Annotated in this window: 99 protein-coding genes and 1 pseudogene (1 of these 100 running past the window's edge); 44 read left to right on the top strand and 56 right to left on the bottom strand. The window is 69.7% G+C overall.

The window, feature by feature from the left end:
- On the top strand, window positions 1-457 hold the 3' portion of the coding sequence (locus tag ACWEO7_RS09945) for a M48 family metallopeptidase (protein WP_452422338.1). Its footprint begins 599 nt before the window's first position; 457 of the gene's 1,056 nt are visible here — the last part of the coding sequence; its start codon lies beyond the left edge, outside the window; it ends in the stop codon at window positions 455-457.
- Between the two features lie 80 nt (window positions 458-537).
- On the opposite strand, the gene ACWEO7_RS09940 is transcribed toward ACWEO7_RS09945, so the two are convergent.
- Window positions 538-816: a hypothetical protein gene (locus ACWEO7_RS09940; RefSeq protein WP_452422336.1), complete on the bottom strand. Its 279-nt coding sequence runs from the start codon at window positions 814-816 to the stop codon at window positions 538-540.
- Window positions 817-926: 110 nt separating this feature from the next.
- Here ACWEO7_RS09940 and ACWEO7_RS09935 point away from each other — a divergent pair, with 110 nt between their 5' ends.
- Window positions 927-2,909, top strand: a complete 1,983-nt coding sequence (locus ACWEO7_RS09935) for a glycoside hydrolase family 15 protein (RefSeq protein ID WP_452422334.1) — start codon at window positions 927-929, stop codon at window positions 2,907-2,909.
- An 18-nt stretch (window positions 2,910-2,927) separates the two neighbouring features.
- Here ACWEO7_RS09935 and ACWEO7_RS09930 read toward each other — a convergent pair whose 3' ends face one another.
- Both ACWEO7_RS09930 and ACWEO7_RS09925 read right to left on the bottom strand, forming a co-directional pair.
- On the bottom strand, window positions 2,928-4,733 hold the full coding sequence (locus tag ACWEO7_RS09930; protein WP_452422332.1) for a dynamin family protein: 1,806 nt from the start codon (window positions 4,731-4,733) through the stop codon (window positions 2,928-2,930).
- Between the two features lie 83 nt (window positions 4,734-4,816).
- A complete protein-coding gene (locus ACWEO7_RS09925) occupies window positions 4,817-7,039 on the bottom strand; it encodes a hypothetical protein (protein ID WP_452422331.1) in 2,223 nt (740 codons plus the stop codon).
- A gap of 561 nt (window positions 7,040-7,600) precedes the next feature.
- Here ACWEO7_RS09925 and ACWEO7_RS09920 point away from each other — a divergent pair.
- The gene (locus ACWEO7_RS09920; RefSeq protein ID WP_452422329.1) at window positions 7,601-8,080 is read left to right on the top strand and encodes a sensor histidine kinase; all 480 of its coding nucleotides are present in this window, start codon (window positions 7,601-7,603) and stop codon (window positions 8,078-8,080) included.
- 4 nt (window positions 8,081-8,084) lie between these two features.
- On the opposite strand, the gene lepA is transcribed toward ACWEO7_RS09920, so the two are convergent.
- Window positions 8,085-9,962, bottom strand: a complete 1,878-nt coding sequence (lepA, locus tag ACWEO7_RS09915; RefSeq protein ID WP_397073234.1) for a translation elongation factor 4 — start codon at window positions 9,960-9,962, stop codon at window positions 8,085-8,087.
- A gap of 313 nt (window positions 9,963-10,275) precedes the next feature.
- Between lepA and ACWEO7_RS09910 the strand changes: the two genes are divergently transcribed.
- Window positions 10,276-10,830, top strand: coding sequence for a type II toxin-antitoxin system PemK/MazF family toxin (locus tag ACWEO7_RS09910; protein WP_452422327.1), 555 nt, complete (start codon window positions 10,276-10,278; stop codon window positions 10,828-10,830).
- 8 nt (window positions 10,831-10,838) lie between these two features.
- Window positions 10,839-11,243 carry a DUF5360 family protein gene (locus ACWEO7_RS09905; RefSeq protein ID WP_452422325.1) on the top strand — a complete coding sequence of 135 codons (405 nt, stop codon included), beginning with the start codon at window positions 10,839-10,841 and terminating at the stop codon, window positions 11,241-11,243.
- Window positions 11,244-11,297: 54 nt separating this feature from the next.
- On the opposite strand, the gene ACWEO7_RS09900 is transcribed toward ACWEO7_RS09905, so the two are convergent.
- A complete protein-coding gene (locus tag ACWEO7_RS09900) occupies window positions 11,298-12,086 on the bottom strand; it encodes an aquaporin (RefSeq protein ID WP_355072367.1) in 789 nt (262 codons plus the stop codon).
- Between the two features lie 536 nt (window positions 12,087-12,622).
- On the opposite strand from ACWEO7_RS09900, the gene rpsT reads away from it, so the two are divergent.
- Together rpsT and ACWEO7_RS09890 are read left to right on the top strand one after the other, a co-directional pair.
- Window positions 12,623-12,883: a 30S ribosomal protein S20 gene (gene rpsT, locus ACWEO7_RS09895; RefSeq protein ID WP_355072365.1), complete on the top strand. Its 261-nt coding sequence runs from the start codon at window positions 12,623-12,625 to the stop codon at window positions 12,881-12,883.
- A 190-nt stretch (window positions 12,884-13,073) separates the two neighbouring features.
- Entirely contained in the window at window positions 13,074-13,319 is a 246-nt protein-coding gene (locus tag ACWEO7_RS09890) for a hypothetical protein (protein WP_379254682.1), read from the top strand.
- Window positions 13,320-13,325: 6 nt separating this feature from the next.
- Here ACWEO7_RS09890 and ACWEO7_RS09885 read toward each other — a convergent pair whose 3' ends face one another.
- Window positions 13,326-14,390, bottom strand: coding sequence for an MmyB family transcriptional regulator (locus tag ACWEO7_RS09885; RefSeq protein ID WP_452422323.1), 1,065 nt, complete (start codon window positions 14,388-14,390; stop codon window positions 13,326-13,328).
- A gap of 125 nt (window positions 14,391-14,515) precedes the next feature.
- Between ACWEO7_RS09885 and ACWEO7_RS09880 the strand changes: the two genes are divergently transcribed.
- The gene (locus ACWEO7_RS09880) at window positions 14,516-15,586 is read left to right on the top strand and encodes an aldo/keto reductase (protein WP_452422321.1); all 1,071 of its coding nucleotides are present in this window, start codon (window positions 14,516-14,518) and stop codon (window positions 15,584-15,586) included.
- 280 nt (window positions 15,587-15,866) lie between these two features.
- Here ACWEO7_RS09880 and holA read toward each other — a convergent pair whose 3' ends face one another.
- The 15 genes from holA to ACWEO7_RS09805 all read right to left on the bottom strand — a co-directional run bounded on the left by holA (window position 15,867) and on the right by ACWEO7_RS09805 (window position 33,812).
- Entirely contained in the window at window positions 15,867-16,838 is a 972-nt protein-coding gene (holA, locus tag ACWEO7_RS09875; protein ID WP_452422319.1) for a DNA polymerase III subunit delta, read from the bottom strand.
- Between the two features lie 147 nt (window positions 16,839-16,985).
- A complete protein-coding gene (locus ACWEO7_RS09870) occupies window positions 16,986-19,748 on the bottom strand; it encodes a ComEC/Rec2 family competence protein (protein ID WP_452422317.1) in 2,763 nt (920 codons plus the stop codon).
- Window positions 19,745-21,109 carry a helix-hairpin-helix domain-containing protein gene (locus tag ACWEO7_RS09865; RefSeq protein ID WP_452422315.1) on the bottom strand — a complete coding sequence of 455 codons (1,365 nt, stop codon included), beginning with the start codon at window positions 21,107-21,109 and terminating at the stop codon, window positions 19,745-19,747. The genes ACWEO7_RS09870 and ACWEO7_RS09865 overlap by 4 nt, the downstream gene beginning before the upstream one ends.
- A gap of 145 nt (window positions 21,110-21,254) precedes the next feature.
- A complete protein-coding gene (locus tag ACWEO7_RS09860) occupies window positions 21,255-21,740 on the bottom strand; it encodes a GNAT family N-acetyltransferase (RefSeq protein WP_452422313.1) in 486 nt (161 codons plus the stop codon).
- 82 nt (window positions 21,741-21,822) lie between these two features.
- Window positions 21,823-22,665, bottom strand: coding sequence for a DegV family protein (locus ACWEO7_RS09855; RefSeq protein WP_452422311.1), 843 nt, complete (start codon window positions 22,663-22,665; stop codon window positions 21,823-21,825).
- A gap of 3 nt (window positions 22,666-22,668) precedes the next feature.
- The gene (octT, locus tag ACWEO7_RS09850) at window positions 22,669-23,364 is read right to left on the bottom strand and encodes a diglucosylglycerate octanoyltransferase (protein ID WP_450018721.1); all 696 of its coding nucleotides are present in this window, start codon (window positions 23,362-23,364) and stop codon (window positions 22,669-22,671) included.
- A 658-nt stretch (window positions 23,365-24,022) separates the two neighbouring features.
- Window positions 24,023-24,607, bottom strand: a complete 585-nt coding sequence (locus tag ACWEO7_RS09845; protein ID WP_379254761.1) for a histidine phosphatase family protein — start codon at window positions 24,605-24,607, stop codon at window positions 24,023-24,025.
- A gap of 71 nt (window positions 24,608-24,678) precedes the next feature.
- Window positions 24,679-25,092: a ribosome silencing factor gene (gene rsfS, locus ACWEO7_RS09840; protein ID WP_355072349.1), complete on the bottom strand. Its 414-nt coding sequence runs from the start codon at window positions 25,090-25,092 to the stop codon at window positions 24,679-24,681.
- A gap of 94 nt (window positions 25,093-25,186) precedes the next feature.
- Complete coding sequence (gene nadD / locus ACWEO7_RS09835) at window positions 25,187-25,828, bottom strand: nicotinate-nucleotide adenylyltransferase (protein ID WP_355072347.1); 642 nt, start codon at window positions 25,826-25,828, stop codon at window positions 25,187-25,189.
- Window positions 25,829-25,943: 115 nt separating this feature from the next.
- The gene (locus ACWEO7_RS09830) at window positions 25,944-27,896 is read right to left on the bottom strand and encodes a hypothetical protein (protein WP_452422309.1); all 1,953 of its coding nucleotides are present in this window, start codon (window positions 27,894-27,896) and stop codon (window positions 25,944-25,946) included.
- 2 nt (window positions 27,897-27,898) lie between these two features.
- A complete protein-coding gene (locus ACWEO7_RS09825) occupies window positions 27,899-29,749 on the bottom strand; it encodes an HSP90 family protein (protein ID WP_452422307.1) in 1,851 nt (616 codons plus the stop codon).
- 49 nt (window positions 29,750-29,798) lie between these two features.
- Complete coding sequence (locus tag ACWEO7_RS09820) at window positions 29,799-30,140, bottom strand: MmcQ/YjbR family DNA-binding protein (protein WP_450018702.1); 342 nt, start codon at window positions 30,138-30,140, stop codon at window positions 29,799-29,801.
- A 9-nt stretch (window positions 30,141-30,149) separates the two neighbouring features.
- Complete coding sequence (locus ACWEO7_RS09815; protein ID WP_452422305.1) at window positions 30,150-31,577, bottom strand: vWA domain-containing protein; 1,428 nt, start codon at window positions 31,575-31,577, stop codon at window positions 30,150-30,152.
- Between the two features lie 3 nt (window positions 31,578-31,580).
- Window positions 31,581-32,462: an AAA family ATPase gene (locus ACWEO7_RS09810; RefSeq protein ID WP_452422303.1), complete on the bottom strand. Its 882-nt coding sequence runs from the start codon at window positions 32,460-32,462 to the stop codon at window positions 31,581-31,583.
- Window positions 32,463-32,546: 84 nt separating this feature from the next.
- A complete protein-coding gene (locus tag ACWEO7_RS09805; protein ID WP_452422301.1) occupies window positions 32,547-33,812 on the bottom strand; it encodes a glutamate-5-semialdehyde dehydrogenase in 1,266 nt (421 codons plus the stop codon).
- A 99-nt stretch (window positions 33,813-33,911) separates the two neighbouring features.
- On the opposite strand from ACWEO7_RS09805, the gene ACWEO7_RS09800 reads away from it, so the two are divergent.
- The 4 genes from ACWEO7_RS09800 (at window position 33,912) to ACWEO7_RS09785 (ending at window position 38,609) form a co-directional block, all read left to right on the top strand.
- Window positions 33,912-34,790 carry a ribokinase gene (locus tag ACWEO7_RS09800; RefSeq protein ID WP_452422300.1) on the top strand — a complete coding sequence of 293 codons (879 nt, stop codon included), beginning with the start codon at window positions 33,912-33,914 and terminating at the stop codon, window positions 34,788-34,790.
- Between the two features lie 52 nt (window positions 34,791-34,842).
- Entirely contained in the window at window positions 34,843-36,213 is a 1,371-nt protein-coding gene (locus ACWEO7_RS09795; protein WP_450018711.1) for a glutamine synthetase, read from the top strand.
- A 1-nt stretch (window position 36,214) separates the two neighbouring features.
- Window positions 36,215-37,294, top strand: a complete 1,080-nt coding sequence (locus tag ACWEO7_RS09790) for an amidohydrolase family protein (protein ID WP_452422298.1) — start codon at window positions 36,215-36,217, stop codon at window positions 37,292-37,294.
- 91 nt (window positions 37,295-37,385) lie between these two features.
- Window positions 37,386-38,609, top strand: coding sequence for an RtcB family protein (locus tag ACWEO7_RS09785; protein ID WP_452422296.1), 1,224 nt, complete (start codon window positions 37,386-37,388; stop codon window positions 38,607-38,609).
- 51 nt (window positions 38,610-38,660) lie between these two features.
- Here the strand turns inward: ACWEO7_RS09785 and ACWEO7_RS09780 are convergent, their stop codons facing one another.
- The gene (locus ACWEO7_RS09780) at window positions 38,661-39,143 is read right to left on the bottom strand and encodes a hypothetical protein (RefSeq protein WP_452422294.1); all 483 of its coding nucleotides are present in this window, start codon (window positions 39,141-39,143) and stop codon (window positions 38,661-38,663) included.
- Window positions 39,144-39,250: 107 nt separating this feature from the next.
- Between ACWEO7_RS09780 and ACWEO7_RS09775 the strand changes: the two genes are divergently transcribed.
- Both ACWEO7_RS09775 and ACWEO7_RS09770 read left to right on the top strand, forming a co-directional pair.
- The gene (locus tag ACWEO7_RS09775) at window positions 39,251-40,180 is read left to right on the top strand and encodes an alpha/beta fold hydrolase (RefSeq protein WP_452422292.1); all 930 of its coding nucleotides are present in this window, start codon (window positions 39,251-39,253) and stop codon (window positions 40,178-40,180) included.
- Window positions 40,181-40,329: 149 nt separating this feature from the next.
- Window positions 40,330-42,444 carry a RecQ family ATP-dependent DNA helicase gene (locus tag ACWEO7_RS09770; RefSeq protein ID WP_452422290.1) on the top strand — a complete coding sequence of 705 codons (2,115 nt, stop codon included), beginning with the start codon at window positions 40,330-40,332 and terminating at the stop codon, window positions 42,442-42,444.
- 26 nt (window positions 42,445-42,470) lie between these two features.
- Here the strand turns inward: ACWEO7_RS09770 and ACWEO7_RS09765 are convergent, their stop codons facing one another.
- The 3 genes from ACWEO7_RS09765 to ACWEO7_RS09755 form a co-directional block, all read right to left on the bottom strand.
- Complete coding sequence (locus ACWEO7_RS09765) at window positions 42,471-43,175, bottom strand: contact-dependent growth inhibition system immunity protein (RefSeq protein WP_452422288.1); 705 nt, start codon at window positions 43,173-43,175, stop codon at window positions 42,471-42,473.
- Window positions 43,176-43,263: 88 nt separating this feature from the next.
- Entirely contained in the window at window positions 43,264-43,572 is a 309-nt protein-coding gene (locus ACWEO7_RS09760; protein ID WP_355072321.1) for a hypothetical protein, read from the bottom strand.
- Entirely contained in the window at window positions 43,569-43,811 is a 243-nt protein-coding gene (locus tag ACWEO7_RS09755) for a hypothetical protein (RefSeq protein WP_356966471.1), read from the bottom strand. The genes ACWEO7_RS09760 and ACWEO7_RS09755 overlap by 4 nt, the downstream gene beginning before the upstream one ends.
- 111 nt (window positions 43,812-43,922) lie before the next feature.
- Here ACWEO7_RS09755 and ligD point away from each other — a divergent pair, with 111 nt between their 5' ends.
- Both ligD and ACWEO7_RS09745 read left to right on the top strand, forming a co-directional pair.
- Window positions 43,923-44,891, top strand: coding sequence for a non-homologous end-joining DNA ligase (gene ligD / locus ACWEO7_RS09750; protein ID WP_452422286.1), 969 nt, complete (start codon window positions 43,923-43,925; stop codon window positions 44,889-44,891).
- Window positions 44,892-44,969: 78 nt separating this feature from the next.
- Window positions 44,970-45,920 carry a D-isomer specific 2-hydroxyacid dehydrogenase family protein gene (locus ACWEO7_RS09745; protein WP_452422284.1) on the top strand — a complete coding sequence of 317 codons (951 nt, stop codon included), beginning with the start codon at window positions 44,970-44,972 and terminating at the stop codon, window positions 45,918-45,920.
- Window positions 45,921-46,066: 146 nt separating this feature from the next.
- Here ACWEO7_RS09745 and ACWEO7_RS09740 read toward each other — a convergent pair whose 3' ends face one another.
- The gene (locus tag ACWEO7_RS09740) at window positions 46,067-46,537 is read right to left on the bottom strand and encodes a GrpB family protein (RefSeq protein ID WP_452422283.1); all 471 of its coding nucleotides are present in this window, start codon (window positions 46,535-46,537) and stop codon (window positions 46,067-46,069) included.
- Between the two features lie 80 nt (window positions 46,538-46,617).
- Here ACWEO7_RS09740 and ACWEO7_RS09735 point away from each other — a divergent pair, with 80 nt between their 5' ends.
- The 6 genes from ACWEO7_RS09735 to ACWEO7_RS09710 all read left to right on the top strand — a co-directional run bounded on the left by ACWEO7_RS09735 (window position 46,618) and on the right by ACWEO7_RS09710 (window position 52,968).
- Window positions 46,618-47,604: an alpha/beta hydrolase gene (locus ACWEO7_RS09735; protein WP_397073281.1), complete on the top strand. Its 987-nt coding sequence runs from the start codon at window positions 46,618-46,620 to the stop codon at window positions 47,602-47,604.
- A 1-nt stretch (window position 47,605) separates the two neighbouring features.
- Window positions 47,606-48,508, top strand: a complete 903-nt coding sequence (locus tag ACWEO7_RS09730) for an SDR family NAD(P)-dependent oxidoreductase (protein WP_452422281.1) — start codon at window positions 47,606-47,608, stop codon at window positions 48,506-48,508.
- Window positions 48,509-48,518: 10 nt separating this feature from the next.
- Window positions 48,519-49,439: a ferritin-like domain-containing protein gene (locus ACWEO7_RS09725; RefSeq protein ID WP_452422358.1), complete on the top strand. Its 921-nt coding sequence runs from the start codon at window positions 48,519-48,521 to the stop codon at window positions 49,437-49,439.
- An 11-nt stretch (window positions 49,440-49,450) separates the two neighbouring features.
- Window positions 49,451-50,956 (top strand): flavin-containing monooxygenase, encoded by a 1,506-nt coding sequence (locus ACWEO7_RS09720; protein WP_452422279.1) that lies wholly within the window; start codon window positions 49,451-49,453, stop codon window positions 50,954-50,956.
- 95 nt (window positions 50,957-51,051) lie between these two features.
- Entirely contained in the window at window positions 51,052-51,834 is a 783-nt protein-coding gene (locus ACWEO7_RS09715; RefSeq protein WP_452422277.1) for a MerR family transcriptional regulator, read from the top strand.
- A gap of 39 nt (window positions 51,835-51,873) precedes the next feature.
- On the top strand, window positions 51,874-52,968 hold the full coding sequence (locus ACWEO7_RS09710; RefSeq protein WP_452422275.1) for a methyltransferase: 1,095 nt from the start codon (window positions 51,874-51,876) through the stop codon (window positions 52,966-52,968).
- 40 nt (window positions 52,969-53,008) lie between these two features.
- Here the strand turns inward: ACWEO7_RS09710 and ACWEO7_RS09705 are convergent, their stop codons facing one another.
- The gene (locus ACWEO7_RS09705; protein WP_452422273.1) at window positions 53,009-53,359 is read right to left on the bottom strand and encodes a hypothetical protein; all 351 of its coding nucleotides are present in this window, start codon (window positions 53,357-53,359) and stop codon (window positions 53,009-53,011) included.
- A gap of 240 nt (window positions 53,360-53,599) precedes the next feature.
- Between ACWEO7_RS09705 and ACWEO7_RS09700 the strand changes: the two genes are divergently transcribed.
- The 3 genes from ACWEO7_RS09700 to ACWEO7_RS09690 all read left to right on the top strand — a co-directional run bounded on the left by ACWEO7_RS09700 (window position 53,600) and on the right by ACWEO7_RS09690 (window position 55,977).
- Window positions 53,600-54,304, top strand: coding sequence for an ESX secretion-associated protein EspG (locus tag ACWEO7_RS09700; protein WP_452422271.1), 705 nt, complete (start codon window positions 53,600-53,602; stop codon window positions 54,302-54,304).
- Window positions 54,305-54,397: 93 nt separating this feature from the next.
- Complete coding sequence (locus ACWEO7_RS09695) at window positions 54,398-54,772, top strand: hypothetical protein (protein ID WP_452422269.1); 375 nt, start codon at window positions 54,398-54,400, stop codon at window positions 54,770-54,772.
- Window positions 54,769-55,977 carry a hypothetical protein gene (locus ACWEO7_RS09690; RefSeq protein ID WP_452422267.1) on the top strand — a complete coding sequence of 403 codons (1,209 nt, stop codon included), beginning with the start codon at window positions 54,769-54,771 and terminating at the stop codon, window positions 55,975-55,977. Before ACWEO7_RS09695 ends, ACWEO7_RS09690 begins: the two co-directional genes overlap by 4 nt.
- 405 nt (window positions 55,978-56,382) lie before the next feature.
- On the opposite strand, the gene proB is transcribed toward ACWEO7_RS09690, so the two are convergent.
- The 10 genes from proB to ACWEO7_RS09640 form a co-directional block, all read right to left on the bottom strand.
- On the bottom strand, window positions 56,383-57,525 hold the full coding sequence (gene proB, locus ACWEO7_RS09685; protein ID WP_450025377.1) for a glutamate 5-kinase: 1,143 nt from the start codon (window positions 57,523-57,525) through the stop codon (window positions 56,383-56,385).
- Window positions 57,526-57,647: 122 nt separating this feature from the next.
- A complete protein-coding gene (gene obgE / locus ACWEO7_RS09680; RefSeq protein ID WP_452422266.1) occupies window positions 57,648-59,102 on the bottom strand; it encodes a GTPase ObgE in 1,455 nt (484 codons plus the stop codon).
- Window positions 59,103-59,223: 121 nt separating this feature from the next.
- The gene (gene rpmA, locus ACWEO7_RS09675; RefSeq protein ID WP_159845326.1) at window positions 59,224-59,490 is read right to left on the bottom strand and encodes a 50S ribosomal protein L27; all 267 of its coding nucleotides are present in this window, start codon (window positions 59,488-59,490) and stop codon (window positions 59,224-59,226) included.
- Window positions 59,491-59,512: 22 nt separating this feature from the next.
- Window positions 59,513-59,824: a 50S ribosomal protein L21 gene (rplU, locus tag ACWEO7_RS09670; RefSeq protein WP_452422264.1), complete on the bottom strand. Its 312-nt coding sequence runs from the start codon at window positions 59,822-59,824 to the stop codon at window positions 59,513-59,515.
- A gap of 332 nt (window positions 59,825-60,156) precedes the next feature.
- Window positions 60,157-63,432 (bottom strand): translation initiation factor IF-2 N-terminal domain-containing protein, encoded by a 3,276-nt coding sequence (locus ACWEO7_RS09665; RefSeq protein WP_452422262.1) that lies wholly within the window; start codon window positions 63,430-63,432, stop codon window positions 60,157-60,159.
- A gap of 470 nt (window positions 63,433-63,902) precedes the next feature.
- Window positions 63,903-64,319, bottom strand: coding sequence for a nucleoside-diphosphate kinase (gene ndk, locus ACWEO7_RS09660; RefSeq protein WP_039796656.1), 417 nt, complete (start codon window positions 64,317-64,319; stop codon window positions 63,903-63,905).
- A gap of 129 nt (window positions 64,320-64,448) precedes the next feature.
- Window positions 64,449-64,865, bottom strand: coding sequence for a DUF4233 domain-containing protein (locus tag ACWEO7_RS09655; protein WP_452422260.1), 417 nt, complete (start codon window positions 64,863-64,865; stop codon window positions 64,449-64,451).
- A 106-nt stretch (window positions 64,866-64,971) separates the two neighbouring features.
- Window positions 64,972-66,357, bottom strand: coding sequence for a bifunctional tetrahydrofolate synthase/dihydrofolate synthase (folC, locus tag ACWEO7_RS09650; RefSeq protein WP_452422356.1), 1,386 nt, complete (start codon window positions 66,355-66,357; stop codon window positions 64,972-64,974).
- 77 nt (window positions 66,358-66,434) lie between these two features.
- Complete coding sequence (locus ACWEO7_RS09645; protein ID WP_452422258.1) at window positions 66,435-69,113, bottom strand: valine--tRNA ligase; 2,679 nt, start codon at window positions 69,111-69,113, stop codon at window positions 66,435-66,437.
- Between the two features lie 301 nt (window positions 69,114-69,414).
- Entirely contained in the window at window positions 69,415-70,341 is a 927-nt protein-coding gene (locus ACWEO7_RS09640; RefSeq protein ID WP_452422257.1) for an NAD(P)/FAD-dependent oxidoreductase, read from the bottom strand.
- A 91-nt stretch (window positions 70,342-70,432) separates the two neighbouring features.
- On the opposite strand from ACWEO7_RS09640, the gene ACWEO7_RS09635 reads away from it, so the two are divergent.
- Both ACWEO7_RS09635 and ACWEO7_RS09630 read left to right on the top strand, forming a co-directional pair.
- Window positions 70,433-71,026 (top strand): helix-turn-helix domain-containing protein, encoded by a 594-nt coding sequence (locus ACWEO7_RS09635; RefSeq protein ID WP_452422255.1) that lies wholly within the window; start codon window positions 70,433-70,435, stop codon window positions 71,024-71,026.
- Between the two features lie 122 nt (window positions 71,027-71,148).
- Entirely contained in the window at window positions 71,149-71,916 is a 768-nt protein-coding gene (locus ACWEO7_RS09630; RefSeq protein ID WP_452422253.1) for an AAA family ATPase, read from the top strand.
- On the opposite strand, the gene ACWEO7_RS09625 is transcribed toward ACWEO7_RS09630, so the two are convergent.
- Entirely contained in the window at window positions 71,876-72,820 is a 945-nt protein-coding gene (locus ACWEO7_RS09625; protein WP_452422251.1) for a diacylglycerol kinase, read from the bottom strand. The two genes, ACWEO7_RS09630 and ACWEO7_RS09625, sit on opposite strands and share 41 nt — an antisense overlap.
- Window positions 72,817-74,394 carry an FAD-binding oxidoreductase gene (locus ACWEO7_RS09620; RefSeq protein ID WP_452422354.1) on the bottom strand — a complete coding sequence of 526 codons (1,578 nt, stop codon included), beginning with the start codon at window positions 74,392-74,394 and terminating at the stop codon, window positions 72,817-72,819. Before ACWEO7_RS09620 ends, ACWEO7_RS09625 begins: the two co-directional genes overlap by 4 nt.
- A gap of 178 nt (window positions 74,395-74,572) precedes the next feature.
- Here ACWEO7_RS09620 and ACWEO7_RS09615 point away from each other — a divergent pair, with 178 nt between their 5' ends.
- Together ACWEO7_RS09615 and ACWEO7_RS09610 are read left to right on the top strand one after the other, a co-directional pair.
- Complete coding sequence (locus ACWEO7_RS09615) at window positions 74,573-75,238, top strand: TetR/AcrR family transcriptional regulator (protein WP_452422249.1); 666 nt, start codon at window positions 74,573-74,575, stop codon at window positions 75,236-75,238.
- Entirely contained in the window at window positions 75,238-76,779 is a 1,542-nt protein-coding gene (locus ACWEO7_RS09610) for a glycerol-3-phosphate dehydrogenase/oxidase (protein ID WP_452422247.1), read from the top strand. The genes ACWEO7_RS09615 and ACWEO7_RS09610 overlap by 1 nt, the downstream gene beginning before the upstream one ends.
- Window positions 76,780-76,801: 22 nt before the next feature.
- Here the strand turns inward: ACWEO7_RS09610 and ACWEO7_RS09605 are convergent, their stop codons facing one another.
- Both ACWEO7_RS09605 and ACWEO7_RS09600 read right to left on the bottom strand, forming a co-directional pair.
- Window positions 76,802-77,320 (bottom strand): GNAT family N-acetyltransferase, encoded by a 519-nt coding sequence (locus ACWEO7_RS09605; RefSeq protein WP_450018382.1) that lies wholly within the window; start codon window positions 77,318-77,320, stop codon window positions 76,802-76,804.
- Window positions 77,321-77,363: 43 nt separating this feature from the next.
- Entirely contained in the window at window positions 77,364-78,035 is a 672-nt protein-coding gene (locus ACWEO7_RS09600; protein WP_452422245.1) for a TetR/AcrR family transcriptional regulator, read from the bottom strand.
- Window positions 78,036-78,561: 526 nt separating this feature from the next.
- Between ACWEO7_RS09600 and ACWEO7_RS09595 the strand changes: the two genes are divergently transcribed.
- From ACWEO7_RS09595 to ACWEO7_RS09580, 4 genes and pseudogenes are all read left to right on the top strand, one after another.
- The gene (locus ACWEO7_RS09595) at window positions 78,562-79,818 is read left to right on the top strand and encodes an FHA domain-containing protein (protein ID WP_452422243.1); all 1,257 of its coding nucleotides are present in this window, start codon (window positions 78,562-78,564) and stop codon (window positions 79,816-79,818) included.
- A 366-nt stretch (window positions 79,819-80,184) separates the two neighbouring features.
- A pseudogene (locus ACWEO7_RS09590) lies at window positions 80,185-82,480 on the top strand (FdhF/YdeP family oxidoreductase).
- The gene (fdhD, locus tag ACWEO7_RS09585) at window positions 82,477-83,316 is read left to right on the top strand and encodes a formate dehydrogenase accessory sulfurtransferase FdhD (RefSeq protein ID WP_452422241.1); all 840 of its coding nucleotides are present in this window, start codon (window positions 82,477-82,479) and stop codon (window positions 83,314-83,316) included. Before ACWEO7_RS09590 ends, fdhD begins: the two are co-directional and overlap by 4 nt.
- A gap of 80 nt (window positions 83,317-83,396) precedes the next feature.
- A complete protein-coding gene (locus ACWEO7_RS09580) occupies window positions 83,397-83,936 on the top strand; it encodes a hypothetical protein (protein WP_450018391.1) in 540 nt (179 codons plus the stop codon).
- A 105-nt stretch (window positions 83,937-84,041) separates the two neighbouring features.
- Here ACWEO7_RS09580 and mihF read toward each other — a convergent pair whose 3' ends face one another.
- The gene (gene mihF / locus ACWEO7_RS09575; RefSeq protein ID WP_039796616.1) at window positions 84,042-84,356 is read right to left on the bottom strand and encodes an integration host factor, actinobacterial type; all 315 of its coding nucleotides are present in this window, start codon (window positions 84,354-84,356) and stop codon (window positions 84,042-84,044) included.
- Between the two features lie 484 nt (window positions 84,357-84,840).
- Here mihF and ACWEO7_RS09570 point away from each other — a divergent pair, with 484 nt between their 5' ends.
- From ACWEO7_RS09570 to ACWEO7_RS09555, 4 genes are all read left to right on the top strand, one after another.
- Window positions 84,841-85,635: a helix-turn-helix domain-containing protein gene (locus ACWEO7_RS09570; protein ID WP_452422240.1), complete on the top strand. Its 795-nt coding sequence runs from the start codon at window positions 84,841-84,843 to the stop codon at window positions 85,633-85,635.
- Between the two features lie 39 nt (window positions 85,636-85,674).
- Window positions 85,675-86,052 carry a nuclear transport factor 2 family protein gene (locus ACWEO7_RS09565; RefSeq protein WP_452422238.1) on the top strand — a complete coding sequence of 126 codons (378 nt, stop codon included), beginning with the start codon at window positions 85,675-85,677 and terminating at the stop codon, window positions 86,050-86,052.
- A gap of 108 nt (window positions 86,053-86,160) precedes the next feature.
- Window positions 86,161-86,730: a carboxymuconolactone decarboxylase family protein gene (locus ACWEO7_RS09560; RefSeq protein ID WP_450018397.1), complete on the top strand. Its 570-nt coding sequence runs from the start codon at window positions 86,161-86,163 to the stop codon at window positions 86,728-86,730.
- Between the two features lie 213 nt (window positions 86,731-86,943).
- On the top strand, window positions 86,944-87,825 hold the full coding sequence (locus ACWEO7_RS09555) for a hypothetical protein (protein ID WP_450018399.1): 882 nt from the start codon (window positions 86,944-86,946) through the stop codon (window positions 87,823-87,825).
- Between the two features lie 99 nt (window positions 87,826-87,924).
- On the opposite strand, the gene ACWEO7_RS09550 is transcribed toward ACWEO7_RS09555, so the two are convergent.
- The 7 genes from ACWEO7_RS09550 to ACWEO7_RS09520 all read right to left on the bottom strand — a co-directional run bounded on the left by ACWEO7_RS09550 (window position 87,925) and on the right by ACWEO7_RS09520 (window position 94,263).
- On the bottom strand, window positions 87,925-88,191 hold the full coding sequence (locus ACWEO7_RS09550; RefSeq protein WP_450018401.1) for a ribosomal protein L7/L12: 267 nt from the start codon (window positions 88,189-88,191) through the stop codon (window positions 87,925-87,927).
- A gap of 27 nt (window positions 88,192-88,218) precedes the next feature.
- Entirely contained in the window at window positions 88,219-88,629 is a 411-nt protein-coding gene (locus tag ACWEO7_RS09545) for an STAS domain-containing protein (protein WP_452422236.1), read from the bottom strand.
- 146 nt (window positions 88,630-88,775) lie between these two features.
- A complete protein-coding gene (gene clpX, locus ACWEO7_RS09540) occupies window positions 88,776-90,056 on the bottom strand; it encodes an ATP-dependent Clp protease ATP-binding subunit ClpX (RefSeq protein ID WP_195131826.1) in 1,281 nt (426 codons plus the stop codon).
- Between the two features lie 429 nt (window positions 90,057-90,485).
- Window positions 90,486-91,154 carry an ATP-dependent Clp protease proteolytic subunit gene (locus ACWEO7_RS09535; RefSeq protein ID WP_355072243.1) on the bottom strand — a complete coding sequence of 223 codons (669 nt, stop codon included), beginning with the start codon at window positions 91,152-91,154 and terminating at the stop codon, window positions 90,486-90,488.
- 70 nt (window positions 91,155-91,224) lie between these two features.
- Complete coding sequence (locus ACWEO7_RS09530; protein ID WP_355072241.1) at window positions 91,225-91,812, bottom strand: ATP-dependent Clp protease proteolytic subunit; 588 nt, start codon at window positions 91,810-91,812, stop codon at window positions 91,225-91,227.
- Between the two features lie 235 nt (window positions 91,813-92,047).
- Entirely contained in the window at window positions 92,048-93,424 is a 1,377-nt protein-coding gene (tig, locus tag ACWEO7_RS09525) for a trigger factor (protein ID WP_452422234.1), read from the bottom strand.
- A 263-nt stretch (window positions 93,425-93,687) separates the two neighbouring features.
- Entirely contained in the window at window positions 93,688-94,263 is a 576-nt protein-coding gene (locus tag ACWEO7_RS09520) for an FKBP-type peptidyl-prolyl cis-trans isomerase (RefSeq protein WP_450018409.1), read from the bottom strand.
- Between the two features lie 211 nt (window positions 94,264-94,474).
- Between ACWEO7_RS09520 and ACWEO7_RS09515 the strand changes: the two genes are divergently transcribed.
- The 5 genes from ACWEO7_RS09515 (at window position 94,475) to ACWEO7_RS09495 (ending at window position 100,554) form a co-directional block, all read left to right on the top strand.
- Window positions 94,475-96,943 carry a phosphoketolase family protein gene (locus ACWEO7_RS09515; protein ID WP_452422232.1) on the top strand — a complete coding sequence of 823 codons (2,469 nt, stop codon included), beginning with the start codon at window positions 94,475-94,477 and terminating at the stop codon, window positions 96,941-96,943.
- A 60-nt stretch (window positions 96,944-97,003) separates the two neighbouring features.
- Window positions 97,004-97,624 carry a TetR/AcrR family transcriptional regulator gene (locus tag ACWEO7_RS09510; RefSeq protein WP_452422230.1) on the top strand — a complete coding sequence of 207 codons (621 nt, stop codon included), beginning with the start codon at window positions 97,004-97,006 and terminating at the stop codon, window positions 97,622-97,624.
- A 181-nt stretch (window positions 97,625-97,805) separates the two neighbouring features.
- Window positions 97,806-98,555, top strand: coding sequence for a DUF6008 family protein (locus tag ACWEO7_RS09505; RefSeq protein WP_452422228.1), 750 nt, complete (start codon window positions 97,806-97,808; stop codon window positions 98,553-98,555).
- A gap of 932 nt (window positions 98,556-99,487) precedes the next feature.
- Window positions 99,488-99,862: a hypothetical protein gene (locus ACWEO7_RS09500; protein WP_356966534.1), complete on the top strand. Its 375-nt coding sequence runs from the start codon at window positions 99,488-99,490 to the stop codon at window positions 99,860-99,862.
- A 149-nt stretch (window positions 99,863-100,011) separates the two neighbouring features.
- Window positions 100,012-100,554 (top strand): hypothetical protein, encoded by a 543-nt coding sequence (locus ACWEO7_RS09495; RefSeq protein WP_379254597.1) that lies wholly within the window; start codon window positions 100,012-100,014, stop codon window positions 100,552-100,554.
- A gap of 45 nt (window positions 100,555-100,599) precedes the next feature.
- Here the strand turns inward: ACWEO7_RS09495 and ACWEO7_RS09490 are convergent, their stop codons facing one another.
- From ACWEO7_RS09490 to ACWEO7_RS09475, 4 genes are all read right to left on the bottom strand, one after another.
- The gene (locus ACWEO7_RS09490; protein WP_452422227.1) at window positions 100,600-103,152 is read right to left on the bottom strand and encodes an ATP-binding protein; all 2,553 of its coding nucleotides are present in this window, start codon (window positions 103,150-103,152) and stop codon (window positions 100,600-100,602) included.
- A gap of 107 nt (window positions 103,153-103,259) precedes the next feature.
- Window positions 103,260-105,788, bottom strand: coding sequence for an ATP-binding protein (locus tag ACWEO7_RS09485; RefSeq protein WP_452422225.1), 2,529 nt, complete (start codon window positions 105,786-105,788; stop codon window positions 103,260-103,262).
- A 115-nt stretch (window positions 105,789-105,903) separates the two neighbouring features.
- Window positions 105,904-106,479, bottom strand: coding sequence for a dihydrofolate reductase family protein (locus tag ACWEO7_RS09480; protein WP_355072221.1), 576 nt, complete (start codon window positions 106,477-106,479; stop codon window positions 105,904-105,906).
- A gap of 241 nt (window positions 106,480-106,720) precedes the next feature.
- Window positions 106,721-107,455 carry a MerR family transcriptional regulator gene (locus ACWEO7_RS09475; protein WP_452422224.1) on the bottom strand — a complete coding sequence of 245 codons (735 nt, stop codon included), beginning with the start codon at window positions 107,453-107,455 and terminating at the stop codon, window positions 106,721-106,723.
- A 204-nt stretch (window positions 107,456-107,659) separates the two neighbouring features.
- On the opposite strand from ACWEO7_RS09475, the gene ACWEO7_RS09470 reads away from it, so the two are divergent.
- Window positions 107,660-108,016: a DUF1707 SHOCT-like domain-containing protein gene (locus ACWEO7_RS09470; protein ID WP_452422222.1), complete on the top strand. Its 357-nt coding sequence runs from the start codon at window positions 107,660-107,662 to the stop codon at window positions 108,014-108,016.
- Between the two features lie 6 nt (window positions 108,017-108,022).
- On the opposite strand, the gene ACWEO7_RS09465 is transcribed toward ACWEO7_RS09470, so the two are convergent.
- Window positions 108,023-110,269 carry a tetratricopeptide repeat protein gene (locus tag ACWEO7_RS09465; protein WP_452422220.1) on the bottom strand — a complete coding sequence of 749 codons (2,247 nt, stop codon included), beginning with the start codon at window positions 110,267-110,269 and terminating at the stop codon, window positions 108,023-108,025.
- Between the two features lie 318 nt (window positions 110,270-110,587).
- Window positions 110,588-112,120 carry an amino acid permease gene (locus tag ACWEO7_RS09460; protein ID WP_452422219.1) on the bottom strand — a complete coding sequence of 511 codons (1,533 nt, stop codon included), beginning with the start codon at window positions 112,118-112,120 and terminating at the stop codon, window positions 110,588-110,590.
- Between the two features lie 212 nt (window positions 112,121-112,332).
- Between ACWEO7_RS09460 and ACWEO7_RS09455 the strand changes: the two genes are divergently transcribed.
- Window positions 112,333-113,397, top strand: coding sequence for an SPFH domain-containing protein (locus tag ACWEO7_RS09455; protein WP_452422217.1), 1,065 nt, complete (start codon window positions 112,333-112,335; stop codon window positions 113,395-113,397).
- Between the two features lie 35 nt (window positions 113,398-113,432).
- On the opposite strand, the gene ACWEO7_RS09450 is transcribed toward ACWEO7_RS09455, so the two are convergent.
- A partial coding sequence (locus ACWEO7_RS09450) for an NAD-glutamate dehydrogenase domain-containing protein (RefSeq protein ID WP_452422215.1) occupies window positions 113,433-115,343 on the bottom strand: 1,911 nt, incomplete at its 5' end.

The following is a 115,343-nucleotide window of genomic DNA, read 5'->3' as shown; positions in this document are numbered from 1 at the left end:
TTCGGTACGCGTGCACATGAAGACGGCCGGGGGCGCCTTGATGAAGGAGATGAATCACGGGGCGTTCCTGGCCCAGGCCGACGACTACGAACGGTCCGGCGATCTGCGCGACGGCGTGCTGAAGCTGCTCAACCTGGAGTTGCAGAGCCACCCGTTCTCCGTGCTGCGCGCGGCCGAACTGCGCCGCTGGATCCAGAGTGGCGACTACGACCGCGTGCTCTCGGGCGACTATCCGCGCCGTGACCAGGATCGCGCCACCCGGATCACCGACGAGATGAAGGCCGCCGCCCGCACCTACCGCACGAACTTCGACCAGTCCGACGATCCGCTCATCCGTACGGTGCGCACGCTGGGCCGGGATGTCGGCGCGGCGGCGAGCACGGTCGCCCACGAGGTCGGCGACACCGTCGCGAAGCTCGGCAAGCGGTTCGGCGACTGGCGCGGCGGCGGGAACTGACCGTCAGCGGGTGATCAACCAGGCGACGACGATCAGCACGAGCAGAGCGATGAGGGCGAGCTGAACCCGCGAACGAGGCATCAGCGCGCCCCGCTCTGCACGGGAGTGCGATCGGCGGCGGCCTGCCCGGGTTCGAGCACCGCAGCCGCACCGGCCGGGGCGGGGCGCGGCGGTGCGGGATGGGCGCCGTAGCGGCGATCCAGGATGCGCAGCACAGCACGCAGCACGCGATCGAGTCCGTAGGCGATGGCGAAGCTGATCGGGACCATGCCCACGAGCACGACGAGGAACTGCGGGATGAACGGCAGTCCCGCCACCCACAGCTCGAAGCCGTCCCACCAACCTGCGATGCGATGCACGGCTTCAGCCTAGTCGGTACGCCGGCCGGTTCCACGAGGCCGTCGGCCACATCGGCGGACGGAGGAATCGAGTGGTGGACGACGGGCGTACATCGGCCCGAAGATGGGGTATGGCGTCCTCCGATGACCTCACCCTCAACGACCCCGACGGCCTGCCGACGAACTTGGCCGAAACCCACCGCCGCGGCGCATACCCGCCGATCGATGACTACGCCTTCCTGTCCGACTGCGAGACGAGTTGCCTGGTCGCCAGCAACGGCGCGGTGGAATGGATGTGTGTGCCGCGACCGGATTCGCCGAGCATCTTCGGGGCGATCCTCGACCGCAGCGCGGGGCACTTCCGGGTCGGGCCGTACGGGGTCAACGTGCCCGCCGCCCGCCGCTACCTGCCCGGCGGGATGATCCTGGAGACCACCTGGCAGACCGGCACCGGCTGGCTGATCGTGCGCGACGCACTGGTGCTCGGCCGCTGGCACAACAACGATCAGCGCAGCAAGACCCACCGGCGCACCCCGATGGACTGGGATGCCGAGCATCTGCTGCTGCGCACGGTGAAATGCGTGAACGGCACCGTGGAGCTGGAGATGAGCTGCGAACCCGCGTTCGACTACCACCGGGCGAGCGCCCGGTGGGAGTACACCGGCAAGGTGTACGAGGAGGCGACCGCGGTGCGCTGCGACGAGCCCAGCGCCGGGCCGAGCCTGGTGCTCACCACCGATCTGCGTCTCGGACTCGAGGGGCGCGAGGCGCGCGCCCGCACCAGGATGAAAGAGGGCGACGAGGTCTTCGTCGCGCTCACCTGGTCGGAACTGCCCGCGCCGCGCACCTTCGACGAGGCCGCCGACAAGATGTGGCAGACCAGCGAATGCTGGCGCCAGTGGATCACGCTCGGCAAGTTCCCCGATCACCCGTGGCGCAACTACTTGCAGCGCAGTGCGCTCACCCTCAAGGGCCTCACCTACGCGCCGACCGGCGCCCTGATCGCCGCCGCCACCACATCACTGCCGGAAACTCCCGGCGGAGAACGCAATTGGGATTACCGCTACACCTGGGTGCGGGACGCCAGCTTCGCGCTGTGGGGTCTGTACACGCTCGGCCTGGACCGGGAGGCCAACGATTTCTTCGCATTCCTCAACGACGCGACGACCGGCGAGGACGGCGAGCCCGTTCCGCTGCAGGTGCTCTACGGCATCGGGGGCGAGCGGCAGCTCGACGAGGTCATCCTCGACCATTTGGGCGGCTACGACCAGTCCCGTCCGGTTCGCATCGGCAACAATGCCTACAAGCAGGACCAGCACGACATCTGGGGCACCATGCTCGACGCCGTGTACCTGCACGTGAAGTCACGCCAGCAGGTGCCGGAGACGCTGTGGCCGCTGCTGGTCCGCCAGGTGCACGCCGCCATCGAGCACTGGAAGGAGCCCGACCGGGGCATTTGGGAGGTGCGCGGCGAGCCGCAGCACTTCACCTCGTCCAAGGTGATGTGCTGGGTGGCGCTGGATCGCGGCGCGAAACTCGCCGAACTGCACGGTCAGTACGAGCACGCCGAAGAGTGGTACACGATCGCGGAAGAGATCAAGGCCGACGTCCTGGCCAACGGCGTCACCTCAGAAGGCGTGTTCACCCAGGTCTACGGCGGCGACACGCTGGACGCCTCGCTGCTGCTGGTGGTGCTCACCCGCTTTCTGCCGCCCGAGGACGACCGCGTGCGCGCGACCGTGCTTGCCATCGCCGACCGGCTCACCGAGAACGGCTTGGTACTGCGGTACCGGACCGAGACGACTGACGACGGCCTGAGCGGCACGGAAGGAGCGTTCACCATCTGCTCGTTCTGGCTGGTCTCCGCGCTGGTCGAGATCGGGGAGACCGAGCGGGCGCGGCACCTGTGCGAACGACTGCTCGGCTTCGCCAGCCCCCTGCGGTTGTACGCCGAGGAGATCGATCCGCGCAGTGGCCGCCACCTCGGTAACTTCCCTCAGGCGTTCACCCACCTCGCGCTGATCAACGCCGTGACCCACGTCATCCGCGCCGAGAGCTCCCGGCACGCGGGCCGCTTCCAGCCCGCGCACACCCCGCAGGGCCATCCGGTCTGACCCACGCCGGGAAACGGTCTAGGCGGGAACCAGTCCGTCGGCCTCCTCGCGCAGCGCGTGCAGTTTGCCGAGCCGCGCCTCGAGGTCGGCGATCCGCTCCGGCCTGCGGTCGCCGTACTTCCCGTAGTTCTCCTCGGCCGAGCGCAGCGCGTCGTCCGCGGCGCGCGAAACCTCGGTCGCGATGTCGGTGAAGTGGTCGCGCAGCACTCGCTGTACGGCGCGCAAGCGGTTACGCGACTCCTTGCCGACCTGGAAGATCACGTCGTCCATCAGGCGGGCCACCGCTACCTTGGCCTCGGCCCGGCGGCGCACCTTGCGGCTCTTGCGGTCGTCCCATAGCGCGTTCACGCCCAGCAGCACGCCCGCACCCGCCGAGTACCAGTTCACCAGCGACATGCCCAGGAGGCTGGTGGCCAGACCGACCATCAGGATGCCGCCGTAGGAACCGCGCAGACCGGTCAGGAATTGCTGGGTGACCCCGGCTTTCGCGCTCTCGAGGGGCTCCAGCGGCTGCACCGCCTCGAGCACCTCACCGGGGTTGGCCAAGCGCAGGTCCGGCAGCGGTGGGGTCCGGTTGTCGGCCGGGAACTTGGCGGCCACCTGCTCGGACAACTCCATCGAGCGGTAGTGCGCCACGGCGAAGTTCTCCTCGACCGCCTCGCAGATGCGCGCGTCCAGATCGGCGGCGAAATCCTTCCAGCGGCGCGCCGGATCGGTCTGGGCGATCTCGGCCTCGGCGTCGCGGATCAGGCTGCGCAGCCGGTGACGCAGGTCGTGCTCGATGTCGGCCATCAACTCGGTCGCGCCGTCGACCAGCGTGACCTGCCAGTTCGCGGTGCGCTGGCGCAGCTGATCGGCCTCGTCGCGCGCGCGGGCGAGCTGGTCGGTGATCTCGGCGCGGCGTCGCGGGTCGCGCAGCGCCTCGGCTTCGGTGCGCAGGGTCAGCGCGAGGTGATCGCAGACCAGGCGGATGTCCCCGACCGCGGCTTCCAGCGCCACCGCGTCCGCACGGGCGACCACGTAGTCGCGCAGATGATCGATCAGCTGCGGCACGCCGGATTCGATGTCGCGCTGGTAGTCACCGGTCAACCCGGCCTGCCGGTGCAGTTCCGCGGAGACCGGGGCCACCGCGAAGCCGAGTCCCGCCGAGTCCAGCAGTTCCCGGTTGCGCTGCTGGGTGCGCGACCAGTGCGGGAACACGTCGATCTTGTTCAGCACGCAGATCACGGTCGGGCAGATCTGCTGGATGCGCTGCAACTCGGCGATCTGCTCCACGGTCAGCTCGGTGCCCGCGTCGCCGACGTAGAGCACGGCGTCGGCCGCGGCGATCATCGACCAGGTGGTGCGGTTGTCGCCCAGCGCGCCCGGCGCGTCCATCACCACGACACCGTCGGCGAGCAGCGGGCTGGGCTGGGTGAACTCGGCACGGACGACGCCCTGGGTGGCCAGCGCGGGACCGGGATCGAGCGGGTCGACCGACTGACGTTCGGTACGCCCGTGCTCGGCCTGCCGCACCAGCGTCGCGGTCGGCTCCGGCCCGTACTCGACGATCACCGGGACGCTCAGATCGCTGTTCGTGGCGCTGACCGAGGCACCGACCAGGCTGTTGACCAGCGTGCTCATGCCGTTCTTCGGACGACCGACGACCACGAGCCGTACCCGGGGATCGCTCACCCTGGCACGAACCATGCTCAGTCGGCTGCCGAGGTCGTCGCGTCCCGCGGATCGGGCCGTCTCCCGCAGCTCGTCGAGTATCCGAATGAGCGGGGCCATCGCGTCCGGATGTTTCACGGTCGCAGCCTTCAGCCCGGCAGCGGCAGACAACCCTCCTCCTTACTTCTCGGTGACTTTCGTTCCGGCGCCCCCTGCGACCCACTCCGCAGTCGTCGGAACCCGCTACGGCCCTGCTAGATCAGGGAGATGTCCGACACATCGGACACGTAGTGGTGCGTTTCCACTATGCCCGACTCCGGCAGCAACGCACCCGAGAGGCTGCCACCCGAGGACAGCGCCAGTGCGGAGTGGTCGAAGGTGTAGTCGGCGACGGGGTAGGCGGTGTCGGCCGGGTGGTCGAGCGCCAGCGGCGCCGAGATGCCGTGCGGCTTCGGGTCGATCACCTGCGGCTTGATCGGCGCCTGGGTGGGTACGGGGGCGGTGTAGGTCGGCGCGGACGGGGCGTGCGGCTCGACGGTGGGCGCCTGTGCGGGGGCGCTGTAGGTCGGCTGGTCCGGCGCCTCGTACGTCGGCTGCGAAGGCCTGCTCACCGTCGGTACGTCGCGGGTGGGCAGTTCGTGGGTCGGCACGTCGTTGGTCGGGTAGGTGCCACCGGTGCTCGGGCGACCCGTGACGCCACCCGGCGAGGTCGCGTCGTCACCCGGGGTGGTCGGCGCATGCGTGGGCGCCGGGGTCTGGGTGACCGTCGCGCCAGGGACCTTGGTGGTCGGCACGTCCGGAGCGGTGGTGATGCCCCCGTGCGGCACTGTCGTGGCGCCCGGGAGCTTCGTGACGTCGTGATCCGGCGTCTTCGGCGCGGACGGGACGGTCACGTCGCCGGGAACGCTCGGCGTCGGCGTGGTCTTGACGATCGTCGTCGGCGCGGTGACGGTCGACGCGGGCGACTGGGTCGGGTGGGACGGATGCGGATCGGTCCCGGGGGCCGGTTTCACCACGGGCGCCGGTCGTATCGCGTCGAACAGCGCGGGGACGGTCGCCGCGGGAGCGGTCAGCACGGATGGGCCGTCCGGGGCGGCGAACACATTCGCGATCGGGGTCGACGCGGCGTCGGGCTGGATCGTGGTCTGCAGCGGGGTGGCCGCGACGACCGGTGCGGCGGCGACCGCCGCGGGTGCGGGCGCGGGCGCCGTGGCGGCAGGGGCCACCGAGGCGACCGGCGCGACCGCGCTCACGGGTGCGACCGACGCCGAGGCCGCCAGCGGCTGCGCGACGCTCGATGCCGTCGGCGCACCGGCCGCCGACGCGGACTGCGCGACGCCGGAGGCCGCCGACGACTGCGTGGCGGACGCGCCCGATGACGTGAGCCCACCGAGCAGTCCGGAAGGGCCTTGGCTCAACGCGTTCGGCTGGGCGGCCGCGCTGTCGGTGCCGTCCGGCAAATGGATGCCGTCGGCCAGATAGTCGGTGAATTCGTCGAGCTGATCGCCGACGTGCCCGACCGCGGCGTCGACCTTCATCTCGGAGGTGAAGTAGATCCCGTTCGGGCCGATCCCGAAGTCGACCGACCACTGGGTGCCGACGAACATCCCGAGATCGCCGCCCTGACCGACGCCGTCGAACGGATCGCCCGCCGCATGCGCCGCACCGGCGCCGCTGTTGCCGGGCAGGTCGAAGACGGTGGAGCCGGGCGCGGTGAAGCCGTTCGCGCCGGGCAGGCCGAAGCCGTGCCCGGCTTGGCCGAGTCCGTGGCCGGGCAGGCCGAACCCGTGCCCGCCGGGCTCGTCGAGATCGTTCGCCGCGTCGGACCGGACGCCGGGCAGCGACAAACCGTTGGACACGTGACCGTCGGTCCCCGGGATGGACAGTCCGCTCCCGGCATCCCCGTCCATGCCGGGGATCCCGCCGAGCCCGGGTACGCCGCCTCCGGAGTGTCCGGGCAGCTGCATCCCGTGGCCGCCCGACTCGCCGGACAGCGTCGGCAGCTGCATCCCCTGCGCGCCGGACTCGCCGGGCAACGTCGGCAGCGGCATGCCCGCGTCGGTGCCGCTGTACTCGCCGGGGAGCGTTGGCAGCGATCCGGCGGGGCCGGCGCCGGGCAGGGTGAACCCGGGCGCGGGATTCCCCGGTCCTGGCGTCGGGTTTCCGTGCGCCACCGGGACATTCGAGCCATGCGAGAACGGCGCGGGCTCGACGACCGGGTCCGGGAAGGTGATCACCGGGCTCGGCTGGTCGGGATCGGGATCGGTGCTGTGCGCCCAGCCGGTGTGCCAGCTGTCGAGACGGGATTCGCCGGGCTGTGCGGGGACGCCGCCGCCGTTGGCGGCCACCAGCGCGCCGCCGGTGACATAGGCGCCCGCCCGCGCGACCCTCGCGACGCCGGTGGCCACACGGTAGGCGGTGTCGCCCGCGCGGTCGGCCTCTTCGGTGTCGCCGTCGAAGGGCAGATCACGCGTCATAAAAGCTCCACTCTCGGTTGTTCAGCATCCTCACCACGCCGGTCCGACCGAGAGTGAAGATCACCCAACAGTATTTCGGGAATACTCCCCTGTCACATTCTCCAGGACTGGAGAGAATGCGACTGTGGCGGGCAACACAACCCTGCCATCCGAATTGCCGGATCGGAAGCCCCATTTCCGGCGGCTCCCCGACCGCGCACGGTCTCGAATAGACACCGTCACCAGGCCTGATCGAAACGTGGCGAGTGCGCGGCGGGAAGAACTAAAGGAACTCTGAGAGTTGCCGACGGAGTGCCGAGGATTTGCTCTTCATCGAGGAATTCGACGAATCAGCCGTTCGGCGGCATGGACGCCGAGGTGGCCGGAACGCGAACGTATCGACCGGACGACTGTCGGCCCATATCGACTTCCACTCGGCCGCATCGCGACGATCCGCGTCCGCACACCGTCCGACACGTCCGTTACAAGTTTCCGCCGTGGCCAATGCCTCACTTTCCAGTCCCGCGCATCGCGCACCGCGAGCGCAGCCGACACCACGATCTCAGACTGTGGGATTAGATTGTGGAACGCCTCGCGGTCGGCGAACTCACCGAACCGGACGTCTTCGAGCCGTTCGACCTCTGCGACACCCTCGACCGCGCGGTGCACGACGCGCGGCGCGGGCATCCCGGGGTGCGGGTCGAACTCGCCGAATGCCCACCGATCACGGTGACCGGTCTACCGGGCGGCGTCATGCTCATCGTCACGAATGCCGTCGCCAACGCCGTGCAACACGGCGAGGCCGGAACCGTCACCGTCAGCGCACGATCCGGCCCGGAGGACATCGTGGAGATCTGCGTGGACGACGACGGTCGCGGCGTCCCCGAGGCGTTGCGCGGCGACGCCTTCGACCGCTTCGTCAAGGGCCCCGGTTCCCCCGGCTCGGGCCTCGGCCTGGCCTTGGTCCGTCAGCAAGCCGAATTGCATTCCGGCACCGCCGAACTCGACGAGAGCCCGATGGGCGGCGCCCGCCTGCGCGTACGGCTGCGCGCGGCGGGCTAGCCGCCTACTTCTTGTCCTTCGGCTTGTCCGAAGCGGCGTCGGAGGACAGCGCGGCCACGAAGGCTTCCTGCGGGACGTCGACGCGGCCGATCGTCTTCATCCGCTTCTTGCCTTCCTTCTGCTTCTCCAGCAGCTTGCGCTTGCGGCTGATGTCACCGCCGTAGCACTTGGCCAGCACGTCCTTGCGGATGGCGCGGATGTTCTCGCGGGCGATGATCTTCGACCCGATCGCGGCCTGGATGGGTACCTCGAACTGCTGGCGGGGGATCAGCTCGCGCAGCTTGGTGGTCATCTTGTGGCCGTAGGCCTGGGCGGCGTCGCGGTGCACGATCGCGCTGAACGCGTCCACCGCCTCGCCCTGCAACAGGATGTCCACCTTCACCAGCTGCGATTCCTGCTCGCCCGCCTCCTCGTAGTCGAGGCTCGCGTAACCGCGGGTGCGTGACTTCAGCGAGTCGAAGAAGTCGAAGATGATCTCCGCCATCGGCATGGTGTAGCGCAGCTCGACGCGGGTCTCCGACAGGTAGTCCATGCCGCCGAGTTCGCCGCGGCGGGACTGGCACAGCTCCATGATCGAGCCGATGAACTCGCTCGGCGCGATGATGGTGCACTTCACCACCGGCTCGTAGACATTGCGAACCTTGCCTTCGGGCCAGTACGAGGGATTGGTGACGACGTGCTCGGCGCCGTCCTCCATCTCCACCCGGTACACCACGTTCGGGGCCGTCGAGATGAGGTCGAGGTCGAACTCGCGCTGCAGGCGTTCGCGCGTGATCTCCATGTGCAGCAGGCCAAGGAAGCCGCAGCGGAAGCCGAACCCGAGCGCGACCGAGGTCTCTGGCGTGTAGGTCAGGGCGGCGTCGTTGAGCTGCAATTTCTCCAACGCGTCGCGCAGGTCGGGGTAGTCGGAGCCGTCCACCGGATACAGGCCGGAGTACACCATCGGGCGCGGCTCGCGATAGCCGGTGAGCGGTTCGGTCGCGCCGCCGCGCGCGCCGGTCACCGTGTCGCCGACCTTGGATTGGCGCACGTCCTTCACGCCGGTGATCAGGTAGCCGACCTCGCCGACGCCGAGCCCCTGGGTCGGTTTCGGCTCGGGCGAGACGATGCCGATCTCCAGCAGCTCGTGGGTGGCGCCGGTGGACATCATCTTGATCTTCTCGCGCGGGGTCAGTTTGCCGTCCACCACACGGACGTAGGTGACCACGCCGCGGTAGGTGTCGTAGACCGAGTCGAAGATCATCGCGCGGGCGGGCGCGTCCGCCTCGCCGACCGGCGGCGGAACTTGGGCGATCACCTGATCGAGCAGATCGGCCACGCCCTCGCCCGTCTTGCCGGAGACGCGCAGCACGTCCGACGGATCGCAGCCGACGATGTGCGCCAACTCGGCGGCGTAGCGCTCCGGGTCCGCGGCGGGCAGGTCGATCTTGTTCAGCACCGGGATGATCGTCAGATCCTTCTCCAGCGCCAGGTACAGGTTGGCCAGCGTCTGCGCCTCGATGCCCTGCGCGGCGTCGACCAGCAGGATCGCGCCCTCGCACGCCTCCAGGGCGCGCGACACCTCGTAGGTGAAGTCGACGTGGCCGGGTGTGTCGATGAGGTGCAGCACGAAATCGGTGCCCGCGTGCTCCCCCGTCCGGGGCGTCCAGGGCAGCCGCACGTTCTGGGCCTTGATGGTGATGCCGCGCTCGCGCTCGATATCCATCCGGTCCAGATACTGCGCACGCATCTGCCGCTCTTCGACCACACCGGTCAGTTGCAACATCCGGTCGGCCAGCGTCGACTTGCCGTGGTCGATATGCGCGATGATGCAGAAGTTCCGGATCCGGGCGGGATCGGTGAACGTCGTGTCGGCGAAGCTGGCGGGCACTCCACTCCTCATGGGTATCGGCAAACTGCCGTCTATCGTCCCATGGTGCTCTGCCAGTTTTTGCAGCGCCTTCGGCGCTGCGTGTTCGCGGCCCCCTCATGGCTCGCGCCCGAGCGGGCGAGACTCGCGACTACGTCGCATGCGCTTCGCCCACTCGGACACGAGCCGGGCCGCGAACGGTGCTCGTAAGACTCACACCCTGGCGGGTCGAGAGTGTGGTTGAGGCGTACGCCGACTCCATAGCCTCCTCGGAGACGAATGGCCCCCGCGACACAACGGTTGCCACGCGGGTGAGAAGCGGCGGGTGCGCCGTTATTCTCCTGGGATGGCCCGAAGTTGGAACACCCTCGGCAAGCAGATCGGTCTCATCGCTAAGCAACAGGGGCCCAAGATCGTCAAGCAGCAGGGTCCCCGGCTGGTCGACCGGCTGGTGGGGTCGCTGGCCCAGCGGCGCACAGGCGCGGGCGTCACGGTGCGGCCCGCCGCGTCGACGCCGGTCCCGACCGCCGAGCGGGCGCGGCAGATCGTCTACTCGCCGCAACTGGACGGCCGTGCCGATCCCGGGGAGATCGTCTGGACCTGGGTGCCGTTCGAAGAGGATCCGAGCAACGGCAAGGACCGGCCGGTGCTGGTGGTGGGCCGGGACCGTCGCATGCTGCTGGGGCTGATGCTGTCGTCGAACCCGGAACGCGCCTACGACCGCGACTGGATCGGCATCGGCAGCGGGTCCTGGGACCACGACAACCGCCCCAGCTGGGTGCGGCTCGATCGGGTGCTCGACGTGCCGGAGGCGGGCATCCGCCGCGAGGGCGCGATCCTGCCCCGCAAGACCTTCGATCTGGTCGCCCACCGGCTCTGCGCCGAATACGCCTGGCACTGAGGCGGGCCATGTCACGCGTGCTCGGGCCGACCAAGATCGCCATGCTGATCACCGACGTCGGTTTCCTGCTCTACTGGGCGATCGCGTTCGCCCAGGTCATTCCGCCCGAATGGGCGTACAAGGATTACACCGACCCGATCCTCAGCGACTGGAACTACTCGTTCGTCGTACTCGACCTTGCCGCGAGCGCCACCGGCTTGGCGAGCCTGTGCCGCGCACCCGGTTGGCGCACCCTGATGACCGTCTCGCTGACCCTGACCAGCGTGGCGGGGCTGCAAGCCATCGCGTTCTGGACACTGCGCGGCGATTTCAGTCCGCTGTGGTGGGTGCCCAACCTCTTCCTGCTGCTCTTCCCGATCCCGGCGCTGGTCACCTTGGCATGCGCCGCACCGCAGGAGCGCACCGCGAGCTGACCGCCCGGCCACAGTGACAGGTGCCGGCCGAGTGACCGGGGCCGATCGCCTTCGTCAGGAGATCATTTCGCGGGAACGGCCGAACAGCAGGCCGTAGAGCAGCGCGCCGAGTGCGCCGCCGATCAGCGGGAACACGATGAACGCCCAGACCTGCCCCATCGCGCCGTCCTGGTAGGGCGCCACGGCGAGGCTGCGTGCCGGGTTCACCGAGGCGTAGTCCACCGGAATCGCCACCAGGTTGATCACCGCCAGCGTGGCGCCGATGGACAGACCGGCCAGCGGCACGTCGGAGAGCTGATCGGTGGAGGACAGCACGACGAAGACCAGCAGCGCCGTGAGCATCACCTCGACGATGATCGTGGCGGCGATGCCGAACCCGTTCTGCACCACCACCTCGCCCAGCGGCCCCCGAATCGCCGAGGGACTGTGCTTGCCCCACCCGTTCGCGGCGAGGCCGTCGACCGACCGGTCGTACGACGGCAGGTTCTTGGCCAGCGCGAACAACACGAGACCGGCGAGGAGCCCGCCGATCAGCTGCGAGATCACATACCCCGCCGCGGACACGCCGCTGATCCGGCCGAGCAGCAGGTGCCCCACGGTCACCGCCGGGTTCACGTGGCAGCCCGAAATCGGCCCGATCGAATAGACGAGAAACATCAGCGACAGGCCGAAGGCGAGCGCGATACCCAGCGGACCGACCTTCTCCCCCGCCAGCACCGCGGTGCCGACACCGCCGATCACCAGGACGAAGGTGCCGAGCGCCTCCGCGCCCCATTTCTTGCTCTCGGGAACCGGTTTGTTCTCGACAGCCTCTTCGACTACTTCCTGGGCCGTTGGAGACATCTGTCCACCTTCCGCGTTCCAGACATGTACTCGGACGAGTCGTGGTACCGCTTCGGCAACGCCAGCCGCTCGAAAGCAACGGTTGCTAGGAGGACGCTACGCGAGTCGTGTGATCTCTACAACGACTTCGGCGCCGGTCGAGCCGCCGCCCGAGAAGAGGCCCTTCAGCGGCGGCATATCGCGTAGCGTCGGCCCACCCGACGGACACGTGCTGCTCGGTGCCTGCGGTGTGCCGACCGGACCGTGAGCCCGACCACCGCCGGTCCACGCCTCGACGCGGGCGTACTCTCGCCCGGAGACCGTCGGGCCGATCCCCGCAGCCGGATCGCGGGTGGAACTCGCCGGTCGCCAAGGAAGTCCAGCGCGGTGCCGTGTCCGGCATCGACCGGGCCGGGTCCGGTGTCGGATTTCGCGTGCCGAACGGTGACTGGTAACCTCGACCTTCGGCGCTGCGTTACCCGTTCCATTCGGGTATGTCGCGCGCTCGACGAACTTTCCCAGGACAGACCTACCAGACAGGAACACGAGGAACCGGCGTGGCCAACATCAAGTCCCAGTTGAAGCGGATCCGCACCAACGAGGAAGCGCGCAAGCGCAACCAGTCGGTCAAGTCCGCGCTGCGCACCGCCATCCGCAGCTTCCGCGAGGCCGCTGCCGCCGGTGACAAGGAAGCCGCCGCCGCGCGCCTGCAGTTCGCCAGCCGGAAGCTGGACAAGGCCGCCTCGAAGGGCGTCATCCACGCCAACCAGGCCGCCAACAAGAAGTCGGCCCTGTCGCTGGCTTACAACAAGCTCTGATTCACCCGGTACCGCGTGCCGGTACCGCACTCGTGGTGTGACGCAGCCGTCGTGGCCTCGATGACCACGGCGGCTTTTGTCGTGCCCGGACAGCAACTGCCCGGACAGCAACCTGGTTCCCACGCCGTTTCAGCTGCTGTTTCGAGATTCGGCCCGCGCTGTGTCGGAGGTTCCAGCTACCATTCCGCGCATGGTAACCGTGTATGCCAATCAGACGGTCGTTCGCGCCGAGGATCTGCCGGACGTGATCCGCGCGGCCGAGGTGCTCGGATTCGGACTGAAGATCGAGAATGTGCTGGTTCCCGACGACGACGGCGGTTACTCGTTGGAGTGGATCGTCACGCGGGACGAGGACGTGCCCGCCTACGAGGAGTGGGAAGGCCGCTACGAAGACGCGGACGACGACGGCGAGCTGGTTCTGACCTCCACGGAATAGCCCCCGTCACCGGGTATCCAGGTCGGCGGTGAGCCGGTCCAGCGCCGTCTGGGAGTCCGCGTCGGCGGCGCGGTAGATGACGATCCGCTGGTCGGGATCCTGCACGGGCATGAGCACCTCGTAGCTGACGACCAGCGGACCCACCACCGGATGCCGCAGCGGCTTGTTCCCCCGTCCCTGCACGCGGACGTCGTGGCGGGCCCATGCCTGCTCGAACTCCGCGCTGTAGGCGGTGAACTCGGCGATCAGGTCGGCCAGCGCCCGGTCCTCCGGATGCGCGGCCCATGCCGCGCGCAGATCCGCGATGCCCTCCCGGATGATGCGTTCCCGCTCGACATAGAAATCTCGCATGCCCGGGTCGAGCAGGCACAACCACATGGAGTTGCGCTGCCGCTCCGGCAGCGCGCCGAAGTCCGTGATCAACGCCGCCATCTCCCGATTCCAGGCCAGGATGTCGTAGCGGTGGTTGACCAGCATCGCGGGCAGCGGGGACAGATCGCGCACCAGCATGGCCAGTGCGGGCGCGGGCACCGTGCTCGGCTTGCCGCTGTCCGGCTGCCGCTGTCGCGCCAGATCGAACAGGTAGGCGCGCTCGTCGTCGTTCAAGCACAAGGCCCGCGCCAGCGCGTTCAGCACGTCCACCGACGGCCGCAGGCCCCGCCCCTGCTCCAGCCGCACGATGTAGTCGGTGCTCACGCCGGCCAGTTCGGCCACCTCTTCCCGGCGCAGCCCCGGCGTCCGGCGCGCCTGCTTGCGCTGCGGCAAGCCGAGATCCGCCGGCGTCAGCCGCTCCCGGCGAGCCCGCAAGAAGGCGGCCATCTCCTGCACTCGATCCGCGCCGCTGCCGGACCCCGCGTGCGTGCGCGGACTCCCACCGCTGGACCCGAGGTCGCGACGCTGGGTCGAATCAGCACCGCTCCCGGGTCCGCCGTGGTTGCGCGGGCTGCCGCCGCCAGGCCTCGGATCGCGGCGCTGGGCCGACTCCGCGCCGCTCCCGGGTCCGGCGTGGTTACGCGGGCTGCCGCCACCGGAGGTGAGGTCGCGGCGCTGTGTGGGGTGCACGGTGCTCATCACCGTCGATCCTACGGCTGCCTAGGACTGGCTTTCCCAGGATGAAGCTTCCCTTACTGGTCCTCGCGCGGCGCTGAAGACTGGCTTCCGGCAACGAGACATCGCGAAAACACAAGGAGCTGGACATGTCCGGAGCTCGCACCCTCGACACCTACCGGCTGCTCGGCCGCTCGGGCCTTCGGGTGTCACCCCTGTCCCTGGGAACCATGACCTTCGGCGCCGATTGGGGCTGGGGCGCGGACCGGGACGAGGCCCGCAAGATCTTCGACACCTATGTCGAGCGCGGCGGCAACTTCATCGATACGGCCAACCAGTACACCAACGGCACCTCCGAGCAACTGCTCGGCGAATTCACCGCGGACAACCGCGAAAGCTTGGTGCTGGCCACCAAATACACCATGCTGCGCCGTCCGGGTGACCCGAATTCGGGTGGCAACCACCGCAAGAGCATGGTCGGCTCGGTGGAGGCCAGCCTGCGCAGGCTGAACACCGACTACATCGACTTGCTCTACCTGCACGCCTGGGATTTCCTGACCCCTGTCGAGGAGATCCTGCGCGGTATGGACGATCTGGTGCGCTCGGGCAAAGTACTCTACGTCGGCATCTCCGACGCGCCTGCCTGGCAGATCGCACGGATGCAGACCATCGCGGACCTGCGCGGCTGGTCGCCGCTGATCGCGCTGCAGATCGAATACAGCCTGATCGAGCGGACCGTCGAGCGCGACCTCATCCCGATGGGGCGCGAACTGGGCCTCGGTGTGATTCCGTGGTCACCGCTGGCCAGCGGTGTGCTCACCGGCAAGTACAGCCGCGCCGACCTCGACCACCAGGCGGATGGTTCGCCCGAAGGCAGCCGCAAGAACGTGGCCGCCGCCAACGGCTCGCTCACCGAACGCGGCCTCGCCATCGCCGACGTCGTGAAGCAGGTCGCCGAGGAGATCGGCAAGACGCCCTCGCAGGTCGCGCTGGCCTGGACGCTGCGCGAGCCCGGAGTCACCTCGCCGATCATCGGCGCGCGCACGGCGGCGCAACTGGAGGACAACCTCGGCGCCCTCGACGTGGAGTTCGACGCCACCCAGCTCGCCAGGCTGGAACAGGCCAGTGCGGTGGATCTCGGGTTCCCGCACGAATTCCTCAACCGCTCGATGACCCAGAGCGTCACCTTCGGTGACCTGAAGATCGAAGGGCGCGTCTGAGCATAGATTCGATTGCGGCGGTGCGAAGCGAGACCCGCACCGCCGCATCGGATCGCACGTGATCGGCGGCGCGGCCGGTCTCCGGCGAGCTGGCGTCCGCCGCGCACGGGGTACCTGCCGAGTTGGGTGGGCACCAGCCCCGCATGACGTTGACCCACCGGGAACCAGGGCCGAGGCTGAACCCCTCTGACCATCGAAGGATCTCAGCACTCGGGACCGACCCGGCAGGCAGAAGCGTGTGCCCCAGCGAACGGGTTGGAGCGGGTCGACCGGGCCCGGATCAGCTCGCGCCGTGCAGATCGAGGATTCGGGTAAGGGCGTGTTCCAGCGCGTAGCCCGCGTCGGCGGCGCCGCCTTTCACGTCGGCGTTGAGGGTCGCGACCACCTGGAGGGCGGAGCCGATGGTCGCGGGGGTCCAGTTGCGGGCCTGGGCTTGCGCTTTCTTCACCTTCCACGGCGGCATGCCGAGCTGCTGGGCCAGCTTGAACGGGTCGCCGCGCCCGGCCGAACCGACGCGCGCGATGGTGTGCACCGAGTCGGCGAGCGCGTCGGCGAGCAGGACATGCGGAACGCCGCGGTCGTTCGCCCAGCGCAGTGCCTCCATCGCACCGGGTCGATCCCCAGCCACCGCGAGCTCGGCCACGTCGAACCCGGAGACCTCGGCCTTGCCCGAGTAGTAGCGGCGCACGGCCGCGACATCGATCTTCCCTCCGGTGTCCGCGGCCAGCTGCCCGCACGCCGCGGCCAGCTCACGCAGGTCCGAGCCCACCGCTTCCAGCACCACTTGGACGACCTCGCCGGACACCCGCACTCCGGCGTTGCGGAACTCACCGCGCACGAACTCGACGCGCTCGGCGGCCTTGGTCAATTTGGCGCAGTCGTGGGTGACTGCACCGGCTTTCTGCAGCGCGGGCGCGAGCGCTTTGGCGCGTCCGCCACCGGAGTGCACAACGACCAGCAACACACCCTCGGGCGGGCTCTGCGATGCCTCGGTGATCACCGCGACCGCGTCCTTACCCGCCTCGGCCGCCGCCTCGAGGATGATCACCCGGTCCTCGGCGAACAACGAGGGGCTGAGCAGTTCGGCCAGCTCCGCGGTACTCGCGTCCCCCGCGCGCAGACGATCGACCGGCACCGCGGCGGGGTCCGGAGCCAACGCCCTCACCTGCGCGGTGAGCGCGCCCAGAGCCCGCTCGATCAGCAGTTCCTCTTCCCCGAGCACCAAATGCACGGGCGCAGGCCGCTCGCTCACGACGGCGCCTCCTCGTCGCCGGAGGGCGTCGTGCTCGATGGCTCTGCCGCCTTGCTCCATTCGCCGCGCTCGTCCACAGCCCGATCCTACGGTCCATGACCGACACCTCACCCTGGCCAGGGGTAGTCGCGCCACGCGTGATCCCAGTCATCGCGAACTCGTCATACGCAAGTGGCCGCCTCCGGCCGAGACCACGATGTCGCCTTCCTGATCCGTGCGTACCACCGTCGCGCCGAGGGCCGACAAGTCCGCGAGGACCGCGGGGGCGGGATGCCCGAAGGTGTTGTCCGCGCCGACGCTCACCAGCACCAGACGCGGACGCACCGCGTCGAGGAATTCCTTTGTGGTGGTGCGTGATCCGTGGTGCGGAAGTTTGAGGATCTCCGCCTGGATGGGAATCCCGGCGTGCATCAGAGCCCGCTGCGCGGTGGCCTCGATGTCCCCGGTGAGCAGGATCCTGCCCGCGGGCGTGCGAGCGGTGAAGACCACCGAACGGTCGTTGGCGCCGTCGGTTTCCGCGCCCCGGACCGGTCGCGCACCGTTCCTGGCCGGCGCGAGCACCTCCAGTTCGATCGACCCGAAACTCAGAACATGTCCGGCCGACAATTCCAGCAGCGGCACTCCCGCGCTCCTGGCGATGGCCGCGACCTGCGTGAGACCGGAGGCAGGCGCATGCGCGTCACCCGACGGACGCGCCTGGCTCCGCATCCCGTATCCGACCGGCCGACAATCGATTTGCGCGTGTCCCAGCACGGGAGCGGCGCGATCGTGGCTGCCCGGCAACCGGCTTCGCGCTCCTCGTCGGCCGAACGAAACGATTCGGTTCTTCCGGGCATGACCTTTCGCGAACCCGCTGAGCCGGTGCACCTCGGCGGCCGGTGCGGTGGCGGGCACGGAAGCGCACCCGGGCCCCGCTTCGGGCGTCGACCGATCGTGTGCGGGTGGCGCGAGCACGTCGAGCTCGTGGACGCCGACGGCGATCGCGTCGACCGTGCGGCCGTGCAGCGCGCCGGCGAGCCCGTCGATGTGATCCGCGTGCGGATGGGTGAGGATCAGCAGCGGGATGCGCGAGACGCGCAAACGATCCAGGCAGGTCCGGATCGGGCGCGGATCCGGCCCGACATCGATGACCACGGCGGCGCCGGGACCGACCGACAACGCGAGGCCATCACCTTGGCCGACGTCACACGCCGCGAGGACCCAGCCGGTCGGCGGCCAGCCAGGGTGCCAGAGCCGCACCGGGACCAGGACCACCGCGACGCCGACCACGACCGCGGCGGCGATCCGCCGCACAGGGCGAACACGCAATGCCGCGATCAGGCCCACCACGACGGCACTCGCGATCAGGCCTCCCGCCAGGCCACCCGGGACCGCGACGGACGCGCCGGGCAGCGCGGCCGCGTGGCGGGCCACCCACAACAGCCACCACAGCGGCGGTGTCGCGCAGCGCAGCGCCAAGTCGGCCAGAGGCGACCACAGGCTCGACAGCGCGGCACCGGCTGCCCCCGCGACGGTGATCGGCGCGACGACCGGGGCGACCAGCACGTTCGCGAGGACGGCGACGAGGCTGAGCTGTCCGGTGAGCGCGATCATGATCGGCGTCGTGACCACGAACGCCCCGGCGGACACGGCCACTGTCTCGGCGGGCACCCGCCACCATCCCCTGGCGCGCAACCAGTCGGCCCAGCTCGGCGCCAACAGGATCAGGCCACCCGTCGCGACGACCGACAACGCGAACCCCGCGTCGACGGCGAGCCCTGGCCAGAGGGCTAGCAACGCGATGATCGCGGCGCACAACGCGGGCAGCGCCTGTTTACGACGCCCGGTGAGCACGGCGAGCAGGGTGATCGCGCCCATCGCACCGGCGCGCAGCACGCTCGGGTCCGGCCGAGCGACGACGATGAACATCAGCAGCGCCACGGCGGCGACAGCCGTAGCACCGCGCGGGCCGAGCGTCAGCAGGCGCACGACGAGCAACACCACCGAGAGCAAGATGGTGAAATTCGCGCCGCTGACCACTGTCAGGTGTTGCAGCCCAGCGCTCTTGAAATCTTCGCGCACCTGTTCGGGCAACGCCGAGGTATCGCCGACGACCAGCGCCGGCAGCAGCCCTGCGGCGTCGGCAGGCAGGGCCCGCGTCGCCGAGGCCGCGAAGTCGGCGCGCACCGTATCGGCGGCGCGCTGCCACCACGGCCGGGGTCCGGCGGCAGTGGGCGCGCCCTGCGCGTGCAGCGTGACGACGGTGAGGTCGGATCGGCGCGGCATTTCCACCCTGGCCCGGAATTCGACCGGCCCGCCCGGCGACAAGTCACCCCACTCCGGACCGGAAGCCAGGACGACCACCGCACCACCGGCGCGTACCGTCACCCCGCCGCGTCGGTACTCGCGCAGATCCGCCCGGACCACCCATTGACGATCCGCGCCGGAGACTGTGGCGCGCAGCGGTTTCGGATCGTCTGTCGGAATGACCACCACACGTACCGACTGCCCGGCCGAAGCCCGCAGCGGATGGGTCGCCACGCGATGTTCCCGCCATGCCGCCGCGGCCGCGAATCCCGCGCCGAGCACCACAGCGGCGAGGGCAACCACTGCCACCGCTCGTCGGCGTTCGCCGCGGTGCGCGGTCACCCACAACAGCAACACCCACAACCCGATGGCCGAGACAGTCAACGCGATCGACAGCGCGAGCCCGGCCCGCCACCCTGCCGCCACCGCCACGATGGTCGCAACCCAGCAGCACAAAGCGGCGGGCAGCAGGCGAGCGTCGAGTGCCTGAACGACGCCGGGCTCCTCCGACGCGACACCCTCCCCCGAACCTCGAACGGCTCCGGCGCGCGTGCGGGCCATGGACGATTCCGTATCGGCACCCAGCTTCCGGCGAACCAGTTCGAGCAACCCGGCGGCGCTCATACCCGCACCAGATCACGCAGCCGCGCCAAGCGGGCGGGGCCGATGCCGTCGACCTCACCGAGCTGCTCGACCGTGCTGAAGCGACCGTTGGTGGTACGCCAGCTGACGATCGCGCGTGCAGTGACCGGCCCGACACCGGGGAGAGCATCGAGTTCGGCTTCGGAGGCCGTGTTGAGGTCGATCCGGCCCGCCGGGCTCGACGGACGGCTCGGCGCGGCGGCGGACCCGGTGGATGGGCGTCCGCCTGCGCCGATCGTGCCACTGCCCTGCTGCGCCGGGCCCGAGCTCGGCGCGGCCGGACCGACCTGCACTTGATCGCCATCCGACAGCCGCTGCGCCAGATTCAGGCCGGTGGTGTCCGCGCCTTCACTCGGGCCGCCCGCCGCGGCGAGCGCGTCGGCGACACGCGAACCTTCGGGGAGACGAACCAAACCGCTGCGGTGGACCAGGCCGACCACGCTGACGACCAATTCCGTCGTCGGCGGGCCGGGTTCGACTGCCCGCGGTGGCGCTCCGGCCGCGCTCGTGGTGGGAGCACTGGTTGTCGCCAAGGCGACGCTCTGTCCGATCGGCAACGGCGGCACCGTGTGAGCGATCGGGCGCTCGCGGAACACGACCACCCCGGCGAAGACCATCGCGGCAAGGCCGACGAGCGCGAGCGTACGGACCCCGTGACGCCCCGGATCGAGCCGCAGACCCCGGAACCGTTCGGGCACGAGGCGGTGCAGCCGATTCGCGCCGGGCGCCGGATCCTCCAGCCAGCCGGGCGACCGAACTCGGCCGACATCGTCTTCGGACTCCCGGTCGGGCGCGGGGTGGCCGGGCAGCCGCACGAGATCCCATTTCCCCGCGGCAACAGGGCGGCTCGCGGGCCGGGGCCCACCGGCTTGCGCGACACCATCGGAGTGGTTTCTCACGGGTGCCGACCGGCGGTCGCTTTCGTCATCCTCGAATTCGGCGGGGCGGGCATCCACCACCTTCCCGACATCGGGTGCGGGTTGCGTCTCCCCAGCTGTGGGACCGAGGCGGACGACAGGCGGCGTCCGGCCCGTCTGCCACCCGAGACCCACTGGGCGCGAGGCATCTTCGTCCGAAGTCGATGGGCGTACGACCGTGCTCGATCGACCCCGGTATGGGGCGGCCGCCGCGGCCCTGGCGGTGCGGCTCGGACGATCCGGCTGCCCCGTTTCCCCCACGGGCACGCTACGCGCAGACCGCGCCGTCTCCCATCCGGACGGTCCGTGCTCCGCGTCGGGCCCGGCCTCCCCGGTGCCGACGCCGGCCGTCATGCTCGCGCCGACCCGGGCGGTCAGCTCACCCAATCGCCGCCGTACCCGCTCGCGTTCGTCCTGTCGTGACATGGCCGCGACGGTAATGCGGGCAGGCGCCGGAAAGACCTGTCCGACCAGCGGATTCGACGAACCTGTTGACAACCGCGGCTCTGTGCACAACTCGCCGTGGAACAGTGGCGGCTATGCCGGAACGCGCTCGTGGCTCTGTGCCGCCTCAGCCCAGATCCTTGGCGAAGCAGTTAGACAGGGGCAGCACTTCGTACGGCGAGAAGATCGGAATTCGGTGGTAACCGCTGCGTTCGTAGAAGCGGACGGCCTCCGGTTGCAGGTGACCGGTTTGCAGGATCAGCCGGGGGCGTCCGGCCGCGCGGGCGGCATCCTCGGCGGCGGTGAGCAGTAGCGCCGCCGCGCCCGAGCCGCGATGCGCGGGACGGACGAACATCCGCTTGACCTCGAGTTCCTCCCCGTTCCACCGCAGCGCGGCGTGACCGACCGGACCATCGGAGTACGCCACGAAAGTGCTGTGCACAGTGGCGGAATCCACCGCGTTCGGGTTCGTGGGCAGTCGCCTGGCCAAATGCGCGTAGCGCGGCCCGACCTCGGCCGCCATCTCCGCGCGCAACATCACCGCGTCCGGATGGTCCCAGTCCACGGCGGTCACGGTGAGCGGAGGACGGACCGGCGGCTTCGCGGAACTCATGCTCCGACGCTAGCCGTACGCTGGGGGACGCGCTCGCATTCGGATCACCGAGATCGTTGTCCGCCCGAAGACCCGCACACGCTCAGCGACACCCGCCGGGGAGGACGAGCACGCCGAGCGCCCCCAACCCGAGATGCACCGCCAGCGCGGGCCCGAACTCGGCGACGATGAGTTCTTCGAGGCCGGGAACGAGTTCCCGCAACTGGCCCGCGATGGTCTGTGCGGCGTCCTCGGCGCCCAGATGCTGCACGGCCACCGCGGCGCCGTCCTCGCCCGCCGCGTCGACTGCCGCGGCGATGAGTTTCGCGTACGCCTTGGAGCGCGTCCTGACCTTCTCCCGCAGCTCCAGCCGTCCCTCGACGATCTGCAGCAGCGGCTTGGTGACCAGCTCGCTGCCGAAGAACGTCGCCGCCGCCGACAGCCTGCCGCCGCGCCGCAATTGCTCGGTGCGATTGACCAGGATGAACGTGCGGGCGCGCGCGGCGGCCGCCACCGCCGCGTCGTACACCACGTCCAGCGGCGCCCCCGACTCGGCGCGCCGGGCGGCGGCCAGCACGGGCAGACCGGTGGCCAACCCGGCTCCGAGCGAGTCGACCAGCCGGACGCGGTCGGCGGCGTCCATGTCGCGCACGGCCTGCCGACCGGCCTCCCATGTGCCCGACAGCCGCCGGGAAAGGTGCACCGCGACAACGCCGTCACCGCCGCTGCGCTCCAAGGCCCGCTCGTACACCTCCCGCAGCTCGCCGGGCGAGGCGGCCGAAGTGGTTACGGTGTCGGAGGCATAGTCGATCTCGACCGGGTCGACGCCTTCCCGCATCGCCCGGTCACCGACCAGGACGTGCAGCGGGACGACGGCGATATCCAGCTCGTCGAGATGTTCGGCAGGGAGGCTGGCGGACGAATCGGTGACGACCACGACTGCCACGGACTACCGAACCTCCTGCAGGGTCTTGACCATCGCGTTGGCCACCGCCGTGTGACCGTTCCAGCCCCAGTGGATGCCGTCCGGATTCGCCTCGCCGGAGAAGATGTTGTCGCGCACCGCTTCCCCCAGGTCGACCAGCGGCACCGAAGTCCGGTTCGACCACGAGCGCAGCGCCTCGACCGCCCGTGGCCGCCCGGAGTGCACGCGGCCGTAGGCCGCGCAGTTGTGCACCGAGGGCAGCACCGCGACGACCGGCAGGTCAGGGCGCAACTGCGCCAGCGCCGTGCGGCACTGTTCCAGATAGTCGACACTCACCTTCGGCGGAAGCGCCACGGGCCTGCCGAGTTTCGACAACTTGGGCTGCAGCCAGTTGTAAGTGGCGCGGACGACCCGGCGCAGCGCGGGCGGGCGCACATAGCGGATCAGTTCGCGCAGCGCGGTGGGCAGCGGCGAGGGCAGCGTGTCCATGCCGCCGACGGCGAAGACCACCGCACCGGCGCGCGGCACCGCCGCCCACACCCGAGGATCGCCGATCAGGGCCCAATAGGCGTCGCGGCAGGTCCAGCCGATCCGGGCGACCAATTCGACGTCCCAATCCAGTTCGGCGGCCACGAGATTCGGCCAGATACGCGGATGGTCGGCAGGCAGTCCGCCCTTGGGCCCGAAGTAGGACAGGGAGTCGGCGATCACCAGCAGCACGGGGCGCCCGGCTTCGCGCGTTTCGGCGGGTTCGTCGGCGCCCGCGGATTCCGGAGCGACAGCGGTGAACTCGGCCGCAGCGAGTTCGGCTTCCCCTGTCACAGCGGGTCCGGTCGTCGCGGAGTCGATCACGGCGTCTGTCGGCGCGGGCGATGCGGAGATCGCGTCGGCCGCGGACCCGTCCGTCACCGCGACCGATTCGCCGAGTGCTCCGGCGAAACCATCCGCCCTCGCGGCAACCCATTCCCCGACCGCGTCGGCCGCGGATCCGTCCTCCGCCGGGGCAACCGGCTCGCCGAACGCTGCTGTGGACCCGTCCCCCGCCGAGACAACCGGTTGGCCGAACGCTTCCGCCGACTCGGCTATCCGTTCGGAAGCGTCATTCGCGGTACCGACGGGCGAGGCGTCGCCGCCGACGTGCGCCTGCGGCTCGGCGCTGGTGACGATGTCACCGGATCCGTCGTCCTCCGAGTCGGATTCCTCTCCGGACTCGGGCCCGCCGCCGGAATCGCCTGCCGCGCCGGAAGCTCCGTCGGATGTAGCCGCGGGTTCGCGGGGAGCCGATGGCGGGCCGCCGAACAACGCGTCGGGCAACTGCCGTTCGGCCTTCGCCGAGATCTTACGGAACAGTTCGTCCGGGACCGATCTGATCGGCTCTTCAGAGGACATCCGGTGCTACCTTCGCCGCTGCGTTCCACACATCCAGACGCCAACCGGGCTGTTCGATGCTCGGGCCGTGACTGCTGAGCTGCACCCAGCTGGTATTGGCCAGTCCTCCGAGGATCGGCCAGTTCTGCGGCGGCAGGTCGAGCAGCGCAGCCGTGAGGGCGGCGATCAGTCCGCCGTGCGCCACCAGGATGATAGTCCGGCCCGGCCAGTCCTGTCGCTCGACCAGCAACTCCTGCACCACCGGCAGCGACCGCGCCCCGACCTCGAGTTTGCTCTCGCCGTTGGGCGGGGTGTAGCGCGCGTCCAGCCGCCACGCCATGCGCGCGCCCGGATAGTCGGCGTCGACCTCCAGGTGGGTCAATCCCTCCCAGTCGCCGAGATTGGTCTCCCGCAACCTGACGTCGGGCACGACGGTGAGCCCGGTGTGTTCGGCCAGAGCCGTCGCGGTGTCGAAGGCACGGCGCAGATCCGAAGCGTGGATCGCGATGGCGTTGCGCGAAACCAATTCGCGTGCCGCCTCTTTGGCCTGTCTGCGACCGAGTTCGGTGAGATCGGTGTCGATCTGGCCTTGCATGCGGTCGGTGGCGTTCCATTCGGTCTGCCCGTGGCGCAACAGGATGAGGGTGCGCACGCCGGCATGTCTGCTCACGATCGCGCCTCGTCCTCCGTCGCCGCGGCGCGCGAATCCGGCGCGGCCCCGGTGAGACCGGCGACCGGCACCACGGGGCAGTCCTTCCACAGGCGTTCCAGCGCATAGAAGTTGCGCTCGTCGTTGTGCTGGATGTGCACGACGACGTCGACGTAGTCCAGCAGCGCCCAGCGGCCTTCGCGGGTGCCCTCGCGCCGGACCGGCTTGTGCCCGGCCGCGCGGAGCTTCTCCTCGACGTTGTCGACGATGGCGTTCACCTGACGCTCGTTGGGCGCGGACGCGATCACGAAGCAGTCGGTGATCACCAGCTGCTCCGACACATCGAGCACCACCACGTCGGACGCCAGCTTCTCGTCGGCGGCCAGCGCGGCGACCTGCGCGATCTCCACCGACTCGGTCGACGCGGTCATGCCTGCACCCCCCAGGCGCTCGGCGGGACGGCACTCGCGGCCGTGGGGATCGTTCGCTCGCTCATGCCCGCACCTTCGCTGCGCTCGCTCACGCTCAGCTACCTTCCGCTGCTCCGGGCACATACAGGTGCCGCTTCGATATGTACTGCACCACGCCGTCGGGGACGAGGTACCACACCGGCCGATTCTCGGCGGCGCGGCGACGGCATTCGCTCGACGAGATGGCCAGCGCGGGGACCTCGACCATGGTCACCGCATCCGGCGGGAGATCCCGCAGATGCTCCTCGAGATGATCGATGTTCAGCTCGTACCCCGGACGGCTCACCCCGACGAACTTCGCCAGTTCGAACAGTTCTGCCCAATCCTGCCATGTGAGGATGCTGGCCAGCGCGTCCGCACCGGTGATGAAGTACAGCTCGGCGCCGGGATGGGCCGATCGCATCTCCCGCAGGGTGTCGACGGTATAGGTGACCTTGCCGCGCTCGATGTCCGCACGGCTCACCGAGAACCGTGGGTTGGACGCGGTCGCGATGACGGTCATCAGGTACCGGTCCTCGGCCGGGCTGACCTGCTTGTGCGATTTCTGCCAGGGCTGCCCGGTCGGGACGAAGATCACTTCGTCCAGGTCGAACCGGTGCGCGACCTCGCTGGCGGCGACCAGATGCCCGTGGTGGATGGGGTCGAACGTGCCGCCCATCACCCCGAGCTTGCGGCCGCGCCGACCTGTCTCGTGCATGACTGCCGAGCTTAACGGGTCGCTCGCGGCCCGCACGGGGCCGGTAAGCGGGAGCGGGCACCGAACTGGAGACAGCCGCCCGCAGTCTGCCCCGCCGCACGGGCCCGGCGGCGCCTCAGGCGGTGGCGCCGCCGATCTCGCGCATCCGGGCCAGCTGCTCGCGGGTGCGCGCGAGTTCATCCGCCGCCTCGGCCGACCGGTCCGCCAGCGTGGCCAGCTCGGCGATCAGCGCCCGCATCGAGGTGAGCCCGGATTCGGGATCGGCTTCGCCGCACACGCGCAGCCAAGCCGCCGCCCGCAGGCAACGCGCCCGCTCCGCCACCGCGCCCAGCCCGGCCCACAGCCGCGCGGCCCGCTGGTAGGCGGCCACCGCCTCGTCGTCCTGCCCGCAGTACTCGAGCGCGGTGGCGGCCGACCACGCCAGCTCGGCGTGCAGCTCGGTCCGCTCCGGGTCGCGTTCGACGAGTCGGGCCGCCTCCAGGAACTGCCGCGCGGCCTCGCGGTGGCGGTCCAGTGCGTTCAGCGATCGGCCGAACTGCGCGCGGACCACCGCCAGTTCGCCGGACGGATACGGAATCGTGCCGCTGAGCAGCGCCTGTTCGAACAGGGCGACGGCCTCGCCGTGGCGCTCCGCGCGATGGAACGCGCGTGCGGCGACCACGGTGTGGTGCAGTACATCCGGTTCGGACAGCCCTTCCCAGCGTGCCGCGGCACGCACCGCGGCGTCGGCCAGATCGAGTTCGCGGTCCGGCTGGCTCGCGATGGCGATGACCAGCTGCGCGCCCAGCCGGGCGGCCTCCTCCCCGGCCAGCACCGGCGTACCGAGCGCCAGCGCTTCCCGCAGGTGCGCTTCCGCCTCCTCGGGCGTATCGGCGAGCCGGGCGGCGCCGAGTTCGGCCAGCCTGCGGACCTCCGTGGCCCGGTCGCCGGAGAAGTCGTCGGCCACCCGGACGCTGTCCGGTGCGCTCGCGGCGCGCGGCAGTGTGCTGCGCAAACCGAGCGGCAACCGGTCCAGGAACGGCTCGGCGGCGAGCCGGGCGGCCGTGCGCAGGCTGACCGCGCTGTTGCCGTTGCGGGCGTCGTAGCGGGCACACAGCGCGCCGATCTCGACTTCCAGCCGGGCGCGCACCGATTCCACCGTCCCCTCCGCCAGCGGAAGATCACCCAGCCGCAGCGCCACCAGCCTGCGCAGCAGCACGCAGACGCCGGTGGCGAAGGCCAGGCGCGCGCCCGCGTCGGCGCCGGAATCGGCCAGCCAGTTCGCGTGCTCGGTGAGAATTTCCAGCCCGCGTGCCTCGTTGCCGGTCAGCGCGCAGAATTCCATGTGCGAGGCCACCGACGGACGCAGGTCCTCGGTGTGCCGGACCAGCGGGTACCCGGTCAGGTGCGCGCCGCGTGCCGCCGCGACGCGGCCGGTGCGCACCAGCGGAAGCAGCGCATGCGCCAGAACGCGGTGCGGCTCCTCGGCGCAGGTCCGTTCGCCGTCGAGAACGGGCTTCCAGTGCGCGAGTCCGCCCTCGTCGTCACCGAGAGACACGCTCGTCAGGCCCCATTCGCCGCGCTCGCAGGCATCGCAGTCGGACATGCTGTCGCGCGGGGCGGCCATCGCCTGTTCCAGCCACGCGGCGGCGGCCGCGGTGTCACCGATCTCGCGGGCGAGTTCGGAGCGCAGGGCCAGCACCGGGCGCGGACTGTAGCCGCGCTGCCGGTAGCGGCTGTCCAGCTCGTCGAACCAGCGATCGATAGTGGACAGCGGCAGCGCGGGGTTGCCGACCATCCCCCAGGTCACCCATTTCAGGTACCAGTGCACCGAGTACGTCATCGAGCCCAGTTCGGCGGGGTGGTCGTCGTAGATCCGCAGCAACCTGCCGTAGGCGACGGGCACCAGATCGCGTTCGCCCGCGTAGGTGTACGACTGCGCGAGCTCCAGCAGCACCCTGCCTTCCAGCGCGCGATCCGATCCGGTTCGCGCGGCCGCGGCCAGGGTCTCCAGTCGCTCGGTGCGCGTCCGGCCGTGCGGCAGCGCGTAGACCTGCGCCAGTGCCGCGCCGATCTCGGCGGCGTCCATGTTCACTCCGTCTCTTCACCGCGGTCGGCGGCGCGTTGAGTGGCCCAGCCGAGGAATTCGCCGAAGGCGCGATTGAGCAGCGCCGTGTCGGCCGCGCTCAGCGGACGGTGGGTCATCAACAGGGCCTGCCCGTAGAGCGATTCCACCGCCGTCTTCCGGAAGCCGGGATCGTCGATGCGCGACAGCCTGCGCACGATCGGGCTGTGGTGGTTGAGCACGAGCCGAGCGCGCGGTGTCGCGACCGCCAGGGCGCCCAGGATCTCGGTCCACAGGTCGTCGGCGTCCTCGGCCGTCTGTGCTCTGGCGCGTTCGTTGCGCGCGGCGCGGCCGTCGAGATAGAGCGCGGGCACCGTGACCGGATGGAAGGCGCGCGCGATGACGTCGCACGACAGCGGGTCGAGCACGGTTCGCGCCAGCGCGAGTACCGGGGCCAGCGCCAGCTCGTCGCCGGGGTCGACCGGGTCGAGCGCCGCGGTGATCGCGTCGACGTCCAGGTCGACCACTTCGACGCCGGGCAGCAGCCGCGGCAGCCGCGCGATCAACTCCCGGTCGTAGGCGTAGCCGCCGTTGACGACGCCGATGCCCTGCGCGGCGGCGGTGGCCGCCACCTGACGGAACTCCTCGACCGTCGCCGTCACCCGGACGGTGCGGTGGTCGCGGGCGAACTCGGTGAGCGGCACGCGCCCGTCGGTGGTCTCGAAGTGCAGATGGGGCAGCATGATTCGCAGCAATTCGACGGAATGGCTCGCCATCGCCTTCACGCCGAGTGCGTGCACGGACAGGAACGCGGCCAGCCGCTGCGGCTGTTCGGCGGCGATCTCGGTGAGCCAGTCCCGGATCCGGTCTCCGAGCACCTCGCGCACGACGGCGAGCCGCTCGTCCTCGTAGAGGCCCTCCCGCGACGCGGTGGGGCGCAGCGTGTCGGTGTCGAGCACGCAGCGCACGAAGAACGCCCAATCCGGCAGCACGCCGCGCACCGCGTCGCCCAGGAGCATGCCCTTCAGGTACACCCGATGCGCACTGCTGTCGGACGGGTTGCCCGGCTGGGACAGGACATAGGCCACGCCGCTGACGCCTGCCGCACCGGCATCGAGTTCGATGGCGTCGAGCGGAACGAAGCCCAGCGTCCGGTGACCGTAGTCGAGCAGGGCGGCCCTGCGCCGCTCCGCCGACGGATACGCGCGGCGCCAGACCGGAACGCCTTCGGTGACCGTCGTCACAGCACCGTCCGACTCCACTGTCACCTCGTAGGGCAGCAGCGACCCGAATTCGCGTGCCAGGTCGGTCACCCGCTGCGGCCGGAACCACTCCCCGGCTCCGCCGCGCGGGGTGAGCCACACCGTCGTGCCCGGTTCCGCGTACTCGCCTCGATCGAGTGAGCGCACCGAGTAGGTGCCGTCGGCGCGGGCCAGCCACTCGACCGGCGAGGCGGTCGGGTCGGCGGCCGATCGGGTGACCACCCGGATCGTCTCGGCGACCGTGAAACAGGCCAGCAGCCCGATCCCGAACTGTCCGAGGAACTCCCGTCGTGCGCCTTCGATGTCGTCGCGTTTGGACGAGCGGCCGATGGTGGCGAGGAACCGGTGCACGTCGGCCTCGGTCAGGCCGACACCGGGATCGCTGATCCGCAGCCCGGATTCGTCCACGGAGAGCCGGATTCCGCTGGGAGTCAGCGGATCCAGCCGGGCACGTGCGGTGACCGCGTCGACGGCGTTCTGCAACAGCTCGCGCAGATAGACCCGCGGACTCGAATAGAGGTGATGAGAGAGCAGATCGACTATCCCGCGCAGATCGACCTGAAACGAATAGTTGTTGTGCACCGCCGCCGGATCATCCGGCGTTCTGTTCCCCATGGCCGCCGATCTTGTCGGCGCACGCCAAAGATCCCCTTAACGAACCCTTTCAGACGGTCGGGCGCTTGCTCTTCGGCAGCTTGCTCACGACGGCCTCGTAGGAGAGATCGACCAGCTCGTAGAGTTCGTTATCCGAGACCGCGCCGCCGAACTGGATGACGTTCCAGCCGTACCGCCCGATGTAGGCCGACGCCGCCACGTCCCCCGGGTACACCCGGACCAGTTCGTCGGCCTCCTCGCGGGTCCGCCCGCATTTGAGGCCGACCGATGTCGCGCCGAGAAAGGCGAAGATCTTGTCGCCGACCTTGGCGACGACGTCGCCCTCCCACGGTTCGTCCTGCCAGGCGCCCGGCTTGGCCAGGCAATAGCTCAGCAGCGCGGCGTCGTTCATGCCGTCTCCCTACACCGGTAGCAGCCGCGAAACCACCGCGGTGAGCTGTTTGGCCGAACGACATTCGTGCATCTCGATCACGTCGCGGTACTTGTCCGCCGCGGAATCGCCGGAACCCCATTGGTTGCGCGGTTCGGGATTGAGCCAGTGCGCGTGCTTGGCCACCTCGACCAGCGACCGCAGGGTGTCCAGCTCCGGGTCACGGTAGTTCGTGCGGGCGTCGCCGAGGATCAGCAGCGAGCTGCGGCTGGTGACGGCGTCCGGGAAGTCCCTGGCGAACCCGGCCAGCGCGTTGCCGTAGTCGGAGTGCCCGTCCAGGCCGACGACGTTCGCCTCACCGAAGATCCGGGTCATCGCCCGATCCAGCTGGGTGTGCGGATCGAAGAACCGGGTCACCTCGTCGATCTGATCGACGAACGCGAAGATGCGCACCCGGGAGAACTGTTCGCGCAGCGCGCTCACCAGCAGCAGCGTGAAGTTGCTGAAGCCGGCCACCGAGCCCGAGACATCGCACAGCAGAACCAGTTCGGGGCGGCCCGGTCGCGGCTTGCGGTGCACCAGGTCGATGGGCACACCGCCCGTGGACATGGACGCGCGCAGGGTGCGGCGAAGGTCGATGGCTCCGCGGTGGGCGTGCCTGCGACGCGCGGCCAGACGCGAAGCCAGGATCCGGGCCAACCGCTGGGTACTGCGCTTGAGTTCGGAGAGTTCGGCCTCGGAGGCGCGCAGGAAGTCGACCTCTTCGGCTTGCCGGGCGACGCCGTAGCTCGCCACGCGTTCGCGTCCGATCCGTTCGGCGACCCGCCGCCTGGTCTCGGCCTCGACGGTCGCGCGGAAGCCCGCGATGCGCTGCCGGGCGGCGCGGCGGGCGATCTCGGAGTCGAACTCGCTCGTGTCCGGCCCGAGGGCCATGCCCGCGAGGATCTTCGCCAGCAACGTTTGGGGCTGTACCTCTTTCAGCGCCTGGTACGACGAGAAGGACGGACCGCGGGCGGACTGGTACTGGCCGAGTTGCTCGACCAACTGCGCGGCCAGCGCCTCCAGTTGCGGGGTCGCCGACTCCTGCGCGAGCAACTCCGCGAGCAGTTCGCGCAGCGCCGGGATGTCCACGTCTCCCGAGGGCGTGTGCGGGATCTCCAGCTCGTCCTGGCTCGCGGCGCGTTGCCCGACGGCGACGGGGAACCACAGGTCGAACAGCCCGTCGAAGGTCGCGCGGTGGGTGGTGCGCCGTAACAACGCGCACGCCAGCCCCTCCCGTAGGACCTCACGGTCCATCAGGTCGAGCACGGTCACCACGCGGCCCGCGTCCACCGTCTCCGACGGTCCGACGGGTATCCCGCGCGCCCGTAGCGCCTCCACGAAGCCGACCAGATGTCCCGGAATACCGTGTGGCGCGCTCAGTGCCGCGACATCGGCGGGGACCGGCCCGGTCGCCATGGCTCAGGCCAGCTTCAGTTCGGCCAGCGCGCGCTGGTGGTCGCTCTGGTGTTTGAGCACCACACCGAGCGTGGCGCGGACGGTCGTGTCGTCCAGATCCCGCAGGCCGAGCGCCAGCAGCGTGCGGCCCCAGTCGATCGACTCGGCGACCGAGGGCAGCTTCTTCAACTGCATGCCGCGCAGCACGTGCACGATCCGCACCAGCTGCGCGGCGACCGCCGCCGACAGCTCGGGCACCCGGCTGGCCAGGATGCGCCGCTCCAGCTCCTCGTCCGGGAAATCCAGATGCAGGTACAGGCAGCGACGCTTGAGCGCCTCGGACAGCTCGCGGGTGGCGTTCGAGGTGAGCACCACGAACGGTTTGCGGCTGGCGATGATCGTTCCCAGCTCCGGCACCGTCACCGCGAAGTCGCTGAGCACCTCGAGCAGCAGGCCCTCGATCTCGACGTCGGCCTTGTCGGTCTCGTCGATCAGCAGCACCGTGGGATCGGTGCGCCGGATCGCGGTCAGCAGCGGGCGCGAGAGCAGGAACTCCTCGGTGAAGACGTCGGCCTTCGTCTCTTCCCAGTCGTTCTCGCTGGACGCCTGGATGCGCAGGATCTGCTTGGCGTGGTTCCACTCGTACAGCGCGCGGGCCTCGTCGACGCCCTCGTAGCACTGCAATCGCACCAGCTCGGCGCCCGAGGTCTGCGCGACCGCGCGCGCCAGCTCGGTCTTGCCGACACCAGCCGGTCCTTCGATCAGCAACGGTTTGCCCAACCGATCGGCGAGAAACACCGAGGTGGCGGTGGCCTTGTCCGCCAGGTAGCCCGTGCTGGCCAACCGTTCGATCACGTCGTCCACCGACGTGAAGATCGGCTCCTGTACTGCGCTCTCCGACACCACCCGGCACCTTCCTTCCGAACCATCCCCCACGCTACGGCAGCGCGTCGCCGATGCCGACTCGGCATCGGCCGCCGCGCACGCCGGTCAGACGGGCCGGATCTGTCCTTCGCCCCAGACGATCCACTTCGTCGAGGTCAGCTCCGGCAGGGCCATCGGGCCGCGGGCGTGCAGCTTCTGGGTGGAGATGCCGATCTCGGCGCCGAAGCCGAACTGCTCGCCGTCGGTGAACGCGGTGGAGGCGTTCACCATCACGGCGGCGGCGTCGACCCGGCTGGTGAACTCGCGGGCCGCGGCGAGGTCGCCGGTGACGATGGCCTCGGTGTGGCCGGTGCCCCAGGTGTTGATGTGCTCCACCGCCGCGTCCAGGCCGTCGACCACTTTGAGCGCGATGTCCAGGGTGAGGTACTCCTCGCCCCAGTCGGCCTCGGTGGCCGGAACCTGGCCGGGCAGGTCGCCGTGGATGGTGACGCCGGAACGCTCCAGCGCTTCGGTGAGCCTGGGCAGCGCCGTGTCCGCGATGCCCGCGTCGATCAGCACGGTCTCGGCCGCGTTGCACACGCTGGGACGGCGGGTCTTGGCGTTGATCAGGATTCGCTCGGCCATCTCCAGGTCGGCGGCGGCGTGCACGTAGACGTGGCAGTTGCCGGTACCGGTCTCGATGGTCGGCACCTGCGCGTCACGCACGACGGCGTTGATCAACCCGGCGCCGCCACGCGGAATGACCACGTCGACCAGGCCGCGGGCCTGGATCAGATGCGTGACGCTGGAACGGTCCTCGCTCGGCAGCAACTGCACGGCGTCGGCCGGGATGTCTTGCGCGGCAAGCGATTCGCGCAGCACCCCGACGAGCGCGGCATTGGAGCGGGCCGCCGAGGAGGAGCCGCGCAGCAGGGCGGCGTTACCGGACTTGAGCGCGAGCCCGAACGCGTCGACGGTGACGTTCGGCCTGGCCTCGTACACCATGCCGACCACGCCGAGCGGCACTCGCACCTGCCGGATCTCCAAGCCGTTCGGCAGGGTCGAGCCGCGCACCACCACACCCACCGGATCGGGCAGTCCCGCCACCTGACGCAACCCGGAGGCGATGCCGTCGATGCGGGGCTTGGTCAGCCGCAGCCGGTCCAGCAGTGACTCCTCGGTGCCCGCGGCCCGCGCCGCGGCGATGTCCTCGGCATTGGCGGCCAGCACCCGATCGGCGGCGGCCAGCAGCGCGTCGGCGGCGGCGTGCAGGGCGTCGTTCTTCCGCGCCGTCGTCAGCTGGGCGAGGGCTCGCGACGCGACCCTGGCCTTGCGCGCGGCCTCGTGCACCACCTCGCGAACATCAGGCTGGGTGGTCGTTCCTACCGTCATGGGTACAGCCTACGCACCGGGTACACCGCCGATTCCACCCGCTGCGACGCTCGCGCGGTCACGTGCGCGGCCCGGGCCGGGCGACTACCGTCCGGCGATATGACGGTCGAATCGGACGCTCCCGCGATCGTGGTGCTCGGCAGCGTCAACATGGACCTGATCACTACGACCGCACGCAGACCGGCCCCCGGTGAGACGGTCCTCGGCAGCGGATTCGCCATGGTGCCCGGCGGGAAAGGCGCGAATCAGGCGATCGCGGCGCGGCGGGCGGGCGGCGAGGTCCGCTTCCTCGGGGCGGTCGGCGACGACGTCTTCGCCGGTGAACTGCGCGCGGCGCTCACGGACGCCGCGGTGTTCACCGACCGGCTGCGCACGGTCGCCGGGCCGAGCGGCATCGCCACGATCGTGGTGGACGACGACGGCGAGAACAGCATCATCGTCGTCGGAGGCGCCAACACGCGGATGACCGAGCTGACCGAGGAGGACCTGGCGGCGATCGCGGCCGCCGATATCTTGTTGTGCCAGCTGGAGATTCCGGTCGAAACGGTCGCCGCCGCGGCCCGCCACGCCGGCGCGCACGGCACCACCGTGCTGCTGAACCCCTCGCCGGCCCGTCCGCTGCCCGCCGATCTTTGGACGAATATCGATGTCGCCGTGATGAATTCCGGCGAAGCCGAGCAGCTGAGCGCGGACCTGGACACCGTCGCGCACGTGGTCGTCACCCGCGGCGCGGCGGGCGCGGACTATCGCGGACCGGACGGCGCCCGCCTGTCCCGGCCCAGCCCGCGGGTCGATGTCGTCGACACCACCGGCGCGGGCGACGCCTTCACCGGCGCGCTGGCCGCAGCCTGGCATCGGGGGCCGGAATGGGCGCTGACCTGGGCTTGCGCGGCCGGGGCTCTGGCGACGACCCGGTTGGGCGCGAGCAGTTCGATCCCGGCCCGCGAGGAGATCACCGCCGCCCTCGCCGCGGAGTGACGACGCGCGCCGCGGCGGCTCCCGCTGCGCCCGAGCCGATATCGTGATGGGCATGGCCACCACGCCGGATCGCATCCCCGCCGAGGGCGACACCGCGCCGATCGAGCGGCTGGACGCGGCCATGGTCGCGCTGAGCTTCGTGGACAACGCGGGCATCACGCGCGTGAAAACCGTCCCCAGCCAGCGGCTGGACCGGGCGTCCCGGTACGGCGTCGGAGTGTCGCCGTGCTTCGAGACCTTCGCCTTCGACGACCTGATGGCGATCGGGCGCTATCTCGGCGGGCCCGACGGCGATCTGCGACTCGTCCCCGATCTGAGCATGCTCACCGAACTGGCCTGCCAGCCCGGCTGGGCGTGGGCGCCCACGGACAAATACACCCAGGACGGCACCCGCTTCGCCCCGTGCCAGCGCCACTTCGCGGCACGCCAGACGGCTGCGGCGCAGGCCGCCGGACTGCGGTTGTCCATGGCGTTCGAGACCGAATGGGCGGTGGGCCGCGCCGACGACACCGACGACTTCACACCCGCGATCCACGGCCCCGCCTACGGACTGGTGCGGCTCGGGCAGGTGGCCGACTACGCCGCCGACCTGGTCGCCGCACTCGAGCGCCAAGGCGTCACCGTCGCCCAGTTCCATCCCGAATACGCGCTCGCGCAACTCGAGTTGTCGGTCGAACCGTCCGAGCCGGTCACCGCCGCCGACGAGGCCGTGCTGGTCCGGCACACGATCCGGCAGGTGAGCGCGCGGCATGGCTGGCGGGCGCTGCTCGCCCCGTGCATCGAACCGGGCGGCGCCGGTTCCGGAGCGCACCTGCACCTGTCGGTGACCGACGAGGACGGACCGCTGTTCGCGGGCGGCGACGGCCCGCACGGCATGCGGCGGACCGGCGAGGCGTTCCTGGCGGGAGTGCTGCGCGAACTGCCCGCGCTGGTCGCGGTCGGCGCGGGCAATCCGGCGAGCTTCCTGCGGTCGGAGCCGTCGCGCTGGGCGGGGGTCTGGCAGTGCTGGGGCCATGAGACCAGAGAGGCCGCGCTGCGGTTCGTCACCGGGGTGCGCGGCACCGAGGCGTGGGCGGCCAACGCCGAGATCAAATGTTTCGACGCGACCGGCAATCCGTACCTGATCGTCGGGTCGGTGATCGCCGCCGGGCTCGCCGGTGTCGCCGAACAATTGCGCCTTCCGGTCGAAATCACCGGTGACCCGGCGACTTTCGACGCCGAGGCACGCATGGTATCGAATGTGCGCCGCCTGCCGACCACCCCGTCCGAAGCCGCCGACCACCTCGCCGCGTCCACAGTGCTCGCCGACGCCATGGGCGTCGAACTACACGACGCCCTGCTCACCGTGCGCCGCGCGGAGGCCGAGCGGTACGCCGCCGCGAGCGCCGAAGAGCTGGTCGCCCTGACCCGCTGGCGGTTCTGACATGCTCACCGACGGTGTCCGGCTCACCGACCACCACTGCCACGGGGTGCACACCGAGAACCTGGATCGGCCCGGCTTCGAGCGCTTGCTCGGGGAAGGCGCGCACGGCAGTTTCGATTCCGCGCTCGGGCTCGCCGTGCGCCGCTGGTGTGCCCCCGCGCTCGATTTGCCCGCCCACGTCGGCCCGGACGTCTACCTCCGTCATCGCGCCCGGCTCGGCGCGCGCGAGGTCTCCGCCCGGCTGCTGCGCGCCACCGGGGTGACCCGATGGTATCTGGACACCGGAATCGGTGGTGGAACAGCGGATTTCATCGAGCTGGCGGGCGGAGAGGTGCGCGAGGTGGTGCGGCTGGAGCAAGTGGCCGAGCAAGTCGTCGCGCAGGTCGGCGCGGTGTCCGGGGTGTACGAGCGGATCGAGGAGGAGCTGCGCGCCCGGGCGGTCGGCGCCGTCGGGTTGAAGACGATCGTGGCCTACCGGTGCGGTCTGGACTTCCCGCTGCGGGATCACCCGCCGACCAGTTTCGCGCCCGAGCACCGGCTCACCGATCCGGACGTCCTCGGCTGGCTGGTCGGCCTCGGCGCGCGCATCGGCGCGGAACTGGGTCTTCCGCTGCAATTCCACACCGGATTCGGTGACCCGGACCTGCACCTGCGGCACGGCGACCCGCTGCTGCTCACCGACTTCCTGCGCCGGACCGCGGGTACCGGGCTGTCGGTGATGTTGCTGCACTGCTGGCCCTTCCACCGCCATGCCGCCTACCTCGCGCACATCTTCGAGCACGTCCATCTGGATCTGGGCCTGACCATCCCCTATGTGGGACAGCGGGCCGGGGCCGTGCTGGCCGAGACACTGGAGCTCGCTCCGTTCCGGGCGCTGTGTTACTCCTCCGACGGCTACGGGCTCCCAGAATTGCACTACCTAAGCGCCCTGCTCTGGCGGCGCGGTCTCGGCGAACTCGTCGACGAGTGGCTCGCCGACGACGCGATCACCACCGCCGACGCCGAAGCCCTGGTCAGCGCCATCGCCCACGGGAACGCCGAGCGCGTCTATCGCGCACGGTTCGAGCAGGAGGCCGACTGACCGCTACCGTTCCGGGCGGTCGAATATTCGGGTGCGCCGGGTGTCCTCGGTACCTACCGTTGATGGCATAACCAACGGAAGGGTCGACACCATGTTTCCCGTCGAGCTGCGCGGCACCAAGGCGCAGACGCTGATGTGGGCCAACGAGCACGAGGTCGAGCAGGCCGCGCTCCAGCAGCTGCGCAACATCGCCGCGCTGAAATGGGTCCACGGCGTCCGCGTGATGCCGGACGTGCACCTCGGCAAGGGGGCCACGGTCGGCTCGGTGATCGCGATGAAGGACGCGGTGGCCCCCGCCGCGGTCGGCGTGGACATCGGGTGCGGCATGGAGAGCGTGCGCACCGATCTCACCGCGGCGGATCTGCCCGACAACCTGCGTTCGCTGCGGTCGCGCATCGAGGCGGCGGTGCCGGTCGGCTTCCAGGCGCATCACGACGCCGTCGACGTCACCCGCCTCGGCGGCCAGGTCGCGGGGCTCGGCGCGAGCACGGCGACGCTGCGCGCGGGCTGGGACCGGTTCTGGGGTTCGTTCGGCGCGCTGGACAGCCGGGTTCAGGCGCGAGAGTCGAAGGCGCACAAGCAGATGGGCACGCTCGGCGGTGGCAACCACTTCATCGAGGTCTGCCTGGACCAGGACGACCGGGTGTGGATCCTGTTGCACTCCGGCAGCCGCAACATCGGCAAGGAACTCGCCGAGCGGCACATCTCGATCGCGCGCACGCTGCCGCACAACGTCGATCTGCCCGACCGCGACCTGGCGGTCTTCGTCTCCGGCACGCCGGAGATGCGGGCGTACCGGCGCGACCTCACCTGGGCGCAGGAGTACGCGGCGCGCAACCGCGCGGTGATGCTCGCCCTGGTCTGCCGTGCGGTCGCCGCCGAATTCGCCGATCGCGGAGTGCGTTTCGAGCAGCCCATAAGCTGCCATCACAATTATGTGGCGGAGGAGATCATCGACGGCGTACCCATGCTGGTGACCCGGAAGGGCGCCGTGCGCGCGGGCGAAGGCGATCTCGCGCTGATTCCGGGCTCGATGGGGACGCGCTCGTATGTGGTGCGCGGCAAGGGGAATCCGGCGTCGTTCCAGTCCGCCTCGCACGGCGCGGGACGGCGGATGAGCCGCAACGCGGCCAAGAGGCAGTTCACCGTGGCCGATCTCATCGCGCAGACCGAGGGCGTCGAGTCGCGCAAGGACGCGGGCGTGGTGGACGAGATCCCGGCCGCGTACAAGGACATCGACGAGGTCATCGAGGCACAGCGGGACCTGGTCGACGTGGTCGCGACGCTGCACCAGGTGCTCTGCGTCAAGGGCTGAACGTCGGCTGCGCGCCGGGCGGACCGACTCGCCCGGTGCGCAGCCGCGCGGTCAGCGCCGCCGCAGGGTGGCAGCGAACCCGGCTCCGATGAGCAACAGGCCGAGTACCAGCCCCCATCCGTTGAGCACCCAGTTGTAGAGGGCAAGACTCCATTCCTCCGACAGCCCCGGCGCCTGCTCGATCAGACGCCAGAGGTCATGAGGGAAGAACAACTGCACCGCGCCCGGCAGCAGACCCCACACCAGGCCCGCGATCACAGTGCCCGCAGGAGAGTACGCGGCCAGCAACGCCACCAGGAACAACAGCAACGCACCACCGATCATCTGGGCGTTCGAGCTCCAGCGGTCCCCCTCGTCCCCGAGGATCACCCACTGCCGGGTGCCGAGGCCGCCATGAGCGGCCGAGCCGATCCCGATCGGCGTCACCATCAAGCAGACGAGCGTGCCCGTTACAGTGCGCGAGACGTTGTTGCTGGTCCGGAACTCGGCGCCCGGCGGAGCCCACCCCGCGGGCGGCTGAATGTGGCTCGACACCGCTGCCTCCTCCCCGGTCCCCGCGCCGGGGATTCAGGCCTTCATTGTCCATCGCCGGGAGCTGTTCCGCTCTGGATGTCTCGGCGGCGTACTGGATACCATCGGATATGCCCTGGCGGCCTTCGTTCTTCTCACCCTTTCCCGGGTCCGACCCGGCGGCCGCTCCGCCGGAGATCCCCGGCGTGCGGCGTTCCTATGTCACCGCTCGCGGGGTGCGTTTCCACGTCACCGAGGCGGGGCCGACGGATGGCCGCCCCGTGTTGGCCTTGCACGGCTGGCCCGAGCATCATTACGCCTATCGTCACCTGCTCGCCGACCCACCGGACGGACTGCGGATCATCGCGCCCGACCTACCCGGCTACGGCTGGTCCGGTCCCGCGCCGCACCGCTGGGCCAAGGACGACGTCGCCTCCGACCTGCTGGCATTGCTGGACGCGCTCGGCCTGAAGCGCGTGCTGCTGGTCGGCCACGACTGGGGCGGTTACATCGCCCACCTGCTCGTGCTGCGCGAGCCGGAGCGATTCGACGCGCTGCTGGCGCTCAACATCGCCCACCCGTGGCAGACGCCGCGCACTTTCCTCCCGCACGCGTGGCGGTTCCTGCTGTATCAACCCGCTGTCGCGGCGTTCGGCACCTACCTGCACCAGCACACCCGCTTCCTGGACCTCGTCTTCGCCGGCGCCGTACGCGATCGCGAGAAGTTCGGACCCGAGGCGATTCGCGTCTACGCGGACCGTTTCCGCGACCCCGTCTGCGCCCGCACCGCGACCGACACCTACCGCACTTTTCTGCTGCGCGAAGTTCCGCGCTCGGCCGGACACGGCGAACGACGTCGAGCGAAGATTCCGATCCGCACCCTGTTCGGAGTCGAGGACGCGGCGGTCCATCCTTCGCTCGCCGCCGAGGAGACCGCGCGGGCCGACGACTACCGCCTGGAACCGGTGCGGGGCTGCGGCCACTTCATTCTCGAGGAACGTCCGGATCTGGTCCGTGCCCGCCTGGCCGAGTTGGCGGCCGCTACCGCGCGATCCGCCTGATCACGGCCTCACGACGAGGATGCGCACCCGCCACGGCGAGTGCCGTGCCGGTGGAGATCGTGTGGCCGGAAGGCGCCGCGCGCGGCTGACCGATCGCCACACCGGCGCCCCGGCGCCGCCTGTCGGTGGCGTCGGGCACGATGGACCGCATGACCACGGCCACCGACGCGTCTCCGATCGACCTCACGGCCCCCGACCTGCGCGAGCACGCCGAACAGCTGCTGCGCGAGCTGGCCGGGGCGGGAGCCGCGCTGCGGGAGGATCAGTGGACCGCGATCGAAGCGCTCGTCGTACGGCGGCGCAGGGCGCTGGTCGTGCAGCGCACCGGCTGGGGCAAGTCGGCGGTGTATTTCATCGCCGCCAAGCTGCTGCGCAGGGCCGGGCGCGGGCCAACGGTGATCGTGTCGCCGCTGCTCGCGCTGATGCGCAACCAGGTCGCGGCGGCGCAGCGCGCGGGAGTGATAGCCGCGACCATCAACTCGGGCAATGTCACCGAGTGGGACGAGATCCACGCACAGGTCGCCGCCGGTGCGGTCGACGTGCTGCTGGTCAGCCCGGAGCGATTGAACAACCCGGATTTCCGGGATCAGGTGTTGCCCCGGCTCGCGGCCGACGCCGGGCTGGTGGTGATCGATGAAGCGCATTGCGTGTCGGACTGGGGCCACGACTTCCGGCCGGACTACCGGCGCATCCGGACGCTGATCGCCGACCTGGGCTCGGACGTCCCGGTGCTCGCCACCACCGCGACGGCCAACGACCGGGTGGTCACCGATGTCGCCACCCAGATCGGCACCGACACCCTGGTGCTGCGCGGCACGCTGGATCGCGAGTCGCTGCACCTGTCGGTGGTTCGCTTCGACGATGCCGTGGAGCGCACCGCCTGGCTCGGCGGGCACCTCGACCGGCTGCCCGGCTCCGGCATCGTCTACACGCTCACCGTCGCAGCCGCGCACGATCTGGCCGACGTGCTGAACTCACACGGCCACACCGTCGCCGCCTATACGGGCCAGACCGACCCGGCCGAACGCGAGGCGCTCGAAGCGGCGCTGTTGAACAACGAGGTGAAGGCGCTCATCGCCACCTCCGCGCTCGGCATGGGCTTCGACAAACCCGATCTGGGATTCGTGGTGCACATCGGTGCGCCGTCCTCGCCCATCGCCTACTACCAGCAAGTGGGACGCGCGGGGCGCGGCACCGACCGGGCCGAGGTGATCCTGCTTCCCGGCCCCGAGGACGCGCGGATCTGGAGCTACTTCGCCTCCGTCGCCTTTCCTCGCGAGCACATTGTGCGTGCCGTCCTCGCCGCGCTGGACTCCGACCGGGCGTTGTCCACCGCGGCGTTGGAACCGCTGGTGGAGTTGAACCGCTCCCGGCTGGAGATGGTGTTGAAGGTGCTCGACGTGGACGGCGCGGTGCGCCGCGTGCGCGGCGGCTGGATCGCCACGGGCCGGCCGTGGACCTATGACACCGAACGGTACGAGCGCCTGTCCATCGCCCGCGAGGCCGAGCAGCAGGCCATGATCGACTATCAATCGACCGCCGGTTGCCGCATGGAATTCCTGCGCCGCCAACTCGACGACCCGGGTTTGTCCACGGATTCGCCCGGCTGCGGCCGCTGCGACAACTGCACCGGCCACCGCCCCGACCGCACTGTCGCCGCCGACGCGGTGGCCGCGACCAAGGCCCGGCTCGATCGTCCCGGCCTCGACCTCGCGCCGCGCAAGCAGTGGCCCACCGGTATGGCCAAGCTGGGAATCCCGTTGTCCGGCAAGATCTCCGGCGGAGCCGAGACCGGTCGTGTTCTCGGCAGGCTGACCGACCTCGGCTGGGGCCAGCGACTGCGCGCGCTGCTCGACGGCCCGGACGCCCCGGTTCCCGACGCGGTCTTCGACGCCTGCGTCGCCGTTCTGCGCGAGTGGGATTGGGCCGCCCGCCCGACCTCGGTGCTCGCCCTGGAATCGCCACGCCACCCCGTGCTCACCGCCACCCTCGCCGCCCGCCTCGCCGAAGTCGGCCGCCTGCACGACCTCGGCACGCTGCGCACCCGCCCGGACCGACCGCCCGTCTCGGCGGCGAACTCCGCGCATCGCGTCGCCGGACTCTTCGATTCCTGGGAGATCCCCGAACTGACCCGAGTACCGGGCCCGATCTTGCTGGTGGACGCCATCACCGACACCGGCTGGACCTTCACCGTCGCCGCCCACGCCCTCCGAGCGGCCGGCGCCGCCGCCATCCTCCCCTTCGCCTTGGCCACACCGACATAACGACGACACCCAGCGAACGCGTGCTGCTAGTTGTTGCCGGGCAGATCGATCAGAAAATCTGTGATGCGGTTCCAGATCTCTTCGTGCGGTGCACCGTGTTCGGTCAAATCCCCCAGGTCACGGATCTTGTCGATGACGATTCGTATGCGAGTGACCGCGACCGGGTCCCGCCTCCAATGTTCCTGGCCGACTCGGAGCGCCGCGACCAGCAGGTCACCAGGAAAAAGGTCGCCTCCGGCCAGCGGATTCCATTGCAACTGGTGTAACACACGCGGCAGTAGGACATCGACGCCTTCGTTCTGTTGCAGAAGACAACGAACATCCTCGTCGGTCAGACGCCCGATCGGCTTGCGCCGCAACTCGTGCACAGTCCACATCAGACCGCTCGCATCCGCAGGCATCGTGGGCCACACGTCGTCCTCGAGCTGCTCCAACGACAGATCCTCATCAGCGTCCGCGCATACCGTCCATCTCCCGGTTTCGTACCGGAAAAAGAGAGTCGCGACGTTGTCCGGTGAATGAATGATTCGCGCGAAGGCGACATCTCCGAAGATGCGGATGCCCGAAACCTCGAAAGTAGGCTCACCGATCGGCTCACCAGTAGGGTCGTCATACTCGGGATCGGGCACATTGTCCAAGAACTGCTCGGCTTCCTCGGCGCACATCAACGCGGCCATCTCACGAGGGATCCCTCGCTCTACCGCCACCCAGAACTCGTTGATCAGCCCCAAGATCAGCGACTCGTCGTCACCCGAAGACCTCATCCCGGCATCCTGCCCGCACCGACGTCTCCGTGCCCACGAAAACGTCGCGACGAAGTCACAGACTCAACGTCGCCCGCAAGCGCGCGTCCAGGGATTCCGTTTCCTCCAAGGAGAGCACGCCGAGGTGTTCGGTGAGCCAGGGCCGGTAGGCGCGGTGCAGTTTCAGGGTGTCGGCCCAGCCGTGCTCGGTGTGGGTGGCCAGCACGTGGCCGGGGTCGGCGTCGCGCAGTGGAACGACTTGCAACCAGCGATAGCGCGAAGTGATCACCGCCGAATCGGACACCAGCACCACTGTCATGCGCCGCGGGAAGGGGGTGCCGTCGCTGAGGGTCGGGGCGTAGCGCCAGACCTCACCGCGTCTCATGCGGCGCCGTCGGCGTCGTCGTCGGCGGCGGCCTGGGTGATCGCCACGTCGTCGTAGGCGGCGGCCAGTTCGGCTTCCTCGTCGATGGTCAGCGCGGTCAGGCTGTCGTGCACGAGCGTGGTGCGCAGCGCGGCGTTGATCACCGCCGACAGGCTGCGGTTCTGGCGATCGGCGGCCGCTCTGGCCCACTCGGCCACCTGTGGATCCAGCGTGACGGTCACGCGCGTCGCCTTGCTCATACTTGTATGCATACCAGAGCGGTGCGGCGCCGCGGACCGGTATGGGACATCCGTCGCGGCGGCGCGCGATCGTGCGCGGATTTCCTTCGGCTCGGCCACTACAGTCGACCCGTGGCCAGCAAATCCACCGGGTCGGCGATCGAGCTAGAGGTCGGCGATCACACGCTCAAAGTCTCCAACCCCGACCGCGTCTACTTCCCGGAGTCCGGCGCGACCAAGCTCGACTTGGTGCGGTACTACCTGAGCGTCGGGGACGGCATCGTCAACGCGTTGCGCGGCAGGCCCTGCATGCTGCACCGGTTCCCCAAAGGACTCGCGGGCGAAAAGGTGCATCAGAAGCGGCTTCCCGCGGGCGCGCCGGACTGGATTCCGACTGTGCGGGTGTACTTCCCGCGCTATGGACGGCACGCCGACGAGTTGTGCGTCGAGAAGCTCGCCGACGTCATCTGGGCGGTGCAGATGTCGACCGTCGAGTTCCATCCGTGGAATTCCCGCGCCGCCGATACCGAGCGTCCGGACGAGTGGCGCATCGACCTCGACCCGATGCCGGACTGCCCGTGGTCGCGGGTGCAGCGGGTCGCGGCGGTGGTGCGAGAGATCCTCGACGAGATCGGCGCCGTCGGATGGCCGAAGACCTCCGGCGGCAAAGGCTTGCACGTGTACGTCCGGATCGCGCCGCACTGGGGTTTCCAGGAAGTGCGCCGGGCGGCGCTGGCGTTCGCCCGCGAGGTCGAGCGCCGCGCACCCGATGATGTGACCACCACGTGGTGGCGGCGCGATCGCGACCCGAAGCTGCTGTTCGTCGACTACAACCAGAACGCGCGGGATCACACCATCGCCGCCGCCTACTCGGTGCGCGGCGTCCCCGCCGCGACGGTCTCCACCCCGGTACGCTGGGACGAGATTCCCGACATCGATCCGCGCGACTTCACCATGTTCTCCGTCCCCGCTCGCTTCGCCGAACTCGGCGATCTGCACGCGGGCATGGATGACGCGGTGTTCCACCTGGATCCTCTCCTGGAGTGGGCCGAGCGGGACAAGGTGGACGTGGAGCTCGACGACGAGCAGAGCGGGGCCTAGCGCCGCGCCCGGCGGTGCTACGGTCGCAACGTCCACCCGCTCGCGACCACGTCCTGCTGCTCCGAAGGAGGTCCAACCATGAACCGGCCTGCGGTAACGATCGCGATCGCCCCCGCCGATCCTCCCCCCACGCTGGTGGAGAAGGCCGTGGTGGAGGCGGGCGCCGCCGTCTCCGATCTCGACGAGGCACAAGGGTTGATCTGGGTCGGCGGCCCGGACGAGTTCCCGGAGCGACTGCCCGCAGGCGTGGAATGGGTGCAACTCCCGGCCGCCGGTATCGAGGAATGGTTCGCCGCGGGCGTCATCGCCGGGCATCCCGGTGTGCGGTTCACCTCGGCCGCAGGCGCTTTCGCGGCGAGCGTGGCCGAGCACGCGCTCATGCTGCTGCTCGCGGGCGTCCGCTACCTGCCCGAGCACCTGCGCGCGGCGGACTGGCGGCAGCAGGACTTCTTTCCGCACGTCGGCACGCTGCGCGGCAAGACCGTCGCGATCGTCGGCGCGGGCGGCATCGGCCGCGCGCTGATCCCGATGCTGGTGCCGCTCGGCGCGCACATCATCGCGGTGAACCGCAGCGGACGGCCGGTCACCGGCCCCGGCATCCCGCCGTCGGTCGAGACGATCTCCGCCGAGCATCTCGGCCGGGTCTGGCCGCACACCGATCACGTGGTGGTCGCCGCGCCCGCCACGCCCGCCACCAGGCATCTCGTCGGCGCGGACGAACTCGCGCGGCTCAAGCCGTCCTCCTGGATCGTCAACGTCGCGCGCGGCAGCCTCGTCGACACCGACGCACTGGTCGACGCGCTGCGCTCCGGCGCGATCGGCGGCGCCGGACTCGACGTCACCGACCCCGAGCCGCTTCCGGCGGGCCATCCGCTCTGGTCGCTGCCGAATGCCATTATCACCCCGCATGATTCGAATCCGCCGCAACTCCGCTTGGCGGCCTTCGCCGACCACGTCCAGGCGAACGTCGAGCGCTTCATCGAACGCCGGCCACTCCTCGCACCGATCGATCCCGCGCTCGGGTACTGACGAAGGCACTTCGCGCGCAACAACATTCGAGTGCGTCAGCCGAACGACACTCGACCGAGAATTTCCTCGATGACTCCGCTCTCGGCATTGGCGTAGTGCTGCACGAACTTCCATTCACGCTGCGCCAGTTCCCGCTTGGTCCGCGCCTAATACGCACGATCGTCCTCGTGCGTGCGCAACCAGTCGCGGAAAGCCAGGATCCGCTCGATCTCGGGCCTTCCCGATTCCGGCGAGAGCACATGCAGATTCACGTTCCACCGCGCACCGCTCTCCACCCGACGAACGAAACAGCGATGCTGGTACCAGTCCGGTTGCCGGATACGCAGCCCATACCCGGCAGCCTCGAGGGCTGATAGATAGGCGACTTCGGCGGCGGCATCCGGAACAAGCAGCAGGATGTCGATGACCGCCTTAGCCGCGAGACCGGGAACCGACGTGGACCCCGTGTGCTCTATTCGCAGCGCCACATCGCCGAGCGCCGCACGTATCGCGGCTTCTTCTTCCGCGTAGCAGACCGGCCACGCCGGGTTGTATTCCTCGAGCATCACCCCGGCCGCATAGGGCCGCAAGTCGCCGACCGTCGCCGCCGCTATGTCGTCGTCATCCAACGTCGCCACACGGCACGGTAACGAGCACACATCAGCCTTCTATAAATGTGCCATTGACAACTGGCACATTCATCACTGATTCTTAGCGCATGACAAGGTCGACGAGGACCTCGGTCCCCGGTGTTCCCACCGCGCCCTCGGCACGCGCCACTGTGGCCGCGGCAGCTACCAGGCTCACCCTGCGTCCGCTGAACTGCGCGGTTCCGATGAATCCGCCGGGTGTCTGGTTCGCACGGAAGCTCATCGCCACCCTGATGGCCGTCGGCGGTCCGGTTCCGGCGGGCACTTCCGTCACTCAGGTCCGGTCGGGCGCGGTGCGCGGTGAATGGGTTCGGGCGGCGGGAGTGCCGTTCGGGACGCGGGCCGTCTACTACATCCACGGCAGCGGCTACGTGATCTGCTCGGCTCGCACCCATCGCGGGCTCGCGGCCCGGCTGTCGGCCGAGACGGGACTCCCGGTCTTCCTCTCCGACTATCGTCTGGCGCCCGAACACCGGTTCCCGGCCGCGGCCGACGACGTCGAGGCGGGCTACCGCTGGCTGCTCGGCCGTGGCATCGCCCCGGAAGACCTGGTGATCGCCTGCGACTCCGCGGGTGGGCATCTCGCACTTGACCTGCTGGTCGAGAACGGACGGCACCGACGGCCGCAGCCCGCGGCCGTGGCGATGTTCTCCCCGCTGCTCGACCTCACCCTGAGCCTGGCGGCCGAGCGGGAACGCGTCCGGACCGATCCGCTGATCTCGGCCGCCGCCGCGAGCAAGCTGCCCGCGGCCTACACCAGCGGCCACGCCGCCGACGCGGCGCGCCTGCGGCTGGCCATCCCGCACGGTCTCGCGTTGCCGCCGATCCTGGTGCAGGTCGGCGGCACCGAGATGCTCGGCGCCGACGCACAGGCGCTGTGCGAAATGGTCCGGCGCGCGGGTGGCAGCTGCGAGCTCGAGATCTGGCCGGGACAGCTGCATGTATTCCAGGCCCTTCCCATGGTGGTGCCCGAGGCCGACCAGGCTCTCGCCCGCGCCGCCGACTTCCTGCGCGCGGCGCTGGTCGCTACCTCCGGCACGGAAAAGGTGAGCTGAGATGTTCGGATTGGACAAGTTGGTGGCCCTGGGCCGTACCCGGCGCACGCACGGCGCGCGAGCCGTGGTCACCGGCGCGGGCAGCGGCATCGGCCGGGCGTTCGCGCTGGAGATCGCGGCCCGCGGCGGACGGGTGATCTGCGCCGACATCGATGAGGCGCGCGCCGACGAGACGGTCGCCCTGATCGAACGCGATCATCCTGGCGCGGCGCACGCCTTCCGCTGCAACGTGGCGCAACGGGAAGACGTGGAGTTGCTGGCCCGCTTCGCCGAAACAATTTTCGACCGCCCGGTCAGCCTGGTGATCAACAACGCCGGCGTCGGCATCGGCGGAAAAGCCGTGGGAAACATCGGTTTCGATGACTGGCAGTGGGCCCTGGGCATCAACCTCTGGGGCGTCGTGCACGGCTGTGAAGTGTTCGCTCCACGTCTGCGCACGGCCGGGCGCGGCGGCATCATCAACGTCGCCTCGGCCGCCGGATTCGCCGCCGCTCCCTCGATGGCCGCCTACAACGTGTCCAAGGCGGGCGTGCTGTCGCTGTCGGAGACCATGGCCGCCGAGCTGAGCGGCTCCGGAGTCGCGGTCACCGTCCTGTGCCCGACGTTCGTCCGCACGAACGTCGCGCGCGACGGCCGGATCACCAAGGAATCGGCGCAGCTGGCCGACTTCCTCATGCGCTGGACGGGGTTCTCCCCCGAGCGCGTCGCGCGCACCGCCCTCGACGCGCACGACCGCGGGCAACTCTACGTACTCCCCCAGCTGGACGCGCACGTCGTCTGGCTGCTCAAGCGGTACTTCCCCGCGCAATACACCTTTGTCCTCGGGCTCCTGGAGCGGCTGCTGCCACAGGAGGACTCGACCACCACCGACCGCACGTCGGTCACCGACAAGACAGGAGTCTGACATGGCCGCCATCGCGATGGACTTCGACGACATGCTCCGCAAGATCAAGGACCGCCAGTGGGCACTGGCCGACATCGATTGGGACGCTCCGGGCGCCGAGACGATCACGCCGGAACTGCACGCCAAGCTCAAGCCGTTCATGGCCGATCTGATGTGGATCGAGAACGTCGGCGCGCGCGGCTTCGCGGCGATGGCCAAGAAGGCGCCGAACGAGACGCTGCGCGAGATCTACCGCTACTTCCACGCCGAGGAGCAGAAGCACGCCAACGCCGAGCTGGCACTGATGCGTCGGTGGGGCATGCTCGACGGCGACGAGATCCCGCAGCCGAACGTCAACGTCAAGCTGGTCATCGATTTCCTGGACAAGTACTCCGACGACATGTCGCTGTCGTTCCTCGGCACCGTCATCCCGATGCTCGAGGTCGCGCTCGACGGCGCGCTGATCAAGTTCATCATGGACGAGATCGAGGACCCGGTCTGCCAGGAGGCGTTCAAGAAGATCAACTCCGACGAATCCCGCCATCTGGCGGTCGATTTCGCCGTGATGGACCTGCTGGGGCACGCGGAGACGCGCAAGCTGCTCATCGACCTGGTCGGCGGCTGGGCCAAGCCCTCGCTGATCATCGGCGTGCTGAGCTACGTGCCGCTGCTGAACAAGATGCGCGACAACATCGTCGCGATGGGTGTGGACGAGGAGAAGCTCTACGGCGCGCTCAAGCGGTACGCGAACGTGGGCGAACGCAGTGAATTCGCCCGCAGGCTGCCGATGTACCAGATCGTGAAGACGCACGGCAGCTGGGTGATCGACCGCGGACACCCGTACCACCTCGTGGCCGACGCGCTGGTGAAGATCACCGGGCTGGTGCCGAAGACGCTGCTGCGCAACAACCCGACCTGGTCGAAAGAACTGACCTACAAGCCCGCGGCATGACAGGGAATCCGATGAGTACGCATACCATCGACGTCGCCGTCATCGGCGGCGGATTCGCCGGAATCGGCACGGCCATCCGGCTGAAGCAACGCGGAATCCGTAATTTCGCGATCCTCGAGCGCGGCACCGCGATCGGCGGAACCTGGCGCGACAACACCTATCCCGGCGCGGCGTGCGATATTCCGTCGCGGCTGTACTCCTACAGTTTCGCGCCGAACCCGAACTGGTCGCGCACCTACTCCGGGAGCAACGAGATCCTCGGCTACATCGAGGCGATGGCCGCGGAGTTCCGGCTCGGTCCGCACATCCGGTTCGGCCACAACGTTTCCGGCATGGTGTTCGACGAGCAGGCCGGAGTCTGGGAGATCTCGATCGACGGCCACGCGGACCCGGTCCTCGCCCGCACCGTCGTGCTGGCCTCCGGCCCGCTGGCCAATGCCAGTCTTCCGAACATCCGCGGCATCGAGACCTACCGGGGACACAAGATCCACAGCGCCCGTTGGGATCACGACTACGACTTCACCGGCAAACGGGTCGCGGTCGTCGGCACGGGCGCCAGCGCTGTCCAGATCATCCCGGAACTGGTCGACAGGGCCGCCTCGGTGAAAGTGTTCCAGCGCACGCCCGGCTGGGTGCTGCCGCGGATCAATCGGCAGACCAACGGCTTGACCAAGGAGCTCTACCGTCGGCTGCCGGCCGCCGAGCAACTGGCGCGGCGCGCCTGGTTCTACGGCCACGAGTCGGTAGCCCTGGGCGTGGTCTGGAACACGCCGCTGACCAGGGTGGTCGAGCTGGTCGGGAAGGCGCAGCTGCGCAGGCAGGTCAAGGATCCATGGCTGCGCCGCCAGCTCACCCCGGACTTCCGGGCCGGCTGCAAACGCCTGCTGATGACCGACGACTACTACCCCGCCCTGCAGCGGGACAACTGCAAGTTGATCACCTGGCCGATCGCCCGGATCTCCGAGCACGGCATCCGCACCGCGGAAGGCATCGAGCACCAGGCGGATTGCATCGTCTTCGCGACGGGATTCGACGTCTCCAAAACCGGGACGCCCGTTCCCGTGGTCGGACGCGGTGGCCGGGTTCTCGCGGACGAGTGGTCGCGCGGGGCCTACGCCTACAAGAGCGTCGCGGTTTCCGGATATCCCAATCTGTATCTCACGTTCGGGCCCAATTCCGGCCCGGGACACAACTCGGCGCTGGTCTACATGGAAGCTCAGATCGACTACCTCGTCGGCGCGATCGGCGTCATCCTGGACCGGGACCTGCGCATGCTGGACGTGCGGCGCGACCGGCAGGACCGCTACAACGCCGCCATTCAGCGCAGACTGTCGGCCACCACCTGGAACTCGGGATGCCACAGCTGGTATCTCACCGAGGACGGCTTCAACGCGACCATGTATCCGGGCTTCGCCACCCAGTACGTCCATCAATTGCGCAAGGTCGATCTCGACGATTACCTCGTGGTCGAATCGACCGCCGACCAGCGGCGACAACGAGTGGCACGGGTTTCCTGAGTGCCGGGGGCACCGGCGGCGCGGACGATAGACTCGGTCCGCAGGGAGTTCTACAGCGCGCCGCCGGTCCTTCGGCGCCGTGGGCAGCGAGGGAGGTGAGGTCGACGCCGGAGTACCGGATCGATGACCTCGCGCGCGCCGCGGGCACCACCACCCGCAACGTGCGCGCCTACCAGGAACGCGGGCTGCTGCCGCCGCCGGTCGGCAAGGACGGCCGAGCCAGCATCTACGACGACGCGCACCTCGAGCGGCTGCGCTTGATCGACGCGCTGCTACAGCGCGGCTTCACCACCGCGCACATCGCCGACTTCATCACCAGCTGGGAGACCGGTAAGGACCTGACCGAGGTACTCGGTCTGCAACACGCCGTGACGGCGTCCTGGGCCAAGGACGAGACCTTCGAGGTGCCCCGCGAGCTGATCGGCACCATCCTCGGCGCCGACGCCGACGAGCTGGTCGACCGGCTGCGCGAGATGCGGCTGGTCCGGCTGGAGGGCGACACGGTGGTGTTCACCGAGACCCAGTTGCTCACCTCGTTCGCCGAACTGCACGAGTACGGCCTGGAACTGCGCACGCTCATCGAGATCTACGCCAAGGTGGCCGACCGGATCGATGACATCACGCACATCATGATCACCGCCGCCAAACAGCACATCATCGACGAGCACGGTCCCGGCTGGATGCCCGACACCAGCGGCGAAATCGCCGAGACCACAACGATGCTCAACAAGATGCGGGAGCTGGCGGTCGCCTCGGTGCACGCCACGCTCGCCCGCTCGCTGGACGTCACGCTGCGCCGCGAACTCGGCGACTATCTCGCCACCGCCGCCGAGCGAGAGAAACAGCGCAGCGATTCCGGGCGCGACGTACCCTCCTAGACAAGCGCAGAGTGCCGACCTTCGACGGATGGAGTCGCCGTGGCGTCCGACCGACCGAGAATTCCGCCGCTGCCGCTGGTACGGGCCGTCGAATCGGTTCGCGCCGCCCTCGCCTTAGCGTTCCGCAAGCTGGTGCCCGGGCACCTCGCGCTGATGGAACTGATCGCCGCCGGATGGATCACGCAGGCCATCCATGCCGCCGCGGCGCTCGGCGTGGCCGACGCACTCGCGGCGGGGCCGCGGTCGGGCGCGGACCTGGCAGCGGCGGTCGGCGCCGACGAGGACGCGCTGCGGCGGTTGCTGCGCCTGCTGATCAGCCACGGCATCTTCACCCGGCGGCGCGACGGACGGTACGCGCTGACGCCGATGGCGCGAGCCCTGTGCCGCGACTCGGACGTGTCGTTGCGCGACGCGGTGTTGTTCTTCGGTTCGCCCGGGCATCGCAACCACTGGTCGCACTTGGTCGACGCGGTGCGCACCGGCGAACCGGTCGGCGTGAAGCTCGACGGGATGCCGTTCTTCGAATACGTCCAGCACGACCGGGAACTCGGCGTGCTGTTCGACCGCGCGATGACCAGTATCGGCACCCTGTCGATGGAGCCGCTGTTCGCCGCCTACGATTTCGGCCGCTACGCGACCCTGGTCGATGTCGGCGGCGGCGAAGGGACGATGCTCACCGAGATCCTGCGCCGCGCACCACGATCGCGTGGCATTCTGTTCGACGTGCCCGAAGTGGTGGCCGCGGCCCCCGCTCGGCTCGCCGCGCTCGGTCTCGCCGATCGCTGCGCGGTGGAGAGCGGATCCTTCTTCGACAGCGTCCCCAGGGGCGGCGACGCCTACATTCTCAAGCACATCCTGCACGACTGGGCCGAACCGGACGCCGGTCGCATCCTCCGCACGGTACGCGCGGCCATGGAACCCGACGCCCGGTTGCTGATCGTCGAACTGGTCGTCCCCGAACACACCGCACCGCACCCGAGCAAGTACATCGACTTGGAGATGCTGGTCAACGCGGGCGGACGGGAACGCACCGAGGCCGAGTACCGCGACTTCCTCGCCCGGAACGGATTCACGCTGACCCGGCGCGTACCGACGGCTTCCCCGGACAACGTGCTCGAGGCCAGGCCGAGCTGATGAAAAACCTCCTCGCCGTACGCGTTGCCGATCGGCGGCGCTACGACGTCGCCGGGACGACGAACGCCAGCGTGGCGATCCCCACGGCGCCGTCGGACACACAGGTGGCCCGCATCGGCTTGCCGACCGGCGTCTGCCGCGACTCGAAGCCGCTGTAGTAGCCGAACACCGGCCCGGACCGCTCCGACGGCAGGAAGAAACCGAGGCATTCGGCTTCCAGCACCGACGCTCCCTCACCGCTGTGGCACAAGGCGGCCGCGTCCGTGACGCCACGGTCGACATAGCAGCCCGCGGGCTCCGCTCCGGCGGAGCCGGCTCCGACCCAGGCGAGGCCACCCGCGAGGAACAACAGAACGGTTCCCGCGCCCACTCGCCGCATCATGGTGTGCACCGCAATACCTCCTCGGCAGATCTCAGCCTTACCCGGTCGTTGCCGTGCCTTTCCACTATTTCAGCAGAATCGAAGGGGGCGGTCGAGCACGACACCACCGCGCGACCACTGTTTTCCAGGGCGGATATCGATCCCATCAGGCGAGGCCGTGGCGTCTCCACGCGGGAGTTCCCCCGTCCGGCGTCGAGACCGCTAGGCTACGAACAGCATTGGCTGGTTCGGTGAGGATGTGATTCGGCCGTGGAATGGACCTTCACTCCGGACGAGTTCGCCCATATCTGGCGCGAGACCGACCTGGATCGCCACCCCTACCCGCTGCGCATCCTGGAGACGCCCAGAACCGAGGACGACGCCGAGAAGTTGCGCATCGCCCTCACCGAGCGGCTGCCGCTGGGCTCCGACCCCGACCTGTCGGCCTGTCTGCGCATTCTGGCCAGGCCGCATACCAGGATCATCGCGATCGGCGGTACCCACCAGCCGGGGGGCGAACTGCGGTTGCTGGCCGCCGCTATCTACGACCGCGCCGTGCTCGCGGTGCAGGAACCCGGCGCGATTCCGGATTTCGGTGGTCGCGTGCGCATTTCGATCGGGCACAGCGCCAAACTGGGCCGGCGGATCGCGGCGCTGCTGCCGAAGACCCCCGCGGGCCGCGAACCCGCTCGCGTCGCGTCCGGGGCCGCCGTGCGCGACCGAGAGACCGTGACCGCGCGGCAGCAAGCAGCGCCGCGGATTCGCAAGTTGCTGCTGGAGCCGCATACCGCCGAGGGCCACATCAGGATCGAATCGCGGCTCGATCGACCGACCCAGCCCCCGCCGATCCATTACACCTGGGTCGATGTGCGCGACGACGGAAGATACCTGATCAAAGCGGGCGACGAGGTGCGCATCGCGCCCGCCTCCGCCGATCAGATCGCGACCCAATTGCAAAAGCGCATACCGATATAACCCACTTTCGTGACCGCTGCCGCCGACTATTGCTGACCCGGCGCTGGGCTTCCGGTTAGTCTGGGGCGGACCGACCGATCTCAGGGGTGAGCGATGACGATCGATACCAGCCGAGCCGATATCGCCCGATTCAAGGAGGCCGCGCAGGCCGGGACCGTCCAGTTCGATCCGGCGGCGGCTCGGCAGTGCGCCGAAATGTACGAACGGCAGGCCGATCGGCTGATCCACCTACAGCAGAGCCTCGAATCCGCCGCGGAACTAGGCGGTTTCGGTGGATTCGTCTCCGCCCAGCAGTTGCAGGCGGGATTCAGCCACAAAGCGCGTGACGCGGCGGCGCTGCTCGACCACTACATCGAAGCGGCCTACCGCATGAAGGAAGCGTTCTTGATCAGCGGAGGACTGTTCGAAGAGGCCGACGCCGCGAGCGCCGCCGCCCTGCGCGCGGTCCGGACGAGGTTGCCCCGATGACCGGTTCCGATCCCACCTACATCAACTCGATGGAGCATTTCGAGTCGATGCGGCACGACGAGATCTACGCGAAGGCACAGCAGATCGATCCCGCGCAGGTACTGCACGCGTCGACCATCTGGCTCGACGCGGCGGGCGCGCTCACCACGTCGTTCCCACTCACCCACAGCGGCGTGGATCGCGTGATGGACACGGCGGACTGGAAAGGCGCCGCCGCCGACGCCGCTCAGGCTTGCGCACGCAGCTTCGCGGCGTCGGCCGACGAGCTGGCCGCGGTACTCGGTCAAGTGGGCGCCCGCCTCGGCGGGGTAGCCGCGGCCGCCGAGGCGGTGAAACTCGCGGTGGTACCGCCCGGCGCTTCCGGACCGGTCGGCGCGATCGCGCAGTTGCTGGAGGCGGCGCACGTCATCGACGCGCAAATGGCACAGGAGGCGCTGCGCCAAGAGGCCGTGCTCGCGATGAACATGGTCTACAAACCCGCCTATTCCACGGCGGGATCCGCGGTGCCCGCGCTGCCCGCACCACCCGCCGCCACGGCGCCGTCCGCGCCGCAGGCGGTCTCCCCCGGCACGCCGCGACACTCGGCGCCCGAGCAGACATCGCCGAACGACCAATGGTCGCCGGGGACAACGCAACCCGCGCCTGCCACACCGGAATCGCCCGCGCCGCCGCACAATTCGACACCGCCCACGCCGAAGCCGGATCCGCAGCAGACGCCTTCGGCGCCGCCCACCCAGCAGGCTCCGCCGCCGCAGCAAGCGCCGTCCACGCAGACGCCGCAGCCCACGCCGACACCCGAGCCGACACAGCAGGCGCCGTCCACGACCGCGCCGCCGAGTCCCGCTCCGTCGCCACAGACTCCGGCGCCCACGCAACCGCCCAGTTCGTCGGCCCCTCCCCCGCCGACTACCGAACCGACGCAACCGCCGAGTTCATCCGCGCCACCTCTGCCACCGAGCCCACCACCTCCACCTCCGACCCCGGAACCGACGCAGCCGCCGAGTTCGTCCGCGCCGCCGCCCGCCACCCCGGCCCCAGCCCCAGCGCAGCCGCCGAGCCCGCCGCAGGCACCGCCACCGGCACCGGCTCCCGTTCCAGCCGTACCGATGCCCGACCCGAACGGCCAGCCAGGCGTCACCGGGCCGGTGGACGGCAGCCAGCAGCAGATTCCGACGACCAACCAACCTGGCGTCGTCCCGTCCTGACGGCCCGTCACCGGAGTCTCCGCAACACGAGCCACTCCCCGGCACCTCGGCCAGGTACCTCGATCGCCAAAGCCACCACGGTCACTCGTCCGGATCTGCCCGAGCCGCAGAGCGCGACCGACTCGGCTCCCAGCGGCTCCCCCGACGAGATGAGATCACGGTCCCAGCCGATGCCGGATACGGCTCGCCCGGGCCATGAGAGGTGCGGCGCGGCGGATGCCAGGCGCATCGCTAGGTCACGCGCATCGGCTCGAGCACCGCGAACCGAGACCGAGTCGCGCCCAGGATCGGGTGCCGTTCTGATCTGCACCGCTGCCCGCGACCGTCGGCCCTCGACATGGCACGGCTCGTGGGGCCGCTCCTGAGCCGCTCGGTCGTACCGGTGACCTATCGAACGGCGCCTGATCAGACCTTCACGAGGTCGTCGGCGTGGATGACGGGGCGCTGCATCGTGTCGGGGAGTTCGGCGGTGGAGCGGCCGAGCATGCCCGCCAGTTCGGTGCTGTCGTATTCGACGACGCCCCGGGCGACAACGCGAGTGTCCGGAGCCACCAGATCGACCACGTCGCCGCCGTAGAAGCGGCCACGGACACCCACGATCCCGGCCGCAAGCAGCGACCTGCGGCGGTGCGCCACCGCTTGGACCGCGCCGTCATCGATGAGCAGCGTGCCGCGGCTGTCCGCGGCGTGCCGGACCCAGAACTTGCGGGCGGACAACCGCACCGGCCGCGCGGCGAACGCGGTGCCGACGGTGCCGGTGGACAACGCGGTGGCCGCCGACGAAGCGGCGGCGAGCAGAACCGGCACGCCCGCGTCCGCGGCCAGACGCGCCGCCGACAACTTGGACGCCATACCGCCGGTGCCGAGCGCGCCGCCGCTGCCCGCGATGACGCCGTCCAGGTCGGCACTGCTGCGCACCTCGGGAATCAGCGTGGCCGCACCCTTGCGCGGGTCACCGTCGTAGAGGCCCGCCACATCCGACAGCAGCACGAGGGCGTCGGCGCCGACGAGGTGGGCGACCAGCGCGGCGAGCCGGTCGTTGTCGCCGAAACGGATCTCCTCCGTCGCGACCGTGTCGTTCTCGTTCACCACCGCCACCGCGCCCAGCGAGCGCAGGCGATCGAGGGTGCGCTGCGCGTTGCGGTGATGCTCACGCCGGGAAAAGTCGTCGGCGCTCAGGAGCACCTGCCCGACCGTGCGGTCATAGCGGGCGAACGACGTGCCCCAGGCGTGCGCCAGGGCCAGCTGCCCGACGCTCGCCGCGGCCTGCTTGGTCGCCAGGTCACGCGGACGGCTGGTCAAGCCCAGCGGCGCGATGCCGGCGCCGATGGCGCCCGAGGATACGACCACCACATCGGATCCGGCGCGCATCCGCGCCTCCACCGCGTCGGCCAGCCGATCCAGCCGCGCGGTATCCAGGCCGCCCTTCAAGCTGGTCAGCGCGGACGAACCGATCTTCACCACGACCCGGCGCGCCGCCGCGATCGCCAACCGCGCCTCGCTCAGGCCCGATGAATCCGCCTCGGCGCTGATAGACCTCACCTGCATCGCCACCGAACTCCCTGCACCACAATCGAATCCACGATAGTCGGGACCCAGCCGCGAACGATCGAGTCCGCCGGACACGGCGCCAACCGAGGGCGCACGGCGACTCGACCGTGGTCCACGTCCTACTCCTCGTCTTCCTGTACCAGACCGCGTCGCACCCGAGACGCGTGCTTGCGCTCGGCCGCGCTGACTCGGTCGGTTTGCTCCAGCCGGATGTCGGTGCCGCGCCCGGTGGGCACCATGTCGATGCCCGCCGAGATCTGCGGCTCCCAGTCGAACGTCACGTCGCCGATGGTCACCGGCGCTCCCGGCTCCGCGCCCAGCCGCACCAGTTCGTCTTCCACGCCCAAGCGCGCCAGACGGTCGGCCAGATAGCCGACGGCCTCGTCGTTGTCGAATTGGGTCTGCCGCACCCAGCGCTCCGGCCGGGTACCGCGCACGATGAAGCCGCCGGGCTCCTCGGGGTCGGCGAGCACGCTGAATCCGGTCTCGTCGACCGCGATCGGGCGGATGACCGGACGCTTCGGCGCTGCCTGCGGATGCTCCTCGCGGTAGCGGCGCACCAGATCCGCGAGGGCGAAGGTCAACGGACGCAGGCCCACGTGGCTCACGGCGGAGATCTCGAACACCGGCCAGCCGCGTTCGGTGAACTCCGCGGTCACCATCTCGGCCAGTTCGGCCGCGTCGGGTACATCGATCTTGTTCAAGATCACCACGCGTGGGCGGTCGGCCAGATCGCCGAGCCCGGCGTCCGCGCTCAGCGCCGGCTGATAGGCGGCGAGTTCGGCTTCGAGCGCGTCGACATCGGACACGGGGTCACGGCCCGGTTCCAGCGTGGCGCAGTCCACCACATGGGCGAGCACCGCGCAGCGCTCCAGGTGCCGCAGGAAGTCCAGCCCGAGTCCGCGGCCCTCGCTCGCGCCCGGGATCAGTCCGGGCACATCGGCGATCGTGAAGGTGGTCTCACCGCTGGCGACGACGCCGAGATTGGGTACCAGCGTGGTGAACGGATAGTCGGCGATCTTCGGCTTGGCCGCCGAGAGCACCGAGACCAGCGAAGACTTGCCCGCCGAAGGGAAACCGACGAGCCCGACGTCGGCGACCGACTTCAGTTCGAGCACCAAGTCGAGTTCTTCGCCGTCCTCGCCGAGCAGCGCGAAACCCGGCGCTTTGCGGGCCTTGGACGCCAGCGAGGCGTTGCCGAGTCCGCCGCGGCCGCCGCGGGCGACGATGAAGCGGTTGCCGGCACCGACCAGGTCGACGAGCACTTTGCCCTCGTCGTCGAGCACCACGGTGCCGTCGGGCACCTTCAGCACCAGGTCGACGCCCTGCTTGCCGTCGCGGTTGCCGCCTTCGCCCGGTTTGCCGTTGCCAGCCTTCGCGTGCGGGTGGAAGTGGAAGTCCAGCAAGGTGTGCACGTTGGAGTCGACCTCGAGGATGACGTCTCCGCCGTTGCCGCCGTTACCGCCGTCCGGCCCGCCGAGCGGCTTGAACTTCTCGCGGTGCACCGAGGCGCATCCGTGGCCGCCTTTACCCGCACGCACATGCAGTACGACACGGTCGATGAACTTGGACATACGCCGAATCATCCTCCTTCGGGACTGGTCGTACTGGGGGTGCTCGTTCGCGAACACGAAAAACGGGCCAGGGTTCCGAGACCCTGACCCGCTCGCTGTATATCCGGAAGTGGTTCGGCGGTCAGGCCTGAACCGGCTCCGGGATCACGATGTTGACGGTCTTGCGTCCACGCTTGGTGCCGAACTCCACCGCGCCCGCCGCCAGGGCGAACAGGGTGTCGTCACCGCCACGGCCGACGTTCACGCCGGGGTGGAAGTGGGTGCCGCGCTGACGCACCAGGATCTCGCCCGCCTTGACCGACTGGCCGCCGAAGCGCTTGACGCCGAGTCGCTGGGCGTTGGAATCGCGTCCGTTCCGGGAGCTGGACGCACCCTTCTTGTGTGCCATAGCTGGTTCTCCTCGGGATGTCTTACTTGATGCCGGTGACCTTCAGGACCGTCAGCGGCTGACGGTGTCCCTGGCGCTTGTGGTAGCCGGTCTTGTTCTTGAACTTGTGGATGCGGATCTTCGGGCCCTTGGTCTGCTCGACCACCTCGGCGGCCACGGACACCTTGGCCAGCTTGTCGGCGTCGGTGGTCAGCTCGGAGCCATCAACGACGAGAACCGGATCCAGCGCCACGGCGGTACCCGGCGCACCCTCGATCTTCTCGACCTTCACCAGGTCACCGACCGCGACCTTGTACTGCTTTCCGCCGGTCTTGACGATCGCGTACGTTGCCATCGGTCGGCTGCCCTTCTTCCTATAGTGCTCGGCACTCGTTCACGCGGCGACATCTCCGGTCTGAATCCACCGGAAACCGCCACACGACTGGTCTGGTAATCGCCACCGCCTCGGCACCTGGTGGCTCTCGGTATCGAACTGTCGAGAACCGGGCCACGAAGACAAAACATGTTGTCACCGGGCAGCGACTGTCCAAGATTACAGGACGGCTACCGCGACGACCAAACCGGCGTTCACCCGCGCACCGCGGCCCTGCTGCGCGTTCGCTGCCGGAACGCCCGTGGCCCCCGACCGGAGAGACCGGCGGGGGCCACGTGGCGTCGGCGAGAACCTCAGTTCGCGGCGTCCGGCGCGCCTGCCGGGCGGCCGACCGACCGCCTGCGCGGCCGGTTGCGCTGCGGCACCTCGACCGGCTCCGGCTGGGAGTAGTCGACCGCGGGCGCGGGCGCCTGGTCTCCCGTGGGCAGCACGAACACCGCTCCGGAGCTGTCCGCGGCGGGCGCCGCGGCCGAACGGGCAACCCTCCGGCGACGAGCCGGACGGCTCGGGCCCGGCTCGGCCACCCCGTTGGCGGCGGCACCGTTCTCGGTCGTCGCGACGGGCTCGGCGGCCGCGACGGTATCGGCGACCGGCTCCGGCTCGGCGACCGGAGCAGACGCCTCGACCGGCTCCGGCGCGGCATCCGAGACGGACGCACCGACGGGCTCGGACGCGCGCTCTTCCGCCGGTACCGACTCGACCTCTTCGACTTGCTCGACGACCTCGACCACTTCGGCGGGCTCGGTCTCCGGCTCCTCGGCGGGCACCGCGACCGCGGCCTCGACGGTATCCGTGACGACGCGCTCTTCGGCGGCCTCGTCCGCGACGGCGGCCTCGTCCGCGACGGCGGCCTCGTCCGCGACGGCGGCCTCGTCCGTGTCCGCGACCTGCGGCTCGGCGAACGTGTCCGCGGTCGCTTCCGGCGCATCCTCGGACTGGTGCGCGGCCATCGCCAGCGCCACCGGATGCGCCCGTTTGACGGCCGCGTCGTCCTCGGTGTGTTCGGCCGCGGGACCGGACCCGTTGGCAGGCTGAGGAGCCGCCGCGGCACCCTTGTCCCGGCCACGACGCCTGCGCGAACCGCTCTCGCGGGTGCGCGCGGCGGGCTCTTCACCGGAGCCGGGCTCCACCGGGTAGCTGTGCACGAGGATGCCGCGTCCGTGGCAGTGCTCGCAGGTGGTGGAGAACGCCTCGACCAGGCCGGTGCCCAGCTTCTTGCGGGTCATCTGGACCAGGCCCAGCGAGGTGACCTCGGAGACCTGGTGGCGGGTGCGGTCCCGGCCCAGCGCCTCGGTCAGGCGGCGCAGCACCAGATCGCGGTTGGACTCCAGCACCATGTCGATGAAGTCGACGACGATCATGCCGCCGATGTCGCGCAGCCGCATCTGGCGCACGATCTCCTCGGCCGCCTCCAGGTTGTTCCTGGTGACCGTCTCCTCCAGGTTGCTGCCGCCCGCGCCGGTGAACTTGCCGGTGTTCACGTCGATCACCGTCATGGCCTCGGTGCGGTCGATAACCAGGGTGCCGCCCGACGGCAGCCACACCTTGCGATCGAGCGCCTTGGCCAGCTGTTCGTCGATCCGGTAGGTCTCGAACACGTCGACGCCGTTGTTCTCGTGCCGGGAGACCCTGGTGAGCAGGTCCGGCGCGACGGTGCCGATGTACTTCTCCACCGTGCTCCAGGCCCGGTCGCCCTCGATGACCAGCTTGGAGAAGTCCTCGTTGAACAGGTCGCGGATGACCTTGACCAACAGGTCGGGCTCTTCGTAGAGCGTCTTGGGCGCGTTACCGTCCTTGCCGGTCTGCTGCTGGATGGTGCGCCAGGTCGCCTGGAGCCGCTCCACGTCGCGGGCCAGTTCGGTCTCGCTGACGCCTTCGGAGGCGGTGCGGATGATGACACCGGCGTCGGCGGGCACGATGTCGCGCAGGATCTCCTTGAGGCGCTTGCGCTCGGTGTCCGGCAGCTTGCGGCTGATCCCGGTGGAGGTGCCGCCCGGCACGTACACCAGGAAGCGCCCGGCCAGGCTGATCTGCGTGGTCAGCCGGGCACCCTTGTGGCCGACGGGGTCCTTGCTCACCTGGACCAGCACCTGGTCGCCCGGCTTGAGCGCCTGCTCGATCTTGCGCTCCTTGCCGCCGAGCCCGGCGGCCTCCCAGTTGACCTCACCGGCGTACAACACGCCGTTGCGGCCGCGGCCGATGTCGACGAACGCGGCCTCCATGCTGGGCAGCACGTTCTGCACCTTGCCCAGATAGACGTTGCCCACCATGGACGCGGAACCTGTGCTCGTCACGAAGTGCTCGACCAGGACGTTGTCCTCGAGCACGGCCACCTGCGTCGCGGTGGGGTGATCCGGGAACGACTTCTCGCGCACCACCATCACGCGGTCCACCGCTTCGCGCCGGGCCAGGAACTCCGACTCGGTCAGGATCGGCGGGCGGCGACGGCCCGCCTCCCGCCCGTCGCGACGGCGCTGCCGCTTGGCTTCCAGCCGGGTGGAGCCGGTGATGCCCTGGACCTCGTCGACCGCTCCGCGGCCGCGGCTCTTGTTGCGCGGCTCGCGCTCGTGCACGACCGTGTTCGGCGGATCGTCGTCGGCGGGCTCGTTCTCGCCCGAGTCACCGGCCACCTTGCGCCGACGGCGGCGACGGCGACGGCGGCTCGAGCCTTCCGGCACGCCGTCCTCGTCCTCACCCTCGCCCTCGGCGGTCTCGGCGGACTCCGCCGCTTCGGTGGCTTCGGCGGACTCGGCGGTCGCGGGAGCCGACTCGTCGTCGGTCTCAGAGTCCTCGCCCTCGCCGTCGCCATCGGACTGCTGCTCGCCCCGGCCGCGACCGCGCCCCCGGCGGCCACGGCGACGGCGCCGCGGCTGGCCTTCGGCGTCGACGTGCTGATCGGACGACTCGCGCTCGTCCTCGGTGTCCTCGGTCTCGTCCTCGACGGGCTCGGGAGCCTGCTCGTCGGTGCGGCGGGCCGCACGCTCGGCGCGGCGCTGCTTGCGCGCCTCCTCGGCGGAGGCGGCGTCCGGCGACAGGAACAGCGGCGCCTGCACGACGGCGGCGGACTCGAACACCGCAGGAGCCACCGGCTCCGGTTCCGGCCGCACCGAGTGCGTGAACAGCTGCGTGTGGTTGGCCGGGGCGGTGAGCGGCGGCTGCGCGGTGGACACCGTGTCCGGCGCGGAGAAGATGACGCCCGCACCGGAGAACGGAACGTCACCGGCGGGTGCCGGTGGTTCCGTGGCAGGCGCGGGTCGTTCGGCCGCGGGCGGCCGAGTGGGCGCGCGTTCCTCCGGCTGCGCCGGTACGGGGGCGTCTCCCTGCCCGGCGGCGGGCTGCTCGGCCGCGGCGTCCGCCGCGACCGTCCCCAAGGCGTCGCGCACGGACTCCGCGACGGCTCGGTCGACGTTCGACTGGGCGCTGCGCGCGTCCGCCCCCATCTCGGTGAGCTTGGCCAGGATGCGCTTGCTCGTTACCCCCAGCAGCTTGGCGAGTGCGTGAACTCGGATTCGCTCCGGCAATTGTTCGGCATCCTGTGATGTTGTTTCCAGCGGCTCTTGATCGGCCACGAAGTCTCCTCGGGCCCCCGGGCGCGTCCCTCCCGGCGGGAGTGACGCGGCCGACGCGGGGGCGCTGTCCGTTCGACTCGCACCCGGTGGGCGCGAGATCAAGTGGTCTCGCCCCGCGTGCCCGGTTATCTCCTCGGTTGTGCGTCGGTCGGGCTAACTGGTCACGCGGCGCCTGGCTGTATGGCTGAACTCCGCGGCGCGAGCGCTCATCCAGCGTGCCTACACGAACAGCGGACCCGGTGACCAGGCCGTTTGTCCATGGCAGCGATGATCGGCATCGAACCGTGGTGTCATCCGGCTGCCCTCGTCACGTTTCGTTCGAGCACCTGCACGAACAGTCGGCGTCGAAAGCAGCCGATGCCAGTATCCCATACCGCGCGCCGGGCGTTCGCCATCGGCGCTCGACTCGGTCCCGCCCGCGGCGCGAACGCGGGTCTCGCGGCGGCGCGGGCACGACGATCGAGACTCGGTCAGGCGGGCAGTTCGGGGAACCAGAGGGCGATCTCCCGCTTGGCCGATTCGGGTGAATCGGAGCCGTGGACCAGGTTCTCCTGGGTCTCCAGAGCGAAGTCCCCGCGAATGCTGCCGGGCACGGCCTTCTCGACCGGGTCGGTGCCGCCCGCGATCTGGCGGAACGCGGCGATGGCGCGCGGGCCCTCCAAGATGGCCGCGACGACCGGGCCCGAGGTGATGAACTCGATCAGGGACCCGAAGAACGGCTTCTCGGCGTGCTCGGCGTAGTGGCCCTTGGCCAGTTCCTCGGACACGTGCTTCAGCTCGAGGGCGGCGATCTTCAGGCCCTTGCGCTCGATCCGTGCCAGCACCTCGCCGACAAGGCCACGGGCCACACCGTCCGGCTTGATGAGTACCAACGTCTGCTCAGTCACGGCGCACAGCCTATCCGGCATACTTCCGGGCACCGCACCAGCGGTCGGGCTGATCGGCTTCCCGGGCGCTCGGCGGGGAGACTTCCGCCGGAAAAAGTGCGACCGGCAGCGTCCTGGGCGGCCCTGCGGCTACGACCGTTGGATGCGCTGGCTCGGCAGCAGCCCTTTCTCCATCCGGCCGCGCACGTCGGCGCGCAGCACCAGGATGAAGCCCCAGACCACGGCGAACACCACACCGATGACGCCGATGGACACGTGGATGAACGCGCCGAGCAGCACCAGGACCTGCAACCCTAGGTTGAACGGCAGCGCCCAGGACCGCCGCTGCAACCCGGCCCCGAGGAACATCACCACCGCGAGCACCACGAGATAGGTGCCGGACAACCAGGTCACGCCGCCGCCGACGTCGGCAACCACCGGCAACGCGAGCAACACCACGATCGCCTCGAGCACCAGCGTGCCCGCCATCACCCCGCGGAAGCCCTTCCACGGGTCGGTCGCGGGCGCGGGCACCGACTGCTCGTCTCGTCCGGCCGGTTCGCTCATGCTGTGCCCTCCTCGGCATCCGCCGGGCTCGTGCGGTGACCGGCGCTCATGCGGTGGTTCTCGGTCCCGCGATGGTCGAGTGGGCCGGGGTTCACGCACCTGGCGCTCACGCCGGGTCCTTTCCGAACAGCGCGCGAGCCGCGCCCGCCGTGACGACCGATCCCGTGATGATCACGCCCGCGCCGGAGACCATCTCGCCCGCGTCGCCCACTTCTTCGGCGATCGCGATCGCGGTCTCCAGCGCGTCGGGCAGGGTGGCGGCGGAAACCACGCGCTCGTCGCCGAACCGCTGGACCGCGAGGTCGGCGAGCGTCTCCACGTCCAGCGCGCGGGGCGACCCGTTGCTGGTGACGACGATCTCGTCGAGCACCGGCTCCAGCGCGGTGAGGATGCCGTCGGCGTCCTTGTCACCGAGCACCGCGACCACGCCGACCAACTTGCGGAAGTCGAATTCGTCGGTCAGCGCCGCGGCCAGCGCCCGCGCGCCCGCCGGATTGTGCGCGGCGTCGATGAAGATGGTGGGCGCGCTGCGCATCCGCTCCATCCGCCCGGGACTGGTGACGCTCGCGAAGCCCGCGCGCACGGCGTCGATGTCGAGCCTGCGCTGCGCGCCCGCACCGAAGAACGCCTCCACCGCCGCGAGCGCGAGCGCCGCGTTGCGCGCTTGATGCTCGCCGTGCAACGGCAGGAAGATCTCGTCGTACACCCCGCCCAGGCCCTGCAACTCGAGTTGCTGTCCGCCCACCGCGATCTGCCGGGCCAGCACGCGGAACTCCGAGCCCTCGCGCGCGACCGCGGCGTCCACCTCGACGGCGCGGCGCAGCAGCACCTCCATCGCCTCGGGTTCCTGCTGCGCGATCACCGCGACGTTGTCGCGCGGCACCAGGCTCTCCGGGGCGCGCTTGATGATCCCGGCCTTCTCCCCCGCGATCGAGGCCAGGTCCGGACCCAGGTAATCGGTGTGGTCCAAGCCGATCGGCGTGATCACCGCCACCTGCCCGTCGATGACGTTGGTGGCGTCCCAGGTGCCGCCCATTCCCGTCTCGACGACCGCGACATCGACCGGCGCCTCGGCGAAGGCGGCGTAGGCCATGCCGGTGAGCACCTCGAACTTGCTCATCGCGGGGCCGCCCGCGGCCGCCGACTGCTTGTCGATCATCTCGACGAAGGGCAGCAGTTCGCGATAGATCTCCACATACCTCGCCGGGGTGATCGGCGCGTTGTCGATGCTGATCCGCTCGGTGGCCAGCTGCAGATGCGGACTGGTGATCCGGCCCGTGCGCCGATGCAGTGCGGTGAGCAGCGCGTCGATCATCCTGGTCACCGAGGTCTTGCCGTTGGTGCCCGCGATGTGGATCGCCGGGTAGTTCTGCTGCGGCGAGCCGAGCAGGTCCATCAGCGTGCCGATCCTGGTGAGCGACGGCTCGATCTTGGTCTCCGGCCAGCGCTGGTCGAGTTCCGCCTCGACCAGCGCCATCTCCGCCAGTTCCACCGGCGACGGACCGGAGCCGAGCCGCGCTGCGCCGCCACGGCCCTCGTCGTCGCCGTATTGCGGTTCCGGCTCGTGGTTCACTTGCCGCTCAACTCCGCCAGTCGGGCCCCGATGCGCGCCACCTCGTCCGCGGCGACCTGCTGCCTGCCGCGGATCTTCTCGACCACGTGGTCGGGCGCCTTGGCCAAGAACGCCTCGTTGCCGAGCTTGGCGGCGGTGCCATGGAGTTCCTTCTGCGCGGCGGCCAGATCCTTCTCCAGCCTGCGGCGCTCGGCGTCCAGGTCGACCGCGCCCGAGGTGTCCAACTCAACGGTGACCGTCCCGGTGCTCAGGCGGACCTCCACCGACGCGGTCGCGGCGAAGCCCGCATCCGGCTCGGTGAGCCGCGCGAGGTTGGCGACCGACGCCGCCTGCTCGCCGAGCCCCGCCTCGCCGACCCCGATCAGCTTGGCCGCGACCTTCTGCTTGTCCGCCAAGCCCTGGTCGCTGCGGAACCGCCGGATCTCCGTGATCAACCGCTGGGTGTCGGAAATACGTTGCGCCGCTTCCTGGTCCGCGGGCACCCCGGAGTCCTGCGGCCACGGCGCGATCACGATCGACTCGCCGCCGGTCAGCGCCTGCCACAACGCCTCGGTGACGAACGGGACGACGGGGTGCAGCAGGCGCAGCACCGCGTCGAGCACGGTACCGAGCACCAACCGGGTCGCTTCCGCGCGCGCGCCGTCGGCGGCGAACTGCACCTTGGCCAGCTCGAGGTACCAGTCGCACAGCTCGTCCCAGGCAAAGTGGTAGAGCGCCTCGCACGCCTTGCCGAACTCGTAGGCGTCGAACGCGGCGTCCGCTTCGGCGCGCACCGCGTCCAGCCGGTCCAGGATCCAGCGATCGGCGTCGGTGAGCTGTGCGCGATCGGGCAGGTCGCCCACCCGCGCACCGTTCATCAGCGCGAACTTGGTCGCGTTGAACACCTTCGTCACGAAACTGCGCGAGGCGAGCACGTGCGGCTCACCCACCGAGAGGTCGCCGCCGGGCTGCGCGCCGCGTGCGAGGGTGAAGCGCGTGGCGTCGGCGCCGAAGGCGTTGATCCAGTCCAGCGGGTCGATGCCGTTGCCGCGCGACTTGGACATCTTCTTGCCGAACTGATCGCGGATCAGGCCGTGCAGGAACACGTCCTTGAACGGCACCTGCCGCGCGCCGCCCTTGCCCGTGGTCAGCACGGCGTCCTCGGCGACGTAGGTGCCGAACATCATCATCCGCGCCACCCAGAAGAACAGGATGTCGTAGCCGGTGACGAGCACGCTTGTGGGATAGAACTTTTCGAGTTCGGCGGTGGCGTGCGGCCAGCCCATCGTGGAGAACGGCCACAGGCCGGAGGAGAACCAGGTGTCGAGGACGTCCGGGTCCTGCACCCAGCCCTCGGGCGCCTGCTCGTCGGGCCCGACGCACACCACTTCGCCCTCGGGGCCGTACCAGATCGGGATGCGGTGACCCCACCACAGCTGACGCGAGATGCACCAGTCGTGCATCTCGTCGACCCAGCCGAACCAGCGCGGCTCCTGGCTCTTGGGGTGGATCACGGTGTCGCCGCTGCGCACGGCGTCGCCTGCGGCCTTGGCCAGCGACTCGACCTTCACCCACCACTGCATGGACAGGCGCGGCTCGATCGGCTCGCCGGTGCGCTCGGAGTGCCCCACGGAGTGCAGGTACGGCCGCTTCTCGGCGACCACACGGCCTTCTCGCGCGAGCCGCTCGCGCACCTTGACGCGGGCCTCGAAGCGGTCCATGCCATCGAATTCGGTTCCGGTGCCGGTGATCCGGCCGCGCTCGTCCATGATCGTCGGCATCGGCAGCCCGTGCCGCAGACCCATCTCGAAGTCGTTGGGGTCGTGCGCCGGTGTGATCTTCACCGCGCCGGAGCCGAATTCGGGATCCACGTAGTCGTCGGCGATGATCGGGATCTGCCGTCCGGTGATCGGATGCTCCAAAGTGGTGCCGATCAGCGCCCGGTAGCGCGGGTCCTCCGGATGCACGGCCACCGCCGTGTCGCCGAGCATGGTCTCCACCCGGGTGGTGGCCACGACGACGTGCGGTTCGTCGTCGCGGAGCGAGCCGTAGCGCAGCGAGACCAGCTCGCCTTCCACGTCCTCGTACTTGACCTCGATGTCGGAGATCGCGGTGCGCAGTTCGGGCGACCAGTTCACCAGCCGCTCGGCGCGGTAGATCAGGCCCGCGTCGTAGAGCCGCTTGAACATCGTCTGCACGGCGCGCGACAGGCCTTCGTCCATGGTGAAGCGGTCCCGGCTCCAGTCGACGCCGTCACCGAGCGCGCGCATCTGCCACTGGATGGCGCCGCCGGATTCCCGCTTCCAATCCCAGACCTTCTGCACGAACAGTTCGCGGCCGAAGTCTTCCTTCGTCTTGCCGTCCACCGCGAGCTGCTTCTCCACCACGGTCTGGGTGGCGATGCCCGCGTGGTCCATGCCGGGCAGCCAGAGCACCTCGTACCCCTGCATCCGCTTGCGGCGCGACAGCGTGTCCATCAGAGTGTGGTCGAGCGCGTGGCCCATGTGCAGCGTGCCGGTGACGTTCGGCGGCGGCAGCACGATCGAGTAGGGCGGCTTCCCGCTGCCGGTGTCGGCGGTGAAATAGCCAGCGGCTACCCAGCGCTCGTACATCTCGGCCTCCACCTCGCTGGGAGTCCAGCTCTTGGGGAGGGCATCGGCACGATTACGCGTGTTGTCAGGGGCTGCGCTGGTCACCCCGCGATTCTAGAGCGCGTCGCTGCGCCGACTTCGGGTCGGTCGACCCGGCTCGCCGCTGCCCGCGGATCCGCCGGGTGGCAGCGCCGTGGAAATCGGGCGGGATATCGGCCCGCGGGGCGCTCCGGACGAATCGCGCGGAGCGGAATTTCACGACGGAGACAAAGAAAGGCGGAGTCTTCGGTGGATGAGGGACACCGAACACTCCGCCTATGCCAGTAGCTTACCGGCGATCCGAGGCCGGACTCGGAATCCATAAGCAATTCTCAGCTTCCGGTATTTTCTACCCCGGATATTCCCCTTATCGGACCGCCACGGTGACGTCGGCCGACACCAAGTCGCCGTTGATCGCGATCGCGGCGGTCGAGCCCGCGCCCGCCGCGGAGATCACCTGCGCAGCCGGATTGCTCACATTACCGGCGGCCCATACGCCCGCCACGCTGGTGCGCCCGGTGGCGTCCGTCACCACCCAGCCGTTGTCGTCGAACGCACAGCCGAGCGCCACCAGCACGTCGTCGTTGGCGCGGAAGGTCGGCGCGACGAACATCGCCCTCCTCGGCACCGCTCGCCCGTCGGCCAGCTCCACACCGCGCAGCCGGTCCTGCACCACGAACCGGGCGACCTCGCCGTCGAGTACCCGCACTCCGCGCGCGTCCAGGTGAGCGCGGTCGTCGTCGGACAGCGGCATCGTGTTCGGGAACAAGATGACGTCGTCCGACCACTGCGGCAGCAGCAGGGCCAAGTGCACCGCCCGGGCCGAGGCGCCGGGTTCCCGTCCGCCGAGCACGCCGAGCGGCTGGTCACGCACCTCGTAGCCGTGGCAATAAGGGCAGTGCAGCACGTCGCGCCCCCATCGTTCGCGCACTCCGGGCAGCCGCGGCAGTTCGTCGCGCAGCCCGGTCGCGACCAGCACGCGGCGCGCCCGCAGCGTCGCACCGCCCCGCAGCCGCAGCACGAACTCCGACTCACCCACCCGTTCCGCGCCGACGACGACGTCGGAGCTCACCTCCGCGCCGTAGCCCGCCGCCTCCTCGGCTCCGGCCGCCAGCAACTGCGCGGGCGGTATCCCGTCCCGGGACAGGAACCCGTGCATGTGCTCGGCGGGCGCGTTGCGCGGCGCGCCGCCTCCGACCACCGCGACCCGCCGGCGCGCCCGGGCCAGGACCAACGCCCCGGACAGTCCCGCCGCGCCGCCGCCCACGATCACCACGTCATATGTCTCGCTCATCCGCGATCACCTCCACCGGCACAGTGCCGTCGCTCGGCGCAGATCAGCAACTATTGTTGCCAAATCTGGGACAACGCGGTGCACTGGGGACATGTCCACACCACCGGGCGTCGCCCAAGCCCTCGCCGACATCGGTCCGCGACTCAAAGCGCTGCGGACTCGACGCAATGTCACGCTCGCCGCACTGGCGGAAAGCACCGGGATCTCCAAGAGCACGCTGTCGCGGCTCGAGTCCGGCCAGCGAAAAGCCAGTCTGGAACTGCTGCTGCCGATCGCGATGGCCCACCAGGTGCCGTTGGACGAACTGGTGGCCGCACCGCGGATCGCCGACCCCCGGGTCCACGCGACGGCGCGGAAGATGAACGGGCTCAGCATTCTTCCGCTGACCCGGCAGCCGGGGCCGCTGCAAGCGTTCAAGATCGTCATCCCGCCCGAGCGTGGCGAGCCCGACCCGAAGGTGCACGAGGGTTTCGAGTGGCTCTACGTCCTGTCCGGACGGCTCCGGCTGGTGCTGGGTGAACACGATCTGGTGCTCGGCCCCGGCGAGGCCGCGGAATTCGACACCCGCCAACCGCATTGGTTCGGTAGCGCGGGCCGGGGACCAGTGGAAATTCTCAGCCTTTTCGGGTCCCAGGGTGAACGAATGCATCTTCGCGCGCGGTCGGCGGGCCGGAAACCCAGATGAACCGATAATGTCCGAAATGTCCAGTATTGCCGAAAAGGCGAAACCTCGGGACTCTGGGAAGGGTGAACACCCCAGGCGCACCCCACTCGGCGAATCACCAAGAAAAACGGGGGTTTTCCCGGATGCCGAACCCGTCTCGGCTGCGGACGCTGGGAGAGGTGAACCCCCCGCTGGAAGCCGTGCCCGGGCACGCCCCCGAACCGCGACCGCCGATCCTTGTGCCGGACGCGCTGCACGATCTACGCGGTCGCGCGGTCGCGGAGATTCGATACCCCGCCGCGGCGGCGCTGATCGTCGCGGGCGTCCCCGGCGCGGGTAAGAGCACCGCCTTGCGCAAATTCTTCGACGCCGACGCGGCGGCCACCGCACCGTCGCATAGCCCCGCCGGGGTGCTGGTGCTCGACTCGATGCAGGCGCGCAATCGCTGGCGGCCCAAACTCTGGTGGCTGCCCTACCTGCTGTGGCGTCCGGTGGTGCACGTGGCGCACTTCGTCGCTGTTCGCGCCGCGTTGCGTGAGGTCGACGGCCCGGTCGTCATCCACGACTGCGCCACCTTCCGGTGGGCGCGCGTTCTGATCGCGCGCTGGGCGGCGGGACGTGAATTGCACCTGCTCCTGCTCGATGTGCCCGCGCCGGTGGCCAGGGCGGGCCAGCACAGCCGCGGACGGCGGATCAATCAGGTGGCCTTCCGGCTGCACGTGCGCGGCTGGCGGCGATTGATGAGCGTGGTGGCGACGGAACCCGCGGCCCGCGGTTCCCGGTCGGTCGTCATCGTCGACCGCGCGGCCGTCGACCGCCTTGGGTGCGTGACCTTCGCCCGACCGGCGAAAACCGCCGCCCCGGTGCGCCTCAGGGCACCAGGACGGTCAGCGCCGCCGGGACGGCCCTGATGGTGAGCGGCAGGGTGCCCGCCGGTTCGCCGTCGGCCGTGGCGGGCGCGCCCGCGGCGGTCAACGTGACGGCCGCGGCGCGGAACTGCTTGACCTCCGGGTGATTCTGGCGTTTCCCCGCCGACAGCGCGGGCAGCAAGCGCAGCATCTCCCGCCGCGACAGCGCGCCGACCACGGTCAAGTCGAGCAGTCCGTCGTCCATGATCGCGTCCGGGCAGATCAACATGCCGCCGCCGTAGGTGCGGGTGTTGCCGACCGCGACCATGACCGCCTCGGTCTCCAGCAGCGAGCCCGCGCCGGGGTTGGTGAGCCCGTCGGTCACCGCGTCCACCAACTCGACGCGGTAGGGAACGGTGAAGCGCCCGGAGATCTCGGCCAGCGCGGCGACGGTATAGCGCAGCCTGCCTTTCGGCCAGCGCATCTCATTGGCGCGCAGCGTGACTCGCGCGTCGAATCCGGTGCCGGTCACCGTGGCGAACCATATCGGCGCGCCGGGCGACTCGATCCGGCCGAGATCGATCGTCCTGGTCCGCCCGCGCAGCACGAGCGCGGCGGCGGCGAGCGGGTCGTCGGTCGGCACACCGAGTTCCCTGGCCAAGTCGTTGCCGGTGCCCGCGGGAACCATGCCGAGCGGGACGCCGGTCGCCGCGACGGCCTGAAGAGTCAGGTTGATCAGGCCGTCGCCGCCGACGCAGACCACGGCATCGGGCGGCGCGTCGCCCGCGATGACATCTCGCACCTGCCGAACCGTTTCGGCGGCCGAGGGCGCGCACACCTCGGCGACCTCGGCGCCGCCCGCGCGGAGACGGGCGATCGCGGCGCTCGCCGCCGCGCCGCTCTTGCCGTGCCCCGACCGCGGGTTGGTCACCACGGTGACCTTGCGCACCGGCGAATATTCGGTCACGGCACCAGCTTTCCCGGATTGAGGATGCCGGCCGGATCGAGTTCGGCCTTCACCGCGCGCAGGACGCGCACGCCGAGGTCACCCACTTCGTCCGGCACCCAGGGGCGGTGGTCGGTGCCCACCGCGTGGTGGTGGGTGATGGTGCCGCCCGCCGCGACGATGGCGTCGCCCGCGGCGCGTTTGGCGGCCTGCCACTGCGCCAGCGGGTCGTCCAACTGCTTGGCGACGACGGTGAAGTACAGCGACGCACCGGTCGGGTAGGTGTGCGAGATGTGGCACATGACCAGCGGGGGCGTCCCCTGCGCACTGAGCGAATCGGTCAGCGCCCCGGTCACCTTCTCCTTCAGCGCGCTCAGATTCGACCAAGTGGTGGCGGTTTCCAGCGTTTCACAGAGCACCCCGACATCCAGGAGCGCGTCGCGCAGGTACGGCGCGGCGAAACGACCGTGCTCCCATTCCCTGGCCGCTGTCTCGCCCAGGGCCGAGCCGCCCGCCGCGGCCAGCAGGGCACCCGCTTCGGCGCTGCGCGCGGCGACGTGCGCGGCACTGCCCTCGTAGGTGGTGACGGCCAGGCATCCGGCCACCGGGTTGCCGCCGATATCGCCGGAGCGGGCGAGGTTGATCCCGGTCTCCGCCTCGTCGGACAGCCGGAGCACGGTCGGCGCCGCACCCTCCTGCACCACCGCGCGCAACGCTGCGGCGCCGGTCGCGAAATCGGGAAACGACCATGCCTGGTAGGCGACGGTTTCCGGGACCGGGTGCACGCGCAAGGTGACCGCGGTGATCACGCCGAGCGTGCCCTCCGATCCGACGAACAGCTCACGCAGATCCGGCCCCGCCGCCGAGGCGGGGGCGCGCCCGAGGACGAGCGTGCCACTGGGCGTGGCGATCTCGAGCCGCTGCACCATGTCGTCGAAACGGCCGTAGCCCGCCGAAGCCTGGCCGGACGATCGCGTCGCCGCGAAGCCACCGATGGTGGCGAACTCGAAGCTCTGCGGGAAGTGCCCGAGGGAGAAGCCGTGCACGCCGAGCAGTTCCTCCGCGCGCGGGCCGGTGAGTCCCGCGCCCAGTGTGGCGGTGCCGCTGATCGGATCGATCGCGGTGATCGTATCCAGCCTGCGCAGATCGAGGGCGATCACGGCGTCGAAGCGACCACGCACGGGTTCGACGCCGCCGACCACGCTGGTGCCGCCGCCGAACGGCACCACCGCGACGGCGTTCGCCGCGCAGTAGGCGAGCACGGCGAGCACCTCGTCGTGGTCGGCGGGGAAGACGACGGCGTCCGGCGCGTCCTGCGGGCCCTCGGCCCGGCGGCGCAGCAGATCGGGTGTGCTCTTCCCCCCTGCGTGCCGCAACCGATCGCGGTGGTCGGCCGACACGTTCCCGGAACCGACCACCTCGACCAACCCGGCTCGCCGCGCGGGCGTCAACGCCGATTCGCGCAGTGGCACGTCGCCCTCATCGCGGCGCGCCACCGGATCGCCGGACACCCCGAACACCTGCGTCAGCAGACCACGGATCCGCTCCGAAAGTGGCTGGTGCCCAGCCGGGATTCCCCAGGCATCCCAGACCATACTCGCCGCCGACCCGCTCACGCCGGTCTTTGCCGCGGAAGCCGAATCGCCCGCGGAGTGCTGCCGTGTCTCCACCATGCGTTACAGTTTGACATAGACTGTCAAGCAGTAACGAAGATTCGGACCATTCCCCTGGTCGACGCCAGCCGTCGGCCGATCAACCCCCGGTGGTGACACCTTGACCGCTCCTGACGACTCCGCCGAGCGCCTCTCGGCGACCGACCTGGCGATCCTCGACGCCGCTCGCGCGTGCGTGGAGGAATTCGGCGTGCGCCGCACCACCCTCACCGAAGTGGCGCGGCGAGCGGGCGTCAGCAGGCCGACCGTCTACCGCCGCTGGCCGGACACCGGCGCGCTGGTGGCCGAGCTGCTGGTCCGCGAGCTGCGCGGGATCGTGGCGGCGACCATGCCGTCGGCGGGCAGCGCGCGCGTCAGGCTGGTCGAGGGCGTGGTCGCGGGAGCGGCGACGGTCCGGTCGAATCCCTTGTTCGGCAAGATCTTCCGTACCGACACCGATCTGATGCTCACCTACGTCTTCGGCAGGCTGGGGCGCAACCAGCGCGCTCTGATCGAGCTGTTCGCCGCAGGTATCCGCGACGGCCAGCGGGACGGCTCCATCCGCGGGGGCGACCCGGAACAGATGGCCACGATGCTGCTGCTGATCGCCCAATCCGCGGTGCAGTCGGCGGGCACCGTCGCGCCGCTGCTGTCGGGCGAGCACCTCGACACCGAACTCCGTCGCGCGATCGACGGGTACCTGGACGACCACGCCCGGGAGACGACCGAGGACAAGCGCGATGAGTCGTCTTCGCACCCTTCTCGCCGTATCCGAAAGGCATTGTGATGAGCACTGATCCGGGACACACCGGGGACTCCGCGTTGAACGCCGTCCGCCGCGCGGCGGATCTGTCCCGGCTCGGCGACGGCGCCGAGGTCGACGTCCTGGTGATCGGCGGTGGCGTCACCGGCGCGGGCGCGGCGCTGGACGCCGCGGCCCGCGGGCTGCGCACCATGCTGGTGGAACGCCACGACCTGGCCTTCGGCACCAGCCGCTGGAGTTCCAAGCTGGTGCACGGCGGCCTGCGCTATCTCGCGAGCGGCCGCGTCGGCATCGCCCACGAAAGCGCCTCGGAGCGCGGCATTCTCATGCGCACCACGGCGCCACATCTGGTGCGCCCGCTGCCCCAACTGGTCCCGCTGCTGCCGAATATCGGCACGACGCAAGCCGCACTGGTGCGCGCCGGTTTCCTGGCGGGTGATCTGTTGCGGCGTGGTGCGGGCACCCCCGCTGCGCTGCTGCCCCGGTCCCGGCACATCGCCGCCGCGGAGGCGGTACGGCTCGCACCGACTGTGCGCCGCGCGGACCTGCGCGGCGGGCTGCAGGCATGGGACGGACAGCTGGTCGACGACGCGCGCTTGGTCGTCGCACTGGCGCGCACCGCGGCGGCCAACGGCGCGCGCATTCTGACCCGCGTCGAAGCGCTCGACGTGACCGGGAATTCGGCGACCCTGCGTGACACGCGCACCGGCGAGACCCTGGCGGTGCGGCCGCGCGCCGTGGTGAACGCCACCGGAGTCTGGGCCGATCAGGTGGATCCGAGCATCCGGCTGCGCCCGAGCCGCGGCGCCCACCTGGTGTTCTCCGCCGCGTCCTTCGGCGGCCTGTCCGCGGCGCTCACCGTACCGGTGCCCGGCAGCATCGGCCGCTTCGTCTTCGCCTTCCCCGCCGCGCACGGCCGGGTGTACCTGGGGTTGACCGACGAGGACGCGCCGGGCCCGGTTCCCGACGAGCCGAAGGCCACCGACGGCGAGATCGATTTCCTGCTCGACACCATCAATCCCGCCCTGCGCGAGCCGCTGACCCGCGCCGATATTCGCGGCTCCTACGCCGGGTTGCGCCCACTGCTGGAGACCGCCGACGACAGCACCGCCGACATCTCGCGCAAACACGCGGTGCTGCGTTCCCCGAGCGGGATCGTCACCATCGTGGGAGGCAAACTCACCACCTACCGCAAGATGGCCGAGGACGTGATCGACGCCGCCGTCGCGCACAACGGTCTCGCCGCGGCACCGTGCCGCACCCGGCGGCTACCACTGGTAGGCGCGGTCTCCGGAGCGGCGCGCGACCGCATCGACGCGCCGCAGGTGCTGATCGAACGCTACGGCGGTGAGGCGGACGCCGTGCTGGCCGCGGCGCGCCGTGATCCTGCCCTCGTCGAGCCGGTCGCGCCCGGAATGGACGTAATCGGAGCCGAATTCGCGTTCGCGGTGTCCCACGAGGGCGCGCTGGAGATCGACGACCTGCTGGATCGGCGCACGCGCATCGGCCTGATCGCCGAAGATCGGGCCGCCGCGGCGCCCGCGGCCGTACGCGCCCTCGCTTGACGGCACGACGCGTACGGGCGGCTCAGTCCATCGACCATGCGGACAGTTCCGCGCGCATGCACGCGCGCGGCCAGCGGTCGAGGCCGTGGGCCTGCTCGGCGGCGCGCAGCGCGACCAACCCCGGCGTCTCCTCTCCCGCCGACAGGTACCGGAAGCCGAGCCGCTCGTAATACGGCCCGTTCCACGGCACCTCGGTGAACGTGGTCAGCGTCATCGCGGGTAGGCCCGCGGCGGCGGCCCATCGGGCGGCCTGGTCGAGCAAGCGCTTGCCGATCCGGCGCCGGGCGTGATCCGGGCGCACCGAGACCTGCTCGATGTGGGCGTTCCCGTCGACCACTGCCGCGACAAGGTAGCCGATCGCCATGCCGTCGTCGGTCCACACCCAGGCCCGCCCGGCCTGCTGGAACTGTCGCAGAGTCGCCAGTGAGGGTGGTTCGTCGTCGGCCACGGTCGTCATTCCGATTTGCGCGAACGGCTCACCCGCCGCGCGCTCGATGTCCTGGAGCACGGGGAGGTCTCGGGGTGTCGCGGGCCGGATCACCGGCCCATTATCAGTCCACCCCCACGACATGAACCAGCGAATTTCACTGCGCCCGCGTGGCGAGGATGCCGTTGAGCAGCACTTGCACGGCCCAGGCCGCGCGCGCGTCACCGCCGCCCGCCAGCAGAGCCTCCCGCATGGCCACGACGGTCGGATAGCGGTCGGCGGGCAGTTCGGCGAAGCGCCGCTCGATCGCGGCGAGGTACTCCTGCTCGCTGCCGCCCCCGACGCGGTGCGCACTCTGTTCGGCCGCCGACGCGGTGATGTGCAGAAACAGCAGGTCCACCGCCCACGACGCGGTCCGCTCGTCCAGTCCCGCCGCGGTGAGCGAACCGAGCATCAGCTCCACCAGCCGCAGGGCGTTCGGACTGCTCGGAATCACACCGAGCGCGACGAGCGCCAGCCCTTCGTGCCTGCTCATCGCCGCGACCGTGGCATCGACCAGCTCGGTGAGCCGCTCCCGCCAGCTCGCCCCGGCGGGCTCGGGGACGGAACCGAGGACATGGTCGAGCATGGCGGCCATCAGATCGTCGCGATTGGCGACGTATACGTACAGCGAGGCGGCACCGGTGTCCAAGTCCTGTGCGACCCGGCGCATGGTCAGCGCCGCCGCTCCATCCCGGTCAAGGATGCGCAGGCCGGTCTCGACGATCACCTCGCGGCTCAGCGGAGCTTTGGCCGGGCGGGCCCTGCGGCTGACGGCTGCTGCGCTCATGGGCCGAGCATAACGAGGGACGAACGCCGTTCGGGTGAGCGGCGCAAGTCCATGCGCGTCCGGAGATGCCGCGAAGAGGCCGATCCGGCGGGACCGATCAGGCGCCGAACGCCGCCCATCGCGTGCGAGGGCTCTTCGACGTGGTCGCGGCCGACCGGCGCGCCATGTCGCGCGGAGCCCGGCACAACGGCGTGCGCCGACGATCCGCGGTGGACGCAGCGCGCCCGGTCCCGCCGGCGGATGCACCGCCCATACAGATAATGTGACTCACACCACAGCTTTCTTTGTTCGGCATGACCGGCCGCTTGCTGCGGAAAACACCACAACATGCAGCTCACAGCCTTTGCGAAGGTTGGCGGCGACCGCTCACGAGAACCCGCCCGACAGAATGCGATTCGAGAATCCGATGACACGGCGAGACGTTCGCGCTGTCCGCTTCGCGATGCGAGCAGACCCCGGTTCGGTTGTCGCCGACGCTCTATGCTGACTTCGGTATGCCGGTAGTGCGCCGGGAAGGAGGGCGCGGGTGCGCAGAAAACCGTCCACCGTGGGTGTCGCACCGGGCGACGGACTCGTCGCCCGTTTCGGTGCGGTCGTCGCCTACCTCGGGGCCGAAACGACCTCCACGGACCGAATACTCGGCACCATCGAAGCCGTGGCCGAAGGCGAGCATCCCGGCGCCGCGCTGGCGCAACGCTTGGCCGCGGTGATCTTCGGCAGCACCGTCCAACCGCCCCCGTTCGGTGTGGTCGCCCCCACCGCGGACGGCGTGCTGATCCTGTTGCGCGGACCGGTGACCGCGGAGATCCAAGGCGCGGAGGGCACCCGCCGCCTCGACGGCGGGCGTGCGTTCACCTGGGTGGACGAGATCGTGCGCGAACCGGTGCGCCGCATCAGGATCGGCGCGGACACCGGCGAGCCGCCGACCGCCCTGCCCCGCACCGACCTGCGCGCAGGTGTGGTTCCGGGCGGCGGCTTCGTGCTGCACGCCGCGGTACGACGCACCGGAAAAGCCACCGAACCACGGACGTCCGAGCCTTCCACACGGGGCGAGCCCGAGGCGACGGCGGCGGCCGGATTCGCGGCGATGCCGGAACCGACCGGCGCGTCCGACGCCGTCGCGCAAGCATCGCCCGCTCCCCGACCGACCGGCGCGTCCGACGCCGTCGCGCAGGCAACGCCGATCCCTCGGCAGACCAGCGCCGCCGACGCCGTCGCACCAGCGACACCCAGGCCGACCGAGTCGGTCCGCCCCTTCGCCAAACCGCGTCCGCCCCGGCCGGTCCCGGACCGACCGCTGGCGTGGTCCCAGGTGCAGCCCGCGCGCGAACCGGTCGCCCTGCGCAAAGCGCCCGAGAACGGCGGAACGCGAGCCATCAGCCCGGCGGCGCTGTCCGGAGACGCCGTCGGTGCGCTGGTCACCGAAGAGGGAGCGGCCTACCCGTTGGACCGCGCCTACGTCATCGGGCGCGGACCGCAGGTGGACGAGGCGGTCCGCACCGCCGCCGCCACGCCGATCGTCATCCAGCGCGATCGCCATGTCTCGCGGGTCCACGCCTATGTGTCGGTGGACGGCGGCAAGGTGTACATCCGGGACGCCGCCGCTACCTCCGGCACCTTCATCGCGGGTCCCGGCACCGACCAGTGGACCAGGATCAGCACGTCCCCGACCGAGCTCCCGCCCGGCTGGCGTGTCCGCATCAGCGAGCGGGTCCTCACCTATCGAGGCGACGAGCAGCGCACGGGCACGGCGGATATCGCGGGAGCGCGCCGCCGTTCGTAGCCGCCGAGGGCGCCGGGCAAAGTGGCCGCGGTGACGACAGCGTCGCCGCGCCCGCACACGCACGGCGTCGGTCACCCGGCCCGGGCGCCGACCACCGAGCCGCGGTGCGAGGTGGACTCCGTTCGAGCATGTCATGACCCCGGTGCTCGCGGCTGCCTCGCGCCAGGGCGCCGCACAGCGTGAACGGCTCGCCGCGCCGCCGCGCTTGCGGAACCGGGCTCCGGGTCGCCCCTCGCACGGCCGAGGCCGGGGCGCAGCACCGCCGTGCACCGCACGGCTTCGCGCCCAGCTCACCGGCCTCGCGCCGGAGACGGCCGATCCACCGGTCGAGTCGAGCCCGGACCGCGCGGGGAGCACAATGGCGGCATGCACCGAAACGGACCGAGCCGCGACATCGACGAGTCCGAGCTGACGGTGACCCCGCCCGAAGAGCAGGCCGCGGGCGTCACCGCCGTGGCGGTGGCGTTGAAACGCTCGATCGAGGAGATGGGCGTCATCCGCACGGTGCGCACCCTGGCCCGGGTCAATCAGGTGCACGGCTTCGACTGCCCTGGCTGCGCCTGGCCGGAGGCGAGCGGCCATCGCAGGCCCGCCGAGTTCTGCGAGAACGGCGCGAAAGCCGTCGCCGAGGAAGCCACGCTGCGCACGGTGACCCCCGAGTTCTTCGCCACCCACTCGGTGGCGGACCTGAGCGACAAATCCGGCTATTGGCTCGGCCAGCAGGGCAGGCTGACCCACCCGATGGTGCTGCGTCCCGGAGACACCCACTACCGGCCGATCGCCTGGGACGACGCCTACCGTTCGATCGCCGACACGCTACGCGGGCTGGACTCCCCGGACGAGGCGGTGTTCTACACCTCCGGCCGCACCAGCAACGAGACCGCGTTCCTCTATCAGCTGCTGGTGCGCAGCTACGGCACCAACAATCTGCCGGACTGCTCCAACATGTGCCACGAGTCCTCCGGCGCGGCGCTGTCGAGCTCGATCGGGATCGGCAAGGGCTCGGTCTCCATCGATGACTTCGCCAAGGCCGACCTGATCATCGTGGCGGGGCAGAATCCGGGCACCAATCATCCCCGGATGCTCAGCGCGCTGGCCGCGGCGAAGGCGAACGGGACCCGGATCGTCGCGGTGAACCCCCTGCCCGAGACCGGGCTGCTCGGCTTCCGCGATCCGCAGACGATCAAGGGCGTCACCACCGGCGTGCCGATCGCCGACGACTTCCTGCAGATCCGCCTCGGCGGTGACCTGGCCCTGTTCCAGGCGCTCGGCCGCCTGCTGCTGGAAGCGGAGGATCGCGCACCGGGCACGGTGGTCGACCGGGCGTTCGTCGACGCCCACTGCGCGGGCTACGCCGAATACGAAGCACGTGCGCATGGTCGATTTCGACACCGTACTGGAAGCGACGGGTCTCACCACGGCCGAACTCGAGCACACCGCCGAGCTGTTCGCCCGCTCGCGCAACATCATCCTGTGCTGGGCGATGGGCCTGACCCAGCAGGCCCATGCCGTGGCCACCATCGAGGAGGCCACCAATCTGCTGCTGTTGCGCGGCATGATCGGCAAACCGGGCGCGGGTGTGTGCCCCGTGCGCGGTCACTCGAATGTGCAGGGCGACCGCACCATGGGCATCTGGGAGAAGATGCCCGACACCTTCCTCGACGCCCTCGACCGCGAATTCGGCATCATCAGCCCGCGCGAGCACGGCCTCGACACCGTCGCCGCCATCCGCGCCATGCGCGACGGACAGGCGAAAGTCTTCATCGGCATGGGCGGCAACTTCGTCTCCGCCACCCCCGACACCGCCGTGACCGAAGCCGCGCTACGCGACTGCGCGCTCACCGTGCAGGTCTCCACCAAACTCAACCGCAGCCACGTCGTGCACGGCCGTACCGCGCTCATCCTGCCGACGCTCGGGCGCACCGACCTCGACCTGGCCCCGGACGGCGCCAAGAATGCAGTCTCCGTGGAGGACTCGATGTCGATGGTGCACCTGTCCACCGGCCGGTTGCGGCCGGTCAGCGACCAGCTGCGCAGTGAAGTCGCCATCGTCTGCGAACTCGCCCAGGCGGTCCTTGGCCCCGACCACCCGGTGCCGTGGGCCCGCTTCGCCCGTGACTACGACAGCATCCGCGACGCCATCGCCCGCGTCGTGCCCGGCTGCGCCGACTACAACGCGAAAGTCCGCGGCCGGGGCGGCTTCCAGCTACCGCATCCGCCGCGCGACGCCCGCGAATTCCGCACCGCCACCGGCAAGGCCAACTTCGCGGTCAACGAGCTGACCTGGCTGCCGGTCCCCGCGGGCAGACTGATCCTGCAAACCCTGCGCAGCCACGACCAGTACAACACCACCATCTACGGCTTGGACGACCGCTACCGCGGCATCCACAACGGCCGCAAAGTGGTGCTGGTCCATCCCGAGGACATCAGCGCGTTCGGTTTCCGCGACGGCGATCTGGTCGACGTCGTCTCCGAGTGGACCGACGGCACCGAACGCCGCGTCGAAGGCTTCCGCCTGGTCTCTTACCCCACACCGCGTGGCAACGCCGCCGCCTACTACCCCGAGACCAATCCCCTGGTGCCGCTGGACCATGTCGCCGAACGGTCGAACACTCCCGTTTCCAAGGCGGTCACGGTGCGGTTCGAGGCTTCGGGCACATGAGCCGCGTCACCGCTCGCCGCCGGATGCGCCGGATCTCGCCCAGCGGGCAGATCCAGCGCCCGGACACCTTGGCCGTCGAAGAACCGCTCGAGATCCGCATCGACGGGCAGTCGCTGACGGTCACCATGCGCACCCCCGGCAACGACATCGACCTGGTGCACGGATTCCTGCTGAGCGAAGACATCATCGGTTCCGCCGAGGACATCGTGGCGGCCCGCTACTGCGCGGGCACCGACGACCAGGGTCGCAACACCTATAACGTCCTCGACGTCACCCTGCGCACCCCCGTCCCGGTGCCGACCCGCTCCTTCCTCACCACCGGAGCCTGCGGACTGTGCGGCAAGACTGCTTTGGACGAGGTTCGCAAGCGCACCCGATTCCCCCCGCCTGCCGCCGGCCCTGTGGTGGACACCCGGGTACTGGCCGCGATGCCCGGCATGCTGCGTGACCGCCAATCGGTGTTCGAAGCCACCGGCGGCTTGCATGCGGCGGGCCTGTTCACCACCGACGGGCAAGCGCTTGCGGTGCGCGAGGACATCGGCAGGCACAACGCGGTGGACAAGGTGATCGGCTGGGCACTGCGCGAATCCAGGGTGCCGGCCCATGATCTGGTGCTGATCGTGAGCGGGCGCGCGTCGTTCGAACTGGTGCAGAAGGCCGTCATGGCCGGAATCCCGATGCTCGGCGCGGTCTCGGCGCCGAGTTCGCTGGCGGTCGATCTCGCCGCCGACGCCGGACTGAGTCTGATCGGCTTCCTCCGTGGCGACACGATGAACGTCTACACCGCCCCCGAGCGGCTGCGCACCGATCCGGGCGCCGACTCGTTGTTGGCCTGACTCACTATTGCCCGCGCCGGACGCCCGTTCTACCGTGGCTGCACGGAGCCGGAACGGATTCGGCGAGAACGGAGCGGCCGATGCGGATATCGGTGGAGGGGAACTCCGAGGGCCTGCGGGTGCGGATGCGGTTCGAGCAGTACCGCCGCCTGCTGCTGACGCGGATCGTGCTGGCCGTCTTGGCGGTACAAGGAGCGATCGTCGGCCTTTGGGCCACGTTCGCGCCGCACTCCTGGTACACCAGTTTTCCGGGGTTCGGCGCCCAGTGGGTGGCGGCGGACGGCCCGTACAACCACCATCTGGCGGCCGACGTGGGCGCCTTCTTCCTGGCGCTGACAGCGGTGACGATCGCCGCGCTCGTGGTCAACCGAACCACGGCGGCCCGGATCGCGGGCGTCGGCTGGCTCACCTTCGGTGTCCCCCATTCCCTTTACCACCTCTTCCACAAGCCCGCTGAGATGGGCGCGGCGAGCTTCACGGCCAGCCTGATCGCGGCGTTCCTGCTCGTGATCGGCGGAGCGGCCTGCCTCTTCCTGCCGCCGCGAGGCGAGTTGCCCCTCTCGGACCCGCAACCGGTGACGCTGCGTTTCCCGCGCCGCCGTCCGCGCGCCGTTCGCTGATCGGCGAACCCCGGCAGCCGAGTCCGGGACGCCCGTGGGAGATCACCACGGGCGTGATCCGGTGGATCCGCGGATGACGCCGCGACTTGGCGAATTCCCCGCCTGTCAGTCCTTCAGCGCTTCGAGCAGTGCCGCGCGCTGACGCGCACCGAGCCCGCCGATCCGGCGATCCTCCGGGATCTCCGCCTGGTCCATCAACTTCGCGGCCTTCACCGGCCCGACACCGGGCAGGGCCTTGATCACCGCGGCCACCTTGGTCTTCTTCACCAGCTCGTCGGAGTCTGCCTTCTTCAGCAGATCCGCGACCGAAACCTTGCCCGCCTTCACCTTGCCGATCAGTTCGGAGCGTGCCTTGCGGACCGCAGCCGCCTTGGCCAAGGCCTCGGTGCGCTGCTCTGCGGTCATGGTAGGCAGTGCCATGTCTCCTCCGCTTCCACTCGTCACTCGAACATCTGGTTGACCGGACCGAGTAAACAGCACGGCACCGGGAGCGCAAGCTCGACACACCGGGGCACGAACTGCGGAAATGCCGATGAATTTCCCCGGTCCGCGCCGTCGGAATCATTGGACCGCCGACGGGCTACAGACGAAAAGGACTAAATGAACACCACGTCACAGAGCGGTCCCTCGCCCGGATCGTCGCGTCGGACGACGCGTACCGAGCACCCCGGAGCAGAAGCGGTGCGCCGCCGACGGCGACTACTCCGAAGCGGCCGTCGCCGCGCGGTAACGCGGGATGAGCCGTTACCGACAGAGTCAACAAATACCGAGCGCGGGTCTGGTTCAACGGCGAGCCAGGGGGTCAACGGCGATCCCCGAGCCCGCTCGGGTCATACCGAGCGGAGCCTTCACCCCGGACAACAGAAAATATCGCGGTTCGCACGGCCCGTGACAGCATGATGGCATGGAGCCGAGCACTCCGCCGGGGACGGCTGCGTCCGCGATTCTGTGGCTGTGGCCCGGGCAGGCGATCTATCGCGGACCGTCCCTGCGTCCGGACGCGCATTCCACCGCCGTGAACTGTCTGGCCGTCGGGTTGGACGCGCCGTTCACACTCGCGACCGATGCCGTCACGCACACCGTGCGCAGCGCGCTGATCCCGCCGCGCCGGGTGCACCGCGTCGTCGCGGGCGGCGACCAGATGATGTTCTGCTATCTGGATCCGGGGTCGCGGGGTGCCCGAGCCTGCCGAGACCGGATGATCCGGTGGCACGCCGAATTCGGACTCGGTCATCGGGCGGAAGCCGCGCTCGCCACGGCCGCGAGCGCCACGTGCCCCGATCCGCGCTCGCTGGCCGAACTCATCGGCGCCGGGCCGGTCCCCGCGCCGGACGACCGGGTAGCCGAGGCGATGGCGGCCCTCCGCGCCCATCCCGCGCGGGAGTTCACCGCCGCCCGGTTCGCCGCGGCCGCGCACTTGTCGGAGTCGCGCTTCCTGCATCTGTTCGCCGCCCAGGCGGGCACCTCGTTCCGGCGGTACCGGCTGTGGGCCAGGATGCTCGGCGTCGGCCGCGCGCTCGCCGAGGGCGCGAACCTCACCGCCGCGTCGGCCGACGCGGGCTTCGCCAGCCCCTCACATTTCAGCGACGCTTTCCGCACCCTGTTCGGCCTGTCGGCCACCACACTGCTCGCCACCGGAGTGCGGATCGTCGTGTTGGACGAAGCGGAAGGGATCGAATCGGGCGCCCGAACGCGCTAGGCTACAAACTAGAACACGTTTCATTTCGGAGGAGACTCGATGGCCGCACAGATTCGCGACGTGGTGGAGCAATACGTCAAGCTGGTCGGCTCGGGGCCGACCGAGGACATCGTCGCCCTGTACGCGCCCGACGCGATCGTGGAGGACCCCGTCGGCACTTCGCCCAAGCGCGGCCACGAGGCCATCCGCGAGTTCTACGAGGTGATCGCCGCACTGGATCGGGAGACCGAGCTGCGGCCGGAGGACGTGAGAATCGCGGGCAATCAGGCCGCGTTCCCGTTCACCATCGTCACCAAGGTCGGCGGGCAGCGCTTCGTCCTGTCACCGATCGATGTGATGGAGTTCGACGAGGAAGGCCGGATCACCGGGATGCGCGCCTACTGGAGCCAGGAGGACATGCGGGTCGAGCCCGAGTAGCGCGCGCGGCGGCCGGGTGCGCCAGGTCACATCGCGGCCCCATCACATTCCGGCACGGTCTCTCGTCCGAGAAGTAGGAACCACATCCGCTGATCGAAGGAGATCGACATGGGCGCCACCCGTATCGCCGCCGTCACCCCGCAACACGCGGGACCGACGACCAAGCTGCTCTACCGGCTGGCCAAGCGCCGCTTCCGCGAAGTGCCGGAGCCCTTCGCCGTCACCGCCAACCATCCGAAATTGCTGAGGGCCAGCGCGGTCCACGAGACCATGGTCGGCAAGGCCAGCACCGCCCTGCCCGCCGTCATCCGCGAGATCGCGGTGTATCGCACGGCGTGGACGATCGGCTGTTCGTGGTGCGTCGACTTCGGAGCCATGCTCATGCGCCTGGGCGAGCTGGACGTCGCGCGGCTGGAACACATCGCCGACTACGCGACCTCGCCGCTGTACTCCGACGACGAGCGCGCCGCCATCGCCTACGCCGACGCGATGACCGCAACGCCGACCGCGGTCACCGACGAACAGGTCGCCGACCTGGAGCGGCGCTTCGGCCGAGCGGGTGTGGTGGAGCTCAGCTATCAGATCGCGCTGGAAAACTCACGCGCCCGGTTCAATTCGGCGCTCGGGATCACGGCGCAGGGTTTCAGCACCGATTCGTGCCGGGTGCCCTGGTCGTGAAAAGGGCCGCGGCGCTGCGGGAATGGTTCGATCCGACCTGATACTCCGGCGCCGCGTTCACCCGGGGCTGTCGTTACGGCCCGGAATGCACTAAGAATAAGAGGTGTTGACGTCGCCTGGCCGTGCCGCGGCCTGCGAGCTACCTTCGCGAGTTTCGGGGTAACGGCGTCTTCGGTTTCTCGAGTTCCCCTCCGCCCGACCGTTTGGAGCCGCATGCTCGACGAACAGACCCCGGACGACGACGTCGCACGGCTGGCGAGACGAGTCGAGAAGGCCCGCGGCCGTCTCGCCTACCAGTTCGACCCGGCTCTGACCGGCGCGCTGTCGGAGGAGGAACTGCTCGCTGAACGCGAACTGGCCGAACGGATCCGGACCCAGGACCGCGAACAGCGCTGGAAGCACGCCGAGGCGGGCGCCGCGGCCTCCGACCGGGCGCGGCACACCGCGGAGGCCATCGAGAAGGCCGAGATCAGGGACCTGCTGTTGGCGCGCAAGGCGATTGCCGCGCAGCGGCGTGCATCCAGCCCGCACGCCAGGTTGGCGTCGCTGTACCGGCACCGCTCCTGGTCGCTCGGCGCGCTGGCCGGCGTGGTCGCCGCCGGAATGCTGTGGTCGGCGGTCAACGTTCAGCACAACATCGCGCCGGGTGGCCCGGACGACCCACTGTACTGGTTCAGCTACCTGCTCGAGGCGATGATCAGCGTGTCGCTGATCATCATCATGATCGGCACGAACAAGGTCACCGAATGGGGCGTGCTGGACAACCGGAGCCAAGTCGCGGCGGCGGAAATGGCCCTGCTCGCGCTCACCGTCGGACTGAACACCTACCCGTACGTGAGCGCCGGGCGATGGTTCGACGCCGCCGTGCACGGTGTCGCCCCGGTGATGATCGGCGTAGCCCTGCTCATCCACGATGCCGCGAGCGCGCGATACGGACGCGCGATCGGCTATGCCACCGAGCAGGTACGCAGCCTGCCCGACCCGACCGGGCACAACCCCTTGCCGGAACGCTCCGCGGCGGACAGCCTGACCAGCGCGGACGGCGACTTCCCGGTAGATCTGCACACCCCCGTGGTGCAGGGCGCACACAGCTAGGCCGATCAGCCTGCGGTGCGGGGCAAGTCGTCGAAGAACGCCCGCTCTACGTCCGCGCCGGCACGCGAGCCGTCGAGCCCTGTGCTCGCGCCCCGGTGATCAGTACGGATACCGGCGTTCGACCGCGTCCTTGGCCTCTTTCAGGCCGCACCCGGTGAGTTCGCGATACCGCTTGATGGCGTGAATCTTCTTGCCCTGCGCCAGAAGCGCATCGATCTCGGCCATGCCGTCGCCGCGCGGGACCGCCGGCACGGCACGCGGCGACACGGCCGATGCCGGCGCCTCGATGCCCAGATGGGTCATGATCAGGTCGAGCTTGGCGTGCAGGGCGTCGACCTTGCGCTCCAAGCGCCGGTTGGCGAACATGCACCGATGGTATCGACCCGGGCCGCGTCAGGCCGCGTCGAGCACGGCGTCGGCGAGACTCGACATCGTCTCGAAGCGCGCCAGATCTCCCGCCAGCTCTAGCAGCCGGTCCACACACCGGGGCCCGGTCACCAGGCGCATCCTACGGCCGGTCTGGGCCAGCATGGACCGCGCGTCGACCAGGACGTGCAACCCGACGACGCCGAAGAACGTGACCTTCGACAGATCGACGACCACCAAAGGCGCCGCCGTGCCCAGCGAGCCGATCAGCCTGCGTCGAAACACTTCGACGGTGTAATGATCGACTTCGCCCGCGAGCGCGCACAGCGTGACCGAGTCGCTCGGAACGGTGACAGAGATCTTGAGCCGCTCGGCGGGGTGATCGGCGTTGCGAGCGGCGGTGAGAACGTACGTGGGGTTGGCCAAGCCTGTCGACATGAGGACCTCGGTCCAGTCCCCCGCGAGCATCTCGAAAACGGACTTGCTCGCGGGTAATGACGCGCCCCGGAGAGAAACGCCGGAACTAGGCTGTCTGCTCAACCCTCACGGAGGAGTACCCCCTGCGACGGGTCGCCACACCCGAATTACGCCGACTTCTCCCGGCGCTCCGGCCGCTGCGCCTTGCGCGGCACGATGGTGGGCAGGACGTTGTCGTTGACCGTATCCGCGTTGACGACCACCTTGGCGACGTCGTCGCGGCTGGGGATGTCGTACATCGCGGGCTGCAGGACTTCCTCCATGATCGCCCGCAGGCCACGCGCGCCGGTGCCGCGCAGAATCGCCTGGTCGGCGACCGCCTCCAGCGCGTCGTCGGTGAACTCGAGATCGACCCCGTCCATCTCGAACAGCCGGACGTACTGCTTGACCAGCGCGTTCTTCGGTTCGGAGAGGATCTTGACCAGCGATTCCTTGTCCAGGTTCGTCACCGAGGCGACCACGGGCAGGCGGCCGATGAACTCGGGGATCAGGCCGAACTTGATCAAGTCCTCTGGCATGACCTCCGCGAAGTGATCGGTGGTGTCGATCTCGGCCTTCGACCGCACCTCGGCGCCGAAACCGATGCCGCGGTGGCCGGTGCGGTCGGAGATGATCTTCTCCAGACCGGCGAAGGCGCCCGCCACGATGAACAGCACGTTGGTGGTGTCGATCTGGATGAACTCCTGGTGCGGGTGCTTGCGCCCGCCCTGCGGCGGCACGCTCGCCTGAGTGCCCTCCAGGATCTTCAGCAGGGCCTGCTGCACGCCCTCGCCGGACACGTCACGGGTGATCGACGGATTCTCGCTCTTGCGGGCGATCTTGTCGACCTCGTCGATGTAGATGATGCCGGTCTCGGCGCGCTTGACGTCGTAGTCGGCCGCCTGGATCAGCTTCAGCAGGATGTTCTCGACGTCCTCGCCGACATACCCGGCCTCGGTCAGCGCGGTGGCGTCGGCGATGGCGAACGGGACGTTCAGCATCTTCGCCAACGTCTGGGCCAGATAGGTCTTGCCGCAGCCGGTGGGACCGAGCATCAGGATGTTGGACTTGGCCAGCTCGACGGTCTCGCCGCGGCTGTCCCGACCCTTGTCACCGGCCTGGATGCGCTTGTAGTGGTTGTAGACGGCCACCGCGAGAGTGCGCTTGGCGGTGTCCTGGCCGATCACGTAGTTCTCCAGGAAATCCCGGATCTCGGCGGGCTTGGGCAGCTCATCGAGCTTGACCTCGCTGGACTCGGCGAGTTCCTCCTCGATGATCTCGTTGCAGAGATCGATGCACTCGTCGCAGATGTACACCCCTGGTCCCGCAATGAGCTTCTTGACCTGCTTCTGGCTCTTTCCGCAGAACGAGCACTTCAGCAGATCGCCGCCATCTCCGATGCGCGCCATCTCGTGGGTCCCTACTTCCTTGTCCGCGTGCAACCGTCCGTCCAGGTTGCCAGCTGTCCACCACTTTCGCAGCCGCAAACGCATCGGCTGATTTCGTGGCCGGTGGGGCAGTGCCGTCAACCGGGAGCAAAGGTCCCTAGGTTGACCGTACCCGGTGTTCGGGATGGAGGTCGACAACTCGCGCATGTTTCTCGCGCGGGTTGTGCGAGTCGTCACGAGCCGTCCTCCGGACCGCCCGCCGCGCGGCGCCGTCGGTTCGAACAAATTCTCGAACCCGCGGCAGCGCGAGGGCGGCCCGGCCGGGCGGTATGCCCCATTGCGTACTTCCCGGCCGGAATTCCCTGTCACGAAGCAATTTAGAGCGAACAGCCCCGGGATCGGCAATTCGCCCCGCCGTCCCGGCTCCGGCCGGGAACGACGATTCGCGCCTTATTTCTGCGCGCTCAGCTTCCGGTAGTCGAACACCGTGTCGATGATCCCGTACTCCTTGGCCTCCTCGGCCGTCAGGATCTTGTCGCGGTCGGTGTCCTTGCGGATGGTGTCGGCGTCCTTGCCGGTGTGCCGCGCGAGCGTGCTCTCCATCAGGCGGCGCATGCGCTCGATCTCGGCGGCTTGGATCTCCAGATCCGACACCTGACCCTGGATGCCGCCCTCCAGCGAGGGCTGGTGGATCAGCACGCGGGCGTTGGGCAGGCAGGCGCGCTTGCCCGGGGTGCCCGCGGCCAGCAGCACGGCGGCGGCCGAGGCGGCCTGGCCCAGGCAGACGGTGGCGACGTCGGCGCGCACGTACTGCATGGTGTCGTAGATGGCCATCAGCGAGGTGAACGAGCCACCCGGCGAGTTGATGTACATGGTGATGTCGCGGTCGGGGTCCAGCGACTCCAGCACCAGCAGCTGCGCCATGATGTCGTTCGCGGAGGCATCGTCCACCTGCACACCGAGGAAGATGATGCGCTCCTCGAACAGCTTGTTGTACGGGTTGGACTCCTTGACGCCGAAGCTCGAGTGCTCGATGAACGACGGCAGGATGTAGCGCGCCTGCGGGCTCTGCGGTGCCATGCCGGACAGGCCGGCGCGCGGGTCGATCGAATTGGCCATCTTCGTCTCCAAAGTCGGTGCGGCGGCCGGACGTTCGAGGTGTCCGGGGGCCTGTGGGTGATCCGGTGCGTTACTTCTTGGCGCCGTTGGCCTGATTCGCGTGGCTGATCACGTGGTCGATGAAGCCGTATTCCAGGGCTTCGGCCGCGGTGAACCAGCGGTCGCGGTCGGCATCGGCGGTGACCTGCTCGACCGACTTGCCGGTGTGCTGCGCCTGCAGTTCGTTCAGCTCACGCTTCGTGTGCGCGAACTGCTCGGCCATGATCGCGATGTCGGCCGCCGAGCCGCCGATCCCCGCGGAGGGCTGGTGCATCATGATCCGCGCGTGCGGCAGCGCGTAGCGCTTGCCCTTGGTGCCCGCGGTGAGCAGGAACTGCCCCATGGACGCGGCCAGGCCCATGCCGTAGGTCGCGATGTCGCACTCGGCGAACTGCATCGTGTCGTAGATGGCCATGCCCGCGGTCACCGAGCCGCCCGGCGAGTTGATGTAGAGCGAGATGTCCTTGGTGGGATCCTCCGCCGAGAGCAGCAGGATCTGCGCGCACAGCTTGTTCGCGATGTCGTCGTCGACCTGTGTGCCGAGGAAGATGATGCGCTCACGCAGCAGGCGCTCGTACACCGAATCACTGAGGTTGAGACCAGCAGTCGCGGTTGTCATGACCCCTGCCTGGTTGATTGTCACGGATACCTGCCTTCTCTCGCCGGCTCGTTGCGGATTGCCGCATAGCCATCACTGGTTGGATATGCCGCACCCGGTCGGACATGGCCATCCAACTTGTCGTCACAAACATTAACGAAGCAGGGCGGCACCGAACTCCCGGTACCGCCCTTTCTTCGCTCACAGCGCAATCAGCGCACCTCGCGGGCGTCGATCACGCCGACATTCCATGGAATTATTCGGCGTCCGCCGGGGCCGTCTCGACGGCCGCTTCCTCATCGGCGGAATCGGCGGGGGCACCGAACATTTCGGTGGTGTCCACCGAGTTGCCCGCGGAGTCGGTGACGGTCACCTGGCCGACCACGCCCGCCAGCGCCTTGCCGCGCCGCACGTCGGCGAAGATCGCGCCCAGCTGGCCCGCCTGCTGCACCTGCTGGATGAACTGCTCCGGCGACAGGCCGTAGCGCTGCGACTGGAACAGGATCCGCTCGGTGAGCTCCTCCTGGCCGACCTGGGTGCCCTCCGCCTCGGCGATCGCGTCCAGCAGCAGCTGGGTCTTGACCGACTTCTCGGCGGCCTGCTTGGTGTCGGCGTCGAACTCCTCGCGGGAGCTGCCCTGCGCCTCGAGCGCCTCGGCGAACTTGGCCTCGTCGTGGTCGAAGCCGTGCACCGCGTCGTGGGTCACCGCGTCGATCTCGGCCTTCACCACGGCCTCGGGCAGCGGCACCTCGACCTGCTCGAGCAGGGTGTCCAGCACCTTGTCGCGGATCTCGCCCGCCTGCTGCACCTTCTTGACCCGCTCGACGCGGCCCCGCAGATCGTCCTTCAGCTCCTCCAGCGTGTCGAATTCGCTGGCCAGCTGCGCGAACTCGTCGTCGGCCTCGGGCAGCTCACGTTCCTTGACGGTCTGCACGGTCACGGTGATGACCGCGTCCTTGCCCGCGTGCTCGCCCGCGACCAGCTTCGAGGTGAACTCCTTCGACTCGCCCGCCGACAATCCGACCAGCGCCTCGTCCAGGCCCTCGATGAGCTGACCGGAGCCGACCTCGTGGGACAGGCCGGTCGTGGCGGCCTCGGCCACCTCCTGGCCGTCCACGGTCGCCGACAGGTCGATGGAGACGAAGTCGCCGTCCTGCACCGGACGCTCCACCCCGGTCAGGGTGCCGAAGCGCTGGCGCAGCGACTGCAGCTGCTCCTCGATGTCCTCGTCGCCGACGGTGAACGCGTCGACGGTGACCGCGATGCTCGCGTAGTCCGGCAGCGTGATCTCCGGCCGCACGTCGACCTCGGCGGTGAAGGCCAGCTCCTGGCCGTCCTCGATCTTGGTGATCTCGATCTCGGGCTGACCGATGACCTTCACCTCGGAGGTGGTGACGGCCTCGCTGTAGCGACCGGGCAGCGCGTCGTTGACGACCTGCTCCAGGATCGCGCCACGGCCGAGACGGGCCTCGAGCAGCTTCGCGGGCGCCTTACCGGGACGGAAGCCGGGGATGCGGACCTGCTTGGCCAGTGCCTTGTACGCGCGGTCGAAATCCGGCTTCAGCTCCTCGAAGGGCACCTCGACGTTGATCCGGACCCGGGTCGGGCTCAGCTGCTCGACGGTGCTCTTCACGGACATGCTCCTTGTTCGTTGTTCGTACTGGTTGACGTTCGTCTTGCGGCGCCCCGCCCCCGGCATTCCGGGATCGGAACGGCGGGCGAGGCGGCCCTACGCCGGCTGCCGCATTCCCCCACCGGCGCCGATCCGAACCGGAGTCCCGGCCTCGGCCGAGACGACGAGGGGTGCGGCGTACGCCACGCATCCCGACCAGGTTAGTTGACCGGCCGAGCGGACCTGCATCCGGCGGTGCCCGGCGGGGGACGCGAGCGGCCGGGCTACTTCCCCACCGAGACCGCGTCGGTGACGAAGACCAGCGTCTCGTACGGGGCGATGCCACGCCCGCCCGCGCCGTAGCCCAGCTCCGGCGGCACGATCAACAAGCGGCGCGCGCCCTCCTTGACGCCGACGAGTCCCTGATCCCAGCCGTTGATGACCTGGCCGGCGCCGAGGGTGAGCTGGAACGGCTTGCCGCGATCGAACGAGCTGTCCAGCGTCTTCTTGTCCGACCAGGTGACCAGCGCGTAGTTCATGGTCAGCTGCTGGCCGGGCACGGCGCCGGGCCCGCTGCCCTCCTTCAGATCCTTGACGATCAGCTGCTTGGGCGGGTCGCAGTTGTCGGGGAGGGTGATCTTCGGCGCGGCGCCGAAATCTCCGGTGACGCGGATGTCGTCGGCGGTGCACTCGCGGCCCTTGCTCTGGGTGGCCGGGCGCTGCGCGGAGGGCCCGGCAGCCACGGTGGTCCGCGTCGTGGAGACGGCGGGAGTGGACTCGTCGTCCGAGCCGCAGGCCGCCAGCGCGATGGTGGTCGCGGCGACGGCGCCGATACCGATGATCCTGCCGAGAATGTGCATGCCGCGGACCCTAGACCACGGACGGGCCCCGGGTGGGATGAGCTTCCCGCGACACGCTCGGACCGCCGCGCGCGGCCCGCTTGCGGCTAGGCTGGCGGTGAATTCTCCATCCGGCGTTGTCGATTCCGATCGGCAACCTTCGCAGGACCGCGACGGCGGCAGGTCGTGGCGCCGCCGTCCCCGATGCCACGAGCGTGAGGAGAGTCGGCACATGACCCACATGGCGAGTGCGGGCGGCGATACTTCGGCGGACAACGTCGGCAGCACCGGCGGCCGGACCGTGGCACCGCGTCCCTACCGGCTGGCGGACGTGCCGGGGCCACTGGCACGCGACGAGCTGGCGGCGATCGACGCGTGGTGGCGCGCCGCGAACTATCTCTCGGTCGGCCAGATCTACCTGACGGCGAACCCGCTGCTGCGCGAACCGCTGCGCGCCGAGCATGTCAAACCCAGGCTGCTCGGGCACTTCGGCACGGTGCCCGGCCTGAATCTCGTGTGGGTGCACGCCAATCGCGCGATCCGGCAACGCGGCCTGAACGCCGTCTTCGTCGCGGGCCCCGGGCACGGCGGTCCGGGCCCGAACGCGTGCGGCTGGCTGGAGGGGACCTACTCCGAGGTCTACAGCCACATCGCGCAGGACGCCGCGGGCATGGGCGCGCTGTTCCGCCAGTTCTCCTTCCCCGGTGGGGTGCCGAGTCACTGCGCACCGGAGACGCCGGGCTCCTTCCACGAGGGCGGCGAACTCGGCTATTCGCTGCTACACGCGTTCGGCGCCGCCCTGGACAACCCCGATCTCACCGTGTTCTGCGTGGTCGGCGACGGCGAGGCGGAAACGGGTCCGCTGGCCACGAGCTGGCACGCGAACAAGTTCCTCAATCCGGCGCGCGACGGCGCGGTGCTGCCGATCCTGGCGCTGAACGAGTACAAGATCGCCAATCCGACCATCCTGGCGCGCATCCCGGAGCCGGAGTTGCTGTCGCTGCTGCGTGGCTACGGCTACGAGCCGATCGTCGTCGCCGGCGACGACCCCGCAACCGTCCACCAGGCGATGGCCACGGCGGTGGACACGAGCATGGAACGCATCGGGCGGATCCAGGGCGCCGCACGCGACGGCGCCGATGGGGCACGGCCCAGCTGGCCGATGATCGTGCTGCGCACACCCAAGGGCTGGACCTGTCCGCCGGTGGTGGACGGCGACCAGGTCGAGGGCACCTTCCGCGCGCACCAGGTGCCGTTGCCGGGCGCGCGCACCGACGCGGACCACCGCGCGGTGCTCGAACAGTGGCTGCGTTCCTACCGCCCCGAGGAACTGTTCGACGACGACGGCAAGCCGGTGCCGGAGCTGACCGCTCAGGTACCCCTCGGCGAACGGCGGATGAGCGCCAACCCGGTCGCCAACGGCGGTACGCTGCTGCGCGACCTGTACCTACCGGACTGGCGCGACTTCGGCGTCGAGGTCACCGCGCCGGGCGCGACCCTGCACGAGGCCACCAGGGTGCTCGGCGGCTGGCTGCGTGAGGTCACCAGGCGCAATCCGCACAACTTCCTCACCTTCGCGCCGGACGAACTGGCCAGCAACCGCTTGCAGGACATCCTCGAGGTCACCGGCCGCAATTGGCAGGCGGAGATCGACCGCCGCGACCAGAAACTCGACCGCGGCGGCCGGGTGATCGAGGTGCTGTCCGAACACATGTGCCAGGGACTGCTGGAGGGCTATCTGCTGACCGGCAGGCACGGCGTGTTCACCTGCTACGAGGCGTTCATCCACATCGTGGACGCCATGTTCAACCAGCACGCCAAATGGCTCGACGCCAGTTCGTCGGTGCCGTGGCGGCGTCCGATCCCCAGCCTGAACTACCTGTTGTCCTCGCACGTCTGGCGCCAGGACCACAACGGCTTCACCCACCAGGACCCCGGGTTCCTGGACGTGGTGCTGAACAAGAAGGCCTCGATCGTGCGGGTGTATCTGCCGCCGGACGCGAACACGCTGCTGTCCACCTATGACCACTGCCTGCGCTCCCGCCACTACGTCAACGTGGTGGTCGCGGGCAAGCAGCCGCAGGCCGACTGGTTGTCGGTGACCGAGGCCGCCGAGCACTGCGCGCGCGGGATCGGCATCTGGCCGTGGGCGGGCCACGGCGACGAGGTGGGCACCATGCCGGACGTGGTGCTCGCCTGCGCGGGCGACATACCGACGCTGGAGACCCTCGCCGCGGCCGCGATCCTGCGCGAACGTCTGCCCGACCTGCGCGTCCGGGTGGTGAACGTAGTCGACCTGATGCGGCTGCAAACGCAGGACGAGCACCCGCACGGCCTGCCGGACAGCGAGTTCGACACGCTCTTCACCAGGGACCGGCCGGTGATCTTCGCTTTCCACGGCTACCCGTGGCTGATCCACCGGCTGACCTATCGGCGCACCATCCACGACGAACTGCACGTCCGCGGCTATCGGGAGCGCGGTACAACGACCACGCCGTTCGACATGGTGATGCTGAACGATCTGGACCGCTACCACTTGGTGATGGACGTGATCGATCGGGTGCCGTCCCTGCGCGAGCGGGCCGCGGGGCTGCGGCAGGAGATGGTCGACGCGCGGTGGACGGCCCGTGCGTGGACCAGGGAACACGGCGAGGACCTCCCAGAGGTCGCCGACTGGAGCTGGCCTTATCAGCGGAGCTGAGTTCCCACATCAGCGGAGATGCACTCCCACGAATCGGCGGCGGAAAGTACGATCGACCGTATGGAAAGTGGTCAGCGAACCGCCGAGATCACCGACAAGCGCCTGTTGCGGGGTGCGAAGACGCGTGCCACGGTGCTGCGGCATGCGGTCGACATCGCCTCGCTCGACGGATTGGACGGCCTGAGTTTCGGCAGGCTGGCCGAAGACACCGGGCTGAGCAAGGCCGGAATCCAGACCCTCTTCCGCACCAAGGAAGCACTCCAACTGGCCACCATCGATCACGCACGCGACCGATTCGTGGAAGCGGTCGTCGAACCCGCACGGTCCGCGCCGCACGGCGTCGCCCGTCTGCGGGCCTTGGTGGAGCACTGGATGGTCTATGCCACGACGCCGCTGTTCGCGGGCGGATGCTTCCGCGTCGCGACCATGGCCGAGCACGACAGCAAGCCGGGCCCGGTGCGCGACGCCCTGTTCCGCGATCAGGGAGCCTGGGTTCGGCTGCTGGCGCGGGAGCTGCGCGCGGCGGCGTCCGCCGGTGAGATCCCCGGATTGGACGCCGATCTGGTCGCCTTCCAGATCGATGCGGTGCTCTGCGCGACGAATACCGCGCTGCGGATCGGTGATCCGGAGGCCGCCGACCGCGCCCACCGCATCGTCGAAGGCTTTCTGCGACCATCGTGAACACGCGCTATACGCGTGAGGTATGACTCGAATCGAATTGTGGGAGATACCAGACCATTCGGAAATCTCGGACACGAGCCCGCGCGACCTTGTATCTTGCGAACAACGCGTTCCGCGCGTTTCCGAAGCAACTCCCCCATCCGTCGCCGCTGCCGGAGGGCGCGCAGAAGGGCGGTTCCCCATGAACCACACAGCCGAGGCGACCGGGTTCGAAATCCTAGGTGCGATCTTGATGGTGGCCTGGATGGTCGTCATGTGGGCGGCCGTCGGCGTGCTCGCCATCGCGATGCGCAAACCGTTGCGACCATGGATGTTCCGCACCGCGCTCGGTGTGATCGCGTTGGGCGTCATCGCCCAGATAGGTCACTTCCAGGAGCACGTGGCACAGGTCGGCTACTGGGTCCAGCACCCGAACTCACCGGCGTGGATGACGCCGTGGGGCACCGGCCTGGCCAAGGGATTCGGCCAGGTGAACCATATGAAGCCGTCGCTCGGGATGGAAATCCTGCACCTGGTCGGCAATTTCCACTTCCTCGCCGGACTGGCCGGTGTCGCACTGGTCACCCACCACGCCCTGGAGAGCAAGGCGCGCAAGTGGGGCCGCATGGGCGTACTGATGCAGGGCATCCACGGACTCGAGCATCTCGCGCTCACCCTGACGGTCGCGTTCGGCACCAAAGCGATCGGGCTGTCGACCTTCTTCGGCCTGCTCGACCCGGGAGCCGGTGCGTCGACCTACCGCATCTGGTGGCATTTCCTGGCCAACGTGATCGGCACGAGCATCTTCGCCATGGCGCTCTACTACCTGTGGCAGGAGCGCGCCGTGATCGAAGCGCCGTTCCGCGACCGCGCCGCCGCGAAGCCGAGCCGCGCGCCCGCCGCGGCCACGGGTTCGGGGGCCCCGGCATACGCGGCGGTCACCGAAGCCTGATCCAGCAACCCTGAAGGGCGTCTGCCATCGCGGCAGGCGCCCTTTTCGCGTATGCGCGCGGCTTTCCGTCGCAGCGCGTTCATCACGCCCACAGCGGCGAGCCGCGCGGCACTGCCGCTGCCCTTCATTCGCCCACATCCCGCACGCATGGCGGCTCCACCTCCGCGGTCAGCAGCACGGCCCTGGCGCGGTGAGGGCAACGAAGCGCAGCCGTGCCCCCGGGCGGTCGTGCTACCCACGTCACTTTCGGCGACAGCGCCGCATCACTGCCGCGCCCCCTACCGGGGCCGCCGGAAGGCCGCACCGTCCCGAAAAGGCGTCGCGTAGCGCAAGTTTCGCAAGGCTCCGGTTACAGACGATCGGCATCGTCCCTGGTCACGACGCCGACCCACGTCGAAAACTCCGCAATTCTTCCCAAGTATGGGAAAGCACTCGACAAGGTATCGACCCGTCGATTAATGTGACGTTATCCAACGGCACGATAGATAGGGACCCGCCGATCGGACCACACCGGGCCGATCTCCGATCCCGAGGTGGCGAGATGAACGGACGCGAACGATGACCGGCATCACGCCGCACCAGCGACGGACACAGACCTGGCTCGTCCGCCCGCTGATCGTGAGCGCGATAGCGGCCACGCCGGAAACCCCGGCGCCGGCCGAAGCGCTGGCCGGGCCCGACGCGATCGTCGCGGCACCGCGCCCCGCAGACCCGGGCCGCCACGGAGACGACAGGCCGGGCTCTTCCCATCCCGACAACCGGGACCGAGCCGACCGGCACCGGCCCGCGGACCAGACGTCCGCGACGGATGCCGCCCCGATCCCTTCCCCGCCCCCACCTCGCGCGGCAACCCCGACCATCGACGTTCGCCGCACCGCCGCCGCTCGAACCGTGTCGCCGCGCACGGCTCGAATTCCGAACGGAGACTTACGATGACCGCAACGACCCATTCCGCCGCACGGCGACTGCTCGCCTGTACCGCGATCGTCGGCATCCTCACCGCCGGCGCCGTTGGCATCGCGGGCGCCGAGTCGCACTCGGGCCCCTCCGACCCGCGCAACGGCACCGGCGACACCAACGGCTGGCACCAGATCGACCCGATGGGCTACAACCACCGCGACAACGACCCGCTCCGCGCGGACGAGCACGACGACGCCATCCGTGATTACCACCAGCGCCAGAGCACCCCTGCGCCGGCCGACACCACCACGGGCAACAATTCCGTCAGCCCCAGCTGGTCGCGCGTCGCCCGCCCGGACGGCAGCGGCTACACCGTCTGCCGCCCGCAGGCCCGCTGGTGCCAGTGATCGCCGGACCGGCTCACTCACTCGCACCCACAACCTTCCGTGATGTCCTTCTGGACTGATCGTACCGCTATCTAGCGGCACATTACTTGAAGTATCACCAATCCCGGAAATCCACTCCGGCCGGGATAGCGCACGAAAGAGAAACACCAATGATCAAGATTAACGGGCTTCGCCGGACGACCGCGTGTAACGACAAGCGCGGCACGGCACGGACGCTCACCCTGCTGGCGGCGGCAGCGGTGGCGGCGGGCGGCCTGAGCCTCGGCGCGGGCACCGCCGAGGCTCAGGGCGCTGCCTGCCTCTGGGCCGGTGGCGCCTACGGCCAGGGCACCACCGTCGTCGCGGGAGGCTCGACCTTCACCTGCGGCACCGATGCGGTCGGCGCGCCCTACTGGCACCGCGGACACAACGTGCGGCAGGCCAGCACCGTGCCCAACCCCGGCGCGTACACCCACCCCGCGGGCCTGTTCAGCCCCGGCGCCCGCCAGTACGGCACGGAATACAACGACTACTGCGTCGGAAGCCAGCTCATCGAGGGTTCCGAGGACGTCTACCAGGTCGTCTCGGACGGACGCGGCTCCGTGTGGTGGAAGGCCGCGGGATCGATCGACCAGTGGGCCTTCGATCCCGGCACCGGGCCGCAGCATTCCTGGCGGTCGTCGAGCCTGTGCTACGACGGCTCCCTGACCTGACCCTGACCGGCCTTCCTACCGGCACGCCCGTGACCGCCGCCGCGGTTACGGGCGTGTGCGCGTTCGCGCGGGCCTTCGCTCCGATTCCAGCCGGATCCGCTCCTCGAGGTCATCCGGTACGTGCCAGCTGATGTCGGCCCTGGTAGCCGCCATCAGCTTTCTGCGTACGGTCGCCACCTGGGCATCGACCGTCCGGATCGAGCTGCCCCTGCGCGCGGCGATGGCGCTGTTGGCCCAGCCCGCGGCGGCCAGCACGGCGACCTCGCGTTCCGCGGGCGTCAACTCGTCCCAGCGCGAGGCCGTCGACCTGGCCTGCGACCGCCGCGCAGGCAGCAGCCGATCGGCAGGCAACCTGCCCAGCAGCAGTAATTGCAGTTCGTCGCGTTCGGGACGCAGGCGGGCGCCGCGCTGGACCGCCGCCTCGTGCGCCTCGGCGCCGAGGACCGCGGTGACCGCCGCGACCGCCTGAGCGGTGCCCCTGGCCACCAGGGTCACCCGGTCGGCGACGATGCCCATGGAGCGGTGCAGCGTAGCGATGCCACCTTGCAGATGGGCGATCTCGGTGGCGGCGGCGATCGCTTCGGCGCTGTCGGTGTCCCCCGCCTCGATCCGGGCGGACAGCAGGTAGGTCAGCGCCATCATCATGAAATGCGCGACCCAGCCCGCCGTCCAGGTGTCCCCCGTGATCAGCAAACGTTCCAGGGTGGACCGCCCGAGCGTGACCGCCTCCCGCGGATCGCCGTGCCGGGACACCGCGATCATCCAGGCCAGCTCCGCCCATGAGGTCGCCCAGCCCGCGTCGGAAGCGACGGCCCGGTCCAGATGCCTGCGCGCGGCCCCGAGCGCGACGTCCGCGTCACCGAGGTTCGCGTACGTGAGCGCCTCGAACAATTCGCTGCGCTGCTCTCCGGCCCGGTCGCCCAAGGTGGCGAATTTCCTGCGCGCCCTGGCCAGCACGTCCACCGCCCGGATGTCGAGATGGATCAGCAGCAGTTCGAGTCCCCAGGTGAACTCCACCGCGGCGGGCAGGCCGATATCGGTTGCCGTCGTCTGCCGCCAGCCGCGCCGCAGTTCCGCGTCGGACAGGCACTCAGCGGCGCATTCGTCCAATAGTTGCGCCGTGTAGGCGTGCCTGCCCTGCCAGATGGCGATCCAGCCCACCAGCGCGGTCGCGTTGATCCGCAGCCGGGTCGGCGGCGGCTCGACCTGCGCGGTGACTTCCAGCGCCTGTTCGGTCAGGCTGGTGATGGCGCGGTTGGACCCGGTGATGAACGGCACGCGCAACGCCATCAGCGTCGCGGCGGTCTCCAGCCCGACCACGGCCTCCTCCGGATCGGCGAGACTGGTCTCGACGGCGATGAGGATGTTGTCCCAGGCCGCCCGCGCCCAGGCGATCCACTCCTGCTCCCGCGGGCCGTACCAGGTGGCCGGGCCCGCGGCCACGCGGTCGCGATAGTGCCGCCGATGCCGGGCGAGCAGCCGCGCCTCGTCCAGGTGGTCGCCACGGGCCGACAGCCGGTCGCGCACGAACACTCGCACGCTTTCCAGCAGGTAGTAGCGCACCGTCGAGGTGGTGATTCGGGCCGACAGCAGCGAGCGTTCCACCAGGCGCTCGAGCAGCCCCTCGATCCGCTCCGCGGGCAACGTCGCGTCCGCGCACACCGCCACGATCGCGTCCACGTCGGCCCCGCCGCACGGCGTCTCGTCGTTCTCGGCGTCGCAACCGGTGGCGAACACCGACAAGCGGTCCAGCAGCAACTGCTCGGACGCGGTACACAGGCCGTAGGACCAGGCGATCACGTCACGCACGCTGCGGTGCCGTTCGCCGATGCCGCCCCTGGCCCCGTGCGTCCACTGCAGGCGGCGATCGTCGGTGTCACCGGACAACTCGCGCAACAGGATCGCCGGTGGCCGGTGCAGCAGCCGCGCCGCGGCCAGGCGGATGAACAGCGGGTTGTTGTCGACGTGCCCGCAGATGCGGGTGGCGATGGCGAGCTGGCCCGGATCCTCGGAGATCGGCCGCCCGGTGCGCTCGGCTCGCCGCCGGAACAGTTCGAGGGCGTGCACGCTGGACAGCGGGGGCACGGCCACTAGCTGCTCGTCGATCCAGCCGATCGGCTCCCGGCTGGTCGCGACGATGGTCAAGCCGGGTGCCGCCTGGAGCAGTCCGATGATCAGCGGGCCGACCCCAGCCAGCACGTGTTCGCAGTTGTCCAGCACCAGGATGGTCCGGTGCGCCTCGCCATCGGCGAGACCGTCGGCGAAGATCTCCACCAAGCCGTCCCAGGCGGAGCGGCCCGCTATACCGTTCTTCGCGACGGACAGCAGCACCTCCTCGGCGACCGCCCCGGTCTCCGCGCCGGGCACCAGCCGGGCCAGGCGCGTCCAGTACACCGGATGCCGCGCCGCGCCGCGATAGCGCCGTACGGCTTCCACCGCCAACGTCGTCTTGCCGATGCCGCCGGGCCCGACCAGGGTGATCAACCGGGCGCTGGACGAGCTCAGCAGAGCTTCTATCCGCCGTAGTTCGGCATGCCTGCCCACGAACTCGACGGGCGCGGCGGGACCGTTGTCACCACCGCTGTTCACCTCCGACATGCCGACGCACCTACCGATCCAGACAATCACCGCTCGAGCAGCCTAATGGGCGCGGCCGGGGGAAGGGTTTCGCACGCCTCCGGCCCGGTCGCCGGGAAGGCAGTCGTCTATCGTTCCCGGCTCCCCCCTCGACGGCGACGGCTGGGCCGCCGCTCGGATTCGTAGCGCACCCGATCGGCGAGTTCATCGGGGATGTGGGTCGCGATGTCGGCGCGCGAGGCGATCTCCAGCTTCTGCCGGATGGCGGCGACCTGCGCGTCGACCGTGCGGATGGAGCTGCGCCGCCGCCCGGCGATGGCGCTGTTGGGCCAGCCCGCCGCCGCGAAGACGGCGACATCGCGCTCGGCGTCCGACAGATCGTCCCAGCGCGAAGCGGGCCGCCGCGACACCGGCCGGGAGGCCGCCGAGCGATCCGGGCGCCGGGAGGCCGGGACCGGATCCGCGGTGGGACACCACAGTGCGTCCAGTTCGGGCCGCAGCCGCGTTCTGCGTTCGGCGGCGGCATAGGCCCGGTCGCCGAGCGCCGCGCGGGCGGCCTCCGCCGCGCCGCGGATCTCGGCGGCGATCAGCGGAACCCGTTCGACGGAGATGCCCATCGAGCGCTGCCGCGTCTTGAAACTGCCGACCAGATACGCGATCTCCGTCGCGGTTTCGGTGCACGCGGCGCGATCACGGCCCTCGGCGCGCTGCGTGATGAGGACTTGGGCCAGCGCGACGATGTGCGCGCCCACCGCCCAGCTCGCCGTCCAGGTGTCCTGCTCACCCCGGTGCCGCGTGAGCACACCATGGGTCAGCGCCAGTGCCTCGGCGGCGGACCCGTGCTTGGCCAGCGCCACCGCGCGAGCGATCTCGGCCCAGGCTCGCGACAACGTCGAGCCCGACGACGCCGACCGCGCCAGGAACCGCGCGGTGTGCTCCAGCGCCTGCGTCCGGTCGCCGAGGAGAGCGGCACAGAACACCACGAACACGTCGCTGCGCTCGGCGCCGATGCGATCGCCTTGTTCGGCGAACTTGTGGCGGGCCCGGGTGAGGACGGTGATCGCGCGCCGGTCGCCGCGCACGAGCATCAGTTCGAGTCCCCACATCCACTCGACCGGCGCGGGCAGCCCGAAATCTACGTCGGTGTATCGCGGGCCCGCATCCGGCGGCAGGGCCGCGCGGTCGGCGAGTAGTCGCGGGATGTGATCGGTCCGCCCTTGCCACAGCGAGTTCCAGCCGAGCAGAGCGGTGGCCAGGTCGGCGAGCCCGGAGGTGCCGGGGCCGGACCCGCGGGTGGCCTCCAGTGCGCGTTCGGTCAACCGGGTCAGCGCGCCTGCGCCGGACTTGACGTACGGCACCTTCATCGAGAGCAGGACAGTGGCGATCTCGAGGGCGACCACGGCTTCGGCCGGATCCGCCAAGCCGGATTCGATGCCGAGCACGATGTCGTTCCACGCCGACCGCGCCCACGCCAGCCAGGTCTGATCCTGCGGGCCGAGCCAGATGGCCTGTCCGGCGACCACCTTGTCCCGCAGATACCGGCGGTGCCGTGCGGCGAGCCGGTCGAGCTCGGCGCGGCCCCGGCGGCACAGCCGCTCCCTGGCGAACACCCGGACGCTGCCCACCAGGTACCAGCTGACCGTGGTCGCGGTGAGGTGCGCGGACAACAGTGACTGTTCGGTGAGCCGCTCCAGCAGATGTTCGATCTCACCGGCGGGCAGGTCGTCATCGGCGCATACCGCGATCGCGGCGTCGAGGTCGATGCCCCCGCGCAGCGACTCGTCGTCGGTCTCGTACCCGGCGGCGAAGACCGACAGCCGCTCGAGCAGCAACTGCTCGGAGGCCCCGCACAGCGCGAACGACCACGCGATCACGTCGTAGACGCCGCGGTGGCGCCGCTCGGCGCCCGCACGTGCTCCGTGGGTCCAGTGCAGCCGCTTGTCGTCCGCGTCGCCGGTGAGTTCGTGCAGCACCATGGTCGGCGGTTGATGCCGCAGGCGCGCCGCGGCGAGTCGGATGAACAGCGGGTTGTGGTCGACCCGGCGGCAGATCCGCGCGGCGACGGCCGTCGCCTCGCGCTCGTCCGGGATCGCGCGTCCGATGAGTTCGGCCCGCTGCCGGAACAATTCGAGCGACTGCCGCGGCGACAGCGGCGGTACGGGCAGGATGTACTCGTCGGCCCAGCCGATCGGTTCCCGGCTGGTGGCCAGGATGGTCAGTCCCGGTGTGCCTTCCAGCAATTCGGCGATCATCGCCGCGACCGCGCCGAGCAGGTGTTCGCAGTTGTCCAGGACGAGGACGGCGCGCTCGGTGGAACGGTCTCCGCTGGTGAAGGTGCGCACCAGCGCGTCGCGGGCCGGCGGCGAACCGGCATCGGCGCGCACGGCCGACTGCATCACGTCCTGCGCGGTGGCGGTGCTGTCGGCCTCCAGCCCGGCCAGTCGCGCCCAGTACACCGGCCTGCCCCGCACGCGGACGCCACGGCGTAGCGCCTCCGCGGCTAATCGGGTTTTGCCGATCCCGCCCGGGCCGACCAGGGTGATCAGGCGGGCGCCGCCGTCCAGCAGCGTGCCCAACCGGTCCAATTCGGTTTCCCGGCCGATGAATTCACTGGTGGATGCAGGCAGCACGTCGCCACGTGCCTGAACCAGGGACATAAAACGAAAGTTAGCCGACGACGCGGCAATGCGCTCGACAATCAGAGGTTAGGTCGACGGTGAAGCCGTCCGCTCGCGCGGTCGCCGGTCCGGTAGGCGCTTCCCGCGCCGGTTCCTACCTGGCGGAGGCCATCTGCTGGTAGTGCATCTGGACCACCGCGCTGTCGAAGGTCATCACGTCCACCAGTTGCAACCCCGACACCACCGCGGGCGTCGGGAACAGCGGAATCCCGCCACCGAGCAGGATGGGATGCACGAACAACCGGTACTCGTCGATCAGGTCGTGCTTCATGAACGCCGACGCCGTCTCCGCGCCGCCGAACAGGACCATGTCGCATCCCGGCTGCGCGCGCAACGCCGTGACCTCCTCGACGAGGTCCTCCCTGACCACGCGGGTGTTCCACCCCGCGCAGGCCATGGTGCGCGAGAAGACCAGTTTCGGCGTCTCTTTCCAGCACCGCGCGAAGTCCACGTAGAACTCCGAGATCGCCGGATCCACGTCGGCGGTCGGCCAGAACGACGCCATGATCTCGTAGGTCTTGCGGCCGTAGAGGAACAAGTCGGCCGAGCGCAATTCGTCCAGGAACGACTCGCACAGTTCCTCGTCCACCACCGGCCAGTGGACCTCCTGATCCGGCCCTTCCGCGAAGCCGTCGAGCGACATCTGCATCCACAGTGTCACGCTTCCCATGTGCCCACACCCATCTGCTGCCCTTGTGCGACATTCAGATTGTCGGGGGGAGCGACACTTCGGCGCATCGGTAGGTTGCCCGCAGACATACCTAAGTAGGGGATGTCAGGCGACTCGGCGCCGCGATCGCGCGCCGGATGGTGCCAATATACCGTTGATCAACGGCACGTTACCGCCACGTATCGCCAATGATGGGAATCTGAAACAGAAATACTTCGTTCGGCGACGCCAGGCAGTCGGATCAGGCTTCCGGCAGCGCCTCGGCCAGCTCGGCGTCCTGGTCGAGATACCTTGCGACGAGCCGGTTCACGAGTTCGGCGGTGGTCTCCGCCGGCACCGGTCTGGTCGCCGCCAAGCGCTGGGCGAGCTCGGCGACCTGCGCCGGACCGCGTTCGGAGCCCTGGAACGACGCCCACGCGGTGCGCCGGAACAGGTCCACGTAGCGGCGGGCGATCCGCTCCGCGTCGGCGCGCAGCTTCTCCAACTCGCCGAGGACCTCGTCGGCCGGGATGCCCGCGGCCGCCATCTGGTCGAGACTCTGGGTCAGACGGCGGTCCGCGATCCAGTAGGTCGCGGCGTCGACGGGCTCGTACAGACCCGCGGCGACGACCCGGGCCAGACCGTTGGGCACGTCGCGGTAGCGCTCCGCCAGTTCGGTCGCCGCGATCGTGTCCCCGACGTCCACGACGGGCGGCTCGGTCGCGCCGGGCTCGCCGACACCGAGGATGTCCCCCAGGTCGTCGCCACGGTCCCAGGCGTTGAGCAATTCCTTGATGCCGTTGAGCTTGATCCCACGATCGAGCAACCTGCTGATGGTGCGCACCCGGTTGAGGTGGTCGGCACCGTAGAACCCGGTACGCCCCTTGACCTGCGGGGGCGGCAGCACACCGCGTTCGTGGTAAACGCGCAGGCTGCGCACGGTCGTACCGGCCTCCCGCGCCAGCTCGTCGATCGTGTATTCCACACCCGCAGTCATACCTCAAGGAAACCACATCGCAACACGTGACGACCGCCGGTGCGCGGCCATTGTCGGGACGACCGACCGGTCTCTAGCGACATTTCAGCAAACATCACTGGCGCGCGGCGACGCGGCCTCCAGAGGGCGCGCCCACCAGCCGTTCTTCCCGCCTCTGGAAATCCATCCGGCGCCCGGTTCCGCCGCCGCGCCTATCCTTCCGGCATGGGTGAATCCGCGGGTCCTCCGGCCAGTCTCGCCGACCGCGAGCGCGCGATGCGTGAGCTGACCCACCACCTGGGCACCGGACGGTTGAGCCTGGCCGAGTTCGACGAACTCAGCGCGGCGGTCGCGGCCGCGACCAGCAAGAGTCAACTGGCCGAACTGTTCGCCGACCTGCCGGGCAGCACACCGCCCCCGGCCGAGGTCACCCCGGTCAACCCGCTGCCGCGCCTGGTCGTGCTGGCCGGGGCGGCCGTGGTCTTCGCGGTGGTGCTCGCGGTGACCACGGGCAACTGGCTGTGGCTGCTGGTGATACTGGCCGCGCCAGCGCTTTTCATACTCACCGCGCGCACCACCTGAGACCGGTCACCACCTCGACTTCGGCCGCACGTAGTTGGCCAGGTCGACCAGGCGGTAACGGTGCAGCCGGTGCGGGGCGATCCGGGCCAGCGCCCGCAGGCTCGACTCCAGCCCGCGTTGCAGCCCCAGCGGGGTGAACGGGAAACCCAGCAGGGTGGCGTCCGCAGTGGCGGCCTGCCCGCCCGCGCGCACCCACTCCAGCGCCGCGCCCACCACGATCACCTGCAGTTGCAGCGCCCGCGGTTCGTCCGGCGCGGCGTCCAGCCGCGCGGCCGCCTCCAGCAGGTCGGCCTCGGTGGTCTCCGGGATCGGTTGCGAGACCAGCAGCAGACATCCGGTCATGCGCGCCACGTTCTGATACCGCGACGCCTCCGGCACCTGATCGAGCACCTCGACCGCTTCCAGCAGGCCGCCGTCGGCGGCGAGCCTGCGCGCCAGGCCGAACGCCGCGCTCACCACACCGTGATTGGTCCGCCACACCGTGCGGTAGTACTCCTCGGCGAGCCGATGCCAGTGGTCGCCCGCGGCATTCCCGAGATGCTGGTGGTTGAGCTCGGCGGTGGCCGCCAGCGCCAGCGCGGGGGCGATCTCACCGGGCAGCATGCCGTGTACCAGGTCGAAGTACTCGTAGGCGCGCTCGTACTGCCCGTCCAGCAGGGCGGCGACGGCCGAGTACCACTCGATGCGCCAGTCCGTGCCGTAGTCGGGCCGCAGATCGGCGAGCCGGTCGCAGGCGGGCACCACCTCGCCCAGGTCCAGGTGCGCGCGCACCGCGGTGAGCGTGCCCTCCAGTTCGAACGTCTCCGGCTCCGGGATGGTCCCGGAGACGATCCGGTCGGCGGTGCGGCGCAACGCGTCCAGGGCGTGCCTCGGATCGCCGTACAGCAGCGTGGACAGCAGGTCGGCGCTGGGATCCTCGCTGTCGATCAGCGGCACCGGCAGGGCGGCGACGACGCTCGGCGCGTCCAGCGCGGGCAGGCGATGCCGCCCGTCGGTCATGCCGTCGGTCTGGCCGATCAACGTCTCGATCCCGAAATCGCCGCGCATCGCGCCGAATTCCAGCGACGCCTGCGGATGTTCCTTGCCGGTGTCGTAGGCCAGCACCATTCGCAGCACGCCGGCGAGCTGGCCGTACATCGCGTAGGCGGTCGGGAAGCGGCGCCGCGGATCCGGATCGGTCGCCCGGCACAGCAGCCTGCGCAACGCCGGATATTCCCGCAGCAGTGGCTGGTCGTCCGGCGAAGGGATGCCGGGCAGTTGGTGTCCGTCGGCGTTCTTGGGCATGTCCAGCACCAGCGCGGCCAGCGTCCGCCCCACGGTGTAGATGTCCGAGGCGACCGTCGGGCCGGTCTCGGTGATCTCGGGCGCCTGATAGCCCGGGGTGCCGTAGATGCTGCCGTAGGACTCCATCGCGGCCACCGCGCCGAGGTCGATCAGCTTGACCTCGTCCTCGCTGACCATGATGTTGTCGGGCTTGAGATCGTTGTAGGCCAGGCCGAACGAGTGCAGGTAGTCCAGCGCGGGCAGGATCTCCATCATGAAGGCGATCGCCTCGGACGCCGGAATACGTTCGGGTGCACGCAGATCCAGCATCTTCTTCAGCGAGCGTCCGCCGACGTACTCCATGACGATGTAGCCGTCGGCGACGTCACGCCCGGAACGGTGCTTGACGAAGTTGTGGATCTTGACGATGCCGGGATAGGCCACCTCGGAGAGGAATTGGCGTTCGGCGAGGGCGACCACGTGCGCCTCGAAGTCGAGCGGGTTCTGCAACCCCTTCAACACCACCCAGCGGTCGCTCACATTGCGATCGATCGCCAGGTAGATCCATCCGAGCCCGCCATGGGCCAGGCAGCCTTGGACTTCGTACTGGTCGGCGACCATCTCCCCCGGCTGGAGCAGGGGCCGGAAGTTGAACGGCGAGGCGCATCTTCCGCATTCGCCCTCGACGGCGCCGGGCCGCGCTTCGGTGGTGCGGCCGACCGGCTGCTGACATTTCCAGCAAAACCGTTTGTGCTCGGGCACTTCCGGGTTCTGCATCACCGCGGTGCGCGGGTCGAGTGGGCTCACCTTGGGCATGGACACCAGTCCGCCGCCCAATCTGCGCCCGCTCGGCCGCGAGCGCCCGCTGCGCCCGGAACCGGGGTCGGACTCGAGTGCGCCGAGCAGCAACTCGGCGGTCCCGATGGTGTGCTCGTCGCCGCCGTCCCGGTCGGCCGGTTCGACGGCGCCCGGAACCGAGTCGACCGCCACGGCACGTGGTTTCTCGACATACCGTGGAGTCGACCACGGATTGGGTAGTAGCGGAGACACTTCGGTCTTGAGCAGGTGCCGAGTTGCCCAGGGGTGGGCAGTTCGCCGGGGCACGTCGGTACCGCGCATGCGCCGATTCGCCCAAGGGTGCGCAAGTGGACGGTCGGATGCGCTGGGGTGCTCCGGCATACGAACCTCTCAGACCCGCCGTGTGATCGCGGTTTCATTCTGGTCCGTCGCCTGTCGATGCGCGCTGATTTTGTTCCCGACATTGGGAATAGATCCGCCCCGGACGAACGGCCCGGGGCGGATACTGCCTTACTCTTCGTCGGGCTTGTCGAGGATCACCACCGGATCGCCCGATTCGCGGCGCGGGCGCTCGGCCAGGACCGGGAACTGACCGGTGATGCCCTGGCGGATCTCCGCGATCTGCAGCACCCGCTTTCGGGCGAGGAACCAGCCGCCCACCAGCGCGGGGGCCATGATGACGACCATCGCGATCACCGCACCGCGCTGCACATGGTCGTCGCTGAAGGCCATCAGCCCGACCACGACGGCGAGGAACACCAGCGTCGCGAAGCTCGTGTACGGCGCGCCGATCAGCCGGAACGACGGACGCTGCGCGCGGCCGGTGCGCGACCAGCGCCACAGCTGCAGCTGGCAGACCACGATGGCGGTCCACGCGAAGATGGTGCCCAGCGCCGACATGTTCAGCACGATCTCGAAGGCCTGATCCGGCACCACCGCGTTCAGGCCGACGCCGATGAGCGCGACCGCGCCGGTGGCGAGGATGCCGACGTAGGGCACGCCGCCGCTGGACATCCGCGCCGCGATGGTGGGCGCGCTGCCGTTCATCGACATCGAGCGCAGGATGCGGCCGGTCGAGTAGAGGCCGGCGTTCAGGCTGGAGAACGCCGCGGTCAGCACGACCAGGTTCATCACGGAGCCGGCGCCTTCCACGCCGAGCCGCGAGAAGAAGGTGACGAAGGGGCTCTCGCCGTTCTTGAACGCGGTGTAGGGCAGCAGCAGCGCGAGCAGGACCAGCGAACCCACGTAGAACAGCGCGATCCGGGCGATCACCGAGTTGATCGCGCGCGGCATGATCTTCTCCGGGTTCTCCGCCTCACCGGCCGCGGTGCCGACCAGTTCCACTGCGGCGTAGGCGAATACGACACCGGTGGTGACCAGGACCAGCGGGAGGAGCCCGGTCGGGAACAGCCCGCCGTGGTCGGCGATCACGCTCGGACCGGTGACCTGACCGTCGATCTTGAAGCGACCCGCGAGGAACACCGTGCCGACGATCAGGAAGGTCACCAGCGCGACCACCTTGATCAGCGCGGCCCAGAACTCGAGCTCGCCGAACCACTTCACCGAGACCAGGTTGATGCTGACCACGATCGCGAGCGAGACCAGGGCGATCGTCCACTGCGGTATCGCCTCGAACGCTCCCCAGTAATGGACATACGTCGCGATGGCGGTGATGTCTACGATCCCGGTCATGCACCAGTGGAAGAAGTACATCCACCCGACCGCGAACGCCAGTTTCTCGCCGTAGAACTCGCGGGCGTAGGAGACGAACGATCCCGAGGAGGGGCGATGCAGCACCAGCTCACCGAGCGCCCGCAGGATGAAGAACACGAACACGCCGCAGATGGCGTACACGAGGAACAGGCCGGGGCCCGCGCTGGCCAGCCGGCCACCCGCGCCGAGGAACAGGCCGGTGCCGATCGCCCCACCGATCGCGATCATCTGCAGCTGACGCGGGCGCAGCGACTTGTGATAGCCCGAGTCCTCGTCTTCGAGCGCGGCAGCCTGCGCGGGCGCATCCGCGGGTGGTCGAACTGTGGTCATGGCGGTGGCCTTTCACGTGACGGCGATCATAACTTCGCTCAATGTACCGTTATGTAGCGGCACGTTCAATAGCGAGTCGCGACTTGTAGCACGCTGGACATCAAAGACTTTGAAAAAAGGGCGTCCGAGCAGCGACGATCGCCGTGACATTCGTTGATCATGCCACCGCGTATCGGTACGCTAGATGAGACAAATCGGATGAGGGAGCGCAGATGGCCTGGTTCGAGCGGGAATTCATCGCGGTCCCAGAGGACCGCAAGAACCAACTGGTCTACAAGTGGCCGGACGTCAACATCCGCCGGTACAGCCGCGCGATGGTCAACGCCGACCAGATCGCCCTCTTCCTGAAGTCCGGGCGCGTGGTGGGCGCGATGGGCCCGGGACGCCACCGCATCGACGCCGACGAACTGCCGGTGCTCGGCGCGCTCGTCGATACCCTCACCGGCGGCAACTACTACCGCGCCGAATTGTATTTCGTCTCCACGCGCGAGTTTCCGGGGATTCGCTTCGGCGGACGGCTGGACGACATCCTCGACCCGGTGAGCGAGCAGGTGGTGACGCTGCGCGTCTTCGGCGAATTCGCCCTGAGCGTCCGCGATCCGGCCGAACTGCTCACCACGCTCGCGGGCGCGGCCGATCTCACCGACCAGGAACGAGTGCAGAACTGGTGCGCCGACCTGCTGCTCAAATCCATGAAGATGGCGGTGACCCGAGGGGTCGCAGGCGGCGACTGGCCGGTGCTGGGCCTCTCGGCACAGCTGCAACCCATCGAGCAGGCCGTGTTGCGCCAGACCAACACCGCGCTCTACGAATACGGGCTGCGCATCCCGCGGATGGGCAACTTCGACATCAGCCTCGCGCCGGAGGACGCCGACCGGCTGAAGCGGCTGGCCAAAGACGTCAAGTACATCAACCTCACCGGCGATTTCCAGCGCTATGCCGCGGGCGAGCTCGCACTCGGCGCAAGCCAAGGCTTCGCCCGCGGGCACCACCACGGCGTCGAAGGCGGATTCCTCGGCGCGGCGCTGAGTTTGAACGCGATCGGCCATCACGTCGGCAACCCCTCCCCCGCGCCGCAATTGCCCGCCGCCGCGCCCGAGACGGCCCAGACGTCGTGCGCCGCTTGCCAGTCCGCGAATCCCGCGGGCGCGAAGTTCTGCATGAACTGCGGGGCGCGTCTCGCCCCGCAACCGCGGCACTGCCCGAACTGTGGTTCGGAAGCGACGCCCGGCGCCAAGTTCTGCGGCAACTGCGGAACGCCGATGCCCGGAGGCTGACGCCGAGCGCCTGCCTCCGGGCATCGGGTGGAAGATCAGCCCGCGACTGTCGGCGCGACGGTCGACTCACCGCCGCTGACCATGCCGCGCACCTGCCGCGCCGCCACCGAGAGCGCAGCGAGATCGTGCGTCTCGGACGCGAAGATCTGCGCCAGCGCCGCGCCGGCACGGGACAGCCGAGACCGGTTGGTCGATTCCCAGTACGCGATCTTCTCCGCGGTGCTGTCCTGCGGTTCGGTCGCGGTCAGTACGTCGCGGGTCAGCGACCGCAGGGAATCGTAGAGATCCTCGCGGACCGCCAGCCGGGCCAGCGCCCGCCAGCGCCCGCCGCGCTCCAGCTTGCCCACCGCGGTCACCAGCCGTTCGATCTGGAAGTGCTCGTTGAGCGCGTAGTACAGCGCCGCGACCTCGGCGGAATCGCGATCGGCGATGTCGGCCAGGTCGATCACGTCCAGCAGCGGGAAGCGGTGGATCAAGCCGAACGCTTCCTCGGCCAGTTCCCGCGGCGCGCCGCGGGTGATCGACCGCCGCGAACGCTCGGCGAGGTCGTCGCTGAGGTAGCCGGTCAGCCACCCGGGCACCTGGCCGGAGAGGGCACGCACGCCGTCGCGGTACCTGGCGATGTCCGCACCGATCGCGATCGGTTGCGGCCGGTTGGACAGCAACCAGCGCGCGGCCCGATCCAGCGTGCGCTTGGTCTCCACCTCCAGCTCGTTGCGCGCCGCCGTGGACATCGGCGTCTGCCTGATCCGCTCCCACAGCGCGTGCAGATCGAAGATCTCCACCGCCGCCTTGTACGCGCGCACCGCGTCGTCGGTGGTCGCCCCGGCCTCTTCCGCGAGCCGGAAGGCGTAGGTGATGCCGCCGTAATCCACCATCTCGTTGATCACGACGGTGGCCACGATCTCGCGCCGCAGCGGGTGCCTGCCGATCGCCGTGGCGAACCGCTCCCGCAGCGGCGCGGGGAAGTAGGCGGGCAGCACCGACGCGAACGCCGCGCTGTCGAGCAGGTCGCCGGCCAGCAGGTCGGCCTTGAGCGAGAGTTTGACGTGCGCCATCAGATTCGCCAGCTCGGGCGAGCTGAGCCCGATCCCGTCGGCGGCGCGGCGGGCCAGTTCCGCCTCGGTCGGCAGCGCCTCGAGTTCGCGGTCCAGACCGCGGCGCTGCTCCAGATCGTTGATGAGCCTGCCGTGCACCCCGGACATGCCCGCCGCGTCGGCCCGCGACATCCCGAGCCGGAAGTTCTGCGAGATGTTGTCGCGCAGCACGAGCTCGGAGACCTCGTCGGTCATCGAGGCCAGCAACGGGTTGCGCTCGTCGACGGCGAGTTCACCGCTGGAGACCACTGCGTCGAGCAGGATCTTGATGTTGACCTCGTGGTCGGAGCAGTCCACGCCCGCCGAGTTGTCCAGCGCGTCGGTGTTCATCCGTCCGCCGTTGCGCGAGAACTCGATGCGGCCCAGCGCCGTCGCGCCCAGGTTGCCGCCCTCGCCGATCACCTTGACCCGGAGCTGGTCGGCATTCACCCGGACCGCGTCGTTGGATTTGTCGCCTACCTCGGCGTTGGTCTCGGTGCTCGCCTTGATGTAGGTGCCGATACCGCCGTTCCAGAGCAGGTCGACCGGAGCCAGGAGAATGGCCTTGATCATCTCCGGCGGCGACAGGGTGGTCACGCTCGCGGGCAGGTCGAGTGCCGCGCGCACCTCGGGCGTGACCGGGATCGCCTTGGCGGAGCGGTCATAGACGCCGCCACCCGAGCTGATCAGCGATGTGTCGTAGTCCGCCCACGACGACCTCGGCAGCGCGAACAACCGCTGCCGTTCCTGATAGGAACGCGCCGCGTCGGGAATCGGGTCGAGGAAGATGTGGCGGTGGTCGAACGCGGCCACCAGACGAATGTGCTCGGACAACAACATGCCGTTGCCGAACACATCACCACTCATGTC

Source organism: Nocardia sp. NPDC004260, assembly GCF_053603155.1.
The sequence above is the reverse complement of the archived record's forward strand: the minus strand, read 5'-3'. Positions and strand labels throughout refer to the sequence as shown.

What these genes read in the sequence shown, in the direction of transcription:
- ACWEO7_RS09735 (WP_397073281.1), top strand. Translation starts at nt 46,618, where the DNA reads ATGACAAGGTCGACGAGGACCTCGGTCCCCGGTGTTCCCACCGCGCCC.
- proB (WP_450025377.1), bottom strand. Translation starts at nt 57,525, where the DNA reads ATGCAGGTGAGGTCTATCAGCGCCGAGGCGGATTCATCGGGCCTGAGC.
- ACWEO7_RS09455 (WP_452422217.1), top strand. Translation starts at nt 112,333, where the DNA reads ATGGCCTGGTTCGAGCGGGAATTCATCGCGGTCCCAGAGGACCGCAAG.
- ACWEO7_RS09600 (WP_452422245.1), bottom strand. Translation starts at nt 78,035, where the DNA reads ATGAGCGCAGCAGCCGTCAGCCGCAGGGCCCGCCCGGCCAAAGCTCCG.
- ACWEO7_RS09620 (WP_452422354.1), bottom strand. Translation starts at nt 74,394, where the DNA reads ATGGTCTGGGATGCCTGGGGAATCCCGGCTGGGCACCAGCCACTTTCG.
- ACWEO7_RS09695 (WP_452422269.1), top strand. Translation starts at nt 54,398, where the DNA reads ATGACGATCGATACCAGCCGAGCCGATATCGCCCGATTCAAGGAGGCC.
- ACWEO7_RS09795 (WP_450018711.1), top strand. Translation starts at nt 34,843, where the DNA reads ATGGCCACCACGCCGGATCGCATCCCCGCCGAGGGCGACACCGCGCCG.
- ACWEO7_RS09490 (WP_452422227.1), bottom strand. Translation starts at nt 103,152, where the DNA reads ATGTCGGAGGTGAACAGCGGTGGTGACAACGGTCCCGCCGCGCCCGTC.
- ACWEO7_RS09830 (WP_452422309.1), bottom strand. Translation starts at nt 27,896, where the DNA reads ATGGACGCCGCCGAGATCGGCGCGGCACTGGCGCAGGTCTACGCGCTG.
- ACWEO7_RS09800 (WP_452422300.1), top strand. Translation starts at nt 33,912, where the DNA reads ATGACGGTCGAATCGGACGCTCCCGCGATCGTGGTGCTCGGCAGCGTC.
- ACWEO7_RS09565 (WP_452422238.1), top strand. Translation starts at nt 85,675, where the DNA reads ATGGCCGCACAGATTCGCGACGTGGTGGAGCAATACGTCAAGCTGGTC.
- nadD (WP_355072347.1), bottom strand. Translation starts at nt 25,828, where the DNA reads ATGCACGAGACAGGTCGGCGCGGCCGCAAGCTCGGGGTGATGGGCGGC.
- ACWEO7_RS09745 (WP_452422284.1), top strand. Translation starts at nt 44,970, where the DNA reads ATGAACCGGCCTGCGGTAACGATCGCGATCGCCCCCGCCGATCCTCCC.
- ACWEO7_RS09720 (WP_452422279.1), top strand. Translation starts at nt 49,451, where the DNA reads ATGAGTACGCATACCATCGACGTCGCCGTCATCGGCGGCGGATTCGCC.
- rplU (WP_452422264.1), bottom strand. Translation starts at nt 59,824, where the DNA reads ATGGCAACGTACGCGATCGTCAAGACCGGCGGAAAGCAGTACAAGGTC.
- ACWEO7_RS09480 (WP_355072221.1), bottom strand. Translation starts at nt 106,479, where the DNA reads ATGGGAAGCGTGACACTGTGGATGCAGATGTCGCTCGACGGCTTCGCG.
- ACWEO7_RS09885 (WP_452422323.1), bottom strand. Translation starts at nt 14,390, where the DNA reads ATGAGCACCGTGCACCCCACACAGCGCCGCGACCTCACCTCCGGTGGC.
- ACWEO7_RS09845 (WP_379254761.1), bottom strand. Translation starts at nt 24,607, where the DNA reads ATGCAAGGCCAGATCGACACCGATCTCACCGAACTCGGTCGCAGACAG.
- ACWEO7_RS09610 (WP_452422247.1), top strand. Translation starts at nt 75,238, where the DNA reads ATGAGCACTGATCCGGGACACACCGGGGACTCCGCGTTGAACGCCGTC.
- ACWEO7_RS09470 (WP_452422222.1), top strand. Translation starts at nt 107,660, where the DNA reads ATGGGTGAATCCGCGGGTCCTCCGGCCAGTCTCGCCGACCGCGAGCGC.
- ACWEO7_RS09460 (WP_452422219.1), bottom strand. Translation starts at nt 112,120, where the DNA reads ATGACCACAGTTCGACCACCCGCGGATGCGCCCGCGCAGGCTGCCGCG.
- ACWEO7_RS09505 (WP_452422228.1), top strand. Translation starts at nt 97,806, where the DNA reads ATGAACCACACAGCCGAGGCGACCGGGTTCGAAATCCTAGGTGCGATC.
- ACWEO7_RS09555 (WP_450018399.1), top strand. Translation starts at nt 86,944, where the DNA reads ATGCTCGACGAACAGACCCCGGACGACGACGTCGCACGGCTGGCGAGA.
- ACWEO7_RS09655 (WP_452422260.1), bottom strand. Translation starts at nt 64,865, where the DNA reads ATGAGCGAACCGGCCGGACGAGACGAGCAGTCGGTGCCCGCGCCCGCG.
- ACWEO7_RS09935 (WP_452422334.1), top strand. Translation starts at nt 927, where the DNA reads ATGGCGTCCTCCGATGACCTCACCCTCAACGACCCCGACGGCCTGCCG.
- ACWEO7_RS09495 (WP_379254597.1), top strand. Translation starts at nt 100,012, where the DNA reads ATGATCAAGATTAACGGGCTTCGCCGGACGACCGCGTGTAACGACAAG.
- ACWEO7_RS09640 (WP_452422257.1), bottom strand. Translation starts at nt 70,341, where the DNA reads ATGAGCGAGACATATGACGTGGTGATCGTGGGCGGCGGCGCGGCGGGA.
- ACWEO7_RS09530 (WP_355072241.1), bottom strand. Translation starts at nt 91,812, where the DNA reads ATGACAACCGCGACTGCTGGTCTCAACCTCAGTGATTCGGTGTACGAG.
- ACWEO7_RS09520 (WP_450018409.1), bottom strand. Translation starts at nt 94,263, where the DNA reads ATGCACATTCTCGGCAGGATCATCGGTATCGGCGCCGTCGCCGCGACC.
- ACWEO7_RS09570 (WP_452422240.1), top strand. Translation starts at nt 84,841, where the DNA reads ATGGAGCCGAGCACTCCGCCGGGGACGGCTGCGTCCGCGATTCTGTGG.
- ACWEO7_RS09730 (WP_452422281.1), top strand. Translation starts at nt 47,606, where the DNA reads ATGTTCGGATTGGACAAGTTGGTGGCCCTGGGCCGTACCCGGCGCACG.
- ACWEO7_RS09890 (WP_379254682.1), top strand. Translation starts at nt 13,074, where the DNA reads ATGGTAACCGTGTATGCCAATCAGACGGTCGTTCGCGCCGAGGATCTG.
- ACWEO7_RS09870 (WP_452422317.1), bottom strand. Translation starts at nt 19,748, where the DNA reads ATGAGCGCCGCCGGGTTGCTCGAACTGGTTCGCCGGAAGCTGGGTGCC.
- rsfS (WP_355072349.1), bottom strand. Translation starts at nt 25,092, where the DNA reads ATGACCGCGTCGACCGAGTCGGTGGAGATCGCGCAGGTCGCCGCGCTG.
- ACWEO7_RS09775 (WP_452422292.1), top strand. Translation starts at nt 39,251, where the DNA reads ATGCCCTGGCGGCCTTCGTTCTTCTCACCCTTTCCCGGGTCCGACCCG.
- ACWEO7_RS09760 (WP_355072321.1), bottom strand. Translation starts at nt 43,572, where the DNA reads ATGAGACGCGGTGAGGTCTGGCGCTACGCCCCGACCCTCAGCGACGGC.
- ACWEO7_RS09475 (WP_452422224.1), bottom strand. Translation starts at nt 107,455, where the DNA reads ATGACTGCGGGTGTGGAATACACGATCGACGAGCTGGCGCGGGAGGCC.
- ACWEO7_RS09545 (WP_452422236.1), bottom strand. Translation starts at nt 88,629, where the DNA reads ATGTCGACAGGCTTGGCCAACCCCACGTACGTTCTCACCGCCGCTCGC.
- ACWEO7_RS09790 (WP_452422298.1), top strand. Translation starts at nt 36,215, where the DNA reads ATGCTCACCGACGGTGTCCGGCTCACCGACCACCACTGCCACGGGGTG.
- ACWEO7_RS09860 (WP_452422313.1), bottom strand. Translation starts at nt 21,740, where the DNA reads ATGAGTTCCGCGAAGCCGCCGGTCCGTCCTCCGCTCACCGTGACCGCC.
- mihF (WP_039796616.1), bottom strand. Translation starts at nt 84,356, where the DNA reads ATGGCACTGCCTACCATGACCGCAGAGCAGCGCACCGAGGCCTTGGCC.
- ACWEO7_RS09580 (WP_450018391.1), top strand. Translation starts at nt 83,397, where the DNA reads ATGCGGATATCGGTGGAGGGGAACTCCGAGGGCCTGCGGGTGCGGATG.
- obgE (WP_452422266.1), bottom strand. Translation starts at nt 59,102, where the DNA reads ATGTCCAAGTTCATCGACCGTGTCGTACTGCATGTGCGTGCGGGTAAA.
- ACWEO7_RS09905 (WP_452422325.1), top strand. Translation starts at nt 10,839, where the DNA reads ATGTCACGCGTGCTCGGGCCGACCAAGATCGCCATGCTGATCACCGAC.
- ACWEO7_RS09485 (WP_452422225.1), bottom strand. Translation starts at nt 105,788, where the DNA reads ATGTCCCTGGTTCAGGCACGTGGCGACGTGCTGCCTGCATCCACCAGT.
- ACWEO7_RS09820 (WP_450018702.1), bottom strand. Translation starts at nt 30,140, where the DNA reads ATGAACGACGCCGCGCTGCTGAGCTATTGCCTGGCCAAGCCGGGCGCC.
- ACWEO7_RS09535 (WP_355072243.1), bottom strand. Translation starts at nt 91,154, where the DNA reads ATGGCCAATTCGATCGACCCGCGCGCCGGCCTGTCCGGCATGGCACCG.
- ACWEO7_RS09755 (WP_356966471.1), bottom strand. Translation starts at nt 43,811, where the DNA reads ATGAGCAAGGCGACGCGCGTGACCGTCACGCTGGATCCACAGGTGGCC.
- ACWEO7_RS09925 (WP_452422331.1), bottom strand. Translation starts at nt 7,039, where the DNA reads ATGACGCGTGATCTGCCCTTCGACGGCGACACCGAAGAGGCCGACCGC.
- ACWEO7_RS09630 (WP_452422253.1), top strand. Translation starts at nt 71,149, where the DNA reads ATGCCGAACCCGTCTCGGCTGCGGACGCTGGGAGAGGTGAACCCCCCG.
- ACWEO7_RS09550 (WP_450018401.1), bottom strand. Translation starts at nt 88,191, where the DNA reads ATGTTCGCCAACCGGCGCTTGGAGCGCAAGGTCGACGCCCTGCACGCC.
- ACWEO7_RS09770 (WP_452422290.1), top strand. Translation starts at nt 40,330, where the DNA reads ATGACCACGGCCACCGACGCGTCTCCGATCGACCTCACGGCCCCCGAC.
- ACWEO7_RS09500 (WP_356966534.1), top strand. Translation starts at nt 99,488, where the DNA reads ATGACCGCAACGACCCATTCCGCCGCACGGCGACTGCTCGCCTGTACC.
- ACWEO7_RS09880 (WP_452422321.1), top strand. Translation starts at nt 14,516, where the DNA reads ATGTCCGGAGCTCGCACCCTCGACACCTACCGGCTGCTCGGCCGCTCG.
- lepA (WP_397073234.1), bottom strand. Translation starts at nt 9,962, where the DNA reads ATGAGGAGTGGAGTGCCCGCCAGCTTCGCCGACACGACGTTCACCGAT.
- ACWEO7_RS09815 (WP_452422305.1), bottom strand. Translation starts at nt 31,577, where the DNA reads ATGGCGACCGGGCCGGTCCCCGCCGATGTCGCGGCACTGAGCGCGCCA.
- ACWEO7_RS09900 (WP_355072367.1), bottom strand. Translation starts at nt 12,086, where the DNA reads ATGTCTCCAACGGCCCAGGAAGTAGTCGAAGAGGCTGTCGAGAACAAA.
- ACWEO7_RS09510 (WP_452422230.1), top strand. Translation starts at nt 97,004, where the DNA reads ATGGAAAGTGGTCAGCGAACCGCCGAGATCACCGACAAGCGCCTGTTG.
- ACWEO7_RS09515 (WP_452422232.1), top strand. Translation starts at nt 94,475, where the DNA reads ATGACCCACATGGCGAGTGCGGGCGGCGATACTTCGGCGGACAACGTC.
- ACWEO7_RS09910 (WP_452422327.1), top strand. Translation starts at nt 10,276, where the DNA reads ATGGCCCGAAGTTGGAACACCCTCGGCAAGCAGATCGGTCTCATCGCT.
- ACWEO7_RS09825 (WP_452422307.1), bottom strand. Translation starts at nt 29,749, where the DNA reads ATGGGGAACAGAACGCCGGATGATCCGGCGGCGGTGCACAACAACTAT.
- ACWEO7_RS09635 (WP_452422255.1), top strand. Translation starts at nt 70,433, where the DNA reads ATGTCCACACCACCGGGCGTCGCCCAAGCCCTCGCCGACATCGGTCCG.
- ACWEO7_RS09560 (WP_450018397.1), top strand. Translation starts at nt 86,161, where the DNA reads ATGGGCGCCACCCGTATCGCCGCCGTCACCCCGCAACACGCGGGACCG.
- ACWEO7_RS09805 (WP_452422301.1), bottom strand. Translation starts at nt 33,812, where the DNA reads ATGACGGTAGGAACGACCACCCAGCCTGATGTTCGCGAGGTGGTGCAC.
- ACWEO7_RS09690 (WP_452422267.1), top strand. Translation starts at nt 54,769, where the DNA reads ATGACCGGTTCCGATCCCACCTACATCAACTCGATGGAGCATTTCGAG.
- ACWEO7_RS09865 (WP_452422315.1), bottom strand. Translation starts at nt 21,109, where the DNA reads ATGTCACGACAGGACGAACGCGAGCGGGTACGGCGGCGATTGGGTGAG.
- clpX (WP_195131826.1), bottom strand. Translation starts at nt 90,056, where the DNA reads ATGGCGCGCATCGGAGATGGCGGCGATCTGCTGAAGTGCTCGTTCTGC.
- rpmA (WP_159845326.1), bottom strand. Translation starts at nt 59,490, where the DNA reads ATGGCACACAAGAAGGGTGCGTCCAGCTCCCGGAACGGACGCGATTCC.
- fdhD (WP_452422241.1), top strand. Translation starts at nt 82,477, where the DNA reads ATGAGCCGCGTCACCGCTCGCCGCCGGATGCGCCGGATCTCGCCCAGC.
- ACWEO7_RS09785 (WP_452422296.1), top strand. Translation starts at nt 37,386, where the DNA reads ATGTTTCCCGTCGAGCTGCGCGGCACCAAGGCGCAGACGCTGATGTGG.